97 protein-coding genes and 2 pseudogenes (2 of these 99 running past the window's edge) are annotated in these 115343 nt (G+C 38.6%); 51 read left to right on the plus strand and 48 right to left on the minus strand.

What is annotated here, in order from left to right:
• The 19 genes from E4O07_RS07645 to E4O07_RS07735 form a co-directional block, all read left to right on the plus strand.
• On the plus strand, positions 1-494 hold the end of the coding sequence (locus E4O07_RS07645; protein ID WP_253684867.1) for a portal protein. The gene continues 1189 nt to the left of window position 1, outside the view; the window shows 494 of its 1683 coding nt (coding positions 1190-1683); the start codon falls outside the window, past its left edge; the stop codon is at positions 492-494.
• Entirely contained in the window at positions 487-753 is a 267-nt protein-coding gene (locus E4O07_RS07650) for a hypothetical protein (protein WP_253684868.1), read from the plus strand. Before E4O07_RS07645 ends, E4O07_RS07650 begins: the two co-directional genes overlap by 8 nt.
• Before the next feature lie 26 nt (positions 754-779).
• Positions 780-1622, plus strand: a complete 843-nt coding sequence (locus E4O07_RS07655) for a hypothetical protein (protein WP_253684869.1) — start codon at positions 780-782, stop codon at positions 1620-1622.
• A 21-nt stretch (positions 1623-1643) separates the two neighbouring features.
• Complete coding sequence (locus tag E4O07_RS07660; protein ID WP_253684870.1) at positions 1644-2606, plus strand: major capsid protein; 963 nt, start codon at positions 1644-1646, stop codon at positions 2604-2606.
• A 77-nt stretch (positions 2607-2683) separates the two neighbouring features.
• Positions 2684-3067: a Bbp16 family capsid cement protein gene (locus E4O07_RS07665; protein WP_253684871.1), complete on the plus strand. Its 384-nt coding sequence runs from the start codon at positions 2684-2686 to the stop codon at positions 3065-3067.
• A gap of 10 nt (positions 3068-3077) precedes the next feature.
• Positions 3078-3506 carry a hypothetical protein gene (locus E4O07_RS07670; RefSeq protein WP_253684872.1) on the plus strand — a complete coding sequence of 143 codons (429 nt, stop codon included), beginning with the start codon at positions 3078-3080 and terminating at the stop codon, positions 3504-3506.
• A 114-nt stretch (positions 3507-3620) separates the two neighbouring features.
• A complete protein-coding gene (locus E4O07_RS07675) occupies positions 3621-4211 on the plus strand; it encodes a phage connector family protein (RefSeq protein WP_253684873.1) in 591 nt (196 codons plus the stop codon).
• Between the two features lie 13 nt (positions 4212-4224).
• A complete protein-coding gene (locus E4O07_RS07680; protein ID WP_253684874.1) occupies positions 4225-6168 on the plus strand; it encodes a phage tail protein in 1944 nt (647 codons plus the stop codon).
• 13 nt (positions 6169-6181) lie between these two features.
• A complete protein-coding gene (locus E4O07_RS07685; RefSeq protein ID WP_253730546.1) occupies positions 6182-7180 on the plus strand; it encodes a hypothetical protein in 999 nt (332 codons plus the stop codon).
• 1 nt (position 7181) lies between these two features.
• On the plus strand, positions 7182-9461 hold the full coding sequence (locus tag E4O07_RS07690; protein ID WP_253730547.1) for a hypothetical protein: 2280 nt from the start codon (positions 7182-7184) through the stop codon (positions 9459-9461).
• Between the two features lie 17 nt (positions 9462-9478).
• On the plus strand, positions 9479-17605 hold the full coding sequence (locus tag E4O07_RS07695; RefSeq protein WP_253684877.1) for an ADP-ribosyltransferase-containing protein: 8127 nt from the start codon (positions 9479-9481) through the stop codon (positions 17603-17605).
• Positions 17605-19188 carry a phage tail protein gene (locus tag E4O07_RS07700; protein WP_253684878.1) on the plus strand — a complete coding sequence of 528 codons (1584 nt, stop codon included), beginning with the start codon at positions 17605-17607 and terminating at the stop codon, positions 19186-19188. The genes E4O07_RS07695 and E4O07_RS07700 overlap by 1 nt, the downstream gene beginning before the upstream one ends.
• 14 nt (positions 19189-19202) lie before the next feature.
• Positions 19203-20306 carry a hypothetical protein gene (locus tag E4O07_RS07705; RefSeq protein WP_253684879.1) on the plus strand — a complete coding sequence of 368 codons (1104 nt, stop codon included), beginning with the start codon at positions 19203-19205 and terminating at the stop codon, positions 20304-20306.
• 3 nt (positions 20307-20309) lie between these two features.
• On the plus strand, positions 20310-21479 hold the full coding sequence (locus E4O07_RS07710) for a LamG domain-containing protein (RefSeq protein WP_253684880.1): 1170 nt from the start codon (positions 20310-20312) through the stop codon (positions 21477-21479).
• Position 21480: 1 nt separating this feature from the next.
• On the plus strand, positions 21481-22161 hold the full coding sequence (locus tag E4O07_RS07715; protein WP_010699105.1) for a hypothetical protein: 681 nt from the start codon (positions 21481-21483) through the stop codon (positions 22159-22161).
• A 107-nt stretch (positions 22162-22268) separates the two neighbouring features.
• Positions 22269-22970, plus strand: coding sequence for a hypothetical protein (locus E4O07_RS07720; protein WP_253684881.1), 702 nt, complete (start codon positions 22269-22271; stop codon positions 22968-22970).
• A 17-nt stretch (positions 22971-22987) separates the two neighbouring features.
• Entirely contained in the window at positions 22988-23410 is a 423-nt protein-coding gene (locus E4O07_RS07725; RefSeq protein ID WP_253684882.1) for a CHAP domain-containing protein, read from the plus strand.
• Positions 23403-23747, plus strand: a complete 345-nt coding sequence (locus E4O07_RS07730; RefSeq protein WP_253684883.1) for a hypothetical protein — start codon at positions 23403-23405, stop codon at positions 23745-23747. Before E4O07_RS07725 ends, E4O07_RS07730 begins: the two co-directional genes overlap by 8 nt.
• A gap of 138 nt (positions 23748-23885) precedes the next feature.
• Entirely contained in the window at positions 23886-24191 is a 306-nt protein-coding gene (locus E4O07_RS07735; protein ID WP_253684884.1) for a hypothetical protein, read from the plus strand.
• 221 nt (positions 24192-24412) lie between these two features.
• Here the strand turns inward: E4O07_RS07735 and aroC are convergent, their stop codons facing one another.
• The 6 genes from aroC to E4O07_RS07765 all read right to left on the minus strand — a co-directional run bounded on the left by aroC (position 24413) and on the right by E4O07_RS07765 (position 31137).
• A complete protein-coding gene (gene aroC, locus E4O07_RS07740) occupies positions 24413-25522 on the minus strand; it encodes a chorismate synthase (protein WP_253684885.1) in 1110 nt (369 codons plus the stop codon).
• Between the two features lie 8 nt (positions 25523-25530).
• Complete coding sequence (gene trmB, locus E4O07_RS07745; RefSeq protein WP_253684886.1) at positions 25531-26256, minus strand: tRNA (guanosine(46)-N7)-methyltransferase TrmB; 726 nt, start codon at positions 26254-26256, stop codon at positions 25531-25533.
• Between the two features lie 9 nt (positions 26257-26265).
• The gene (locus E4O07_RS07750; RefSeq protein ID WP_253684887.1) at positions 26266-26979 is read right to left on the minus strand and encodes a hypothetical protein; all 714 of its coding nucleotides are present in this window, start codon (positions 26977-26979) and stop codon (positions 26266-26268) included.
• A gap of 24 nt (positions 26980-27003) precedes the next feature.
• Positions 27004-28173 (minus strand): DUF8084 family protein, encoded by a 1170-nt coding sequence (locus tag E4O07_RS07755; protein ID WP_253684888.1) that lies wholly within the window; start codon positions 28171-28173, stop codon positions 27004-27006.
• Positions 28174-28256: 83 nt separating this feature from the next.
• Entirely contained in the window at positions 28257-30404 is a 2148-nt protein-coding gene (locus E4O07_RS07760) for a tetratricopeptide repeat protein (protein WP_253684889.1), read from the minus strand.
• Positions 30397-31137 (minus strand): tetratricopeptide repeat protein, encoded by a 741-nt coding sequence (locus tag E4O07_RS07765; protein ID WP_253684890.1) that lies wholly within the window; start codon positions 31135-31137, stop codon positions 30397-30399. The genes E4O07_RS07760 and E4O07_RS07765 overlap by 8 nt, the downstream gene beginning before the upstream one ends.
• A 37-nt stretch (positions 31138-31174) precedes the next feature.
• On the opposite strand from E4O07_RS07765, the gene E4O07_RS07770 reads away from it, so the two are divergent.
• From E4O07_RS07770 to E4O07_RS07790, 5 genes are all read left to right on the plus strand, one after another.
• Positions 31175-32548 (plus strand): tetratricopeptide repeat protein, encoded by a 1374-nt coding sequence (locus E4O07_RS07770; protein WP_253684891.1) that lies wholly within the window; start codon positions 31175-31177, stop codon positions 32546-32548.
• 10 nt (positions 32549-32558) lie between these two features.
• Positions 32559-33236: a metallophosphoesterase gene (locus tag E4O07_RS07775; RefSeq protein WP_253684892.1), complete on the plus strand. Its 678-nt coding sequence runs from the start codon at positions 32559-32561 to the stop codon at positions 33234-33236.
• 73 nt (positions 33237-33309) lie between these two features.
• Positions 33310-34995, plus strand: a complete 1686-nt coding sequence (locus tag E4O07_RS07780) for a PP2C family protein-serine/threonine phosphatase (RefSeq protein ID WP_253684893.1) — start codon at positions 33310-33312, stop codon at positions 34993-34995.
• A 25-nt stretch (positions 34996-35020) separates the two neighbouring features.
• Entirely contained in the window at positions 35021-35359 is a 339-nt protein-coding gene (locus tag E4O07_RS07785; protein ID WP_010696721.1) for an anti-sigma factor antagonist, read from the plus strand.
• Positions 35360-35375: 16 nt separating this feature from the next.
• Positions 35376-35918, plus strand: a complete 543-nt coding sequence (locus E4O07_RS07790; RefSeq protein WP_253684894.1) for an ATP-binding protein — start codon at positions 35376-35378, stop codon at positions 35916-35918.
• A gap of 14 nt (positions 35919-35932) precedes the next feature.
• On the opposite strand, the gene E4O07_RS07795 is transcribed toward E4O07_RS07790, so the two are convergent.
• Positions 35933-36754 carry a hypothetical protein gene (locus E4O07_RS07795; protein ID WP_253684895.1) on the minus strand — a complete coding sequence of 274 codons (822 nt, stop codon included), beginning with the start codon at positions 36752-36754 and terminating at the stop codon, positions 35933-35935.
• Complete coding sequence (locus E4O07_RS07800; RefSeq protein WP_253684896.1) at positions 36735-37355, minus strand: hypothetical protein; 621 nt, start codon at positions 37353-37355, stop codon at positions 36735-36737. The genes E4O07_RS07795 and E4O07_RS07800 overlap by 20 nt, the downstream gene beginning before the upstream one ends.
• Positions 37356-37470: 115 nt before the next feature.
• On the opposite strand from E4O07_RS07800, the gene E4O07_RS07805 reads away from it, so the two are divergent.
• Complete coding sequence (locus E4O07_RS07805) at positions 37471-38850, plus strand: tyrosine phenol-lyase (RefSeq protein ID WP_253684897.1); 1380 nt, start codon at positions 37471-37473, stop codon at positions 38848-38850.
• A gap of 224 nt (positions 38851-39074) precedes the next feature.
• On the opposite strand, the gene E4O07_RS07810 is transcribed toward E4O07_RS07805, so the two are convergent.
• Positions 39075-39293, minus strand: coding sequence for an SEL1-like repeat protein (locus E4O07_RS07810; RefSeq protein WP_253684898.1), 219 nt, complete (start codon positions 39291-39293; stop codon positions 39075-39077).
• Between the two features lie 132 nt (positions 39294-39425).
• On the opposite strand from E4O07_RS07810, the pseudogene E4O07_RS07815 reads away from it, so the two are divergent.
• Positions 39426-40732 (plus strand): annotated as a pseudogene (locus E4O07_RS07815) (transposase).
• Positions 40733-40908: 176 nt separating this feature from the next.
• Here E4O07_RS07815 and E4O07_RS07820 read toward each other — a convergent pair.
• From E4O07_RS07820 to E4O07_RS07845, 6 genes and pseudogenes are all read right to left on the minus strand, one after another.
• Positions 40909-41661, minus strand: a pseudogene (locus tag E4O07_RS07820) (transposase).
• Positions 41662-41756: 95 nt separating this feature from the next.
• Positions 41757-43019, minus strand: a complete 1263-nt coding sequence (locus tag E4O07_RS07825) for a peptidase U32 family protein (RefSeq protein ID WP_253684899.1) — start codon at positions 43017-43019, stop codon at positions 41757-41759.
• Positions 43020-43028: 9 nt separating this feature from the next.
• On the minus strand, positions 43029-43961 hold the full coding sequence (locus E4O07_RS07830) for an alpha/beta hydrolase (protein ID WP_253684900.1): 933 nt from the start codon (positions 43959-43961) through the stop codon (positions 43029-43031).
• A 40-nt stretch (positions 43962-44001) separates the two neighbouring features.
• Positions 44002-45792 carry an ABC transporter ATP-binding protein gene (locus tag E4O07_RS07835; protein WP_253684901.1) on the minus strand — a complete coding sequence of 597 codons (1791 nt, stop codon included), beginning with the start codon at positions 45790-45792 and terminating at the stop codon, positions 44002-44004.
• Between the two features lie 59 nt (positions 45793-45851).
• Positions 45852-46445 (minus strand): RdgB/HAM1 family non-canonical purine NTP pyrophosphatase, encoded by a 594-nt coding sequence (gene rdgB, locus E4O07_RS07840; protein ID WP_253684902.1) that lies wholly within the window; start codon positions 46443-46445, stop codon positions 45852-45854.
• Entirely contained in the window at positions 46375-47388 is a 1014-nt protein-coding gene (locus E4O07_RS07845) for a nucleoside-triphosphatase (protein WP_253684903.1), read from the minus strand. The genes rdgB and E4O07_RS07845 overlap by 71 nt, the downstream gene beginning before the upstream one ends.
• A 260-nt stretch (positions 47389-47648) precedes the next feature.
• Here E4O07_RS07845 and E4O07_RS07850 point away from each other — a divergent pair, with 260 nt between their 5' ends.
• Together E4O07_RS07850 and truA are read left to right on the plus strand one after the other, a co-directional pair.
• On the plus strand, positions 47649-48524 hold the full coding sequence (locus E4O07_RS07850; protein ID WP_253684904.1) for a DUF2225 domain-containing protein: 876 nt from the start codon (positions 47649-47651) through the stop codon (positions 48522-48524).
• Positions 48524-49330, plus strand: coding sequence for a tRNA pseudouridine(38-40) synthase TruA (gene truA, locus E4O07_RS07855; protein ID WP_253684905.1), 807 nt, complete (start codon positions 48524-48526; stop codon positions 49328-49330). The genes E4O07_RS07850 and truA overlap by 1 nt, the downstream gene beginning before the upstream one ends.
• Before the next feature lie 12 nt (positions 49331-49342).
• On the opposite strand, the gene E4O07_RS07860 is transcribed toward truA, so the two are convergent.
• Positions 49343-50023: a PrsW family intramembrane metalloprotease gene (locus E4O07_RS07860; RefSeq protein ID WP_253684906.1), complete on the minus strand. Its 681-nt coding sequence runs from the start codon at positions 50021-50023 to the stop codon at positions 49343-49345.
• A 102-nt stretch (positions 50024-50125) separates the two neighbouring features.
• On the opposite strand from E4O07_RS07860, the gene E4O07_RS07865 reads away from it, so the two are divergent.
• Both E4O07_RS07865 and E4O07_RS07870 read left to right on the plus strand, forming a co-directional pair.
• Entirely contained in the window at positions 50126-50881 is a 756-nt protein-coding gene (locus E4O07_RS07865; protein ID WP_253684907.1) for an NAD-dependent protein deacylase, read from the plus strand.
• A gap of 305 nt (positions 50882-51186) precedes the next feature.
• Positions 51187-52668 (plus strand): HDOD domain-containing protein, encoded by a 1482-nt coding sequence (locus tag E4O07_RS07870; RefSeq protein WP_253684908.1) that lies wholly within the window; start codon positions 51187-51189, stop codon positions 52666-52668.
• A gap of 20 nt (positions 52669-52688) precedes the next feature.
• Here the strand turns inward: E4O07_RS07870 and E4O07_RS07875 are convergent, their stop codons facing one another.
• The 7 genes from E4O07_RS07875 to E4O07_RS07905 all read right to left on the minus strand — a co-directional run bounded on the left by E4O07_RS07875 (position 52689) and on the right by E4O07_RS07905 (position 61473).
• On the minus strand, positions 52689-54731 hold the full coding sequence (locus E4O07_RS07875) for a flagellar assembly lytic transglycosylase (RefSeq protein WP_253684909.1): 2043 nt from the start codon (positions 54729-54731) through the stop codon (positions 52689-52691).
• An 84-nt stretch (positions 54732-54815) separates the two neighbouring features.
• Entirely contained in the window at positions 54816-55904 is a 1089-nt protein-coding gene (locus tag E4O07_RS07880; RefSeq protein ID WP_253684910.1) for a LysM peptidoglycan-binding domain-containing protein, read from the minus strand.
• 88 nt (positions 55905-55992) lie between these two features.
• A complete protein-coding gene (locus tag E4O07_RS07885) occupies positions 55993-57030 on the minus strand; it encodes an EF-P lysine aminoacylase GenX (RefSeq protein ID WP_253684911.1) in 1038 nt (345 codons plus the stop codon).
• Between the two features lie 30 nt (positions 57031-57060).
• On the minus strand, positions 57061-58296 hold the full coding sequence (locus E4O07_RS07890) for an ABC transporter permease (protein WP_253684912.1): 1236 nt from the start codon (positions 58294-58296) through the stop codon (positions 57061-57063).
• Positions 58289-59008: an ABC transporter ATP-binding protein gene (locus E4O07_RS07895; RefSeq protein WP_253684913.1), complete on the minus strand. Its 720-nt coding sequence runs from the start codon at positions 59006-59008 to the stop codon at positions 58289-58291. Before E4O07_RS07895 ends, E4O07_RS07890 begins: the two co-directional genes overlap by 8 nt.
• Before the next feature lie 11 nt (positions 59009-59019).
• Complete coding sequence (locus tag E4O07_RS07900; protein ID WP_253684914.1) at positions 59020-60003, minus strand: efflux RND transporter periplasmic adaptor subunit; 984 nt, start codon at positions 60001-60003, stop codon at positions 59020-59022.
• Positions 60004-61473 (minus strand): hypothetical protein, encoded by a 1470-nt coding sequence (locus E4O07_RS07905; protein ID WP_253684915.1) that lies wholly within the window; start codon positions 61471-61473, stop codon positions 60004-60006.
• 177 nt (positions 61474-61650) lie between these two features.
• On the opposite strand from E4O07_RS07905, the gene E4O07_RS07910 reads away from it, so the two are divergent.
• Positions 61651-63102, plus strand: a complete 1452-nt coding sequence (locus tag E4O07_RS07910; RefSeq protein ID WP_253684916.1) for an ATP-binding protein — start codon at positions 61651-61653, stop codon at positions 63100-63102.
• Positions 63103-63107: 5 nt separating this feature from the next.
• A complete protein-coding gene (locus E4O07_RS07915; protein ID WP_253684917.1) occupies positions 63108-64100 on the plus strand; it encodes an IS3 family transposase in 993 nt (330 codons plus the stop codon).
• A gap of 49 nt (positions 64101-64149) precedes the next feature.
• Here the strand turns inward: E4O07_RS07915 and E4O07_RS07920 are convergent, their stop codons facing one another.
• The 5 genes from E4O07_RS07920 to E4O07_RS07940 all read right to left on the minus strand — a co-directional run bounded on the left by E4O07_RS07920 (position 64150) and on the right by E4O07_RS07940 (position 69655).
• The gene (locus E4O07_RS07920) at positions 64150-65040 is read right to left on the minus strand and encodes an Rpn family recombination-promoting nuclease/putative transposase (protein WP_253684918.1); all 891 of its coding nucleotides are present in this window, start codon (positions 65038-65040) and stop codon (positions 64150-64152) included.
• A 189-nt stretch (positions 65041-65229) separates the two neighbouring features.
• On the minus strand, positions 65230-65859 hold the full coding sequence (locus tag E4O07_RS07925; protein WP_253684919.1) for an adenylate kinase: 630 nt from the start codon (positions 65857-65859) through the stop codon (positions 65230-65232).
• Between the two features lie 25 nt (positions 65860-65884).
• Positions 65885-67114, minus strand: a complete 1230-nt coding sequence (locus E4O07_RS07930) for a dicarboxylate/amino acid:cation symporter (RefSeq protein WP_253684920.1) — start codon at positions 67112-67114, stop codon at positions 65885-65887.
• A gap of 38 nt (positions 67115-67152) precedes the next feature.
• Positions 67153-68463, minus strand: a complete 1311-nt coding sequence (locus tag E4O07_RS07935; protein ID WP_253684921.1) for a leucine-rich repeat domain-containing protein — start codon at positions 68461-68463, stop codon at positions 67153-67155.
• A 22-nt stretch (positions 68464-68485) separates the two neighbouring features.
• Complete coding sequence (locus E4O07_RS07940; protein WP_253684922.1) at positions 68486-69655, minus strand: type III PLP-dependent enzyme; 1170 nt, start codon at positions 69653-69655, stop codon at positions 68486-68488.
• A 270-nt stretch (positions 69656-69925) separates the two neighbouring features.
• On the opposite strand from E4O07_RS07940, the gene rimP reads away from it, so the two are divergent.
• The 5 genes from rimP to truB are packed head-to-tail and all read left to right on the plus strand — an operon-like array spanning position 69926 to position 76030.
• Positions 69926-70372: a ribosome maturation factor RimP gene (gene rimP, locus E4O07_RS07945; RefSeq protein WP_253684923.1), complete on the plus strand. Its 447-nt coding sequence runs from the start codon at positions 69926-69928 to the stop codon at positions 70370-70372.
• 35 nt (positions 70373-70407) lie between these two features.
• On the plus strand, positions 70408-71895 hold the full coding sequence (gene nusA / locus E4O07_RS07950; RefSeq protein WP_253684924.1) for a transcription termination factor NusA: 1488 nt from the start codon (positions 70408-70410) through the stop codon (positions 71893-71895).
• 7 nt (positions 71896-71902) lie between these two features.
• Entirely contained in the window at positions 71903-74605 is a 2703-nt protein-coding gene (infB, locus tag E4O07_RS07955) for a translation initiation factor IF-2 (RefSeq protein ID WP_253684925.1), read from the plus strand.
• Entirely contained in the window at positions 74598-74972 is a 375-nt protein-coding gene (rbfA, locus tag E4O07_RS07960) for a 30S ribosome-binding factor RbfA (RefSeq protein ID WP_253684926.1), read from the plus strand. Before infB ends, rbfA begins: the two co-directional genes overlap by 8 nt.
• Positions 74973-74974: 2 nt before the next feature.
• Positions 74975-76030, plus strand: coding sequence for a tRNA pseudouridine(55) synthase TruB (truB, locus tag E4O07_RS07965; protein WP_253684927.1), 1056 nt, complete (start codon positions 74975-74977; stop codon positions 76028-76030).
• Positions 76031-76090: 60 nt separating this feature from the next.
• Here truB and E4O07_RS07970 read toward each other — a convergent pair whose 3' ends face one another.
• A complete protein-coding gene (locus E4O07_RS07970) occupies positions 76091-76321 on the minus strand; it encodes a hypothetical protein (protein ID WP_253684928.1) in 231 nt (76 codons plus the stop codon).
• 355 nt (positions 76322-76676) lie between these two features.
• Between E4O07_RS07970 and E4O07_RS07975 the strand changes: the two genes are divergently transcribed.
• From E4O07_RS07975 to E4O07_RS07990, 4 genes are all read left to right on the plus strand, one after another.
• Complete coding sequence (locus E4O07_RS07975) at positions 76677-77201, plus strand: GNAT family N-acetyltransferase (RefSeq protein ID WP_253684929.1); 525 nt, start codon at positions 76677-76679, stop codon at positions 77199-77201.
• Positions 77202-77416: 215 nt separating this feature from the next.
• Entirely contained in the window at positions 77417-78325 is a 909-nt protein-coding gene (locus E4O07_RS07980; protein ID WP_253684930.1) for a hypothetical protein, read from the plus strand.
• Positions 78326-78327: 2 nt separating this feature from the next.
• Entirely contained in the window at positions 78328-79182 is an 855-nt protein-coding gene (locus tag E4O07_RS07985; RefSeq protein WP_253684931.1) for a GNAT family N-acetyltransferase, read from the plus strand.
• A gap of 19 nt (positions 79183-79201) precedes the next feature.
• A complete protein-coding gene (locus E4O07_RS07990; RefSeq protein WP_253684932.1) occupies positions 79202-80893 on the plus strand; it encodes a putative glycoside hydrolase in 1692 nt (563 codons plus the stop codon).
• Here the strand turns inward: E4O07_RS07990 and ispH are convergent.
• The 4 genes from ispH to E4O07_RS08010 all read right to left on the minus strand — a co-directional run bounded on the left by ispH (position 80873) and on the right by E4O07_RS08010 (position 85396).
• Positions 80873-81748, minus strand: coding sequence for a 4-hydroxy-3-methylbut-2-enyl diphosphate reductase (ispH, locus tag E4O07_RS07995; protein ID WP_253684933.1), 876 nt, complete (start codon positions 81746-81748; stop codon positions 80873-80875). The two genes, E4O07_RS07990 and ispH, sit on opposite strands and share 21 nt — an antisense overlap.
• Positions 81749-81799: 51 nt before the next feature.
• Positions 81800-82939, minus strand: coding sequence for an alanine racemase (gene alr / locus E4O07_RS08000; protein WP_253684934.1), 1140 nt, complete (start codon positions 82937-82939; stop codon positions 81800-81802).
• A gap of 188 nt (positions 82940-83127) precedes the next feature.
• Positions 83128-84705, minus strand: coding sequence for a glycoside hydrolase family 57 protein (locus E4O07_RS08005; protein WP_253684935.1), 1578 nt, complete (start codon positions 84703-84705; stop codon positions 83128-83130).
• Positions 84695-85396 (minus strand): DUF4912 domain-containing protein, encoded by a 702-nt coding sequence (locus E4O07_RS08010; RefSeq protein ID WP_253684936.1) that lies wholly within the window; start codon positions 85394-85396, stop codon positions 84695-84697. The genes E4O07_RS08005 and E4O07_RS08010 overlap by 11 nt, the downstream gene beginning before the upstream one ends.
• Positions 85397-85585: 189 nt before the next feature.
• Here E4O07_RS08010 and flcA point away from each other — a divergent pair, with 189 nt between their 5' ends.
• Positions 85586-88969, plus strand: a complete 3384-nt coding sequence (gene flcA / locus E4O07_RS08015; RefSeq protein WP_253684937.1) for a periplasmic flagellar collar protein FlcA — start codon at positions 85586-85588, stop codon at positions 88967-88969.
• A 30-nt stretch (positions 88970-88999) separates the two neighbouring features.
• A complete protein-coding gene (locus E4O07_RS08020) occupies positions 89000-89746 on the plus strand; it encodes a hypothetical protein (RefSeq protein WP_253684938.1) in 747 nt (248 codons plus the stop codon).
• A 31-nt stretch (positions 89747-89777) separates the two neighbouring features.
• Here the strand turns inward: E4O07_RS08020 and thrS are convergent, their stop codons facing one another.
• A complete protein-coding gene (gene thrS, locus E4O07_RS08025; RefSeq protein WP_253684939.1) occupies positions 89778-91535 on the minus strand; it encodes a threonine--tRNA ligase in 1758 nt (585 codons plus the stop codon).
• Between the two features lie 210 nt (positions 91536-91745).
• On the opposite strand from thrS, the gene E4O07_RS08030 reads away from it, so the two are divergent.
• Together E4O07_RS08030 and E4O07_RS08035 are read left to right on the plus strand one after the other, a co-directional pair.
• On the plus strand, positions 91746-92720 hold the full coding sequence (locus E4O07_RS08030; RefSeq protein ID WP_253684940.1) for a hypothetical protein: 975 nt from the start codon (positions 91746-91748) through the stop codon (positions 92718-92720).
• A gap of 12 nt (positions 92721-92732) precedes the next feature.
• Positions 92733-93410 carry a hypothetical protein gene (locus E4O07_RS08035; RefSeq protein ID WP_253684941.1) on the plus strand — a complete coding sequence of 226 codons (678 nt, stop codon included), beginning with the start codon at positions 92733-92735 and terminating at the stop codon, positions 93408-93410.
• Here E4O07_RS08035 and cmk read toward each other — a convergent pair.
• Genes cmk through murC form a run of 3 tightly spaced genes read right to left on the minus strand, consistent with a single transcriptional unit; the run spans position 93402 to position 96313 of the window.
• Entirely contained in the window at positions 93402-93965 is a 564-nt protein-coding gene (gene cmk, locus E4O07_RS08040) for a (d)CMP kinase (protein ID WP_253684942.1), read from the minus strand. The two genes, E4O07_RS08035 and cmk, sit on opposite strands and share 9 nt — an antisense overlap.
• A gap of 17 nt (positions 93966-93982) precedes the next feature.
• Positions 93983-94849: a YicC/YloC family endoribonuclease gene (locus E4O07_RS08045; protein WP_253684943.1), complete on the minus strand. Its 867-nt coding sequence runs from the start codon at positions 94847-94849 to the stop codon at positions 93983-93985.
• 18 nt (positions 94850-94867) lie between these two features.
• Positions 94868-96313: a UDP-N-acetylmuramate--L-alanine ligase gene (gene murC, locus E4O07_RS08050; RefSeq protein WP_253684944.1), complete on the minus strand. Its 1446-nt coding sequence runs from the start codon at positions 96311-96313 to the stop codon at positions 94868-94870.
• 72 nt (positions 96314-96385) lie between these two features.
• Here murC and E4O07_RS08055 point away from each other — a divergent pair, with 72 nt between their 5' ends.
• Complete coding sequence (locus E4O07_RS08055) at positions 96386-97738, plus strand: bifunctional folylpolyglutamate synthase/dihydrofolate synthase (protein ID WP_253684945.1); 1353 nt, start codon at positions 96386-96388, stop codon at positions 97736-97738.
• Here the strand turns inward: E4O07_RS08055 and E4O07_RS08060 are convergent.
• From E4O07_RS08060 to E4O07_RS08110, 11 genes are all read right to left on the minus strand, one after another.
• Positions 97671-98465: a pseudouridine synthase family protein gene (locus E4O07_RS08060; RefSeq protein ID WP_253684946.1), complete on the minus strand. Its 795-nt coding sequence runs from the start codon at positions 98463-98465 to the stop codon at positions 97671-97673. The genes E4O07_RS08055 and E4O07_RS08060 overlap by 68 nt on opposite strands.
• A complete protein-coding gene (locus tag E4O07_RS08065) occupies positions 98459-99481 on the minus strand; it encodes an RluA family pseudouridine synthase (RefSeq protein WP_253684947.1) in 1023 nt (340 codons plus the stop codon). The genes E4O07_RS08060 and E4O07_RS08065 overlap by 7 nt, the downstream gene beginning before the upstream one ends.
• The gene (locus E4O07_RS08070) at positions 99468-99986 is read right to left on the minus strand and encodes a hypothetical protein (protein WP_253684948.1); all 519 of its coding nucleotides are present in this window, start codon (positions 99984-99986) and stop codon (positions 99468-99470) included. The genes E4O07_RS08065 and E4O07_RS08070 overlap by 14 nt, the downstream gene beginning before the upstream one ends.
• On the minus strand, positions 99987-100871 hold the full coding sequence (gene rsmA, locus E4O07_RS08075) for a 16S rRNA (adenine(1518)-N(6)/adenine(1519)-N(6))-dimethyltransferase RsmA (RefSeq protein ID WP_253684949.1): 885 nt from the start codon (positions 100869-100871) through the stop codon (positions 99987-99989). It abuts the gene before it with no gap.
• Between the two features lie 12 nt (positions 100872-100883).
• A complete protein-coding gene (locus tag E4O07_RS08080; RefSeq protein ID WP_253684950.1) occupies positions 100884-101531 on the minus strand; it encodes a PTS sugar transporter subunit IIA in 648 nt (215 codons plus the stop codon).
• A gap of 83 nt (positions 101532-101614) precedes the next feature.
• Positions 101615-102850 carry an FprA family A-type flavoprotein gene (locus tag E4O07_RS08085; protein WP_253684951.1) on the minus strand — a complete coding sequence of 412 codons (1236 nt, stop codon included), beginning with the start codon at positions 102848-102850 and terminating at the stop codon, positions 101615-101617.
• 97 nt (positions 102851-102947) lie between these two features.
• Positions 102948-104006, minus strand: coding sequence for an ABC transporter ATP-binding protein (locus E4O07_RS08090; protein ID WP_253684952.1), 1059 nt, complete (start codon positions 104004-104006; stop codon positions 102948-102950).
• A complete protein-coding gene (locus E4O07_RS08095) occupies positions 104003-104980 on the minus strand; it encodes an ABC transporter ATP-binding protein (protein WP_253684953.1) in 978 nt (325 codons plus the stop codon). Before E4O07_RS08095 ends, E4O07_RS08090 begins: the two co-directional genes overlap by 4 nt.
• 12 nt (positions 104981-104992) lie before the next feature.
• Positions 104993-106387: an ABC transporter permease gene (locus E4O07_RS08100; RefSeq protein ID WP_371921971.1), complete on the minus strand. Its 1395-nt coding sequence runs from the start codon at positions 106385-106387 to the stop codon at positions 104993-104995.
• On the minus strand, positions 106387-107427 hold the full coding sequence (locus E4O07_RS08105) for an ABC transporter permease (RefSeq protein ID WP_253684955.1): 1041 nt from the start codon (positions 107425-107427) through the stop codon (positions 106387-106389). The genes E4O07_RS08100 and E4O07_RS08105 overlap by 1 nt, the downstream gene beginning before the upstream one ends.
• A 173-nt stretch (positions 107428-107600) precedes the next feature.
• Complete coding sequence (locus E4O07_RS08110; RefSeq protein WP_253684956.1) at positions 107601-110216, minus strand: ABC transporter substrate-binding protein; 2616 nt, start codon at positions 110214-110216, stop codon at positions 107601-107603.
• Between the two features lie 194 nt (positions 110217-110410).
• On the opposite strand from E4O07_RS08110, the gene E4O07_RS08115 reads away from it, so the two are divergent.
• The 5 genes from E4O07_RS08115 to E4O07_RS08135 form a co-directional block, all read left to right on the plus strand.
• Complete coding sequence (locus E4O07_RS08115) at positions 110411-112186, plus strand: ABC transporter substrate-binding protein (RefSeq protein ID WP_253684957.1); 1776 nt, start codon at positions 110411-110413, stop codon at positions 112184-112186.
• A gap of 89 nt (positions 112187-112275) precedes the next feature.
• A complete protein-coding gene (locus E4O07_RS08120) occupies positions 112276-113301 on the plus strand; it encodes an ABC transporter permease (protein WP_253684958.1) in 1026 nt (341 codons plus the stop codon).
• A gap of 2 nt (positions 113302-113303) precedes the next feature.
• Complete coding sequence (locus E4O07_RS08125; protein WP_253684959.1) at positions 113304-114317, plus strand: ABC transporter permease; 1014 nt, start codon at positions 113304-113306, stop codon at positions 114315-114317.
• Positions 114314-115306, plus strand: a complete 993-nt coding sequence (locus tag E4O07_RS08130; protein WP_253676954.1) for an ABC transporter ATP-binding protein — start codon at positions 114314-114316, stop codon at positions 115304-115306. The genes E4O07_RS08125 and E4O07_RS08130 overlap by 4 nt, the downstream gene beginning before the upstream one ends.
• A protein-coding gene (locus tag E4O07_RS08135) for an ABC transporter ATP-binding protein (RefSeq protein ID WP_253684960.1) crosses the window boundary here: on the plus strand, positions 115299-115343 show its start. It continues 1113 nt past the right edge of the window; the window shows 45 of its 1158 coding nt (coding positions 1-45); the start codon lies at positions 115299-115301; its stop codon lies off the right edge, out of view. The genes E4O07_RS08130 and E4O07_RS08135 overlap by 8 nt, the downstream gene beginning before the upstream one ends.

Below are 115343 nucleotides of genomic sequence, written 5' to 3' on the forward strand. Positions count from 1 at the left end.
AAAATAAGGCCTTGTCTGAAATAGTGATAAGAACTTTAAACATTATGTACAGGCAGGGAAGATTCCCGGAGCCTCCCAATATTTTAAACGGCTCGGATGCGGTTTTAAATGTTGACTTTGTAGGGCCTTTAGCACAGGCACAAAAACGCTATCATCAAACGGGAGGAGTACAAACAAGTTTAGCCATATCACAACCCATTATACAAATGAACCCCGAAGTACTTGATTATATAGATACGGACAAGTTACTTAAAAACGTACTCGATACGAACGGATTCCCTCAATCGGCAATAAGAGAAGACGATGAGGTTGCACAATTAAGGGAGCAAAGAGCACAGGCTCAAATGCAGGCTATGCAGGCTCAAATGCAAATGCAAGCCCAAAGCGATATAACGAATAACTTTGATAAACTTAACGAACCGGTAAAAGAAGGCTCGCCTATTCAAGAGTTATCGGAGCAGTTACAAGGGGGATTAGGTGGGGCTAATGAGTAAATGCGTACTTCCGGGCTATGAAACAAGCAGCCCCGAAGAGCAGATAAAGGTTTTAAGAGAAACCTTTAAAAGAGTATTTAAAACCGAGGACGGCAGAATAGTATTCAATGCTCTTTTAAACGATTTATTTTATTTTACTGAGGCAAAGACCGAGGCGGAAAAAGCCTTGTGTGAATATGCAAAATTTTTTTTGAGGGAAAGATTGGGAATTACCAAGACATTGGATATAACCGATGCCTTAATCAATAACCTTGATTGACCTTAAATAAAACAAGGAGTAATGGAATGGATGGACTAGATCAGAACAATGGAAATCAGACACCAGAGGGTAACGGAAGCGGAGAAACACAGGCGACCGGTACATCAGTTTTAGATGCTTTTAAGGGAGCAGGAGCCGGAAGCAATCAGGAACCTACAAATGGGAATGATAATGTTAAGGGCGGACAGGCTAACAAAGAAGCAGAAACTTATGCTTTAAAAGCTTGGGGAGCACAGCTTTCAAAGGAATTAAAGGAAAATGCGGAAGCGGTTAAGGTATTATCCAAATTCGAGGATATATCGGGCCTTGCCAATTCCTACATCGAACTTGAAAAAAAACAAGGAAGCATGCACACAATCCCGGGCGAAAAAGCAACACAAGAAGAACTTGATGCTTTTTATAAAAGATTGGGAAAACCGGAAGCAGCCGATAAGTATTCTTTTGATCAGAAATACGAAGCCGAAAAACGGTTTGCGGAGGCAGCTTTTAAGGCTAACCTATCAGACAGGCAGGCTAAGGAGCTTTATGATTTTTTCATAAACATAGGACAAAGTCAAACAGCTCAATACAAAGAAATTCTTGCAAAAAAAGCACAAGAGACGGATGCCTTATTACAAAAAGAATACGGCAAAGATTTTGAGCAAAAAATGGCTAGCTACACCAAGGGCCTAAAACTTTTAGGAGGCGGTGAAGTTATGAAGCAGCTTGAAGAAACAGGGCTTGCCTATGATCCGGGTTTTGTCAAACTGATGATAAATGCCGGTGAAGCTTTTAAGGAAAGCCAAACCGTGATAGGAAACGGAACGGCAACATCAGGCGGAATAAAATCGGCACGGGAGGGAGGCACCTTTTCTTTTTTTGAAAAATAAAATTTTTATTGGAGGTAATAAATGCCTAATTTATCGATGACGGACAGCATGACAGCATTGGAAGTTATGCGAAGGGCAAACAATCAGGACGGGTTCCATATCGTAGAGCTTATGGCTCAAACGAATGAGATATTGAAAGATATGCCTATGATTGAGGCAAACGACGGCACGGTACACAACACGCTTGTACGTACTTCTTTACGGAGTGGTACACACAGAAAGTACAACGAAGGAATTGCACCGGGAGCTACCACAACCGACACGATCAGAGACCGTATCACAATGCTTGAAGATTACAGCATAGTTGATAAGGACTTGGCAGATCATTCGGGAAACGTAAAGGCTTTAAGAGCAAGTGAAGCCGATGCTTTTTTGCAGGGTATGGGACAAACACAAGCAGAAGAACTTATTTACGGCGACCACGGAAGAAACGAGGCGGAAATTAACGGACTTGCGGTAAGGCTTAATAAGCTTTCCAATAAAAACGTTATGAACGCAGGAGGAAGCGGTAATAAGTGTACATCAATCTATGTATGTGCAGTAGGTAACAGGTTTGCTCACCTCATTTACCCGCGGGGCCGAAAGGACTGCGGAGTTAAAACGGAAGACAAGGGCCTTCAAGACTGGCCTATGGAAAATGGCAAGGTAATGCCGGCCTATGTACAATTCTTTTCAACACATTACGGACTTTCAATCGCTCATCCTGATGCCGTTAAGCGTATTTGTAATATCGACAACACGGTACCGGGAGATAAAATCGTAGAAATGATCCTTGAAGCTATGCTTAGGTTACCGCAGGGAGCTCAAGGCGTATCTATCTATTGTAATCAGGATATGCTGGTAAAAATCGACAAGGCCGCTTGGAGCAAGGGCAATGCCGTATTTACCAAAGAAGATCCGTGGGGAGACATGATAACCCACATCAGAGCAGGAAGATGCCGAAGGGTTGATGCAATTCTTTCAACCGAACAAGCGCTTGTTTAATCGGTAACGGATAATGGGTAATTGGTATTTTTGCCTATTACCCATTGAGTAAAATATTTTTATAAGGAGTTTTAAAAATGGCTAATCTTTGTTTGGATAAACGCTTGGAGCTTTCAAGCGATCAGGCAATTACAACAACGGCAGAAAGTCAAAATGCTATTGATTTTGGTGTGGACTCTTGCAGTGCAGACGGCAAGAGAATTGATTTTAGAATCAAGGAAAAGTTTGTAGGAGGTACATCCTTAAAGTTTATCTTGCAGGATAGTGCAAACGGTACAAGCTTTGAGGATAAGCTTACCTCGCCCGTTTTTAATACTGCAGCATTGGTTGAAAGCCAAAAAGAGCCCTTGTATTCTCTTGTTATCCCTAAAGGCTTACGCCGGTACATCAGGGTTAAGTATGAAGTGAACGGCACTTTTAGTAAGGGCAAGATTCACGCAATTTTGAACACGGAAATGTAAGGAGGTTTTTATGGCTAAGAAAAATAAAACAAAGGACGAGGTAAGGGAAGAGCTAAAAGCCGCAAATCCTCATTTTACCGATGAGCAGATTGATGAACTTTTAGCGGAATCTTTTGACCAGGACGATACCGAAAAAGATAAGACCTTAACCGGAAGCGGTACAGAAGCAGCAGCTTTAAAGGCTGAAATTGAAGCCGAAAGGCTTGCACTCGAAAAGGAAAAAGAAGCCCTAGCCTTGGAAAGATCAGAGCTTGAAAAGGACAGGGCCGAACTTGACAAAAAGCTTACAGGCTTAGGTGAAAAGCTTGATACGGCTTTTACAGGCAAGGAACAAGAGTATGTTTGCAACACTGCATGTACTTTTGACGGAGCCTATTATAGGGCCGGTGATATTTTGGTTACGAGCAAAGAAGTATCCGAATTCTTTGACCCCGTATAGATTGATTACTTTTGAGGCTTTTAAGGCGTGAAAAAGATTAAAAGTTTTTTCTCCTCACTTAGCTTTTACTTTTGATTAACGCCTTAAAGCCTCATCTTTAAAAAGAGGTGAAAGATGAATATAGATAGACAGTTAGCAAACAGGGCCTTATCGGCTGTCGGAGAGCCTCAATTACATGAGACGGACACAACCTCTAAAAGTTTTTTACTTGTCAAAAAATTTTATTTACCTACCATGTTGGAAAGCCTTGAAATGGTTCCGTGGACCAGCGGAAAAAAAAGAAAGAAATTAGAAAAAGATTTATCGGAAAATTACACCGACTATTCGGGAGCTTTTAAACTCCCTATAGATTGCGGGAAAATTATAGAGTTAAAAGATAAAAGCTATTATATCGTTGAAGGCAAAACGCTTTATACGGATTCAAGTGAAGCGGTTTTACTTTATATCACGAACGGAAAATTACCGGAAGGAACGGGAAATGTTGACGATGATTTTCCCGATTACGATCCGCCCGAATATGAGGCTATGTTTTATCAAGCCTTCGAATTAAGGCTTGCAAGTAAATTAGCCTTGGAATTATCGGGTAAGCCTGAATTACATAAAATGCTTTTACAGGAAGCTGCAATGATTGAAGAAGCAGCTTATAGAAATACAAAGACCTTAAGTGCAGGAAAGAAAAAAGGTAATTCCTGGTGGATCGACTGAAAATGAGGCGTATATGTTGATTACGAATTTTGCAGGCGGAGAGGTTAGTAAAAATCTTTATGGACGTATCGATTTACCTATTTATCAAAATAGTGTTTCACGCCTTGAAAACTTTGATATTATGCAAACAGGAGGAATTAAAAGACGAGGCGGAACCGAAAGGATAGGAAAGCTAAAAGGTGAAGCCCGCCTTATTCCGTTTATCGTAAACAATACCTTATCTTTTATTTTTGAAATAGGACCCGAATATATCCGTATTTGGAAAAACGGAACGCTTCTTACTCTTGCAGGTTTTCCTGTAGAGTTTACCCCTACCCCCGATTTACCGCTTTATCAAAAAAGCGACTTACAGGAAATTCAATATGCTCAAACCTATGATAGTCTTTACTTGGCACACAGGTATTATAAGCCTTATGTAATAAAATGGCAGGGAGGCGATACTTTTACATTTGGAAGCCTTAACATTACCGGCAATGCTCACAAGCTGCCGTTCCAAGGAAGCGACAACTACCCTGCTTGTGTTGCTCTTTTTCAAGGCCGGTTATTTTTTGCAAGCACGATAAGGGAGCCGCAGAAAATTTGGGCCAGCAAAGTTTTTGAATACGAAAACTTTACTTATTTTGATACAATCGTTTCTAAAACTACACAACTTAAAAATCCTGACTTGCGTATTTTTAGTGCAAGAGCAACAAAGGATAGTGATATATTAACCGAGCTTACGAAAGATTTTACGGATATCGCAAACATCACAGATTATTACGTATCAGGACATAAGGGTATACCTAAAGATACTAAGGTTTTATCGGTAAGCTCGGACACAATGAAGTTATCAAAACCTGCAACAGTCGATAAAGAAGATATAGTCTTATCCATTCATCTTTGGAAAAATGCAGACAGCCCGCAGGCAGATGATTACAAGGACATAGAAATAATTAACAATGTTACAGCCCCCGATCATGCTTTTTATTTTGAAATAGGAAGCGATAAAAACGACAAAATAAAATGGATTACTCCATCGAAAGATTTAATTATAGGTACCGAAAGCTCTGAATGGATTTTAAGCGAGGGAGTTACAGCTCAAAGAATAGAGGTACAATTACACAGCCGATACGGAGTTGCAGATTTTCAAGGCTCTTTAATAGGACGATCGGTAATTTATATAGGACAAGGAGGCCGTACTTTAAGGGATTATGCTTATGACTACCAAGAGCGTACCTATAAATCTATTGACCTTACGCAGGCAGCCTCACACCTGCTTATCGAAAGTAAGGCGGTAGATTTTGATTATACAAACTCGCCCGTACAAAAGATTTATTTATCGCGTGAAGACGGAACGGCTTGCGTTTTACTTTACGACAAGAATACCGGTATTGCAGCGTGGAGTAAGATTATTTTAGGGAACGGAAAAATTAAAAATATAGTTACGGTTCCGGGCCTTGAAGGATTTGATGATGTTTATTTTGAAGTTGAACGAGGCGATAAATTCTATCTTGAAAAAATTGCAGAAAAAGAAAGAGATAAAACAATTTACCTTGACTCATTTAGTAAATACAACGCAGAAACTGAAGCGGATGAATACGAGTTATCAAGCGTATTTATCCCTGACGGAAGAAAAATCTTTAAACTAGCAGAACTTCCTGATGAATACAAGGATTTTTCAAAAGAGATGTATATAGGTTATGAGTATACCTCCACAGTTGAAAGTTTACCTGTTATTAACAGCGCAGACAACAACAAAAAGCGGATTGCAGCTTTATTGATAAGATTTTTAGACTCTTATTTACCGCTTGTAAGTCAGACGGAAACAAGGGATCAGACTATATATGAGGATGAGCCTTTTAGCGGTGTTGTTTCGGTTCCTGTTGAGGGGAATTTTAATAGGGATGTTTTTTTTAAACTTGAAATGAAAAGGCCGGAGCGGTGCGAGATTTTGGCCGTTAATGCTAATTTAGCTTAAAGGAGTGTTTTACATGGGGTTAATGTTAGGATTAGGTTTAACTTTTGGTGCCTTAGGTGCAGGTTTTAGTATTTTTCAAGGCTGGAATAGAGCGCAAGAAGAACAAGAAGAAATAAGAAGACGGAAGGAAGAAGAGCGGCGTATGAGGGAGGCTCAAATTGCAGAGCAAAGAGCGGCCGCAGAACGTGAAATAAATTATGCTAAGTCCGTTTTTAAGATAGAACAAGAAGACGCTTTTAGAAAGGCAGATGACATATGGCATCAGGGCGAGCGCATAGACATGAGAGCAGACCTTGACGAAACCTTAACAGGGAGAACCTTTAATCTTGCGATAAAACAAAACAACGCACAGGATGAAAGCCTTCTACATCAAGAACAAAGAGGTAAACAGAATTTTCAAAACACGCAAGGCTCTTTTAAGGCTGCATTGGGTACAAGCGGAGTAAGAGCCGGAGCTAACTCAAGCGAAGGATTGTTAAGTCAAAATGAAGAAAATTTTAATCAGGACCTAGCCCTTATGAAAAAACAGAGAGAAACGCAAAAGGAAATAAGCCTTATGAGTGCTTTTAGTAGTTTAAAGGGCGGTATGTTTAGAATAGATGAAGAAAGAGATGCAGCCAACAAGGCCTTTAGAGATTCAAAGCAATTAAGGGCAGATTACTCTGAGGGCGGACGAGCTGTCAATTTGTTTAATCAAAAAATAGCAAACCGCAGGGCCGACTTAGAGGGAAGTATAGATTTGCAAAACCTAGGCGGATTTTTTAAGCAGCAGGCTATGCAGAGGGCTTATGACAGAGCCGAGTATTCTTTTTTGGATGGATTAACAGACCTTTTCGGAGGCTTTAGTGCAGGATTCGGCCTTGCCGATAGGGGCCTAACATTTTATGATAAGTGGAGTAATAAAGATCCGGAGGCTTACAAAAAAATACAGAGAAACCCTATGAAAAATATGCTTTCATCGGGGCTAACGGACTCTTTGCGTTCATTAAGTTCGTTGAGAGGAGGTTTTTAGTATGGGTAGACGGGGAATTTTTGATGCTTTTCAAGCGGCCGCAGGTGCGGTAGATACGGTTTTAAATGCAGCAGATAAACGGCTGGAATTAAAGGCTCAAATGGAAGTGCAGGATGCAGCTCTTAAGGATATGGAAGCCTTCAATCAATTTACCATTGATATGCAAAACAGCAACGACTGGGAAAACTACGAGAAAAATTGGGAAGATTTTAGGGTAAAGGTGCATAACGATACATATAAGAGTTTATCAAGTCCTTTTGCACGAAGAGTGTATGACAGTCAGTACAAGGAAGCCGAAATGAAACAAAGGCTTTTAGTTAAAAGTATTGCCAATCAAAAGATGAGAGCTCAAGATTTTACTAAAGGGTTTGATTATATCAACAATGTTATTTTAAGCAATTCTTTTGCAGATAAAGAAGAAATAGATGAAACCGGGAATAAATTTATTAAAACCGGCAGCCGGCAAAAAAAGGAATTGATAGACACTAAACTTTATACCATGTATGATGCAGGCTTATTGGATTATGAACAGTTTAATTTGGCTATGCGAAACTCTTATGCAAGCCTTATGAATCATGACATGGTAACTTTCGGAAAAAACTTAATCGATAAGGGAGCCTCTATTGAGGAGGTAACCTCTAAATTACAAGAATACAAAAATGAGTTTGTAACTGTTGCAGGAGGAAGGATTACGGAAGAAGTCGTAAAAGGAAAAGCAACGGAAGAAGTAGAAAAATATTATTATAAACAAAGAAGTATAAAATGGCAAAAGGCTGAAAAAGAAGAAGTTAAAAATTGGACTAATGTATTATCACTGGTTCAAAATGGTAAGATTATAGACGCTAGAAGTCTAGCCGAAGGAAGAATAAATGAATTACAAAACATTCAAGCTCAATCGGGAGAGGCAATAAATCCTAATACAGCTGATTTATATACTCAAAAATACTATGATTTTTTACAAAATATCGACAAATATATAAAATCAGGTAGTCCTTTAGCTGCATTGGGTTCTTTGGATATAAAAAAATTTGCTGCCGTTTATGCAGAAAAATGGAAGTACGGAATGGATGCTTATGATAAAAATGGAGGAAAAACTCATGTCAGTGCAAACGAAGTTAAAGATCAAATGTTGATCGATATAGATAAAATAGCTAAAATAAAAGGAGTACCGGCAGCTTATGTATTTCCGGGAGTCATCGAAGAATTTTATAAACAGATAGAAGATGTTTTACCTCCGGGATTAAAAGAGCCTGTAAAAAAATATAAAGAAACATACGATACTCTTAGAAAGGCTCAATTAGGCGTAGATAAATTACCGCCTGAAGAACAAAAGGCCGCTTTAGAAAATGCAGGAAATTTTGTTGAAGGATTGTTGAATATTGTAGGACAGTCAAGATATCCTGATTTAGCCAATAAAGACTTATTGGCTTTAATGGAAAAGCAATCAGGAAAAAATACAGCAAAAATGTTTGATTCATACACAGGTTCAAGCGGTGCCTTGTGGTGGAAAAAAGAATCAGCCGAAAACTTAGGCAAGCTAGTAGCAGAAACAACTCAGCCGGGAGTTATTACTAAGGATAGAACTGGAACTATAGTTATCAGAGAAGAAGCTAAAGCGGCCGTTGCAGCTCATGAAAACGATTTAAGACGAGAAACAGCTATTGCTTTAGGCTTGAACCCTAACGATGAAAAGGATATAGGCAAGCTATCTATTTTCCATGATACGGAAGCAAATAGAATTTATTGCACATATGGAACAAAAGCCTCTTACTTTGAAACCGACAAGAACGGTAAAGCTGTATTAAGAACAGTTGATTGGGAAACTAAGGAAATTAAAACTACAGAAAAGTTATCTGAAGAAGTCAGACAGGATAAAAAAGATGCAAAAATAGAAGCAGAGAAAAAAGCGATTGATAAACTAACCCATTCCGGTTTTAAAGCTGAAAGCATACAACGGGATATTAAACCTTTTTATGATAAGCTTAATACTCAAGAAGATAGACAACGCTTTTTGCAATTATATAACGCAATAAATCAAAGAGAAAAAGATAAAAATATAGGTAGAGGTTACAAACTCAATAAAGATGAAGTCATTCAAGCCTTCAAAAAAGAAATTTCACCGGTTGATATAATCAATGAAAGTTTAATTAAAACTATGAGTCCTAAAATAAAAGCAGAATATGATAAATTATCGGATGAAGAAAAAATAAGGTTTATTCAAAACTACAAAAAAGAAAAGAAGGACTTTAGGCACTCAAACAAAAGTATGAGTAGTTTTTAAATTAAGGAGGAATAATAATGAGCGACTTTAACGATATAATTTTAGGACAAAATCAAGGAAGACGAGGACAGACGACTTATCACTATTTAGACTTTGGACAACCCAACACTGTTTTTGATAATAATAGGTTTGAAAAGAAAAATACAGATTTATCTTTTTTGAATTCACAAAATCAGATAAGAGAAATAGAGGAAAGAGAAAAAAAACGAAAAAAGAATCAAGATAGGTATTTAATCAATTTGAGTGATGAAGAATATGAAATACTAAATACGGCGATTGCAAATGCTGAAATACCTGAAGATGAAGCCTATAGATTTGCTTCTGCATATAAATATTCAAAACAATTTAACATGCCTTTATCCTACACTTATGAGCACTTGGAAGATTTGAATAACTGGTGGTTAGGGCCGGTCAAAAAAACGCCTCAAAGTGCTTTTACTTCCATAGTCAATAGTTTTTCTTTGGGAAATAACACCGTAAAATTAGGAGGGCTTGGAGCCCAACTTTTAAAGGCAGAACATAACGGCGATGTAAAAGAAATTCAAAGGTTGCAAAATGAAATAAAAGAGATAGAAGAAGATAATGAATATCTAAAAGATGATATGCCCCGTACATGGTTCACCAAGTTATTACAATCAGGAGCACAAACGATCCCTTTTTCGGCTCATGTTTTTATTCCTTCTGCTTTAGGTTCTATAATTGCACCCGGAATAGGAACGGCCGCAGGTTTTGCCAGATCGATGGAAATGCAAACAGGACTTGAATATTTAGACTTGAAAAAAGCAGGAGTAAAACCGGAACTTGCTAAAAAAATGGCTGTAATGTCGGGAGGCTTACAAGCAGCTATTGAAGTATTTTTAGGAAATGTTGCAAGTATTACAGGCAAGGGATTGGGAGCGGATAAGATAGTCAGTAAAATGATTACAAGACTGAACGCCAAAGGAACAATGGGAAATATTGCTAAGGGATTACGGCATTATGGAGTAGATACATTTAGTGAAGGAGTTGAAGAAGCAGTACAGGAATTAGTAAGCGCAGGCACAAAAGAATTAGCGGCCGTCTTACAAGGTGAAGGTGTTGAAACAGACGATGCATGGACTATTGCCGGTAATGTTTGGGAAAGTTTTACGGGCGGTATTACTGCTTCTTTGGTATTGGGTGTACCGGGAGCCGTAAAGTTTACAAATGCAAATGTGCAGGAAGCAAGCAATTTAAAAAAATCGGCAATAGTAAATCCTTCAAAAGAGGACTTTATCAGAAAGAATAAAGATAATGTTATGTTTGAAGGCATGACTGATGAAGATAAAAAAGAAAACCTTGACAATATCTATGAAGCACAAAAGCAAGCCCGTGAAAGTTTTCAAAAAGCAAAAATTAACGATTATGATGAATGGCTTCATGAAAACGCCAGAATTGAAGGCGAGGAAATGAGGGATAAGGAAGGTAATATAATCTATGAAACAGACGAACAAGGAAACATCATAAAAGAACAAGATGAAAACGGAGAAGAAAAGCCCGTACCCAAAAGATGGGGCAAGGCAGCCGATGTTGTAAGACATGGTGATAGGCTTTATATTACAGAGGGGCAAAGACACGAGAAAGCAAACGGGAATATAGAGGGCGAGTATATAGTGGGAGACCCCACGCAGGAAACCGAATATAACGATTACGGACATATTTATTATTCCTTTGACAAGGAGAAAAACACCGTAACGATTAAAAATGTAAGAGTTCAAAGCGATGAATACCAAGGCATTATAAAAGAATTTGTAAGAGACTTTGGAGAGAAATTTGAGGGTGCAAAAATTGAATGGAATCCTAAAGGTGAAACTTTACAAAAGATTAAGGCTGAACTTATAGCCGAAAACCCGAACGGAAAAGAAAACGGCCTACAGTATTTTACAAAAAAAAGCTCGGATGAAATACGAGAAAATATAAAACTTGCCGAACGCTTAAAAGAAACAATGCCTAACTTAACCGATGAGGAAAGGCACACGGCAACGGTTATTTTTGATGCCTTGGCTAAGGGTGCCGGGATGGACGCTCAAACTTATTTAGATACATACTATTCTGATGAGATTCTAACTAACACAGCCCCCGCCGACCTTGAAAAGATAGCAGCGCAGGAAGAAATAGATACTAAGGATATAAAGGGAGCGGCAGCCTTTAAAGAAATTCAAGGAGATATAAAGGCTTTAGTTTATGTAGGTAAGAAGGCAGATTTTAGTACATTTGTGCATGAGACCGCCCATGTTGCACGAAAGACTTTAAAAGGAGACTTATTAACGCAAGCGGAAGCGGCTTTTAATGTAAAAGACGGGAAATGGACAAGAGCACAGGAAGAAGAATTTGCACAAGGATTTGAACAATACTTAAAAGAAGGCATAGCCCCTACAGAGGAATTAAAAAACATATTCCAAAAGGCAGCCGAATTTTTAAGCCGTATTTATAAGAACTTAAAAGAGATAATAGGCATAAATGATGATATACGCAAGGTATATGATGAACTTTTAGGAAAAGATAACAGTGTCTTAAAACAGGCAGAAAAACACATAGATACTGAAAGTAAGAGCAATAGTGTATTTATAAAAAATGTTTTATCGTCAGTTGATGCAGTAAAACAAGCTCTTGAAGATGTAAAAAATACAGATATAAAGAATAAAGAAACCGGTATTACAGCCCGCGTATCTTCTACAGGGATAAATAAGATGACAAGCAATAAGGCAGTAGAAAAATCGGAGAAGAACGGGTTTACGCGTAAAGAACATTACGGAGCAGTTGCAGAAATAAAAACTCTTTATGAAAAAGCTAAGTTAGTTAATACTCATACAGATATAAAAGATGAACGCTCGAATATAGTAAGTATAAAACGCTTTACAGCAGCCTTAACATTAGCAGACGGTAAAAGCGGCGAAGCTCTTATAACGCTAAAAGAAACCGAAGAACACGGACATAGAATATACTCACTTGAGCTTGATGAAATAATTAAGCCTGAGCAAAGATGGGGAGTTAAAAATGAACAACCCCAAAGGTGGGAGACGGCTAAAAACAGCGGCACACCCACGGCTCAGGCTGATTCTATTATAGCCGAAACTACCGAAGCCGTCAATACTAAAACAGAAAAAGGCAAGATAAACGAGGCTTATGAAAAAGCTACAGAGGCGGCAAGAGAAACCGTCCAACAAGATATAAAGGCAGCAGAAGAGATAAAAGAGGATATAAGATTAAACGGTGCACAGTATGAAGCTGAAACTATCGAATATTATAAAAAGTATCATCCTGATCTTGATGATGAGGCTATAAAGACAAAAATACGGGAGGAAGCAAAAAGATCACATACAAGTTATGAGGAGTTTAATAGAAACAGGGCTCTTGAACAAAGACGGCTTAACGAGATGGGAGATGTATTTTTTCAAACAGAGCCCACAAAAGAAGAGTTAAAAGAAATAGACGATGTGAGGGCTAGGTATGAAAATAGTGATAAATGGCTGAAAGCTCCAAACGGGGAAGATACTAATTTAGACGAGGATCAATGGTTACAGGTTAGAACAGATAGCTTTAAGAAGTGGTTCGGCGATTGGGAAAATGATTCTGAAAATTCAAGTAAGGTGGTTGATGAAAACGGCGAGCCTTTAGTTGTGTATCATGGGACACGTCATGAGTTTGATACTTTTAAACAGAACGGAGGATTTAGTCAGGGTAGCTATCTAAATAAAGATCAAAAAGCCTTTTTTTTCGGAAATTATGAAGTTGCAGAAATGTATGGAAACGGCATTATTATGCCTGTATTTTTAAATATTCGAGATGCAAATCATATTGATGTTGAATATGAAATAAATGAGCTGTTATCAGGTGAAGGATATGACAGTGAAGAAGAAGCCGAAGAAGACGGATATCCTATTAAAATTTGGAAAGGAGAAGAAAGAAGAGAGCTTGAAGCAAATGACAGTGCAACCGCTTATTTTGACTACTACGCACAAGATATTTATGAAAACGCAAAGGAAGATGAAAGAGACGGTATTATAGTAGACGGCACCGATGGTTCACATATATACATTGCTTTTGAATCCAATCAAATAAAATCGGCCGTAGATAATGAGGGTTCTTTTGATGCCGGAAATGATAATATCTATTTTCAAACAGAGGTAGAAACCTATAAGGATACGGCCGAGGCTGCGGAATCGGGAGGAGAAGAAGCTGCGAGGGAGCATTTAGAAAGAATTGTTATTGGAGAAAATCCAAGTGAAGCCTATAAGTTTTTATATTCAAATAATGAAGAAAGAGCTAAGGCCGATAAGGTCTACAGGGACGCTTTATCGCCTGAGCTTGAAAAAGCTTTACAAAAAGATTTAAAAGACGAAAACGTTAAAAACGATACATTCCTTAAAATGATGGAAAACCGTGAAGCTATTCGCGAGTTTATGAAAGCTTATATAAAAGCAGAAAATCAAGGCTTTACGGAACTAAAAAATTTAATGCAAAACTCAGACGGGGCATTTTCTACAATCGCATACCAAATAACAAACGGTAAACCTTTAACCGAAAAACAGTATAATTTAGCCTTGAATTATATTAAAGAGGATTTACAAGGCTTTAGAAATATTTTTGCAGAACTTAACGGATTTACTGCTTTACGAAGTTTAACAGAAAAAGAGAAAGCATGGACTGAAACTTACGCAAAGGCGGTTAGTGAAAATCATGCAGAGGAAAAACATAAGCCTAAGTCCAGGGCTGAAATTCAAGATGAGATGTTTGTTGAGGAAATTGAAGATACTGAAAAAGTATATGAATTTATAAAAGAAGCGGCAAATATTTACTATTTTGATTTTGATAACTTTAAGCCGGCAGACGAGCAAGAAGCGGATTACCGTGATGATTTAAAACGAAAACAATCAAGAATAAATAGAGAGATGAAAAATCACGCATGGAAAAGCCAAATGTCAAATGCTTTTAGAGGCAAGAGTTTTTCCGAAAATTCCATTAAAAATATTCAAGGGCAAATGAGAAATAGTCCTCGCTCTTATCGTTCTCTTTATGCAGATATCATGGGCCGTGAAGATATGAAAGTTAAAGATGCCGATACAACCGATGCAATTATTACTACAAAACTTAAAAGTAGGCCTGATATAGGTATTAAGTTGGATGAATTAAAACTTGAAAATATGAGCCCTGCAGAAAAGCAACGACTTCTTAAGGCAATCAATAATAAGGAAATGGAAGATCGAATCAATAAGGGAACAATCACAAGTGAGGACATAAAACAGATAGAAGAACTTATCAAAGAAAAAAATAAAAATATAAAAGAGCTTGAAAAACATATTGCCGAATTAAAAGAAGATAACGCATACGATAGCCGGATTATTCACAATTTGGAAGAACAATTAAAAAATGAAAGAATAAATAGAAAAGTCTTAACCGATACGGTTAAAGCCCGTGATGTTGCTTTAAAAGCAGTTATGAAAAGAATAAACTTAAAAGTATGTAACGCCGAAGAAGCCGAAGCCTTAGCAGCAGTTCAATGGTTTTTAAAAAAAGAGGCACAAAAAGCTTTAAATGCAACAGTAGATAAAGATGATCCCAGAATAAGGGAAGCTTATGCACTATGGTCAACAAGTCAGGAATACCGGCAAACATTAGGTAGAATGTCAGGAAACAAAAAAGGCTGGGAGACTTTAAGAAACCTTCTTGAAAATAAACCTATCGGAGAATGGACGGCCGATGATAAAAAACTCGCACGAAGACTAATACCGGCTCGCAATAAGTTTTTTAGCCTGGGTATCTATAACCGTACCGAAAAGAACTTTTTAGACATGAAAACAGAGAATTTAACGGATGAGCAAATAGAAAAACTAGCCTCAACCGTTTTACCTGAATCAATGCTTGCTAAATTAAAACACCAGCCTTTAAGTCAATGGACTGTTGATGAGCTTATAGACTTAGCAAAGGTTATAGAAAAAACTTATAGAGAGGGGCGACAAAAATATTCTGCAAAAAAAGCAACAGAAAAATTTGAAGCTGCTTTAATTAGAGATATGGGTATAAAAAACTTTATACACAAAAAAGGATTTGATGAAAAGGCAGCAACTTGGAGCGATGCGGAAAAGCAAAAAAAAGGCGGCTTACAGAATTTGAGGTTAAAATTAAAGTATGCAGCCATGAGGCCTTACGCTTTTATAGAAATGCTTGACGGCGGAAATCGAGGCGTTCTATATGACTTATTGGAATTTGAACAGCGAGAATGTTACAATAGGTTTAAAGCAGGAATGGATACCCGCTTAAGTAATTTTAACGAGTTTATGGAAAAAAACGGATTAAAAGTTGCAGACCTAGAAAAAAAAATATTGTTTGAAAATTTTTATGTAGGAAAAGATAAAAAGGATTTAACATTAAGTGTAAGTGAGATAATAGGAGCCTACCTTGCCGGTTTTGACGAAAAGAGCCGGGCCGCCGTCCAATACGGAAACTTTGCAGAGCAAGACGAAAGAGATATTGCTAAGCAATCAAACAGCTATGGAGCATTAGATACTTTTTCCGAAATGCGATACGGCAGGGTTCTTGAAAAAGCAGAAGACCTAATCCGGGGCGATGAAAGGATTAAAAACTTTGTAGATTATTTAAAAAAAGAATACAAAGCCGAGGGTATCAGATTAAAAGACCACAACCGCACTGTAAATAATATTATCACAGAAATAAGAGATGATTACTTTCCAATGTTAAGGCTTGATGTATCAGGAGAGGAAGATGCCCGAAAAACTCAAAAAAAGATTGTGGGAGAGCACGCAACAGGCACAAGGCACGGTATAGAAAAAGGACAGACTAAGGCGCGTATTGATATAGGAAAAGGCAATCAATCACCTATTAAGCTGAACGCAGTAAATACGTTTTTAGAAAGTATAGAAGCAAACGAAAGACTTTATGCTTATGACAAATATGCTCAAAAATTAAACAGGGTTATAAAAGGTTATGATTCAAAACAATTTAGGAGAACTCTTGAAACAGCCTACGGAAGCGAGGCGTTAAGGTACCTTGATAAACAGGTAAATACGATTATAGATCCAACAGCCGGAAGGGTTTATTCCGATACGGATAAGATGTTAAGAATGTTACGGGGTAATACGGCAGCCGCTTATCTAGGCTGGAAAATGTCAGGTATTATAAAGCAAGGCTTAACAAGCCCTGCTCCATTTATGCAATATGTCAATCCCATATCTTACGCAAAGGCAGCCTTAGATTTGACAGTGCATAATAAGGAAATGATGGAATTTATTCATTCACATAGTAAACTAATGCAGGACAGAAGCTTTGATATGATGCAGGGTATAGTAGATGAACTTGCAAAAGAAGCTAAGACTAAGGGCGGTAAAGCCATTACCAAATTACAACAAAAAGGCATGGAGGGCTTAGAGTGGATAGACAAGGCTTGTGTTGCTCCGGGTTGGCTTGCAGCTTTTAGAGAAAAAAAAGCAATGCTTGAAAAAGAAAACTCAAACCTTGAAAAGCCATTAACCGATTTAGAAATAGATTTACAAGCCACGCAATGGGCCGATGATGTATTGGTAAGAACTCAACCGTCAGGAAGAGCCGAGGAGTTAGCCCCACTTTTTAGAGAAGGCGGTGAGGCTTTAAGAATGTTACTGCAATTCCAAAGTTCTCTTAATGTCATCTATAACAATATAAGGCATGATCTACCAAATGCAATTAAAAATAAGCAATATGCAAGAGCCGCAGGAATAATTACAGGTTACGCCTTAGCCGGTATTGCAGTGGGTGCGGTTACCGAAGGTTTTGGAGACGATGAAGATGAACCTGAAGATAAAATACGCCGAGGAGTTTTTTATGCCTTTACACAAGCCACGGACAGCGTACCTTTAATCAACGGAATGATAACAGGCTTTGCAGAAAAAGCAATCACAGGTAAGACAAAATATAGAGGCAACTCGAATGTGTTTGTTGCTGCAGAAAAATTTATAGACGGTTCAAAAGCTTTAACCGATGCAGATATTAAAAAAGCGGCTCAAAAATATTGGGAGGCATCAGCCCTTACATTGGGATTACCAACATCAGGAGTAAAAGAAGCCTTTTATGCAGGCGAGCAGATTATAAACAGTGAAGCGCCTAGTGCCTTATGGGGCAGGAGGAAATAATGAATTTACAATCAAATGATAAAAGCCATGAGGCTTTGACAGTGGGAAGTTTAAAGGTTTTAGGCAATATAGACAGCGGAATTATAAATTCTATTCATACACATTTACAAAGTTCGGATGCTGCACAGTCTAAGATCATTGCCGATATTGAAAAACTGCATGAGAATATATCGGCTGACGGGGTTATTACGGCGAATGAAAAGCAGATTTTAAAAAAAGAAGTAAGCATTATCGAAACGGAATATCCTATTATTTTACAAAAAGCAGAAAAAGCAAAAAAAAGTGAATCAGAGATAAATGCTTATAAAGCAGCTTTTAAGGCTTTAAGAGATTATCTTTTTGTAGAATTAAAAATCTTTGATGAGATGTCTGAAGCTTTAGAGGTTGATAGAGAGGCTTTTAATAAAAAATTTGCAGATTATTATAAGTCCAGGGCGGTACTGCAAGTTGCAAGCGATGCCGAAAATAATTTATCTTTCCCTCCCGACACCGACCTTTTAGGCCTCATCAACTTTGACGAAACTCCGCAGGCCCTACCCACCCCCGATCCATCATTTACCGCTTGGCAATCTAAAATAATCGAGTACGACTGCACGAACAGGGCAGAAATCAAAATGACTTTTGAAGAGGCCGTGAATAATGTAATTATTCTTTCGGGAGAATTAAAAAATGATTTTACATTACAATTATTCTTTAACAAACAAAACGGCAATGGAGCAAAGCAATATTTGATTGTTTACAAACTGACAGGAAATTTTAATGTTAAGATTGAGACGGAAGAAGCCGACACAAACAAAATATCACAAAACATAAATGCCGAAACATTCGGGCTGGGTTGTTATGCAGTCGTTGATTTTAGAGGGAATGTGTGGGCTTTTGAGGGCAATATCAAGCAATCCTTAATTGATGAGATTTTACAAAATACAGAAAACACGCTCAATAATACAGCTCTTCAAGCAATAACAAATTTTCAAAATGAAGTAAACAGTTTTTTTATTGCAGAAAAAAATAAAATGCTTCTCTTTATTCAAGAAAAAACAAACGAACTGGAAAATGCTCACAAAGACCGACTTATCAAAGAGTCAGGCCCTATCGGCGAAATTAGATACTTCACCGGCAAAAAATATACTTACGGCTATTTATATGCCAACGGCTATTCGTTTATTCCGGAACTTTACCCCGAATTTTATCAATTCTGGCTTGAAAATTTTGGGAATAAGAATAAGAAAAACTATCTGGGCTATGATGCTTTCGGCTATCCAAAACTGCCTGACTTAAGAGGCGCAGCATTACGAGCTGTCGATGACGGAAGCGGCCGAGGCGGAGCTAGCTTAGCTCTGGAGTATCAGGGCGACGCCATAAGGAATATTAGGGGTCGTGTTGGCGTTCAGGGTAACGATGGGTACCCCAATGTTACAACCGGAGTATTTCAAACACTAGATACAGGTTATATTGACTCCGGAACATCTCAAAGCAGTAGTTACTTAAGACTTCTAGGATTTAATGCTTCAAAAGTCGTCCCTACAGCCGAAGACAATAGAGTTAAATCATACGGGGTATACCCCTTTATAAAAGTTATATAAGGAGATTAAACAAAATGACAAATGAACAAGTAATTGAAGCCGTTAATCGGCTTACTGAAACTTACAATGAAGTTAAGGCAGGCTTGGGTGAAGTTAAAAAACAAGCGGCTTTGTTACAACCGCTTTATAAAAACGGACAAATAATTTGGGACGGAAAAGAAGACTTCCAGATGACAGACTCGCCGATTACCAACTTAATTGGAGTCGGAACAGGGGCTGTTTCAAAATATGGGAAATGGTATGCCCAATACATGATTAAATTAACGGGGCATACCGTCATCTCAAATTGTGAAACTCAAACGCCTGTGAATTATATTGTCATTAAAATAAAACTACCCGAAAACAAAGACGGTACATTTTTTATAAAATATACAAACGCCGACAACTGGGCACATGGAATTACTACAGCATGGATATGCAACGTTGACAAAAGTATTAACAAACTTTTAGGATCACAGGTCGCAGATAAACATGCCGATTATGCTAAAAGCGTTGTTTTTAATCCTAAAAACCAAGACGCATGGGATTCAAGATATTATCAATGGATAGGGTTTAATTATAACAAAGAAGATATAATCAAAGATGATGAAGGCTATTCTTACATAGCCCTTTCCGGCTCTGTCGCAACTTGGAACATCGGGGGCTGGGCTGTCGCCGAAAGAAACACGGACTTTTTATGGACGCCTGCAAGAATTTTTGATTTAGAATTCTATAATCCGGCAAGCAAGAGCACTCACAATTCACTATTGGCAAGTCTTACCCTGTCTTATTTTGCTGCGAATAAAAAACATACAAATGTAAGAATTCCCTATTCAAAGACAGGAAATTTAATAATAGGCATTTTGTGTTGGGCCGACCATTATACCCCGAATCCCAGCTTTACGGGATTCAAAACAAACGCCGAGTTTAATTTTGATAAAATTGTTTGCGGTAATTTTGCAAAAATAAAACAAAACTTACCCAACTATCAATGGGGCTTCGTCCATGTTCCTGAAAATGAAGTCCTTCAAAACACGGTAGAGATTAACGGCCTTAAACTTTTGCAATTTAACATCGACATTCCGGAAAACGAAAGACATTTTTATTTTGCCGGAATGTTTACGGAAAGCGAGGTGTAATCTATGGAGTCTATCAATTATGCAGGCGGAGCGAACATGACATTACCCGCCGATGCTCAATTTGTTCAAGGAGTATCGGGTAATGCTCTTTATTTACCGGCAGGGGCTGGAACTGTACCGATTGACGGGAACAGAAACGAACTAACAATCTCTCTTTGGAGGCAATGGGATGGAGTGGTAGACTCAGCGGAGTATAGAGGCATTTTTGCAACGGCAAATATTAAGGTTTACTTTGACCAAGGAACAGACCTTTTAACCGTTGAGCTTGAAGATACTAAAACAGTAACCGACATCAAAGACGACCAAGAGCAAACGCACTGGTGCTTCTTGTTTGCAAAAAACAGTTTTTTCAAAATCTACAAAAACGCCGAATTAAGAGCGGAACTTACCGCAGGGAACGACCCCGTGGATTTTTCCGAAGGGCTAAAGCTCGGAGGAGGAAGAACTCACGCTACTTTTGACGAGTTTAGATTTTATAAGAAAGTATTAAACAGCAACGAAATAAACGGGCTATATCGACTTGTAACAAAAGGCACACAGGTACAGCAGCTTGAAAACATCATTGCAAACAATACGCCTAGATACTTAGGTGTTGTGGAAACAGTACCTTCTACACGGACGGCCATTATTACCAAAGGCGAAAAGCTCGGAGCTGTAGACGCTAACGGCGGCGATTGGGTGTTATCGGGGCAAACAATAGGCGGCTGGAAGGTCGGGGTGTGCTATAGGTGGTCGGGTGCACAGTGGGTAAACCTAGAGCCGGAAGTAAACTATGCAAAAGAGTATCAAGCTTGCTTAGTGCATATGTTCCAGATTGAGGAGCTAAAACATCAGACGGGGCACTTCGGGGCGTTGTTTGCTAAAGTACTCGTCGCTCAAAAAGCGATGATTGATGAGCTTTTAGTCAATCAGGCGTTTATTAAAAATCTTGTGGTTCAAAAATTAAAAATTGATACAGACGATACAACTAATCAGGATTTTGAAGCGTGGTTTGATGAGCTGAATGGGTTGAAGATTAGGAATAAGGGAGAAGAGATTTTTAAGATTGATACGAATGGGGATATATATATAAAGGGGGCTACTGTTACAGCAAATAAATTAATTGCACCTACACTAACAGAAGATCCTCAAAATGCCGTGTTTGGCGAAATATGGTTTAGAAAAGGAATATAATATGGATTTTCCCTTAACTGAATTTTCAAGGAATGTTATAAAATTTGGAAATATTGCAAAAATAAACACAAGAGGATATATTACAGGTGATACTGAATGTTTAAAAGATGAAAATATAAATTCTTCATGCAATTATGCGGTATGGAGCCCGGCTCCATCTGAACCTGTTTTTAGAATCTCTTTTGATAATGAATTTATTATGTATGGATTAGGTTTAACAATAGAAATGACTTGTAATGAAAATATTCCTGCATATGGAGCTATTTCATACACTACAGTATCAGCATCAAATGAGATACATGGGCCTTTTAGACTGGGTTCTGTATTTCCAAGAGATAGTAAAGGTTCAATATCATCTTATGATGAAAAGAATGTTAAATTTAAAGTCAAAGAACTTATTATAGGAATTTTTGGGTATGGAAGAACTATAGATGCAACCTTTACTTATAATTTTTATGAGTTACTTATTTATGAAAGACCTATAAAAGACAGCGGATTAAGAATAATGGGAAACAATAAAATTTTTAAACCTGCAGAAACAGCATTTCCTTCACCTCTATCATGTTTCCATAATGGAAAAATCAGACATATAATGCTTGTCAAACCTTTTTCACACTTTTCTTCAATTTTTAGAATAAAAACAGATAGCGGTATTTATATGATTTCAAATTTACAAGAATAAAACTTAGAATTGTAATTTTTTCATAAATTCATCATATCTTTATTTAACTTTTATAAAAATTTTATAACTTATGTAACAAAATTTTTTATTTTTGCTAAGATTAGTGTATGGACAAGATTAGCAATATACCGGCTATCGGTTGGGTGGTGATTTTGATAATAGGGCTTATAGTTATTCCTTCTCTTTTTATTTTGCTTTTTAAAAAAGGCGGGAAGATGTCAATTTTGGGACAAACTATAGAAGTTTCCGAGGGCGGGAAAATTCAGACGATAGACAGTATCGGCTTGATGTACCTGATGAAGGATAATTGTGAGAAAATAGAGCTTTTACGAAAAGAACGAATTGAGGATATCCTGCCTGACCTTTCTTATCTTTTAAGTGATATAAGTATTTTAGCCTGTTGTATGTATAGGGCTGAGAGTATTTTAAACAAGAGGCTTTACAAAAACGGGTTTGAAGATTTAACGGTTGATACCGTAAACGTTTATATAAAACAACTTGCCGAAGAATTATTTATCAGACTAAATAAAGAGATTATGAGGTCTAAATCTTGTACGACCAGACCATTAAACGCCGTCAAAAAAGAAAAGATTTATTTTATCGCCCAAGATTTTACAAAAAGAGTTACAAAAATTTACTTAATGGAAGTCAAAAGTAAAGCGGATATGTATTTAAGCTATAAGCCTCTATTTGAAAAAATAGGGGATAAAATCAGGGCCGACTTTTGCCGTGAGAAGATGGAAAAGAAGTTAAGACAAGCCGAAAACTTGCGGGCTGTTTTAGAAAAACTTACAAAAAGGACAATTTAATTTTTAGGAGGAAATATATGACATTAGAAGAATTCGTAAAAGAGTACAAAGGCAAAAAAGTTGATTTTGATAAAAAATACGGCTATCAATGCGTTGACCTTTTTAGGCAGTATTGCAAGGATGTTTTAAACATACCGCAACCTACAGGAGTTAGCGGAGCTAGGGAGCTTTACACCGAATACGAAAAAAAGCCGATTGAGGTTAAGTATTTAGAGAAGCTGCCTTACCCTGCAAATAAGCCTATTGCCGGAGATGTTGTCGTTTTTGATAAAATGCGGGGCAACCCTTACGGCCATGTTGCGATTGTGATCGCTGCAGAAAAAAACTATCTCAAGGTTTTGGAGCAAGACGGGTATGCTCAAACAGGTACTAAATTTGCTTGTTGGAAGTATAACCATGTTTTAGGCTTTTTAAGAAAAAAAGGAGGTGTAAATGAATGAAAAGAAGTTTTTTATTTTTATTGTTTGCATTCTTTTGCTTTTTACCGGCTGCCGGACAGCAAACGGAATATATGATAACAGAGTCGGAGCTTACAAAGCTAGAGACTCTATTGGAGAAGTGGGAGAGCGTCAAACAGATGCTATCATCGCAAATACAGAACTTGGAAACAGAATTAAGCGAGGCTCGGAAATATCAAGAGAGCTTAACAGATCAGTTGACACAAGCGAGGCTATCTTTGAAGAAATCCGAGAAATCCTTAGAAGAATACGAAAAAGAAAGCAAGGATTTGATAGCACAGAAGGAAGAAAAAATCCAGAAAAAACAAACGGAGATTGAGAGGCTAAAAACTAAAAATTACAGGCTAAAAATAGCTCTTGTGATTTTGTCTTGCATTTTAGGGCTTTTAATTTTAGGCGGTATAGGATTTTTTATTTTAAAAATGAAATTAAAATTTTTATAAACTAGGAGGTTTATATGAAAAATAAATTTATGTTTTTTGTGATCATTGGGATGATAATACTTTCAGTATTTATCATCAATTACGGACAAACAACTTTATTAGACTGCATCGGCGCAGTTATCGGTTTAGCGGGGGGTGCCTTGGCGGTATTTGATACCATCAAATACTCCCGGCGTAAGGTTGCACTTATACCGCTATGGATTGGAATTTTAATTTTAATAATTACCGGGTTTATACAGTTCAAGGGCGTGATTGTTCTTGCAGCTTTCGGGTTTGCAAGTCTTGGATTGTATATTTATTTCAGGTTAAAGGAAAAATAAAGTTTTAATGAAAAGGGGCTGCTTAAAATGAAGCAGCCCTTTATTTATGTAAGCATTATGTAAGCAAGTTTTATTTTAATTGTGTAAGTATATATTCAATATATAATTATAAAATCACAGATTAGATAAGCCCTATTGCCGCTAGCTTGTTTCAAAGGCACTCATTTGAGTGCCTTTTTTTATTGTTTATTATCATAATCCTAAAGAGTGTTTTTACATTTCTAAAACCTTTCTATCCTTGAGGCTAAAAAAGCATCTGCAAGCACAAGATAGATCATAGCTTCAATTACAGGAACAATTCGGGGGAAAAGGCAGATGTCGTGATTTCCTCCTACAGAAAGCGTAACTCTATCTCCTCTTTTATTAAAGGTGCCCTGGTTCATTTTTATAGAGGGAACCGGTTTTACGGCAAGTTTAAGATCTATTTGACATCCTTGCTCACCTTTTCTTCCGGCTTCATAATTGGAATTTAAGGGATAATCCATGTTGCAGGAAATACCGCCTAAAATGCCTCCCGAATAGTTTTTTGAAATTTCATTATTTTCACTGCCGGGAATAGAAGCCGAGTAAAAGCCGCCTCCTATTTCTATGCCCTTAACGGAGCCTATCGACATTATGGCTTGGGACAAAACCGCATCAAGCTTACCGAAAACAGGGGAACCCAAGCCCTCAGGTACATTTAAAATAGAACAAGACAAAATACAGCCTGCCGAGTCCCCCTTATAAGCTAAAGCCTTAAGCCTTTCAAAAATATTCTCAGGGAGCTCATCATCTTCTTTAATAGGCGTTTCCGCTTTAAGGCCTGCAATTTCTTCGGCTCTTACCCTCACCTCAATAGGTTTTTTATCCGTTTTAAGGGCAAAGACCTCAAGCATCTTTTTTGCAACAGCTCCGCCTATAACACGCCCGATTGTTTCCCTGCCTGAAGCGCGGCCCCCGCCTCGGTAGTCCCTATGCCCGTATTTTACCTCATAAGCATAATCGGCATGCCCCGGACGGAAAACATCTTTTAAGTTGTCATAATCCTTGGATGAGGTTTCATTATTTCTAACAAGAACGGCAATAGGACTTCCGAGGGTCTTACCCTCAAAAACACCCGAAAGAATCTCGCAGATATCAGTCTCGTTTCGGCGGGTAGAAAAAACATTTTTTATGCTGTCACTATCGTCAAACGAGTTTTTAGGTTTTCTGCGGTTAAGCTCTTTTTGAATATCCTCTGCACAAAGGGGAATTCCGGCAGGGCATCCGTCTATCACAGCCCCTACCCCGGCACTCCTGCTTTCGCCAAAACTTGTCACCGTAAAAAACCGCCCAAAAGAATTTGCCCCCATAACTTCCCCTATAAAAACTTTTTGCAGCAAAGTTTTTCGAATATGAGCTCATTTATCACGTGTTCTTTTTTTAAGCCCTTTTTTTCAAACTTTGTTGCAGGACGCCAGCTTTGGGCAGGAGCGAATTTTTCGTACTTGGATTTTAGATCGGGAGTTTCGCTCAACTGTTCAAAGGCATCTTCTGCATAATTTTCCCAATCTGTCACCATATAAATATAGCCGCCCTTTTTTAATTTTTTTGAAAGCAAATCGGTTCGAGGTCTTCTTACAAGCCTCCTTTTGTGATTTCGCTTTTTTTGCCACGGATCGGGGAAAAAAATGTGAAAGCCGTCAACACATTCATCATTTATCATATTCTCTAAAACTTCAATTGCATCATGTTCAATAATCCTTAAATTATTCAATTTTTTTTCTTCTATTTCGCCTAAAAGCTTTCCCACCCCGGCCTTAAAAACTTCAATACCAAGATAATTTTTATCGGGATTGTCCTCGGCAATTTGAGCAGTTGCAGTTCCCATACCGAAACCGATTTCTATGATTACGGGATTATCATTTTGAAAAAAGGTTTTAAAGTCTATCAGACTTTCGGTATATGGAATACACCACTTTTGATAAAAAGACTCATAATTTCTTTTTTGCCCCTCAGTCATCCGCCCTGTTCTTAAAACAAAGGTTTTTATAGATCTAAAATGAGACGGAGCATCGGTATTTTGAGTAATTTCAGTACTATTCATTCTTTGATACTAATATAAACTATGGTACTTTGTCAAATAGGCTGTATTGCCTTGAGCATTTTGAGCCATACATTGAATATAACGGGAGTCGGGATACTTTTCGAGCAGGGGAGCGATAGAATCCTCGTATTTAGAACCTTGGGGCAAAATTTGAACAAAAAGCGGCTGTTTATCGGCTCCAGAAAGAATAAGAAAAAAAGTTCTAAACGCAGAATCTTCAGCAGCTTCAATCTTCCACCTTCCATCTTGAACCTGAAAAACAAGGGAAAGAGATGAGGGATTTTCAGGCTCTTTTAAGGTAAGTTTTTTTATAACCCTATTTCCCGACAGATCTTCCAGCACAATGGAGTATTCTCCTATGGGAATTTGTCCAAACGGAGAGGCTATCTTGTTGGAACCGGCCCAGAGCGTTTTTTCGGAATCCGAAGCTCTAAGCTGTGAGGAAGAAAAAAAAGAAGTATTTTCCCTGTTCAAAACCCATGTCAGACCGGACTCCAAATGGATCAGCTGTATGGAAGAGTAATCGTTTCTTCCGTTTTCATCCTTATACATTAAAAATACTGAAAGTCTTTCTTCAATTTTCCCTGAATCTGTTTCCATCCGTAGAATTTTTACGGAAAGCTCAGGTATCTCAGGTTTATCAAAGGAGCATGAAAGCAAAAAAACAGCAATAAAAAAAAACGAAATTTTTTTTGGATATTTTTTTTCTATGATTTTGTTCATTGAATTATCCGCATCATCTTCATGCTAAAACATAAAGGACATGTTCATCACTGTCAGATCCGTATCTTCAAAGCGGTTTGCACTCGATTCAAAACGGACATTTACCTTTTCGCAAGCATCATTTAAGTAAGAAATATAATACATTCCCAAATTTAAATCTTCGGAACCTTCAGGAAGAGCACGATAAAAGTCTATTAAAGAATTTTTGTCGACGTCTGCCATCTTTAAGTCATTTAGGTTTGCCCTGACGGCATCCGATTGTTCATTTTTACTGTAAAGGGTAACCTGAAGCTTGCCCTGTGTACCTATCGAGGCAGTGCCTCCGCTTCCCAACTTCCATGAAACAAATACCAGTTCTTGTTTTTTTTCAAGCTCGGCAACAAGCCGGCGGCGTATTTCGGGATCAAAGAGAGCCTCTTGGGGGTCATCCAGTTCAGGAAACAAGCTTACAGCTTCTTTCCGCAAATTCATGTTTTCTGCACTCAAGATCAATTCCATAAGCATTAAAGCTATGTACTCGGCTATCTTCGTTTTGTCCATGTATTCTGTAAGGGAAGTCCGTATTGTTTTTAGAATCAGATCAAAGTCCTTGTGCATCCTAAATTTAGTTATGATAAACCAAGTAAACGGGCGCATCATATTTAGAAATTTTTCAGCCAAAAAGAGCTGAATATTTTTTTCTTCGGGCGACAGGGCATTGTTCTTTGTTATAAAAGAAAAAAGAGGCTTTACTATTTCCTGTTTTGCTTCATAAATTACTTTTTCGTTTTGCTGCAATACATTAGCCAAAAATTTTTCGTTTATGCGGGTTTTCTCGTCAATTATACTTGCAGGATTTTGCCTGTTCCATTTTTTTATAACGGGAGAGTTTAAGATTTGTTTAAAAATATAATCGTCATATTGCTTATATAAAACCGAATATACTATAAGCTTTGAAAGGTCCATAACCTCCTGCCGTGAAGAAACGAATTCGGGTTTTGAGATTTCAATCTTTGAGATATAATCCACCAAAAGCAAGCGCTGAATAGTTTCAGGCATAAATTTTTCTAGAGAAATGCCGTATTCTTCGATATTTCCGGCAAGTTTAAATTTAAGGAGTTTTTTATTTCTTTTTATAAAGAACGTAGAACCTTCCTGAGTCAAAATAAGCTTTAGCGGAAGATCCAAAATTCTTTTCTTTTCACTTGCAGCCATAAAATCTCCTCTCCCCTATACTAACATACAATTAACTACATTTTTCATTTTAGCATAATTTTACGAAAAATTCTATAGGTTAATTAAAGGGATGAAAGTATCGATCGGATTTCCGATGCTTTTGAATAATTCGGATTTTTATTCAATACGCCTTCCAAAATAAGCTTTGCATCAGCCTTTTTATCCAAGCTTATGTAAAGTTTGCCCAGTTCATAATAAGCATCCCAGTTTTTAGTATCAACCTTTATAATCTGCTCATAAACGCTTACGGCATTTTCTTTTAGATCGGCAGAAATATAGGCGGCAGCCAAATTCTGCTTTGCCGTAATATTAAGAGGCTGGGTCTTTACGGCATTGGAGTAATGAGTAACCGACCTATTGTAGTCACCTTTTAAGCCGTATAACTTGCCTAAATTAGTGTTTACTTCAAAATTATTTTGTTCAAGCCTATAGGCAGCCAAAAGATTTTCTTCAGCTTCTCCGAATTTTTCCTCATCCAAATACATGCGCCCTAAGTTTATTCTGGGCTTAGCATAGTTTTTATTTGCAGAAACAGCCTGCGTGTAATAATCGTAAGCCTCAGACTTTCTTCCGTTTTTTTCCAGAGTTAAACCGTATGTATATAGGACTCTTGCATCTGCAGGCTTGAGTTTATAAGCTTTTTCGGCATTAGACAGGGCTTCGCCGTGTTTTCCCAAATCAACCTGTACCGTTGCCAAGTTATAATAGGTTATGGCATCATCTTCACCCAGAGTAATAGCCTCCTTAAAGTGACGCTCTGCCAAGTTATTTTGTCCCAAATCCGCATATACTTGAGCCATTTCCCGTAAGGCCGGAAGATTGGTAGGCTCATAAGAAAGAGCGTTTTTATAGTTTTGTACAGCCTGATCAAATTTTCTTTGAGCCTTGCGTATACGGGCCATTTCCAAAAAGGCCTTTACATAATCAGGCCTTAACCTTACAGCTGAAGAAAAAGCGGAAAAAGCTTCATTATCCAAACCTAATTTTCTCGATGCCATTCCCAAATTAAAAAAAGCATTATCGAATTTTGGATTGGACTTTACGCTTCTTTCAAAAGAGGACTTTGCCTTTTGATAATGACCTCTTGCATAATATTTTTTACCAAGTTCATAATTGTATAAATAATTATCCGGATCTAATTTTTGAGCCTTTTCCAACTCTACAAAGGCAACCTGAGGCTGTTTTTGAGCATCTGCAATTTGAGAATAAACATAATGCGCCCTTGCATTTTGCCAGTCGGCACTTACGGATTTTTTTATGTATGTGTCGGCATCCGAAAGAGCTCTTTCGGCATCTCCGGTTCCTTCACGTTCTGCAGCATAGTCATTTAGGGCAGAAGCCATATCCAAATATTTTTTTGCGGTAAACGAAACTTCAGAATCGGGCATCTTGGCCGAAGCTTTGGAAAAGATACTAAGGGCCGAATTAAGATTTCCGTTTTTTAAAAAATTCATTCCCTCAGACACCAGCCGGGACACTTCGTCCATCTGAGCCTTGGTTTTTGCATCAGCATTTTGCTTTGCAAGTCTCTCGGCTTCTGAGGCTTTTTGAACCTCTAAATCGGCCTTTTTTCTTCTTTCTTCTTCAAGTCTCTTTTTTTCTGCATCAGCCGCCTTTTTTGCAGCCTCATCTTTTGCTTTTTGTTCTGCAGCTGCCCTAGCCTTTTTTTCGGCTTCTTCCTTGGCTTTTTTTTCTTGTTCTGCCTTAGCTTTCCGCTCTGCTTCAGCCTTAGCAGCAGCAATCTTATTGGCTTCATCTATCGATGCTTTTTTCTTTTCTTCAGCTTCTTTTAAGGCCTTTTGCTGCTTAATCAATTCTTCCTGCCGTTTTTTTGCCTCTTCAGCCCGTTTTAAAGCCTCTGCGGCCTTTCGTTTCTTTTCTTCTTCGGCAGCCTTTTTCTCTTTTTCGGAGGAAGCGGCAAGATTTTTATTTATTTCTTCAGCCAGTCTGAGATTTTCCGCTTCTAAAAGAGCAAGTTCTTTTTCACTCTCTTTTTTTGCTTTTTCAAGTTCAGCTTCAATTTTTGCTGTTTGTTCTTGAAGGCGGGCAAGCTCTTCTTTCTCAGCCTCAATTTTAGCGAGGGTCTGCATATCGGCAGCAGCAGAATCGGAGGTCTTGCTCTTTGTAAAAAATAAGATACCTACAACAACTAATACGGCTATAAAAATACCCGTTAAAATGCCTATTAAAAATTTTTGAAAATCAGTCAAGTTCGTTTTCCTCCGAATAATCTATTGTATCGTCAGCTCCTGCCGATACGGCATCCGCATTGTCAACCGATGAAAGGTTGGCGTTTACATCTTCCATAAGTTTTTTATACCTCTCCTCAGCTGCCAAACGCTCAGCCTCTTCCGCAGCCTTTTTTGCTTCAGCCAAGGCTCTCGCTCTTTCAGCTTCTTCGGCAAGGCCTTCCAAAAGAGATATCATTTTTTCGATTGAAGATCTTTGCAGAGTATCAGGCTTTAAGTTTAAATAAATTTTATAATCTTGTAAAGCACCCTCAGGCTTATCCAGCTTGATACGTGTATTGGCCCTGTTCAAAAAAGCCGGAGCATAGAGGCCGTTTGAAGAAATAGCCTCATTGTACGCCAATTCAGAAGCCTCAAATTGATTTTGTAAAAAATAAACATTGCCTATATTGTAATAATACAAATGGCCGTTAAGAAGATCCTTATCCTTACCTTGAGAAAGATAGGTTAAGGCATCACTGTAATTCCCTATCCTAAAATAGGCAACGCCAAGATAAAGGTAAACCGACTTAGGAGTTCCGGGCTCTTGAATCACCTTAAAAAGAGCCGAAACGGCTTCTCGAGGCTTATCTGCGTACAAAAGTTTTTTACCTTCTTCAAAATAATCTACGGCAAAAAGCAACGAAAAAAAAGATAAAAAAACAGCAAAAAGAATGCTTTTTTTGAATTTTAATCGATAAAAATGCGTTTTCATATTTGACATTCCCTCCCAAAAACTATACCATATAGGTATGTCTTCATTAACGATTATTTTGATTGCAGCGATAAGTGCGAGCCTCATCTTTCTCATTATTTTTTTGTTAAAATCGGTTCTTTTTCCCAAAAAAAGGGCAAGAATCGAAAAAAACTTAAAATCCGGAAAATACGGAGCCGCAATCAAGGATGCAAAATCAATACTCTCAAAAAATCCCAGAGATTCGGAGGCCCGATACCTTTTGGGCAAAGCCTATCTTGCAGACAAAAAAGTTGACCTTGCCTTTATCGAGTTTAAAACTCTAAACAAGACGGCGGTATTTAATAATCCTGCAACCGAAATAGAATTCAGAACCATTATAGCAGATTTATATTTAAAATTCCAGCAGCCGGATGAGGCTTTAAAGGAATTTATGCTTTTAAATAAAAAAGATCCTAAAAATCCCAAGCCTTATTTCCAGGCCGGACAAATCTATGAAAATAAAAATATGTCGGATCAGGCAATAGCCTATTTTCAAAAAGCTATAGAGGTTGATTCCCGCTTTGCAGAAGCCTATGCTTCATTAGGCCTCTTGCTTTTTAAGGCGAATCAAATACCTGAGGCTGAAAAGGCCATTGCCACGGCTTTAAAACTAGCGCCCGATAATAGTGAAACCCTTTATTATCACGGAAGAATCTTAAAAAGCAAAAAAAACTATGCTCAAGCTCTTTCAGCCCTTGAAAAAGCTGCAAGAAAGCAGGAGATAAGAACAAAATGCTTTTTTGAAAGAGGATGCTGCTATATGGAAACGAACAGCCTTGAAAAGGCCGAATTCGAATTCACAAGGGCGATAAAATCTTCAAAGCAGCCATCGGCTCCGGAAGTTCTTTATTCGAGATATCTTTTAGCGGAATGCTGCGAAAAACAAAGAGACATAGATCAGGCAATAGAGCAATGGGAAGCTATAAGTGCAGTCAATCCTAAATTCAGGAACACGGCTCAAAAACTTGAAGAATATTCGGACCTTCGCACCAACGACCACATGAAAGAATATTTAACCCTCATCAAGGAAGAATTTTTCCAAATGTGCCGGGATATTACCGAACAGCACTTTGATTATCCCGTTCAAGCCTTAAAAGAAACAAAGATAGGCTGTACAATCCTTGCAGTCGAAAAGGGCTCGGAGCAATGGCTTAACACAAGAAAAAAGCCCCAACTTTTGATCTTCTCGAGGGACGGACACACGATAACGGAATCTTTTTTACGATCCGTGCATGAAGAGATGAAAAAACAAGCCGTGGTTACCTCTCATATCATAACATCGGGCAATTTTTCGCCTGATGCTATAAAGTTTGCAGAAAACAGGCCTTTTAACCTTATTGATAGACAAAAACTTGAAAGAATAGTAGAAAAAGTAAAATTTACATTTTAGGAAACGGATAATGAAAAAAATTCTATGTATTTCGGATCAGATAGATCCTGTGATTTACAGCAAAGACATAAAAGAAAAATACGGGGATGTGGACTTCATAATATCGGCTGGAGATCTGCCCATAGACTACCTTGACTTTGTACAAAACTCCTTAAATAAACCTCTTTATTTTGTTTTCGGAAGCCATCACTTAAAAGCTCTTACTCACTATCATCCCGAAATGGCTGAAAAGACAAAGGACGGAGAGGTAAATATATTTAAAAAGGGAAACACAAAAAAAAGCAATCAGGGAACATATATAGGATTTAAAAGCTTTAAACATGAAAACATGATAATCGCCGGAGTTTCGGGAGCTAAAAAACACAATGACGGTAAAAATCAATTTACTGAAACACAAATGAGGCGTAAACTTTCAAAAATGATTCCGGCACTATTTTTAAATAAGCTAAGATACGGGCGTTATTTGGATATCTTAGTAACCCACAGTCCCCCGTTGATTGAAAGTGAAAATGAAGAAAACAAACAAGAAGCTTTTGAGTGTTTTACCAAATTTATAAGTTTTTTTAAACCGAAGTATCTTATACACGGGCAAGTCCACATATATGACCCTCAACAATGCCGCAGCACAAAGCATAGAGGAACGGAGATAATTAACGCATACAGCAGACATATTTTGGAGGTACCCTAAAATTTACAAATTGTTACCATTATTTTCAAAATAAATCTTGACGATATTTCCTATAGATGATAGAATTACTACAATGAAAGAAATTGATTCTCTTGACGTTTATGCATTGATTACTCTTTCGGTCTTGAATATTTTATTACTGTTATTTCTCATAAGAATTATGGCTATAAACAAAAAAAAGGCTAAAGAGGTATCGAGGCCTTTTGTTTTGTCAACATATTCTACCTTGGCCTCTGCATTTATTATAAGCATAAGTGCTGCAGCCTCGGTATTTTTTAAAAGCTATATGATTTTAAATATAGGCTTGTCGGTTGTTCTTATTGTTTTTACCGTCTATATAACCTTATCTGAAAGGATGTACCTGCAGGACCAAATCGAAAAAATGAAAAAAGACAAGGCAAATGCAGAGTATATTAAAGAATTACAAAACCTCCCATCTGAAGAGTCTTTACGGGCACGTAAACTTGTAAACACAGCCCGTCTCCTGATCCAAAAGACAAACGGATTAATCTCAGGAAAAAAAGATATCTCATCGGAAATGTTTCCATACATTGCAGAATCTTTTTTAACGGAATTATCAGCCGATGGGGCTGTAGTCCTTGCGGTACAAAGCTTTGAAGAAGTCTTGGCTGTAAAGGCCTTGGTAGGAACCTTTCCTCCTCCGTATAAGTTACCTGATGACCTTGCACGTAAAGAAGATCACGTGTTTTCTAATTTTAAATATGCGCGCTTTGAAATGGGTGAATCGATATTTACGGAAGTTGCCTCCGGAGGCAAAACTCTCCTAATTAAAGATTGGAAAGATACCCCCTTGCTTCCCGACAATGGAAACGAAAAATTTTTACAGCACGGCAGTTTAATATTCTTCCCCCTAATGGTAAACACCGTTGTGGTGGGTGTAGCGGCGGTATCCCGCTGTCCGGATAAGGTTCCCTTTTCGGAAAATGAAGTAAGGATAGGCGAATACCTATCCGGTTTTGCGGCGGAAATGATCAACCTTACTTTAAGTATATCCGAGGCCTCTGAACATGCCGAAATTGAAAATATAACCGATACGGTGGCCAAAATTCAAAAGATTCTTTTACCTAAAAACTTAAAAAAAGTTCCCGGCCTCGAAATTGGAGAATATTTTTTACAGGAGAGAGGTATTTGCAGTGACTATTATGACGTAATAGTTCAACAAAAAAGGGTCTTTATTGTCCTTGCAGATGTTGCAGGTAAAAGCATTCAATCTGCAATTATTATGATTATGATCAGGGCCATCCTCTACCTCATAACAAACACGGATCAAAACACGGAGGCTATTTTAGACTGGCTCAACAAGGGTATTACCGGTAAGATAGATATAGACCACTTTGCAAGTATTTCTCTTTTATCCTATGAACAGCAAACAAATACAATAGAATTCATAGGGGCGGGTCATCAGGCTATGATGATATGGAACAAAGAAAAAAATAAGATTGAATTATTCCAGCAAAAAACGGATCCCATAGGTATAGATGTCCGTTCAACATATAAAAGTATAAAGGTTCCTTTGAAAAAAGGTGATGTAGCAGCGCTTTATACGGATGGTATTATCGAAACGCTTAATGCCGCAGGAGAGCAGTATGGAACTACCAGACTTGCAAAACTAATGGCCGATAATCATTCCGAACATTCAAAGGATATAGTAAATAAAATAAAAAACGATATGATTTCGTTTATAGGAAAGACCCAGACTCATGATGATCGCACTTTGCTGATTATTAAGGCTAGGTAATAGAGAGGTTGTTAAGGAGATTGTTATGGAACTAAAAATCCGAAAAAACAAAGAGGTTTACATTATTGACGTAAGCGGTGAAATGGACCTATACAATTCATACAGACTAAAAGAACTTGTTATGAAGATGATAGAGCGTCAAATAAAATGTATGATTATAAATCTTGAAGACGTGGACTATATTGACTCTTCAGGGATAGGAGCATTGATTTATATCTGCTCTACCGTAAAAAAGATGAATCTACGGCTGTTTATAACAAATATTCACGGCTCAGTGAAAAAAGTTATCGAACTGACAAAGCTGATGGGCTACTTTCCCATAACAAACAGCTTGGAAGAAGCATTACAAAAAATGGAAAGCTAAAGCGGAGGAGAAGAATATGACAGCTATAAAAGAACTGAAAGTTGATGAAAAAAGTCCCTTATTCGATAAAACAGGGATGTTATATAAAGAATTTCCTTCTGATTTCAGGCAAATCAGATATTTTACACTTTTGATAGTACAATCAGCCCCCTTAGAAATAAAGGGAATCAACCTCTTGGAACAGCAAATCAGCGAGATTATTAAAAATGCAGTAAAACACGGAAACAGATGTAATCCGTCAAAAAAAGTCAAGGTATGGTACGAATTCAGCTCTACCCATGCACATTTAATAGTTGAGGATGAAGGAGACGGCTTCAAAGAAATAGACAAGTGGAACGAATTCAATAGAAAACGCTTGGAGTGTCTGCATAAGCAGGACTTTGCAAACCTTGGGGCCTATGTTTCCTTTAGAACAGACAGAAGCGACGAATATGATGGAGGAAATGCCCTCTTCGCAGCCCTTGAGTACTGGGATGGAGGTTTTATTTTCAACAAGAAAAAAAACGGTGTCGCGATGTTAAAAAAATATCCGCAAAAAAAACACGGTATTTCGATATAGGTTTAGATTAAGACTTATTTGTTTGGATATCCGTACTTACTCGTATGAGCTTTTTCATGTAAAAAGCGTTTGTCTTCTTCTTGGATATTTTTAATTGTAAGGCAAAGAGCTCCGCAGCTTTCCCCTGTAGAGTTGAAATTCAGATTTGGAAGAAAGAAAGAAAATATCGACAAACATTTAACCTTTCGGCTGCCGAAGGCTATTTCCATTTGAGCTGAAATTTGAGCCGAAATTTCTTTAGCCTTTTCCTCAATACAAAAAATAAGTATAAATTCTGCATCAATATATAAGAGGCAGGGGCTGAAATCCGGAGCCTTGTGCTTTATTGCTATATCGTAAAGGCGGTAAAAAAAAGCGTCAGGGATCTTATCCGAACTTATCTTCATTAAGGCAGAAACCTTGGAGCAAAAGCCAAAAAAGACTTCACTGTCTTCATCGTCTACAATAGGAGGAAAAGGAAAGCTAAGAGGGAAATCGTTTGAAATACCTGCTTTTAGTTTAAAGCCTCCGGAATTCCGCAATGAAATTTGACAGTTTTTAAGCTCATCGTCATGTTTATAAAATTTATCGGAGAGCTTAAAAACAGTAATCCCCTCTTTTTTTTCTACTCGGCTAAAAAAATAAAGAGGGCGTTTTTTATGATTAAAAAAAACTTTTATATCATCGTTTACTTCAACCCCTTCCGCTTTAAAGAAAATATAATCATCTATAAGCTTATAAGAAAAAGAGTCTATTTTTACAAAATTATTTTTACATAAGAGGCTTAAAGGAGGCTTTTCTCTGACAAAGGTATCGGCAATATATTCATATTCGATTCTATTGAGCGCTTTGTTCATTTTTATCTCCAATAATATCGAAAGAGTCCAAGTACCATTTTTCCTCGGTAAAAACAAGGCAGACTTCAATAATAATATAAGATATTTTATCTTCTTCCCTGATATTGCATTTAAACAGGGTCTTTACCCTTTGATCAGGTTTATTTTCGGGCCTTCCGTAAAAAACAGAAACTATGGGTTTAAAGGAATCCAATCTGTAATTTATAAGATACGGCAGAAAAGGTTTTTCTTTTGAACAAAGGTTTATATCCACCTTGTTTTCTTTAAATTGTAAACTTAAATTATTCAAAAAATTCAATACGGATTTTTCAATACCGGTATAGTCCAATACCCCCAGCCCGTCCAAAGAAGGAAACAAGCTTTCCTGCAAATCGGTATCCCCATAGGAGAGCAAATTCTCCGTCCTTATCTCTTCTAAGGTAAAGGGCTCTGCCATAGGAGAAGCTGAGATTGTTTCGGATATTGTCCAGTCTATATCTGAAAAGTATTTTTTTGCTTCTTCCAATATTGTTGGAAAGGAGTTTTCTTCCGCTGTCATTCCGTTATAAAGGCTAAAAAGCAATACAAAACTTAAGATAATCCGATATTTTTTTAACTTCATATAATATTTATATCACATCTTATACTAACTAGACAATACCTTATCTTTATGTTATAGTACTTGGGGAATTTTCCCGCATATCATTTTCTGTATAACTAACAGATGGAGGACTTTTATGGATATTAAAAACTATCCTGCGGAACCTTATAGAATTAAGGTTGTAGAAACTGTTAAGATGATCGATAAAGAGCAAAGGGCAAAGGTTGCCAAGGAAGCAGGTTACAATACCTTCCTTATTAACTCGGAAGATGTTTACATTGACCTTCTTACCGACTCGGGAACAAATGCCATGAGCGACAAGCAATGGGGCGGTATGATGATAGGCGATGAAGCCTATGCCGGAAGCCGCAACTTTCATCACTTGGAAGAAACCGTTCAAGATATTTTCGGTTTTAAGCATCTTGTACCGACCCATCAAGGGCGTGGTGCCGAAAACCTTCTTTCAAGAATAGCAATTAAACCCGGTCAATATGTACCCGGAAATATGTACTTTACTACTACCAGATACCATCAAGAAGCAAACGGCGGTATCTTCGTAGACATCATAAACGATGATGCCCATGATGCAGGAAAAAGAGTTCCCTTCAAAGGCGATATCGACCTCAATAAGCTTGAAAAACTTATAAACGAAAAGGGAGCCGAAAACATTGCCTATGTATGTTTGGCTGTTACGGTAAACCTCGCAGGCGGTCAGCCCGTTTCCATGAAAAATATGAAGGCTGTACGCGAGCTTACAAAAAAACACGGCATCAAGGTCTTTTATGACGCAACCCGCTGTGTAGAAAACGCATACTTTATTAAAGAGCAGGAAGCAGGTTACGAAAATAAAACCATCAAAGAAATCGTAAGAGAAATGTTCAGCTATGCCGACGGATGCACCATGAGCGGTAAAAAAGACTGTATCGTAAACATCGGAGGCTTCCTCTGCATGAATGACGAAGAGCTTTTCCAGGCTGCAAAAGAATTCGTTGTCGTATTTGAAGGTATGCCCTCTTACGGCGGTATGGCAGGCCGAGATATGGAAGCTATGGCCATCGGTCTAAAAGAAGCCTTGCAATTTGAATACATCGAACACCGAATCAAGCAGGTTCGCTATTTAGGCGACAAGCTCTTGGAAGCAGGAGTACCCATCATCGAACCCGTAGGAGGACACGCCGTCTTCCTCGATGCAAGACGCTTCTGTCCTCACCTCAAGCAAACCGAGTTCCCGGCCCAAGCCTTGGCCGCAGAGCTTTATATAGAATCAGGCGTGCGCAGTATGGAGCGAGGTATCGTTTCAGCAGGACGCGATCCCAAAACAAGGGAAAACCACGTACCCAAACTTGAAACAGTCCGCTTGACAATTCCCCGCCGTGTTTACACCTATAAACACATGGACATTGTAGCAGATGCGGTTATCAAACTTTACAATCACAAAGAAGTCATCAAGGGCTTAAAGTTCGTCTACGAACCCAAACAGCTCCGCTTCTTTACAGCAAGATTTGAACACATCTAAACTCTAAAGGGTAAACTAATCATAAGTTTTCCTATAGCAAAACTAGGCTGTTCATTTTGCCTTTCTAAGAAGAAAGGCCGTAACAGCCTAGTTTTTTCATTTTAAGTCTAATAAATAATGTAAAGACTTGTGAAAGGAACCGCAAGGAGCGCAAAGCCGCTCAAGCCGAGGCTTGAGCTACGCAAAGGGGGAATTATTTTCAATAACTATAAAAATTACCTTAATCAATAACCTTTTCTTTCGAGAGCTTTCAAATCTTTTTTGGCATCGGTATAACCATTATCAAGGGCTTTTTGATACCAGTATTTAGCTTGTTTATAATCAACACGCAGACCTCCAAAACCATACTCATAATATTGAGCCAATGCATACATTGCTTGATTGTGGTTTTTATCTACGGCTCTTTTTAACCATTCAAGAGCAGTTTTTTCATCCTTTTTCAAACCGCCAAGTCCATGTGCATAATATAGACCAACATTAGTTATACCTAAAGCATAATCTTTATCGGCAGCTTTACGGACCCTGTAAAATAAATTGTGTAAATGGCTGAAAAATGATATATTAGGAGAAATATTATGACAGCCAAAAGAAAGAACAAAGAAAAAGATGTAATCGATTTGATGCTTGACCAACTCGATTTTCATGGAATGACAAAAGAAGAACTTAACGGATGTGATGGAATCTTGAGACAGCTTACTAGTAGATTCTATGAGCGGGTATTGCAGGCAGAAATGGATGAACATCTTGGTTATCTTAAGCACGATAATGCAGGGGATAATTCGGGTAACAGCCGTAACGGCTATAGTGAGAAGACTGTAATTTTGGATGATAACAGTACTACCAATATACATGTACCGCGAGACAGAAACAGTACATTTGAGCCTGTTATTATACCAAAACATGAGAAACGCAGTCCCTTATTCAACGATCAGATCATTTCGATGTATTCATACGGTATGAGTTGCCGTGACATTCAGCGGCACTTACAGGAAGTGTATGGTGTAAATGTTTCAGCGGAGCTTATTTCGCATGTAACGGAATCAGTAATGATGGATGTCAGAGAATGGCAAAACCGTCCGCTAGATAAATCATACCCTATTTTATTTCTAGATGCTTTACGTGTTAATTGCCGTCAAGACGGAAAAAACGTCAATAAAGCCTTATATGTAGCTCTGGCAATCAATTGGGAAGGCAAAAAAGAAGTATTAGGGCTTTGGCTATCTAATACTGAGGGAGCAAAATTTTGGAGACGCAGTCTGCGAAAAGCGGACATGTACAATCACTTCCTTACAGTACAAGGCTGAAAGCCTTATGGGAGTTCTTAGTGAGATAAAGAACCGAGGGACTGAAGATATTCTTATAGCCTGCATGGATGGGCTTACCGGATTTCCTGAAGCGGTAAAAGCAGTATTTCCGGATACTCATATACAGCATTGCATAGTTCATATGGTTAGAAGCTCTACCAAATTTGTTTCTTACAAAGACCTTAAAGCTGTATGCAAAGACTTGAAAGAAGTATATTCAGCTATAAATGAAAAAAGCGGCGCTGAAGCTCTTGAAGATTTTGGAAAGAAATGGGATGACAAGTATCCAATGATTAAAGCAGCTTGGCAGAGGAATTGGAATGAGCTAAGTGAGTTTTTTAATTATCCTCCAAGAAATCCGAAAAGCTATTTACACGACGAATGCGATTGAATCGTTAAACTTCAGCTTAAGAAAAATCACTCGCAATAAATCAAGCTTTCCGGACGATGATTCGATATATAAAGTGATGTATCTTGCGATACGGAATGCGAGTAAAAGGTGGACGAGACTTATAAGGAATTGGCCTCTTGCCGTTAATCAATTTGCTATACTATTTGACAAAAGGGTTCCTTTTTGATAAATTAAAAGAAAGCATTTACACAGTTTTTTGGACAAGGCCGGCACCTAAAAAACTATTTTTAGTGTACCTATTTATTATTTTAGTAGCTTTTTTATAAATTGTCTAGTGTAAAACTTGGATTCTTTATCTTAGTTCCCTTACTTTTCATTTTATTACCTATATGCTCCCTCATTTTATTTCTTTAGATAGCAATATCGGCATAAGTTGTATGTTAAGTTCATCATTATTATCGAAAATGTTGCACGAGCTAATCCTATCGTTCTTACATATATACCTTTCATTGAGTTTGTCATAAAGCCAAATACATGTTCTACTCTCGCCCGTATTTTTGATTTTTTTCTGTTACCGATTTTTTGTTTTTTAGTAAGAGGTTTTCCTCTTGCTCCTCTTTCACAAATTTATTTTTCTTGCCATTGTTCAGGAATTTTTCCGTTTTTGATTTGTTCATTTTCATCTTTGCTGTTATGCTGTATCGGAGCTTCTACTATTGTCGCATCTATTATCGTTCCCTCTTTTCCTATTAAGTTATTTCTAGCTAATTCTTTTCCAAACTTTTCAAATAACTTTTTTGATACTCTCGCTTCAATGAGTTTTTCTTTAAAAAGCCATATTGTTTTTGAATCGGGTACTTTATCTTTTAATTCCAATCCTAAAAATCTCATAAAGGATAGCCGATCGTTTATTTGATATTCCGTTTGATCATCACTTATGTTGTATAATTTTTGTAAGATTATTATTTTAAACATCATTACATAATCGTATGCAGGTCTTCCGCCTAAACCTTTTGACTCTTTGGTTAATGCTTTTTTTAATAGGGGTTTGAATATTTCCCAATTTATTTTTTCGTTTAATTTTTCAAGACTATCTCCTAACTTGCTTAATACTCTTAAACGATCTTCTTCATCAAATAATCCTTTTTGTTTCATACCTCATTTTATCATCTTTTTAATCTTTTTTAAAGGGGGTTTTTAGAGGTGCCCTATAGCATAGGTTAGGCATTTTTTCAATTAAGCGAGGCGGGTTAATTTGTAACTAAGTTTTCCCTGCACCTTACCAAAAACTTTTCGGCGATGGGCTTATCGGTTTTGATGATACAGGGGTGGCCGTGGCAGACCCAGTCCATTTTTTCCTTTGTGTCTGGTTTTAGAAGGGTATAGCCCGTATCTACAATAGAACAAATATCGGGGCCGACATATTCGAGAGGAATACCGGCATCTATCTTGTTCATCGAAATAAACTCGTATTCGTTTTCTGACAATTTTTTGCCGATTTTGCCTGCCAGCATGTAGGGGGACTTTGACTCGCCTGCTGTGGTTTTGTTTGCTTCCGCACTCGAAAAATAAAAGCCGGTGGTAAATTCCCTATGGGCAGTGTTATACAATTCTTCAACAAAGGGAGAGGCTTCATCGGCGCTTATCTTTCCGTTTAAAAAATCTATTTTTTTGCGGTAGGCTCTTGTGGTCAAGGCAGTATAGTAAATGCTTTTCATACGGCCCTCTATTTTTAGTGAATCTACTCCAGCTTCTTTCATCTCGTCGAGGTAGTCTATCATGCAAAGATCCTTTGAAGAAAAAAGAGCCGTATAATTTTCGCCCTCTTCTACGGGGAAAAGTTCTCCCTTCCGCTCGGACTCTTCGACAAAGAATTCTTCCTTAGGTCTTTCGGAATACATCTTGTAGTTCCAGCGGCAAGAATGGGTGCAAGCCCCGGCATTTGCGCTTCGGTCGGTAAGGTAGGCGCTTATAAGGCAGCGCCCCGAATAAGAAATACACATGGCCCCGTGCACAAAACATTCAAGCTCCATTTCGGGAACCCTTTGTTTTATCTCGCGCACCTCCTCAAGGCTTGCTTCCCTTCCCAATACCACGCGGGAAAAGCCCAAGTCCCTGTAAACCTTCACGGCCTCATAGTTTATGCAGTTTGCCTGAGTGCTTAAATGAAGCGGAATGTCCGGAAAGTTTTCTTTTAAAATTCGGGCAGCTCCCAAGTCTTGGACGATAAAGGCATCGAAGGGATATTGCTTAAAATATTGAACTTCTTTTAAAAAGTTTTTTAAGTCCTCATTGTGAAAGCTTATATTTATTGCGCAATAGAGTTTTTTTGTTAAGCCGCGCTTTTTGTAGGCTTCTTTTAAAAGAGAAATATTTTTATATTCTTCTCCCGAAAAATTATCGGCCTTAGCCCTAAGCGAAAAATTCTTTAATCCTATATAAGCTGCATCGGCTCCGTACTCCCATGCATAATCCAATTTTTCAAAATTGCCCGAGGGCGCAAGAAGTTCCATTTTATTCCCCTATAAATTCGCTTGATTTTCTATCAAAGAGCCGCTCTCAAAAAACGAATTTATTTTTTTTCCTATAGCTTCAACTTTGAGGTGAGCATCGGCAAAATAGTCGGGAACGGCTTGAAACAGGTGAGGCATGTCTTTCATTTTATCGAGCTCGGCCCTTCCTCCGGCCTTTTCGATTTTTTCGCAAAGACGGATCGAATCATCCAAAAGAATCTCATTACTTCCGCATTGAATAAAAACGGGAGGAAAGTTTTCAAAACTTCCAAAAATGGGAGAAACAAGTTCATTGCTAAGATTTTTTTCTTCGGTGTATAATTGGGCAGCGCCCGCAAGAGTCCCTTGAGAAAAAACAAAGTCTTTCTTTCGGTTAGCATTCAGTCCTTCACTTGAACAGGTTAAATCGGCCCATGGAGAAAATAAGACAATTAATGCAGGAAGAGGAAGATGTTTATTTTTTAAATAATGAATCAGCGAAAGAATTAAACCGCCTCCGGCTCCGTCTCCTGCCAAAATAAGATTGCCGGGATCTGCAGTATGAGTTTCTACAAGTTTTGCATAAACCTTATAAACATCTTCAAGGGCGGCAGGAAAGGGATATTCGGGGGCAAGCTTGTAGTCGGGTAAATAGAGGTCGGCAGAAGCCTCATGAGCAAGGCCTGCACAAAAGGAGCGGTAAGCTTTTTTTGTGCCGCTTATAAAAGAGCCTCCATGAGCATATAGGATTACCCTGCCTGAAACCGCCATCTCAGGCTTTAATACATCGGTATCAACACCGCGCAATTCGATTTCGGATAAGTCTACATTATTCGGTACATGTGGAGAATAAAGAATATCGTCATAGGCAAGCCGCAACTCGTCTATGGTATGTTTTCGAGAAAGAACGGCCTTTTTAAATTTCTTTTTTAACTCGCGTAAATCCTTCAATTCGTTTTGCACTTAAATGTCTCCATTTAATTAATTGGTTTTAGGGTATCGGTTAAAACTCATCGAGCTTGCGTAAATTTGCATAGATACCGTTTAAACTTAAAAGCTCCTCGTGAGTGCCTCTTTCCATTATTCCTTCATCGGTAACTACCAAAATCGTATCGGCATTTCTTATTGTAGAAAGACGGTGAGCTATAACTATTGTCGTTCTCTCCTCCGAAAGTTCTTCAATAGCTTTTTGAATTAAAATTTCGTTTTCGGTATCGAGGGCCGAAGTTGCCTCGTCCAATATCAAAATCGGAGGATTTTTTAAAAAGACTCTGGCAATCGAGATTCTCTGCTTTTGCCCGCCTGAAAGTCTCACACCCCTCTCCCCCACATAAGAATTATAACCGTCCTCCAAACTCATAATAAAATCGTGAATGTGAGCATTTTTAGCGGCATCAATAATTTCTTCATCGGAAGCATCGGGCTTACCGTAGGCTATGTTCTCTTTTATGGTTCCGCCGAAAAGATAAACATCCTGCTGTACAATTCCGATATTTTCACGCAAGGACTTTAGTTTTAAATCCCTTATGTCCTTTCCGTCTATGCTTATCTTTCCGTTTATCACATCATAAAAGCGCGGAAGAAGGGAGCATATCGTCGTCTTTCCTCCGCCCGATGGGCCGACCAGAGCAAGGGTCTTGCCTGCAGGAATATCTATGGAAATATTTTTTAAGATTGCTGTAGTCTCATTGTAGCTGAAATCTACATTTTCGTATTTGATATTTCCTCTTACATCTTTTAGCTCGACGGCATCTTCCTTTTCGGTGATTTCCGGTGCCGTTTCTACAATCTGTAAAAAGCGCTTAAAACCGGCAGCTCCCTTTTGGAACATCTCAGTAAAATTGATAAGTAGATTTATCGGGGCTATATAGATATTTATATACAAGACATAGATGGTCAAGTCGGGAATGGTCAGTTCATTTTTTGCAACAAAAAAACTTCCGGCTAAAACCGTTACAATAAAGAATAAGCCCTGCAAGAGACCGTTTACGGCAAAAAATTCTCCCATCTGTCTGTAGTTTATATATTTGGAGTGGACAAAGGCCTCGTTTGCAGTATAGAATTTTTTGCTTTCCAACTCTTCGTTTGCAAAGGACTGCACAACCCTTATCCCCGAAAGAGTGTCCTGCACCTGCGAATTTATTCCGGCTATTGTTTTGCGGTTGAGCATAAAAATTTTACGCATCTTTTTGTTTTGGAAAAAAGTGAAGATGAACATAAGGGAGGTAACCGAAGCTAAAATAAGGGTCAGCCTTACGTTGATAAAACAAAGAAGCGAAAAAGAACCTATTATCTTAAGAAAAGAAATAAAAAGGTTTTCGGGGCCATGGTGGGCCAATTCCGAAATATCGAAAAGGTCTGAAACAATTCGGGAAATCATATCTCCCGTTTTGTTCTTATCGTAATATGAAAAGGAAAGACGCTGCATATGATTAAAGAGGTCATTCCGCATATCCCTTTCCATGCGGGCTCCCATTATGTGCCCCCATGAGGTTATAAAATATTGGGCAAAATACCTTATTATATAAAGGCCCAAAAGAATTACGGCAATTATAATCCCAAGGTATATAATGGCCGAAGCCTCTACATCAAAACTAAAAATAGTCTTATCTGAAAAAAGCAGGACTTCTCCGCTTCTTATTTTTGGAATTATCCTTGTTAAGTACCTTATCACCTGAGGGAATACCAAATCTACCGCAGAAACTAAAAGAGCGCAAAACAGATCAAAGAAAAATAAGAATTTATAAGGCTTGTAATAGTCCGCAAATTTTAAAAAGGTGCTTTTTTTGTGCATAGTTCACAATAATATACGATAAATAAAAAAAAGTAAATAGGCGATTTTAGATTCACCTCTTACAAACTATAAAGACCTTCTATCAGTTTTGTTATAGCTCTAAGAGCCCTGCCCCTGTGGGAGACCGAATTTTTTTCTTCCGGTTTAAGTTCTGCAAAGGTTTTTCCGAAATCCTCTACAAAGAAGATAGGATCGTAGCCGAAACCTCCCGCCCCGGCAGCTTTTTCGGTTATAGTTCCCTCGCAAGTTTCCTGCACCGAATAAAAACGGTTTTCATTTAAAAGAAAAATCATACAGCAGGCAAATCGGGCACTGCGTTCTTTTACCCCTTTTAATTCTGCAAGAACCTTGATGATACCGGCCTCGGCGGAAACATGCTCTCCATTGACAGCACCATAGCGGGCCGAATGAATTCCGGGAGCACCGTTTAAAAAATCGACACAAAGACCGGAGTCATCTGCAAGAACCGGAGCCCTCACAATATCGTAAAGGGCCTTAGCTTTTATCATAGCATTTTCAAAAAAGCTGCTTCCCGTTTCTTCAGGATCAAAGTCTATGCCCTCGTCTTTAGGCAAAACAATCTTATGAGACGGAAGAAGCTCTTGTACTTCCCTTTGCTTGTTTACATTTCCCGATGCCAGATATATTTTCATGCTCCGGAGTATACCACATTTTTAGACTCTTGGCAATATTTTTATCGATCGTACCCTTATATAGATTTATATATTTTCCTATATCGGTGCTGCTTGGAGCCTTTATCTGTCTTCTATTTAATCTTTTTGTTTTGTCCCATAAATGCCGGTTATGTTGTAGTGAAAAACAAATCTTTTTAAGCTGAGTTTTTGTATTATAAGTATGGAGTAAAAGATATTTAAAAAGCTGAGCCTTTACATAATACCTGTTTCTATTGCCGACACAATAATTTATTTTTTCATATCTCCTAAAGCAAGCAGACTTTAGATCATGAAGAATAGAACATAGAAGCCATGAATCCATTTTAATTTCGGCAGCTATTTTATCGATCAAATCATCATCAAGAAAAAAACAAGCCCTGCAAGCAAGTAAAAAGATTTTTCTATGTTTACACGGCATACTAAAATAAAGCTCTCTCATATGAGCAGTTTCTTTTGAGGATCTTTTTTCATCTTTCAATCCCAAGTCCCTTAGGTTTACATCGCAGTATGCAGGAGCCGGCTCAGCAACATAAAAGTTAAAATTTTCATTTAAATCATACTCGCCCATAAGATACTCCCATCTTGCTTCTTCTTGATCTGCAAGAACGGTATCGTTTATCTCAAGTCTTACGGTTTTACATTTAAACGTCAAATAATAAAAACGAATATGATTTGTTAAATAAGTATAAAAACTTGACAGTGAAGGATTATAATTTTCCAAAATCTTAGGAAGCTTATAATAAAAATTAAGTAAAAAATCACTGCGTAAATCTTCATCCTTAAAACACACGCCAAAACTTTCCAAGTTTACATAAATCATCTCAAAGATAAACATTAAAAGTTTTTGTTTCATTGAAGGATTGGTTTTATTAAGATTGTAGGCCTTGACAAATTCCTCTCCTTTTTCTAAACTGAAATTCACTTTTTTATCTCCTTTAACTTTAATAATTATATGTTTATAGAAGCAAAAAGAGTGCAAAGCGGCGGTTTGAAAAAACTTTTAAAAAAAAGATTATTTGGATGTTTTTTCATTTTTATCGCCCCCAAAAAATGAGTTTTTCATTTTTTTTATAAGGGCTCAAAAAATTATCAATAAAAAAATGAGTTTTTCCATAAAAAGACTAGGTTTATTAGTCGTCAGAGGACAAAAAATACCGATAATTAAAGACGGAGAGCAAAATTATGATAAGAAAACATGTAGAAAAAGAATCTCGAACAGGAAGTATAACTTTTTATTCAAAGGAACAGGTCCAGTGCCCCGTATGCAGTACAAAATTTAAGAGAGAAGAGCTGCATTCGGGCGGAGGAAGGCTTATAGCCGGAGATCTGACCGATGAGTTACGCAGACTTTATGAACCCTCGGCAAAATACGGAGAAATATTTCCTACAGTGTACAATTTGACCGTTTGTCACAAATGTCTTTATACAGCATTTCCTCAGGATTTTTCAATTCCTTCCCGTCCGGTTATCGAAAAGCTTTTTGAAAACACCGAACTAAGGTATGATGCAATAAAAGGCCTTTTTCACAATATAGACTTTACAAAATCACGCGGCCTAAATGAAGGGGCGGCTTCCTACTACCTCGCTATTTTGTGTTACGAACTTTTTGAAGAAAAATTTTCGCCCACAATAAAGCAGGCTATATGTTCAATAAGGGCGGCATGGCTCTTTGACGAACTGGGTAAAAAATATCCTGAAGAAAATTATAAATATGTTTCGGATCTTTTTTACCAAAAAGCAACCTTCCTTTATCGCAGAGCCCTTGAATTGGAATCGACCGGAGAAGAAATCATTGCCGGCTTAAAATCTTTCGGCCCCGATGTAGATAAAAACTACGGATATGACGGAATCATTTATCTTTCCGCCCTTCTCGAATACAAGTACGGCCAAAAAATAGATATGGAAATGCGCCTAAAACGCTTGGACTATCACAAATTTGCCCTTGCAAAAATGTTCGGTCTAGGCAGATCCAGTAAGGCCAAGCCGGGCCCAATCTTGGAAGCGGCAAGAAGTCTCTATGATATTCTAAAAGTAGAATTAAAGGATGTCGACGATTAATGGAGAGCACCCAAAACCAAAAAAATATTCTCCTTACCCTCTCCTATGACGGCACAAATTTTTGCGGCTGGCAAAAGCAAACCAAGGAAGGAAACGAAACCTTTAGAACGGTTCAAGGAGAATTGGAAAAAGCCTTAGCCAAAATACACAAGCATCCAATCGAAACAAACGGCTCAGGCCGTACGGATTCGGGAGTTCATGCAGCCCGCCAAGCCGTAAACTTTTTTAGCGATATAAAAAGCATGAGGGCCTCAAATTTTTTACCGGCCCTCAACTCAATCTTACCTAAGGATATAAGGGTTATGGATGCAGCCGAAGTTTCCACCCTTTTACATGCTCGCTTTAATGCTCTTTCAAGAACTTACCGCTATAAGATCAAATGCGGGAAGACAATCTTTGCTCATGAACAGCCATATACCTGGCACATAAGGCGGTATCCCGATATAGCCGTCTTAAATGAAATGGCCTCCTGTCTTTCGGGAGAATTGGATTGTACAGCCTTTTCTGCGGCAGGGGATCAAAGTATAAGCAAATCACGCTATATCAAAAAGGCAGTTTTTTTTATCGAAAACGATTATCTTATTTTTGAAATTTGCGCAAACGCCTTCTTATGGAAGATGGTCCGGTCGATAGTGGGAACTCTTTTGCATTTAGACGAAATCGGAGCTTCAAAAAAAGATTTTAAGGAAATCCTAGAATCAAAGATGAGGGAAAAGGCAGGCCCCACTGCTCCGCCCCAAGGCCTTTTTTTATGGTCTATAGAATATCCCAAAGACCTGCTTAAAACCCAGCCGGATACTTTTTAATAGAAAATAAAGCTAATTACTCTTAAAGCGGTCATATCTGTTCACGGCATTAGAAACCGTAAAGAGCACAAGGACAGCTCCAAAAATCATAAAATAAGAACCTATAGAAAAGAACATATTATAAAGGCCGTGTATTATCCATGTAAAAAGAAAAGGCCTTATAATATTCCTTGTTTTTTGCACCATACTTATTTCAAGATAGTATACGCCTAAGCCTGCATGCAAGATATTTGAAGTAAAAGATCTAAGCCAAATCGATTCGGGATAGCGTATCACATAAGCAAGATTTTCAAAAGAGGCAAAAATTAAACCGTAAAAAACCGATAAAAGCATTAGGATTCTTATATTAGCCCTCGTTTGAGCCGGAGTAATCTCATCCATATTTTTCATCTTATCTGCCCAAAGCAATTTTACAAAAATAGAAAAAAGCAGAGCCTTAACAGCTTCTTCCGGCAAAGAAGAATGAACAAAACAGTCAAAAAGAATGCCGTAAGCATAGCTTTTAGTTTTTAAAAAATCCTGAAACAAAAAATATATGATGGTCTGCATTAAAATCGAAATAAGGACAGCAAAAAATGAAAACAAAAAAATATATAATAATGGTTTAACCGATAAATTTTCTTTTCTTCTAATGATAAGAGCCCAAACAATTGAAAGTGCAAAAGAAAGAAACATAATTGCGGCAATCTGCATATATAAAGCATACATTGAAAAAGAATTAAATTCAAGGGGTTTATCGGACAAGGTCTTTATTTTGATAGGAAAATAACTTATACTGTTATGGGAGGAAAGAGTATGGATAAAGAAAAAGATGATTATGACAAGCTTTTTTCGTCAATAATAAACGCAAAACACCTCGTTGCCTTTACGGGAGCCGGAATAAGCACGCTTGCCGGAATAAAGGATTTTCGGGGAAAGGACGGACTTTATAAACAGCCTAATACCGAAAAAATGTTCGATATAGATGTGTTCCATCGGGATCCTTCCGTTTATTACGGAATGGCCAAGGAATTTATATACGGATTGGAAGAAAAAAAACCTGCAATCGTGCATACCGTCCTAGCCGAGCTTGAAACAAGAGATATTCTAAAAGCCGTAATAACCCAAAACATTGATTTACTCCACCAAAAGGCAGGGAGCAAAAACGTAATTGAGATACACGGCTCCCCCTCCGTTCACTATTGTATAAACTGCTCTTACACAGAAACTTTTGAGGAAACGGCAAAAACAGCTAAAACCGGAGCAGTACCCCGATGTCCCAAATGCGGAAGTCCTATCAAACCGGCTATAACCTTTTTTGGAGAAGCCCTGCCTCAAAAAGCCCTGATGCAGGCAGAAGCTGAAGCCTCTAAAGCTGATTTTATGCTGGTTCTGGGTACAACCCTCTTGGTCTACCCTGCAGCAGCCCTCCCCGCCTATACTTTAAGAAACGGAGGCAAAATAGCGATCGTAAACAATCAGCCGACTCAATTAGACTCCTATGCCGAGATTTTATTCGATGATTTGGAAGAAACCTTTGAAAAAATCGACAAAAAATTAAAGAATTTATAACTTTTTTTATAAATTCGCTTGACAAAAAAGTAAGAATATGGTAACTTACATCTAGGCACAGATTGCGGGTAGTTATCCAAAATTACCTGCGTAAAGCGTTCATAAAAGTATTTGTATGTGAATGGTTTATACTCTATTTTAATCGCTCCGGTCCGCATACTCCCGGAGCGATTTTTTTATCTATAACATACAGTGTAGGCATTTAAGATTTAAGACATCAAAACCGATAAATAATTGAGAAAGATTTACAGTAAATTGCTTAAAAGGTATTTATTTTTTTTTATTTATGTGTTAGGATGTTATTCATGGAAAAAGATAAAAGAATAATCGTTGATTCAGAAAAAATTGAAACGGCCATACGTTTGGGTGTTCCTATCGCTATAACTTCATATACTTTGCCTAAAGAAACTGAAGTTTATATAACGGATGTCATTTCCGAATTTTTAAAGCAGCTTCATTGTACAGACATTACAGACTACATCGTATACTACACAAATGAGCTCACAACAAACGCAAAAAAAGCCAATACCAAGAGGGTCTATTTTAAAGAAAGAGGGCTAAATATTTCCGATGCCGAAGATTATGACCTTGGTATGAAGGATTTTAAAGAAGATACAATATCAAACATGGAGCATTACCTTGCTCTTCAAAAAAAAGCCGGCCTCTATATCAAAATGGCCCTTCAACTTAAAAATGACAATATAGTCCTTGAAGTAAGCAATAACTCGGCCCTGACACGCCAAGAATTTAAGCGTATTTTTGACAAAATAGTCAGAGCACGGCAATTTTCATCATTGGATGAGGCCTTTACTCAAGTTTTAGACAACACCGAAGGAGCCGGTTTGGGCCTTGTAATAATGGTTTTAATGCTTAAAAAGATGGGGCTAAACGAAAAGGCCTATCAAATAGATGTTGTAGACGGCGTTACAATAAACCGAGTTACAATCCCCCTAAGATTAGAGTTAAAAAAAGAAGCAGAACCTCTTACAAGGGCTATTGTAGAATATATCAACGAAATACCACAATTCCCCGAAAATATTATGCAGATACAGAGGGCTATTAACGATCCTGACTCAAAGATGCAAAAGATTGCACAGCTTATAAGCAGCGATATAGGCTTGGCAACGGACCTCTTAAAACATGTAAACTCGGTGGCATTCGGACTTTCCAAGCCGTGTATGAACATTGTCGAAGCCGTTAAGTTCGTAGGCTTAAGAGGCATACAGAACTTGCTTTACTCGATGGGAACCATCAAAATATTGGAAACAACAGAAAAAGAGCAAAAGCAAATTTGGGAAAATGCCTATAGGCTGGCCTTTTTCTCCTTAAATGTTGCAAAACTTACAGGAAAACGTACTATAGTCGATGACGCATATATTTGCGGCCTTCTGCATGACCTTGGAAAAATCATCTTAGGCTCTATGTACCCTGAGCTGGTTGTAAAGCTGGCAGAAATTCAAGCCGAAAGGAACATTCCTCCGCAAGTTATGGACATGATTATGAGCGGAATGGCTCAAGCAGAAATAGGAGCCACCCTTGCAGAAAAATGGAATTTCCCTGAGCCGATAATAGTAACAATAAGATATCAGGATAATTTTGAAAACGCACCCGAACAGCACCGGGAATTGGTTGAAAGCGTTTGCTTTGCAGACTTTATGCTCAATTTTTCACAAGAAAAAATAGATTACTACCAGATTCCTGAAGCCTTGCTGAAAAGGTTCAAAATAAAATCGGAAGAACAGCTTCGAAAACTTTGTGAACGCTTTGAATTCGCTTTTTCAAAGTAAGAACCATAAAAATATCAGCATTAAATATCAGGAAAAAGCTCCTTTATAATCTCGCGGTAGTTCTTATTGTAATATAGATGCCCGTATATAATTGCTGCAGCAAGAACATTTCTGCCGTAGCCTCTTGTTTCTGCGTAAGCAAGACCTTCTAAAAATAAGTCTGTCGGCAAATCGCCGGCCTGCCTTACCCAGCGTTTGACGGCATTGGGACCTGCATTATATGAAAAAAGAGCATGCATAATTTTTCCTCCGTTACGGCGTATCATATCCGAAAGATAGAAGGCTCCGAAACGGATATTTGTATCGGGATTGTTAAGGTCATAAGTCTCCAGCTTTAGACGGCGGGCAATATCGGCAGCCGTGGGCTTCATCAGCTGGGCAAGCCCTATGGCTCCCGCATGGGAAACAACCTCAGGCTTAAAATAGCTTTCACTTCTAAGCAGGGCATATAAAAGATATTCAGGTAAATTGTATTCGGCAGCATATCTTTTGACAGACTCAAGCCAAGGCCGGGGATAGATTAGCTTTAAGTGTTCTTCTCCAAACTCGGCACCTTCGGAGTTGACCGCAAAGGTCATAATCCTCATGGAGTCGGCATAATTAGAATTTTCGGATAAAACTTGCGAAAAAAAAGCGGCATCTTCCGTACCGATTTGAGGATATAAAACGGTAATCTTATTGTACAATTGGGAATAAAGTTTATATTTTACAAAACCTTTTAAAATTTGTATGGTATCTTCCTCCGAAAAGGAGCCGGAGCCTTTTCTTTTATAATTTTTTCCGTATGGGGAAGATGCGATAGGAAGCCCAAGCTGATAAGCGGACATAAGCCTGTAATAAAAAGAATTATGGTCTTTTTCATAGGCTTCACGGTACAGTTTTTTAGACTCCTCACCCGATAAGTTTTTAGAGCGTGCAAGAATATAGGAAAGGCGAGCCTGAGCCGAAAAAAGATTGGTTTTTTGAACAGCCTTTTGAAGTTTTTCAAGGCCCTTCCAATCCCGTGAAAGAACCAGCTTCATACAGGCATGAGCTGCAAGCTCTTCGTAAACTAAAACATTTTTCCATGAAGGAGCAGAAACACAAAGCTCATCAAAAAATACCTTAAACGATCTATTTTTTTCTATATCGAGAATGTACCAAAGGGCAACATCATAATCATAGGCTTGAGGCGGATAGGTCTTAGCCTTTTTAAAAAGTAAAAGCGCCTTTTCGGTATTTTCCTTTCCGCCCATTTTTAAACGCAGGCGGGCAGCATAAAAAGAGTACATGTATTTTTGCACGATGTAATCCGAATGCTTTGCGGATTTTTTTTCGTAAAGTTCAAGCTTATTTTCAAAAAGAAGGGCATCTGCAGCATAATCGGAGGAGCCTGATAAGGCGGACCTTCCTGCATCGGAAAGAACAGTCCTGTTTTCAAAATACGGATTATCTTCCTTTTCCATTAAGTTTTTAAAAATAGGCCATGCATCTTTAAACCTAGATTCAAATGTTAATTTTCTTGCGGTTAGAATTCTAAAAAAATCATCTCCGTAGACTTTTAAATCAGTCTTATTCTTTTCGATATTCTCTAAGCCTTCAATAAGTTCGGCATCAAATTTTTGAGCATTAAGATAGTCAGGCAAGGCCTTGTCCATTTTTTTTAAATTACCCGATAAAAATAAGAGCCTTTGGATTTCGGACCTTACAGCCTTCTCTTTTTCTGCCTCCGATTGAGCGGCTTCCAAACCGGCAAGCTTTTCTTCAAGCTTTTTAAGTTTTTCTTCATTGGATAAAAGCGCATAAAGTTCATCATCGGCCAGTTTTTTATACGGCATAGGAGTATTTTTTACCGCATACTCAAAATAAGCCCTGGCCGATTCATCATAGATTTTTTTATCGGCAGACCTTACCCTCGCTTTTTTAAGAGCAAGGCCTATATAGTATAAGGATGAAGGATCGGTATTATATAATCGTTTCAATTCCAAGGGCTGAGGTTTTAAAAAACGGTAAAAATTTTCCGAATACAGATCCTCAATTAAACGATCTTCTGCGGTCTTATCATAGGAACCTGCACACGACAAGCTCGAAAGGCAAAAGCAAAAGCAGAATAAGACAAAACCAAAGCGTATAAAAAATTTAGAGTTTATAAAACTATCCCTTCAAACTTATTTAGGCGGAATATCTATATAGGTACCGGCTATAATAAGATTGGGATTTTTAATTTTATTGTAATCCGCTATCTTTTTGTAAAGCCAAGGTGTTTTGTAGAAGGTCTCGGATAGATCCCACAAGGTATCACCCCATTTGATCTTATACCTTACCGCTCCCTTGGAAGTTACATTCGATTTTTTTTGAGCCTCAGCCTTTTTCTTGGCAGCAGCCTTCCGTTTAGCTTCTTCTTCCGCCTTCTTTTTAGCCTCAGCAGCGGCCTTTTGCTTAGCTTCCTCTTCAGCTTTTTTCTTGGCTTCGGCTTTTTGTTTAGCTTCTTCCTCAGCCTTGCGTTTAGCTTCGGCGGCTGCCTTTTCGGAAGCATCTTCCTTAGGAACATTCGAGGTCGTAGCATTTACGTCTTTTTTTTGCTCTTGCACCTTTTCAACCTTTTCAGGTGCGGAAGCTATCATATCCTTATCTGCAAAGGGCATTTTTTTAGTCAAAAGAAGAATGGCAAATACAAGGGCCGTTATACAGAGGATTATTATAAGAATTATAAGCCACATAGGCATCTTTTTCTTTTTTTCAGGCCTTTCTTCATCATTACCGTAAAGTTGAGAATCGGCAGTATGAGATTCGAAAGATTCATCAAAAGAAGAATCTTCTTTTGATGACAGATCGCTTTCTTTTATAAAATAATCATCATCACCGCTTTCAAGACCTGACGAGTCATCTAGGGAGGCAAAATCAAAGTCTATACCGTCAAGACTTGCCTCATCAAGATTTTTTAGGGAAACCCTTAAAGACTGATGTGATCCTGATCCTTCATCTATGGCTTCGGCAGAAAGATTTTTTTCTTCATCAAGTTTTATTTTTAAATTTATAGTAGGATCTCCTGCAGTCCCCATTGAAACGTCTTCCACAATAAGGGAGCCTATATATTCAGGCTCTGTTTCTTCAAATTGCTTAAATAAATTTATTTGAACACTCTCTTGATTATCTCTGACTGTGGTCAATTCCAGAGACTGTTCCGACAAAGCGTCTTCGTCCAAAATCGGGAAAAAGGTCCCATCAGCAAGTTTGATTCCTATTTTTGAAGCCATATCGTCCTCCTGCAAAATTCCAAGTTTAAATAGTTAATTATAGCATCTATAACTATTCTAAACACAAAACAAGTTCTTGTCAATGAATTTAAAAATTATTATGATAAATTATAGGGGCGAGAGTTTTTTTTCCCGCCAAAAGCATGATAAGACGGTCAAAGCCCATCGCAGCCCCGGAACAAGGCGGCATCTTAGAGCAAATTTTCCCGAAATCCTTTACCGGAGGATGAGGAACAAGGGCATTTTTTTGTTTTAATGCGTTTTCATTTTTAAAATAAGAGTCGATTTTTTCAGGATTTCTTTCTTCGGTGTAGCAGTTTGCAAGCTCAACGCCGTTCAAATAAACCTCCCAGCGCTCAACCGTCTTCCATTCGAGATCTTCGTTTTTTTTGTTTAAAACTTTTTGAGAATTTTCTTGGGCAAGGCAGGGGACAAAGGCCGGATAGTCCAAAAGGGCTATGAGCTTATTTTGGGGAAGATTGGGTTCAACCGCATGAACCAAAATAAGCTCGTATAAATCGTCTTCTTTCCAATCCGAATAGTTTTTAGCTTCGCCAAGGCCCAATTTTTCCGCATAGGCAGCAAGCTCTTCATGAGAATGTTCGGTGCTTAAAGGCACTCCTGCATATTTTCTAAAAGCCTCATCCATGGTAAGGCAGTCAAAGCCCCTTGATAGGGTTTTTAAAACCTCCCCGTCAGCTATAGGATTTTCTTTTACCCTCTCGGCAACATGATTTAAAAACGCTTCGGTTATCTTTACGGAATCCTTATAGTTTGCGTTTACAGTGTAATATTCAAGCATGGTAAATTCGGGGCTATGGATATTGCCTATAGACTCTACATTGCGGTAGCATTTGGAGATTTGAAAAACCGAGCGGGAAGTTTGGGCAATGACGGGCTTAATATAAACTTCGGGGGAAGGCACCAAAAAAAGAAGCTTTTTTTCGTTCAATCCCTTTGATGCGGCAGGGCTTAGATACTCCGTTTTAAAAACTTCCAAACAAGTTTCAGGGATGAGCTCTCCCGAAAGAGCAGGAGTATCCAATTCCAGATAGTTCTTTTTAATAAAAAATTCCCTTGCAGCCTGAATGGTCAGGGCACGCAATTCCAAAGCTTCAATATCCATAAATAGACCTCAAGTATTTGTAAAGAGTTTCTATTCCGCGAGGGCTTGCACAGGATCCAGCCTTGAAGCCTTGATCGCAGGATGAAGGCCGAAAAAGATGCCTGTACATACACTTACCGAAAAGGCTATAAGGGAGCCCGAAAAATTGGGCAAAAAAACGATTTCGGGCGGAAAAAAGAAGTTTACAATCAGTTTACTGATCACAAGCCCCAGCACAATCCCTATAAGCCCCCCTGTAAGAGTAAGAGATGCCGACTCTATTAAAAACTGCATCCTTATTGCTTTGCCTGTAGCCCCGAGAGCTTTCCGTATTCCTATTTCTTTTCGGCGTTCGGTAACCGTAACAAGCATTATGTTCATAATGCCAATGCCTCCGACTAGGAGGGATATGCCTGCAATGGCCGAAAGCACAAGCCCCACCATCCCCGTAATCTTATTCATCTGTTCAAATTGCTGGCGGGCAGAGTAAACCCAGATAGCAAAGCGGTTTCCTCCCGATAATTCTTCTGAAAAATCATGAATCTTTGCCTCAACCTTTGAAGTGTCCTTAGGCTCAAAGATAACGACTTCTGCTGTCCAAACAGCATCAGCCATTTTTCCCGGCAGCTTACTCATAGCAAATTTTCTTGGGACAAAGACGGCATCCGAAGTGCGCAGCACCCATGTGTTCTTAGTCTTTACAACACCTATAACTTGAAGGCGCACAATATGGGGAGGAGCATTTTCTCCGCTTGAAGGAATCTGCAAGGTAATAAATTTCCCGACAGCGCGGCCTTCAGGAAAAAGCTGATAAGCTATCCTGTCGCCTATAATTGCCTTTTCCGCTCCCGTAGAATAATCCGAAGAAGAAAAAAAACTACCGTAATCCATGACCACTCGGTGAGACTCAAGCCTTTCGGCCTCTATTCCCTCTATATCGCTAATTTCAATCCGCAAGTTATTCCTTACAACTGCGGCTTGAAAACGGTTTGAATAAAAAACGCGTTTTATCTCGGGGATTTTTTGTTTGAGTTTCTTGCGGAAGACCTCGTCAAACTTTATAAACTCCTCATCTCCGAATTCGGGGTTTCCCCTCTGAGTGCCTATGTTGATTATATCCATGCTGAACTCTTCAAATTCTTTTACCATGCTGTTTGAAAGAGAGCTTGCAAGACTCGTAACAATTATAACTGAGGTAACGCCTATAACTATACCCAACAGGGAAAGAAGGGTTCGCATCTTGTTCGTTTTAAAATTATGAAGGGCATTTATAAAATCCTCAAACATTTTCTTCCCCTTTTTGTTTAAAATCGGCGGCATTAAGGGAATCGGCTACCACAAGCCCGTCTTTTAGATGGATTGAACGGGGAGCAAGAGAAGCAATTTCTTGATCGTGAGTTACCATTATGACGGCTGTCCCCGTTTTGTTTATCGTTATAAAAAGATCCAAGACAGAATGTCCCGTTTCGGAATCAAGGGCACCCGTGGGCTCATCGGCCAAAATAATCTTAGGATTTGTAACAAGGGCCCTCGCGATGGCAACCCTCTGCTTTTGTCCGCCTGAAAGCTCACCCGGCCTGTGTTTTAACCTGTCGGAAAGGCCAACCTTTTCAAGCTCTTCTGCAGCCCGTTTTTTTCTTTTATCTAAGGAAAGCCCCTGATATCTCAAGGGGAGCATTACGTTTTCAAGCACATTTAGATTGGGAAGGAGGTAGTATTGCTGAAAAACAAAGCCTACGGTTTTATTCCGTAAGGCGGCAAGCTCGTTTTCTGTCATGTCGGCAGTGATTACACCGTCCACATAAATTTTCCCCGAAGTCGGCCTGTCGAGACAGCCTATCATATTCATGCAGGTGGACTTACCAGAGCCCGACGGCCCCATTATAGAAACAAAAGAAGATTCTTCTATTTTAAAGGAAACCCCGGCAAGTGCCCTAACGGTTGTTTCTCCCATCTCAAAGGTTTTAACTACATTTTCAAGGCGTATAATATCGGCCATAACTAAAACCTCTACCAAGCAGGAGGCGTCATGCCCGGAGTGTTCACCCTCAGAGTGTCCCCTTCCTTTAAGCCCGACAAGACCTTTACGGTACCCGGAGTATAGGCTTCCACCTCGATATTTACTCTCTCAACCTTTCCGTTTTCAAGAAGTCTTTCAACGTAGGGCTCGCCCTTATCGTAGGAAATTGCCGCTTGATCCAAAAGGAGAACCTCTTCGTCTTCTCCTGCAATGATGCTGCCGCTAAAAGAATAGCCGGGCAAGACGTTCTCGGGGAGCTTATCGACAACTATCTTTGTTTCTATCACAGTGGAACCCCTTTGGGCACTGGATTTGGCTATAGAAGAATGGTAGGTAACGCGGCCTTCAACCTCTTCATCTCCCAAGGCTTGAAAGTTAAGGATGACCTTCTGCCCTATCTTTAACCTTGGAACATCCCTTTCGGAAACATCCACTGTGGATTTAAAAAAGGAGCGGTCTATAATGACTCCGAAATTATCCTTGGGCATAACATAGGAGCCTTCGGTCAAATCAAAGGAAACGACTATACCGTCAAACTTTGCATAAACGCTTCTATCCCTCAGGGCTCGTTTTAAAGATTCAAGCTCAAGTTTCATCAATTCAAGGTTCTTGGAATAACCTTGTAATTGTTCCTTTTCAATGAGAAATTCCTGTTTTGCAACCTGAAAGGTTTGATAGGTATTGTCAAGGGCAAAGATAAGGTCGCCTTTTTTTACGGTATCTCCCTCCTTTACCGCAACCTTCTTTATAAGGCCCTCTCCCGGTGATTGAAGGTTTTGCTGTTGGGCGGGCTGAATATAACCTGAGATTTGAATTATATCCCGTATTATTTCTTTCGTTACTGTGACTGTTCGAGAAAAATCTTCAGTTCTCTTTTTAGGTAAAAAAAGAATCCAAACTATCGAAAGCGTTATAATTACGGTTAATATTATCAAAATAACCCTTTTACTCTTTTTCCGTTTTTTATCCTGCATTTATTTTTCCTCTATATTGAAAGCATCTTTTATTTCGGCATTAAAAGCATTTACGGCAATATGAGAATCGGTCAAACCCAAAAGCGCGTTAATATATTGTAAGTAGGCCTGCCTATTCTCCAGAGAGTTTATAAGTCCCCGCTCAAACCATTTTGCATGTTCTTCGGCATTTTCTTTATAAATGTCCAGCTCTTCGGCATAACGGATTTGCTGCCATTCAAGCCGTTCCCACTTAAGCTTAAAAGTGTTGAAGTCCTTGGCAAAGTTTTGCCTTACGGTGCCGAGCTTTATCTTTTCGCCTGATTCGGTCAGGGCCGCATTCTTTTTGCTAAGAGAATAATCATAAATTGCCAGCGGGTTTACCGAAAAAGATATCTGCATAGAAGGAACTGAAGCCTTTTCCAAGGGCATGGTAAGCCCCGTATTAATATTCACTCCCGGCAACATCATAGAAAGACCGGAACTTAAACTCTTGGTCTTACTCGTATATGAATCGGTATACGAATAAGCTAAATTGGCAGAAGCCGAAAATGGGCTTAAATCCATTTTATTTTTTTCGAGGAGTTTGTCATAGGCCCTTTCAGCTTTGATAAGGGGCTTATAGTTTTCGGCTTTTAGATTTTCGATAGAAATCAATTTTTGCTGAGGTATGCTTTTTGCAAGATTTATAAAAAAAGCATCCTCATCTTTTTTTTCTATTTTAAGACCGCAGGATTCAAAAAAAAGACGGGCAGACACTTCAAAAGAAAATTCTGTTTCTTTTTCGGCCCGCTCGGCACTTATCAAATTAAGCCGGGCGGTTCTTAATTTGGAAGAGGTTTGAGAATATCCTTCTGCAAGAATTTGCTTGTAGTTTATATCGGCCTGAATGCCGGCAAGGCGCTTTGCAAGAAGCCCAGAATACTCGCTTAAAATCTTTTGAATGTCGCTTAAAAGTTTATTGTCGGCAAGCTCTTTTTTCATCCCGGCCTTCTTTTCGGCCTCTTTAAGAGCATCCAATGAGGCTTCAATCTCCTGCTTTTTTCTTTTGCGGGCTTGACTGTAAATATCTCCCGACAGGGCGAGAGAAAAGCCTGATGTGCGCTGCATTTCATTTCCCGTATAAGAATAAGGAGCCGACAGCTTTAGTCCAAGATTATTATAAAGAGGCAGCCCCGCCGAAACCGAGGGATCGATGGAAAAAAAAGTTTTATCTTTTTCGGTGCTAAGATTAAAATTTAAGGTAGAACCAAAATTAAAGACAAAAATGGAGTTAAGTCTTACGGATTTATAATTATTTAAGGCTATTTTTGCTTCGTTTTCAGTCAAAATAAGATCGGGATCATTTTTATAGCGGTATTCCAAAATATTCTTATAAATATTTTCTTGAACATAAATATTTTTGTCTGCATAAACATTTTCTTCCGCAAAAAGAGTACCTAAGAAAAGAAAAAGAGAAATATAAAAATGGTTGTGTTTATTTTTTAGCATTTTTAATCCTTATGGAATTGCACGGCATTAAAATTACAAAAAAATAATAAAAAAGTCAAGGATCGGGATGGATCTACGGATGGATGACTATAAAAGCCGGATTCCCCTTATAAAAGTTTAAAAAATATGCTACAATTAATTCCTAATTATGAATTACTTTACAGGGGTGGGTAGAAAATGAGCGATATTCGAAGACTGCCTATTGGTGTTCAAAGTTTTTCGGTTTTGCGTAATGAGGGCTTTGTCTATATAGATAAAACGGAATATATATTGAAACTTGCAGCCGAAAGCAGAGTATACTTTTTAGGCCGTCCGCGCCGTTTCGGTAAAAGTCTTTTTCTTTCCACCTTAAAGGCTTACTTTTTAGGTAAAAAAGAACTTTTTAAAGGGCTTTATATTGAAGAAGCAGAACAAAGGCAGGCGGAAAAAGAAGGGCGCGAATCCTGGGGAAATTATCCTGTTCTCCACTTGGATTTTAATGCGGGGATTTATGATACAAGGGAGAGTCTTATAAACCGTTTTCTTTCGTTTTTTAACGAATACGAAGAAATCTACAAAAGCACAGGACTCGATATCCCCGACCGCTTTAAAAACCTGATAAAAAAGATTTACGAGACAACCGGCAGGCAAGTTGTTATTCTCGTGGACGAATACGATAAACCTCTCCTTGAAACCATGATTATAAATGAACCCTTAAACGAAGAGTATAGGCGTATCTTAAAAGGTTTTTACGGGGTAATTAAGTCTTGTGATGACTATATCCGTTTTGCCTTTTTAACGGGGGTTACCAAATTCAGCAAGGTCAGCATCTTTAGCGATTTAAACAATTTGCGGGACATAAGTATGCTTCCCGATTATGATGCTGTATGCGGTATTACTCAAAAAGAAATGGAAGAAGTTTTTAAACCCGAAATAATCGCGCTTGGAAAAGCTCAAGATTTGACCGAAGATGAGACCCTCACAAAGCTAAAACAAAAATATGACGGCTATCATTTTTCAGAAAACTTTGTAAATGTGTATAATCCGTTCAGCCTCTTAAATGTCTTTGCAGGAAAGGTATTCCGCAGCTTTTGGTTTGCAACAGGAACGCCCACATTTTTGGTCAGAACATTAGAACATCAAAAAGAAATTTACATTCGCGATATTTTGGAAGATGCGGAAATGAGCGAAAATGCCTTACAGGATTACCGCCCCGATATGAATAACCCTATTCCCATTTTATTCCAATCGGGTTATTTAACGATAAAAGATTATGACAAGGAATTTCAGCTTTACAAATTAGGCTTTCCCAATGACGAAGTAAAATACGGTTTTTTGGATAACCTTGTGCCTGCTTATACCTCTATTGCAAAGGATGCAAGCGGTTTATTTATCGCAAATTTTGTAAGAGATATCGAAAATGGCAAAACCGAATCCTTTATGAAAAGAATGTATGCGGCTTGCGCAGGCCTTCCTTACAGTCTTGCTTCAAAGGAAAATGTGCAGATGAGGGAAAGGGATTACCAGATAGCATTTTACATAATTTTCAGCCTCATGGGGCAGTTTGTACAAACAGAGGTAGTAAGCTCAAAAGGAAGAGCCGATTGCGTGCTTCACACCGATGATACAATCTACATCTGCATGAAATAACAACTATGACTCGGAAAAAGAAAATTAACAACGAAGAGTGCGACCTTGAATATTATAAAACGGCTGCTCTTTTTTGGGAAACCTATGCAAAGAATATCGAAGCGGAACTTGCAAAACAAGGTAAAAAAAAACTCGTTTTGAAAACGATGGAGGACTGCCTATCAATAGCACCGCACACGAAGATACGGAAATTGTGTAAAGTTGCAGGAGTTTCAAAGTCAACATTCTATTATAACCGGAAGAACGACAGTCAGGCACAGAAGGATGCACAAATCGTAACTTTGCTTAAGAAACTGCCCAAGGAAGTCCTATTACGGCGAGGAAACAAGGCGAAAGCGAATATTATAAGACAAAAATTCGGTGTTCTTGTGAATCACAAGCGCATCGAGCGTATTTGCCGAGCATATGGCCTTCTTGCGAAGAATAGAAGAAGAAAGTTTCCTAAACATTATTACGAGCAGCGCAAGCAAAACAAGCAAAACCTACCTGAGAATATTCTGAATCGTCAATTCTATGCAGCAGAACCGCTTAAAAAACTCTGTACGGATGTATCATATTTTCGTACCACAAAAGGATGGTTGTATCTAAGTCCTGTGCTTGATTTATATAGAAATCAGATTAGTGCATACCACATGTCGACTCATAATGATGAAAAACCGGTTATGGATATGTTGGATAAACTTCCATGCCTTGAACCCGGAGCGCTTCTCCATTCCGATCAAGGCGCAGTATACACTTCCAAAGCATATACAAATCGCCTTAGGGAAAAGAAAATCATTCAAAGTATGAGCCGTAGGGCAACCTGCCGGGATAATGCCTGTATGGAACATTTTTTCGGAACTCTCAAAATAGAAAGCGGATATAACGAGCTAATAAAAATCAGAACTCCGACAGAACAAGAAGTGAGAGCTCTGATTGACAATTTTATAAAATATTACAATAATGAGCGTATTCAAAAGAATCTCGGCTGGCAGCCGCCGGTCGAAAAATATGCTTAAACTGTCCTAAAATGTGGGGGCAGTTCACAAGTTTCCCTTTCCCCCTAATTTACAGCTTCTCCACCTCTTCTTTACTAAGACCTGTAACTTTTGAAATAATTTCTACGGCAAGCCCTATATCAAGCAAGTTTTTTGCAGTTTCAAGCTTATTTTGGTATGCACCATCAGCAAAGCCGCGTTCAAGACCTTGTTCAAGACCTTGTTGCATACCTTGATGATACCCCTCACTTATACATGAAGCTCTATCGTGTTCGTATTTCATTCGGGACTCGTATAGCCACTTATCTCTGGGGCTCATTTCCATAATTTCTATCGTTGCATTTGCTTTTCTCATCATCGGTGATTCTTGTGCCAGCATATTACGTACCTCCGGATCGTCAGTTTCGATAAATTTCAGCCAATTTAATAAGTGTTTTGTTTTATCATTTTTGCATTGACCTTCTTTTAAAAGCCTTGCCTTTTCAAGGTTTAATATATGAATCTCAAGTTTTGAAACTAAGGGCTCTTTTGTATCTTGCTCCAATACAACATACTTGTTGTGTAAACGCCTATTTTTGTTAAAGCCTTCCCCTATCAAGTTTATTGTAATACACTTTGGAAGTTTTGTATAGTCTTGACCTTGTTTTATACCCTCGTTGTACATTTTAGACCAATAATATAAGGTCCTTTCAGGAAAATCACGATGCCACCTATTTTGAATTTCAATATCGACAAAGGTGTCGTCTTTTAGCCGTAACTTGATATCCAAGATGCCCAATTTTTCAGTTATAAGTTCCTTATGAAACTCCTTGTCCAGCAGCTCCAAACCTGCGATAGTTTCAGGCGGAATGTCTAAGATACATTCTAAAAAATCCTGTAAAACATCCTTATTTTCCTCTGTTCCGAATATACGTTTAAAAGCGTAATCATTGCGGAGGGTTATTTTAAAAAGTTTTTTCATATTTCACCTCTTCAATAATTTTTTAAAAGAAGAAAAATTTTCCCTTTCATAATTATTATAGAGATTGTTTGTAATAGATAGTAAAATTTAAAAAAATTAGGAAATGTCGAGCACAGAAAACTAGTTTTTATCAAACGGCAAAGTGCGAATGCCATTTGTACTTCGACACTCGCACTTTGTACTTCGCAGTTAATGCGGGAATTTATTTTCAAAAGAAGCTAATACCTTGTCTGTTGCCGGGCGGGCATCTATATCTACTATTAATTTCTTTTTTGCATAATAATCTATAAGCGGGGCTGTTTGACTTCTGTAAGTCTCAAGGCGCTTTTGGATAGCTTCGATTTTATCGTCGGGGCGGGTAATGAGCTCTCCCGAACATGAGTCGCAAATACCTTCTTTTTTCGGCTTTACGAATTCGATATGAAAACTTTGACCGCATGAGGAACAAACCCGTCTTCCTGAAAGCCGCTTGATAACCTCATCATCGCTTATATCGAAGTTGACAACGGAATCAATTTTCACTATATGCTCCAAAGCATCGGCCTGAGCAATTGTACGGGGAAAGCCGTCCAGAATAAAGCCTTTTTTGGTGTCATCCTTTTCCAATCTTTCCTTTACAAGGGCGATTGTAAGATCGTCGCTTACCAAGGCCCCGGAATCAATGACAGCCTTAACCTTTTTTCCCAAATCGGTTTGATCCTTTATTGCAGCCCTAAAAAGATCTCCGGTTGAAATATGGGGGATCTTATACGATTTTGAAACCTCAAAAGCGAGGGTTCCCTTTCCTGCGCCCGGAGGGCCCAAAAAAATACAGTTCATTTTTCTCTTCCTTTTTTAACAATATTTATATAAAGAACCTTAAAGTGCGTGTATTGGTCATTTTAGATAAGTGGCCGATTATGTATGTTCCCACCATGGCGGTTAAGGCATCAATTGCGGCAGCTACCGAGCCTATAAAAAAGGCTGCCGGGCGCAAAATTAAAAAGCCCGATTCAAAGCCCCTGCCGTATATAGCACAAACTGCAACAAGGGAAACGTAGGTTCCCGTTACGGGGAAACGGCCCAAAAAGAATGAAAAAACGGTTGAAACACCTACAAGCCAAAACATATCCTTTACGCTTATACCCAAACTGGAATAGGACTTTAAAATTACGATAAAACTGATCGTAACGACCATTGCACTCCCAGCCCTGCCAAAAACCGAAAAAACAGGCAAGGATACTGAAGAAATTCTCCTTCTTACACCCAAGCTCTCATTGGAATGGCGCAATAAGACAGGCAGAGTTAAATTGGTATCGCCCGAAAAAAAGGCAGCACAAACAGGGGCTATCGAAGCATAAAGAATTTTATAAGGATTTATATCCCTGCATATTATTTTTAAGATTATAGGATATATGATTAAGGCTATTATAAAAAAATCTATCAACAAAAGTACAACCAGACCCGTAAAAAATTTGGTAGAAAGCATGGCTTGAAACTTGATAAACCAGTTCACCGATACGGCTATAAGCCCTATCGAAAACATATCTACAAAAAAGGCCATAACGGCATAAGAAATTCTGGAAAGCGAATCAAAGAGGGTTAAAGCAGGCTTTGAAATATTTTTATCGACGGCACAAGCGGCCCCTGCAAAACCTGCAAAGATACAGAGGGGAAGAATATAAAGTCCGTCCATAAGGGCTTCAAAGGCGCTTGAAGGAAACAGCCGTAAAAAGGACTCCATAACGCCCAAATTTTCGACAGAACTTGTCTCTTCAACAAAGATAGGTATTCTCGGCGGAGAGCTGATAGAAATAGAAATCAAACCTAAAAAGGCTGCCAAAAAGGACGAAAGAATAATAAAGACGGCAATATATATCGAAAGTTTTAGTAATGAACGGCTTTCGCGCAATTTAGATATACTTACGGTAAACCCAAAAAATAAAACGGGATATAAGGAATAGCGGCCGAATTGAATAGCAATATTAGAAGCAAAATCAACAGCTGCATTAAAAAACGCACTATCGGAAGAAGAAAGGACTGCAATTATAATACCTAGAGCAGAACCTATAAGATATTTTATCCAAATTTTCATGGTTCATTTTACAAAAAGAAAATGATTGAGTCAATAGACTAAAAAGCTTCTCCCGTTGTTTGAACAAGGGAGTCGATTATACTGCTCATATCTTCAAGACCGTAAAGGGTAAAATAGACCTTCCAAAATTTAAAAGATGCGGAATTAAGCATTTCTTGGCTAGGCACAAAATTATGGTCGAAGTATTTATCTACCTTGTATGTCAGATTGGGATTTTTTTCGGCATAGACCACAAGGGTTTTAAAATCGTATCCGTCCCCTGCGATTAAAGAATCGAAGAGAGCCTTCATTGATTTTTCGTTAATCTCATTCTCGAAGCAAAAAAGATTTTTTAACTTAGAATTTGAACTCAGGGTAAGATTTTCTATTTTGTTGCGGTAGCAATAAAGCTCTTCAAGCTCCTTCAACGAAGAAATATCCAAATCCTTTATTTCATTGGAATCGCAAGAAAGTTTTTGAAGCTTTGTGTTAAGACTTATCAAAAGTTTATCGAGCTCGTTTTTTCCGCAATCTAAAAACTTGAGCTCCTTGTTTTGAAAAAGAATCAAGTCGTTAAGTTTATTAGCCCTGCAATTAAGTCTGGTTAATTTTATATTTTTGGTTAAGTCAAGATTAGTTAAACCGGAATTTTCACAATCAAGCTCTTTTAGCTCAACGTTTTTTGTAAGATCAAGGGCTTTTAAGTTTACATAGCTTATATCAAGGTATTCAAGACCGGGAAAAGCGGAAAAATCTACCTCTTGAATCGTTGTTTTAGCTAAGCCAAGTTTTTTTAAGTCTTTTAACGAAGAAAAATCAGGCTTATCCATTTTCTTATTTCCTTCAAGAATCAGATTTTCAAGAGAAGGACAGTCGAAAAATTCTATATTCTTTAAACCCGAAAAAGAGATATCCAAGAGCTTCAAAGACGGAGCCTTTATTATTTTAACTCTGCTTAAAATTTCTGCATTATGGATTTTAAGCTCTTTTATATCGCCCAAGAATGCAAGAGAATTTTTTGCTATAAATATTTCGGTTACTGAACCGTCGGCAGGGATTTCCGAAGGGACGGCACCTTCAATTTTGATGTTTTTATCGGCTTTAACGCTTAAACCGATTTTTTTGTTTACAGCCTCAAATTCAAAAATAAGGGAGGCTTCATTTAAGGCTTTTTGGTATAAGGCCTCAGCCTTATTTTTCTCGTTATCAGTTGATTGAAGGCCCTTATCTTTTTTTTCAAGGATAAGTCCGGCTTGTGAACCGGGCGCAGCTTGTGCTTCTTTATTTTCAACCCCTATTTTTTCTTCCTTTTCGGAACACGAAAAAACAAGGAAGCTAAAAATAATCAAAGCTGCTAAGGTCTTTAACATAGCCGGACTCTTTCAATAATGTTTACTTCATTATGTAGGTTTTAATCGGCGGGAAGCCGTTAAATTCTACTGAAGCATAACTGGATGTATAGGCACCGGTTGTAAGGAAGTATACCCTGTCTCCGGGCTTAAGGTTGGTAGGAAGACTGTATTTATAGTCTTCATACATAATATCCATACTGTCACATGTAGGACCTGCCAAAACGACCTCACCCCATTTTTTGCAGCCCTCATCCTTATCGGTAACGATAGGATATTTTAAGGACTCGTTTAGGGTTTCGATAAGACCGTTAAAGAGACCTGTATCAAGATATACCCATCTAAAGAGGGCTGTGTTGTTTTTGCGCGAAATCATAACAACCTCGGTTACCAAAATACCGCTGTCTCCTACAAGGGAGCGGCCGGGTTCCAAAATAATTCGGGGGCGTTCATCGCCGAAGTCATCTTCCAAGTATCTGTTGATTTCGGAAGCGTACTCGCTTAAATCGTTTGCAGGCGTAACATAAGAAGCAGGGAAGCCTCCTCCCATGTTTACCATCTCAAGCTTGATATCCTCTTCTTCTTCCAAAGAGCCCATGAGGTATTTTGTCTTTGCAATGGCATCGTTCCACTGACCGATATCCCTCTGCTGGCTTCCTACGTGGAAAGAAATACCATAAGGAATAAGTCCTGAATCTCTAGCCTGAATACAAAGGTCATAAGCCATATCGGGATGGCAGCCGAATTTTCTTGACAGAGGCCAGTCGGCACTGGTGGTATTTTCAACCAGAATTCTCACATAAACTCTTGAGCCGGGAGCAAATTGAGCTATATTTTTAAGGTCGTCCTTACTGTCTGTGGCAAACATCCTAACGCCTTTTTCATAAAAATAAGCAATGTCTTTTGCTTTTTTTATGGTGTTACCGTAGCTGACTCTTTCAGGGCTTACACCTAATTTTAAAACCTTATCGAGTTCATAACGTGAAGCTATGTCAAAGCATGAGCCCATCTCATTGAGCATTGTAATAATTTCTTCGTGCGGGTTTGCCTTAATTGCATAAAAAACATCCGCATAGGGGAAATTTTCTTTTAACTTTTGATAATTTTTTTTGATTGTTTTTAGGTTGATAACAACACAGGGCGTTTCCAGATTTTCTGAAAAACTCATAAAGTGTTTCCACTCAGAATCGCTAATGTAATCCTTTCTTTCCATTAGGCCGACCTCCCAAAAAATAGTAATAATAGATTACCTTATAAAGCTATTTTGCATAACTGTCAATAGTATTAAGGCATAAAAAAGGCTTTTTTTTAATATTTTCAATCTAAAAACAGAAAAAACTTAATATTTTTCTATATATATGTATTGAATATATTTCAATTTTGTGGTATTCTGAGCCCTAGAACATATATTATCCTTATGTATTCGGAGTCGTTCAAACGGCTCCTTTTTTGTATGCGAAGGGTATGTTGGGAGGAGGTTGAAGTGGAATTTATTCAAAAAAAAGATATTCCGTACTTTACCGAATGTGAACCTCTTGTTGAAGGACTCGGCTTTAAACTGGTTGATCTGAATGTCCTTCATAAAAAAGATGTTTGGCAGGTTAAGGCGGTAATAAAATCCGAAAAAGGGGTCGGTATCAAGGACTGTACCTCCGTACACAGAAGTCTTCAACCCCGTATTGAAGCCCTCATAGGCTCGCAAGACGTAGCGATGGAAGTCAGCTCTCCGGGAATAAACCGGCTTGTAAAGCGGGCTGTCGAGTTTTACGCCTTTATAGGAGAACAAGCCCAAATTTGGGACAACAGTATTACTGACTGGCGGCACGGAATTATAAGAGAAGTAAATTCCGAAGGCCTTGTTTTAAATTCTGATAATCAAGACATTCAAATTCCGTATCAGGATATAAAAAAAGCCAGATGTAATCTTTAAGAATAATTTTAGCTTTGTTAAGGAGATTTAATGAAATGTCTGAAGGAATAATCGAGGCAATTCGGGAATTTGCGCAGGAAAAAGGGATTGATGACGATTTTGTTTTACACATTGTAGAACAGGCCCTAAAAGCGTCTTATAAAAAACAATTCGGAACAGATGCAAATGCCGTATTTAATGAAGAAACAGGAAAGATATACTCAAAGAAAATAATAACGGAGCAGGCAAAAACTCCTGTTTTTGATATCGGCTTAGAAGAAGCAAAAAAACTTGCCCCCTCCTGCGAGGCCGGCGATGAACTCTTAGTTGAAGTCGATCCGAAAACCTTCGGCATTAATTCTGTCAAGGTCGGAATGCAAAGAGCAATCCAATGTATAAGAGAAATGCAAAAAGACTCTCTTTATGCAGAATACAGTACAAAGGTAGGCGAAATCATCATCGGCTACTACCATAGAGAACGCAACGGAAACATCTATGTAGATTTGGGAAAGGTCGAAGGCTTATTACCTAAAAAATATCAGTCTCCGGGAGATCACTTCGGACGAAATGTGGCAGCCGGAGAAGAATCAAGAATAAAGGCTCTTGTACGGGAAGTAAAAAAACACCGACAGTCAAATGTAGTACAGCTAATCCTTTCAAGAACCGATGCGGAATTTGTAAGACAGATACTGGAGCTGGAAGTACCTGAAATTGAAAGCGGAATAGTAAAAATTCATAATATTGTAAGAGAACCCGGTTATAGAACAAAGATATCGGTTTCAACAGACAGGGATGATATAGATCCTGTAGGAGCCTGTGTTGGAGCAAAGGGAGCTAGAATTCAAGCAGTCATCGCAGAACTGGATGATGAAAAGATAGATATTCTGCCGTACTCCGAAGATCCTAAGGCTTATATAAAAAGTGCCCTTTCGCCTGCTGAGGTTATGGATGTTATTATCTTTGATGCAGAAAAAAAGAAGGCATATGCAATAGTATCCGACTCCCAATTGTCATTGGCTATAGGAAAGCAAGGTTTGAATGTGCGTCTTGCAAACCGCCTTGTAGACTGGAACATAGAAGTAAAAACCGAAGAACAGTATAAAAAGATGGATATTTATACTGATGCACGAAAGGCTGTTGAAAACTTATTTACCGATGAAGATAAGGATGAAGAGGAAGAGTATGAGGAAATTTCCAATGTTTCCGAACTTCCCGGAATTACCGAAGACATTCTAACGGTATTACGCAATAACGAAATTGAAGACGTACAAGACTTGATTAATATGGAAGATGATGAAATCAGGGCCTTGGAAGGTCTTACCGCCGAAATGGCTGATACTCTTCTTGACATTATAGCTAATGCCGTTGAAGTTGTAGAAGACGATGAAGATGAAAGCGATGAAGAAAGCGAACCTGTTTCGGATGATGAGGGAGAGGTTGAAGAATTCGAATGCCCTGAGTGCGGTCATAAAATAACGATAGATATGACAAAATGCCCTAATTGCGGAGTAGATCTTGCTTTTGAATATGAGGACGAAGAGTAGGAGTAATATGGATATAGAAAACACAAATAAACCTGATGTAATTCTCAACAAAAAAAGCGGTAAAGCAGCAGAAGCTAAGCCTGAGTCCGTAAAAACAGACTCTAAAAAAAAGGTCGTTGTAAAGGTTTCAAAAACTTCGACAGGAAAATCCAAGAAGCCTGAATCTTCCGAAGAATCTTCAGGCGGTAAAACATCCGGAAAACAGGTTATTTCCGTTAAAAAGGTTTCGCCCCAGAGCTCAAAACCTGTAGATACCTCTGCAAAAGAAAGAAAACCGGATGAAAGGCTTGATGAAACAAAGAAGGCTCCACCTCGCGCTGAAGATAAGAGGAGCGATCAGCCTTCCGCACAAAATGAAAAGCGAAGTTCCGATTCCGTAAAACCGGATTCGGTAAAAAGGGAAGAAAAACAGCCTGAAAGAAAAAAGCCGGCAGCTTCTTCGATAGAATCGATAGATTTTGCAAGCAAACGGCCTAATGTAAAAGCCGGTAACCTTGCAGACTCAGGCCGAAGAAATAACCGCAGCCAAGGTAACCGCCCTCAAAGACCCGGAGGTCAGGGTCAAGGCCAAACCGGACAAGGGCGCAGACGTGAAAGCAATTTTTCGGGAGCCCAAGCCCGTGCCTACTCGGACGGAAAAAAGCAGGGCTTTAGAACAGGTCAAGGCGGACAGCAGGGACGAACAGGCGACAGGCCTCAAAACAGGCCCGGCTTCGGCGGCCCAAGGCCCGGAGCAGCTCCGGCCCCTATTCCTGTCGAAAAAAACAAGGCTCAAACAAATAAAAAAGCCCACAAGGCCAAAAAAGAAATATATAACAAGAAAAACAAGGAAGACGAATTTTTTGAAGAACGCCTCTTAAATCAAAAGAAAAAGCAAAAAGAAAAAATTCATAATATTCCTAAACAGATCGAGATAATGGAATCGATTTCCGTTTCCGAATTGGCCAAGAAGATGAACCTAAAGGCTTCCGAGCTTATCGGAAAACTCATGGGCATGGGAATGATGGTTACCATGAATCAGTCCATCGATGCCGACACGGCCACCATTCTTGCATCGGAATATGAATGCGATGTCAAGATTGTAAGCCTCTATGATGAAACGGTTATCGAAAGCAAGGAAGACGATTTATCGGAACTGAACCCGAGGCCGCCCGTTGTAACCATAATGGGACACGTTGACCACGGTAAGACTAAGACCCTTGACGCAATCCGAAGCTCCAACGTTATAGCAGGAGAGTTCGGAGGAATTACCCAGCACATAGGTGCTTATACGGTAAACACCCACGGAGGAAAAATTACCTTCCTCGATACTCCCGGTCACGAAGCCTTTACCATGATGCGTGCACGAGGAGCGGAAATTACCGATATAGTTGTTTTGGTAGTTGCTGCCGATGACGGCGTTATGCCCCAAACAATCGAAGCCATCAACCACGCACGCGATGCAAAGGTTCCTATAATAGTTGCAGTAAACAAGGTCGATAAACCTGAGGCAAATGTAGACAAGGTAAAAACCCGCCTTTCCGAATTGGGTCTTATGCCCGAAGAATGGGGCGGAGACACCATGTTTGTCGAAATCTCGGCTCTAAAAAAATTGGGATTGGATAACCTCCTTGATACAATCCTCCTTCAAGCCGAGGTGCTTGAGCTTAAGGCCAACTATACATGCAATGCGGAAGGAAAGGTTATAGAATCCCGCATTGACCACGGAAGAGGCGTCGTTGCAACAATTATCGTTCAGCGCGGAACCTTGAGAACGGGAGATCCTTATGTTGCAGGTATTTATTCGGGCCGTGTAAGAGCCATTTTCAATGACAGGGGAGAAAAAATCGACGAAGCGACCCCCAGTATGCCTGTTGAAATTCTCGGTCTTGAAGGTATGCCCAATGCAGGAGATCCCTTCCAAGTTACCGATTCGGAACGCATTGCCCGCCAGATTTCGGATAAGAGGCAGGAACTCAAAAGATTTGAAGATTCAAGGAACGTTAAGAAGGTTACCCTCGATAACCTCTATGAAACAATCCATGACGGCGAAATATTGGAGCTCAAGGTTATCATCAAGGGAGACGTTCAAGGTTCGGTAGAAGCCTTAAAGCAATCCTTGGAAAAACTTTCTACGCCAGAAATAAGGCTCAACGTAATACACGCTTCGGCAGGTGCAATCAATGACTCCGATGTTATGCTTGCAGCAGCGGACTCGAACGCTCTTATTATAGGATTTAACGTACGCCCCACTCCTCAGGCCAAACTTTTGGCCGATCAGGAAAAGGTCGACATAAGAAAATACACGGTTATCTACAAGGCTGTTGAAGAAATTCAGATGGCCATGGAAGGAATGCTTTCGCCCGATATTAAAGAACAGGTTATCGGTATGGTTGAAGTTAGAAATACCTTTAAGGTTCCCAAAATCGGAAAGATTGCCGGCTGTTATGTTCTTGAAGGCGTCGTAAAGAGAAACTGTGCAGTACACGTTATCCGTGAAGGCATAGTCGTTCACTCGGGAAAACTTTCTTCATTGAAGAGGTTCAAGGACGATGCAAAAGAAGTTGCAGCAGGCTTTGAATGCGGTATCGGCATCGAAGACTTTAACGATATACAGGTCGATGACCAATTAGAAATTATCGAGATGATTCAGGTTGCCCGAAAGTTGAGCGACAGCGAACACTACAAGGCGCCCGAAATCAAAGAAGAAGGAACCGAAACCAATGAGTGAGTTTAGGCTTGCCAGATTAGGAGAGCAGATAAGGGAAGAAATCTCAAGCCTTATCTGCTCGGGCAAAATAAAAGATCCGAGAGTTTCTTCTCTTCTTTCGGTTAACAGGGTAATTGTTTCAGGCGACCTTGCCTATGCTAAGGTCTATGTTTCAAGCTTTTTGGATGAACATAAGACAAAGCAGGGTGTCCGCGGCTTGGAAAATGCATCGGGCTTTATAAGAACCAGCCTTGCAAAAAAACTTCACATAAGGCAGTGCCCCGAACTCAGCTTTATATTCGATAAGAGTATAAAGGAAGGAATCGACATGGTAAACAAACTTGAAAGCCTTGAATATTTTACCGAGCCTGATGAAGACCTATCTTAAAAATGGAACAAAATAAAAACCTGATAGTCCCGTTTGCAAAGCAGGCGGGATTAACCAGCTTTGCCTCAATGTCGGCCGTAAAAAAAGCCCTTTCGACAAAAAAGGTAGGCCACACAGGAACCTTGGATCTTTTTGCAGACGGCCTTTTGGTTCTTCTTACAGGGCAATTAACCCGCCTTGCCGATATAATTTCGGCCGAAAAAAAGGCCTATGAAGCATGGATGGAATTCGGAATAGAAACGGATACCCTCGATCCTGAGGGCGAGATTATCGCCGAGGCTCCCCTTCCCTCTTATAAAAATTTAACGGAAGCAATCCCCTCTTTTTTAGGCAAAATACTCCAAAGACCGCCCGAATTTTCTGCAATAAAGATAAACGGAAAGCGGGCTTCCGACAGAATACGCAGCGGAGAAAAGATAGAAATTGCATCGCGGAAAATAGAAATTTTTAAGCTAAATTTAAAAAAAATAATTACCGATGGCGGTTTGGAATTTACAGAAAGTGATTTTTTAAACATAAATGCCGATACAAAGATAAAATATACCCATATAAGCGTGGAATGTTCAAAGGGAACCTACATACGCTCCCTTGTAAGGGACATGGCAAAAAAAGCTCACTCCTGTGCCTATGTCTCGGCCTTGCGGAGAACTGCCGTTGGAAGCTTTAAGCTTGAAGAGGCTGCAGGTTTTTCTCTATTAGATGATTTTTCTGCAGCACCTCATGAGAGTTTTTGCAATATGGATGATAAGCCGGTTTTCTACAAACCGAAAGAGATTGAAATTTCAGAAATAGAGGCAAAGGCTTTTTCATTCTCGCCTAAAACGGCAGAAAGCCTAAGATTACCTCAAATCTTTTTGGATAGAAGGTATCTAAACGATTTTTATAACGGGAAAAAAATGAAAACCAATTGGTTTTTAAACGATGAAGAAGTTTTCAAAAATACCAACGGCTCAGCTTCAGAGAAGAAAAAAACATGTGTATTTTGCGATAATTTATGGATAGGTATTATAGGAATAAGCAAAAACTATTTGAAATATGAAACCGTTATAAAAAACTAAAGGCCTAGCGCTTTAATTCAAAACGTTAAGCCTTTTAGACGGTAAGTCTATTTTTTTAACTTACTGTAATGCATGTCTTCCTGAAGGAGAAGCCGAACAGCGTATACCGTAGCTGGTTACAACTCTGTCTCCTAAAGTTTTTGTCTCACGGCCGCAGTGAATACAATGCGAACCGTCAGCTATGATAACATGTTTTTTTGACACGCTCGCAGGACACTTATATCCGTTATCGTCACTTTCCAAGTTCGGTCCTACAGGCCTAACTTCTTTTCCGCAATATTTACACTTCATAAAATAACTCCTGACCTTGTTTGATTGCTATAATTTTCGGCATAATAAATGCTTTATATTAAAGGCTTAATTTGATATTTAGTTACAAAATACCATAATATACTTAAAGTAAGATATAAGATAAAATTTACTCAATTTTAGGAAAATCGTCAAGAGAAATTTTCACGAACAGTAAATTTTATGAATTTAAAGGGTCTATTTTGTTTCCAAGAACTTTCAGAACTGAAAAAATTAACCAAATAATTTTTATAAACCCGTGTAATCTGTAATAAATAAAAATAGCCGGTTACACGGTATCTGCTCCCTTGAATTTTTATCAAAATATAATTAAAATACTCTTAAAGGAGCTCACTCTATGATCTTATTAGAAAAAATAAATGAGAACTCTTATAAGCTTATAAAACAGAATATGATTAAAAATCTAGCCGAAGCTCTTATTCAAACTAAAAAAGCAAAAGCATTAACAGCTATTGATCTAGCAGAAAAAGAACTTAACAACATATTGACAGAAGGCATAAAAACAAAGAATCACAATCTATATATTATTAAAAACAACAGTCAAAAAATAGGCTATCTTTGGTATTTTATAATTACACATAATAAAGCAACATTTCCTTTTGTGATGGATATAAACATAGATGAAAAATATAAAAATAAAGGTTATGGAAAACAAACCATGATACTGCTTGAAAAAGAAATTATCAATTTAGGTTATAATAAAATAAGACTTCACGTACTTTTAAGTAATACAATTGCATATAATATGTATAAACACTTAAATTATAAAACCATTAAAAGAATAGATGGTGGAGAAATATTGGAAAAGAAATTAAGTGCAAGCTTTCAAGGAGACCTAAATATGTATGCACACACACTGTAAGCTCCGGGAAAGCACACATCTTCCAAAATAAGGAAATATGCATTGCAAGGGCAGTAGTAGACGAAACGTCGAAAACTATAAGTCGGTTTATACCCGAAAAAAGGGTATCCGATTTTGAAGAACTTATAAATAAAACAGGAGCTGCATACATGGTTAAGTTATCCGCTAAAATCGGAGAGCCTTATTATAAAAAGCATGTAGACTATTTTTAACAAATGAAAGAAAATATTACACCTGATGCAATTAAAACTATCCTCAATTCACAGCTTAAACAAAATGAATTTCAAAACATTGAATATGTGCTCATGGAAGGGCATACTTATCCGGACTTATTTAAAGGAATAACAGGGAACAATGATTTTTTTGCGATAAAATTACGGCAAAAATCGGAGAGCATTAGAAATTCACTTAAATATTTAAATGCTTTAAATGACAGTGAAAACTTGATTTTAAAATATAAAAATACTATTGAAACGGAAAATTACTATATTTTTATAAGCGAATGGCTTAAAGGGATTCAGCCTATCAAAACCGATAGACATTTGATAAAAGAATTTTTTAAAAAACTTGCATACTTAAATTTAAAAAATAAATCTTCAAGCTCTTTTTCCTCTATGTACTTGGACGGTAAAACTTATCCTTCAATCGAAGATATGATAAATGCTGAAGCCCTACCCTATCTCGAAATATACAATGGCAAACACGATAAAAAAATTATTAAAAAAAATATTGAAAATCTAAACTCAAGTTTAGGCTGCATTATCCTTGAAGATATGAATACCGGAAATATGTTTAAAACCGAAAAAGGCGATTTAAAAATAATAGACAGCGAACATATTACTTCCGGTTTAAATTTATACCAGTTTGAGCATATAAATATTTTAGGCTTAAATAAAAAAGAATGGTATAATATTACCGATGAAGCAAAAGAAGTTTTAAACGCATATTTTTCCGAAATAGGCGAAAATAAAAATAAGGCATTTTTACAAATAAAAGCCTTTGCAATTTTAAGCTTTTTACGGGAGCTTTATTTTCAAATTTGGCAAAAAAAAGAAATAGATTATTCCGAAAAAGATAAAACACTCGATAGAATATTAAATTGCACAATTGAAGAGGTTCTTTAATAATGAGCATAGATTCAATCATCCTCACCGATAAAATTATTTCACAAAAAGAAGTTAAAGACTTTCTTAAAAAAGCAAATCTTAACCTAAAGGGAAAACTAATAGGCTTATTCGATAAAGAAAAAATAATCGGCGCAGGCAGTCTTTATACAAATTATTTCCACCCATACAGGGATTATATAAATGTCTATATCGATGAAGATTACAGGAATATGGGATTAGGAAGAATTCTTTTAAAAGCTCTAAAAGAAAAATCCGATAAAAAAAGATTTCAGGTTATGTGTTCTTCCGAAAAAAAAGGGCTTATTCAATTTTTAATTAAAGAAGGCTTTACTTTAATCAGAAGGTCATACAGTTTCGATTTAAAAAAAGAATCTCAAAATATGTTTTTGTCAAAAGAATCTTCCAATGAATTTAAAAACATGCAGATAAAATCTCTTATAAAATTAAATGCAGCCGAAAAAGAAAATTTTAAAAATATTTTTTATTTTAATTATGCCGATACACATAAAAACATAAATCCCTTAAATGCAGACATAAGCATAAAAGAATTTTCAAAAGAGCTTTTAGCCGATTGTGATAAAGAAAAATCCTCATGTTTGGTTTTTAATAATGAAATCCTAGCCTACATGATAGTCTATATGGAAGACTTTCCTGAAATCGGTTACCTTGGAGGGAAAACTATTGAAGACATCGGTATTTATCTAAACTATTTTCAAGTTATAATCAATAATTTATTAACTTATTATGAACAAATTTGTTTTGAAATAGATGATACCGATTATTATGCTTTTCCATTAATAAATGCTCTAGAGATTGACTCTAAAGAATCGTATAATACATATGTACTCGATTAGATAATTTTATGGAGAAAATATGAAAAAAACAAATTTTATTTTTTTAAGCATCCTTGTTCTTATATCTGCATGTGCCTGCCGTCAATACAACTTGGAAACAAAAGTCTCGCATAATGACGCGGAAGAGGGCCCAAGATTAGTATTAGCCGGCGATTCTTTTTTTATAGAAGAAGCAGGTTCTTTATATTTAAATCCCGAGGAAGCAATATCCGGCTCTTATGTACTTAAAGGCTCTTATAACGGCACAAAACCATATAGTGAAGTCCTATCAGCAAATATACCGTTAAAACCAAATGCGGAATACGAAGTTTCTTTTACCTATAAAATTCTAGAAAAAGCGGATAAGGGTTTTGAAGTAACTTTTTATTCGGAAAAAGCGGCAAGCGAAAATAACTGGATAGATAATTTAGAATTCAATGGTGAAAACGGAGAAAAAAAGAAAGTCAGTTTTAAAGGAAAATTAAACAACTATGACGATTATAAGATATCGTGGAATATAATACAAAGTGGTTCTCTTGCTATTGATAATGTCACCATAAAAGAAAGCTCAAGCGGAAAAATAATTGCATCTCTGGATGTAGACTCCTCAATTTTTAAAATAGATGTTTCTCATAAAAGCATAAAAACAAAGATTGAGAATAAACCTACGATCCCTATATTTAATGCATGGGGCACTAAAGAAACCATTGGTGACTGCGATACCGAACAAAATCCATACAGTTTAATATGGACAAGCATAGGGATTTCTAAAGAAATTGAATCAACCGAAACGGATTTATCTTCCAATGAAAGTTACAGAATGCAAAAAGACAAAAACACCATCTACCTTATTTCTCCTCAATGGAATTGTTGGTACCCTGATTACAATGTTCTTCCTAAAACTTCACCTTTTTACCTTGATGAAATTTTTAAACCCCATGAAAATTCCGAATACCCAAAAACCTTTGTTCTCAACTTTGAAAAAGAAGAATGGCATAGCCTATTGGGAAAAAAAGCTTTAAGTTATAAAAATGCAGGCTTTGAAGGTCTTATCTTCGACTGGTGGAGCGATGAAGCCGGAAACGGAAGAAGCAGAGAACGAGTTCAAAAGGCGCGTTTAAATATATTAAAATCAATCAGGGAAAAGGTTGGGAACGATTTTATTTTAATGGGAAATGTAAATTGGACTATAAACGATCCTACATCAAAATATCTTTCAGGCGCTTTTATGGAACTTTGGAAACCCGAATTAAATAAGGGCTATGATCTTTACGATAAAGATAATCCCGAAATGTCTATCGAAAAAATGGAAGAAGCCTTGCTATATTGGAATCAGGTCCTGCAATGGCCTAAAATCATAGCCTTTGAAACATGGAAGATTACTGAAGGTAATTATATAGAAGACAGAGTAAGCAAAAAAAACATTAAGTACGCAAAACTTTTTGCGGCCATGGCTTGTGTAATTCCCGATAACGGATACTTTTTATATGCGGACAATAATGGAGACACAGAATCAAGCGATCATGAACATGAGTACTATGATTTTTATAAAACCGATTTAGGCAAAGCTGTTTCAGGAATGGTAAAAATAAAAGAAGGAATTGCCTATAAGATTTATCAAAAAGGAATTATAGCTTATAATAGAACCGAAACGGAAGAAAGCTTTAAACTTGCTGACGGTACAAAAATAAATTTAAAACCTCTTGAAGGCTTATTTTTGAAAATCAAGTAGTTTTTTTTCTACCTCATCGATTATAAAATCGGGGGTTGAAGCTCCTGCAGTTAAGCCGACTACAGAATAAGAAAAAATTTCTTCGGGGATTTCGGAAGCATCTTCAATGAGCCATGCAGGTTTATTTTCTTCTATAGCCGTTTGGTAAAGTCTTTTTGTATTTGCGGAATTTTTTCCGCCTATTACCAAAACGGCATCAACCTCATGCGCTAATTTTTTTAAGGCAGCCTGTCTGTCGGAAGTTGCAGGACATATAGTATTAAAAACTTTTAAATCGGCTATTCTCTTTTTTAGAGCCGAAGCTATTGCCTCATACTCCGAATCCTTAATTGTAGTTTGAGCAATTAAAACGGCCCTTCCCCTTTCTTTTAAAAGAGGAGGGAATTCTATGCTTCCAGCTTCTTTTGCATTGTGCACAATTAAGCATTTACCTTTTGCAAATCCTGCAATACTTATAAGCTCTCCGTGATTTTTATCGCCTGCCAAAATAACAAAAGAATCTTCCGCATGTTTTTGTGCAAGCCCCTGACTTGCCTTCACTCTGGAACAAGTAGCATCTATAATCCTAGCCCCGCTTTTTTGAAGCTCATTTTTTTTTGAAGGAGTAACACCGTGAGCCCTTATTACAATTACGGAATCACGATAATCTTCATCTTCTGTAAAATTTTCAGTATCAATAATTTCTACACCCATTTCCTTTAAACGTAACATCGCAGGAGGGTTATGAATTAAGGGACCGAATGTATAAAGCCTCAATTTATTTTGAGCATTTTCTTTTGCTTCTTTGAGAACAGCTTCAACGGCCTTTCTTACACCTGCACAATAACCTAAAACTTCCGCACGCTTTACGATCATAGACACCGGCCTTGTAAATATTTATTGGGAGCTTCTAAAAATATCGGAAGCTCATTGTATGGTCTCATCAATATAAACACGCGGCACTCTTTTATTTATATCGCATGTCAACTCATAGGGAATTGTTCCTGCAATCTTTGCAAGATCTTGAGCCGTATTGTTTTTAGGATGCTCTTTTGAACCGGGGCCGAAGATACAAACCTCATCCCATCTTTGAACCCATGGAGAAGAGCCTATATCTATCATACATTGATCCATGCAGATTCGTCCGATGATGGGAAAAAAGTCTTTTCCTATTCTCACACGTAGACCTGTCAGGGAACGCATAAGCCCGTCAGCATAACCTATCGGAAGGGTCGCAACAAAGGTTTCTTTTTCGGCTGTCCAGCACCTGTCATAAGAAACGCTTGTGTTCTTTTCAATTTTTTTGATAAGAACAACTTGAGTAACAAGCTCCATAACGGGCTTTAAGTCTATCAAAGAATTTAAAGCCTGAGAAGGTGCATAACCGTAAACCAAGATTCCCGGACGCACCATATCGAATTGGGCTTCAGGATATTGAAGAACAGCCCCGGAGTTTGCAGCATGAACCAATCCGGGATTTATCCTTGCTTTTTTTATTTCTTTTATTGAGTCCTTAAAAACCGAAATCTGTTTTTTTGTAAATTTAATATTTTCATCATCGGTAGAATCCGAAACGGCAAAATGAGTACAAACGCCTTTAAGCTCAAGATTTTCGGCACGGTCTATCTGAACTGCAAGTTTAACGGCCTCCATAGGGGAACAGCCTATCCTGCGCATTCCGGTATCTATTTTAAGATGAACTCCGGCCTTTTTATTTAGTTTTTTTGCAAAACGGTTTAGATCATTTATAAACTCTTCATCTATAACCAAGGGTTCAATATCGTATTTTAGCATCTCAGGAATTTCTTCAAGTACGGGAAGGCTTAAAGAAATAATCGGAGCTACGATACCGGCATCCCTTAACTCCACAGCTTCTTGAATAGAAGCAACAGCAAGATGAGAAACGCCTGCCCTTATTGCCGCAACAGCCGTCCGGACAGCTCCATGTCCGTAGGCATCGGCCTTAACCGGAAGACAAATCTTTACATCCTTGTTAAGCCGCTTTTTTATTTCTTTAATGTTATATTGTAAGTTATCCAAATGGATAATAGCCTTTGTCGCTCTCATAAGAATATTTTATACATTTACAAAGTTTTGTTCAAGACCGATGAAAAATGTGCGTCCATGCACATTTTTCATCTTAGAGTTTTGCTTATGCAAAACTCTCTAAAGCTTGAAACCAACCGCCGTCCGTGGCGGTTATTGAAATGTACATCCTTAGTCCTTTTTCATCTTAGAGTCTTAGGCTGCCGCGTTTATTTTTTACGGCTGAAAATACGGTAATTTATATCTTTAAAAACAGGATATTTCGTTTCACGCGAAGAAAGCCATTTTGCATCCGGTGAATCGGCTCCAAGAGCCTCGTAGGCTGCCGTAAAAGAATTGACATGTTCTACAAAGCGCCTTTCGGCAAAATCTTTGAACTGGGAATCATTTGCATAAAGAGGCCAATATAAAGATTGTAAAAGAAGAACCTCTCGTGCTGCAGCATTTAAAACACGCTCTTTCAAACTTCCATCAGCAGGAAACATTTCAACCAAATCTATCATCCTTTCCGTAATCTTGATTATATATCTATACATCCAGTCATTTTGTTTTGTCAAAAGTTCATCCGCATAACCTGACCTCAGGAAAGAAGAAAAAAATGGTTTAATAGTATAAAGCTGCTTAGACAAATTGGCAGCACCGGAGGGCAAAATAGTTTCGAGGTTTTTATTATCATGTATCAGCCTAAAAACCCGCTCAAGCCATATCAGCCCCTCGCACCATTTTTTACCGAAAAAATCGGATGATATAATCAAGAGAGAAAAAGGGGATTCACAAACCCCGGTTTCTTTAACAGCCGTTAAGGCTTCTGCACGGGAGTTAACATAGGCTTCGGCATCTGCCCAAATTTGAGCATGAGCTTTTTGTATATCATAAGGAGTCTCTTCTTCCTCCCTTGACCAATAACGGAAACCTATTGCCCTTCTGCCCTTTGAAGTATCGAATACGGGAGCTAAATACTCTTCGGATAGTTTAAAGCCGACATCATTTTCGACATCAATATAAACCTTATTTTGAGGAAAACCGCCGGGCTCATCATAAAGGGAATTACAAGCGGAAAGATCACAGGCTAAAAATTTTAATCCGTTTTTTGAAGCTGCTGCCGAAAAAACGCCGGCAGGCGGAACCTTATCCGAAAGTAAAAAACCTTCCGAAGAAACAACAGTATAATCATAACCGTAGCTTCTTATAATATCATCCAAACCGTCAAAATAAGCCATTGAAGGAATCCAAAAGCCTGAAGGAACAGCGCTGAAATGCTTTCGGTAGTTTATCTGCCCCATTTCTATCTGTGCGGCAATAGCTTCCGGCATGTTTAAAAAGAAAGGCAAAAAAGAATTAGTTGCAGCCGTTGCCAATAATTCTACATAGCCTTGCCGGGCAAGATAATCAAACTGCTTTAAAACATTTCCTCCGCAATCTTCAAAGATACGCTTATCATCATTAAAACGTTTTAAGTTGTACTGAATAAGTCTTTTTGTCTCTGCACATTCTGCAAAACGTTCAAGTTCTTTTTTTGCAAACTCAATTTTGCGCTGAACATTTTGACGGTATCTATCCTGCAAAACCTTGTCGGCAAGCATATCACATAATGCGGGTTCAAAAACAACACCGATTTTAAACGGAATATCTTCTTTTTGCAAGTTAGAACACATTTTCAAGATAGGCAGATAAAGATAAGATAAGGCATCAAAAAGCCATTCTTCTTCTATAAGGCCCAGCTCAACTTCATTTCGCACATACGGCAAATGAGCATCCAAAATAAAAATCAATTTATCATCTTTCAATTTTCGGCTCCTCTTTTACCCTAAAGGCCTGACGATAATTTTTAAAATGGTGTTTTTTTAATGCGGAAATTCCTGAAAGATATACCGGCGAGCTTACATCATTGTCAAGAACACATAAGTTATTAGCAATATTTTCCCTTCGAAGCCTTATAAGATTCGACCTTGCTAAAACGGAAATCTCTCCTTCAATTTTACGGGAGCATAATTCTACCCTTGTTACCGAATCATTAAAAGAAAGATAAAAATACCTGCTCCTATCGGATTCAGTAACATCAATATCAAAAGAATCATACGGTTCCGACAGATTATTTTCATAAAATAAAAGAACCCTTAAAAAGAAAGAGTCAAAATCGGGATCATTTGTCAAATTTAAAAATTCGGGCTTATAAAAATCCCAAAAAGTAAAAGCCCACATAGGATCTCTGAGAAGCACATGAATTTCAGTCTTGTTGTAGGAAATAGCCAAGCCCGCATTGCCTTTGTCATCCCCTTCATCATCCAAAAACAAGTCATCATTGCGGATCTTTAAAAGCTTGTTATTAGATAAATCTGTATCTTCATTTATTTCAAGCAGCTCTTCAATTATTAAATTCCTGCATAGTCCCCCAGCCACAAATACACCATGAGCATCGGCAATTTGTAAAAGCTCATCCGTAGAAACGGATTGTAAATAACTTTTAGATAAATTCACACATCACCCCTATTAATCATCAACTTTTATCGCATACAACAAGCTCTATTAGATTGTCGGCTTTATTGATTTATTTCTGAACAAAATCAGAGCAAAAAACTCATTGAAAAAAAACTCCTTTTATGGTATAAAATAATATATCAAGTTGAATCAAAATAAGCCGAAAATAAGGGGGGAGGCCCGCTCAATATGCCTAGTATAAAAGAGCTTGAAAAATTTAAGAATCAACTTCTCACAATAGCAAACGAACCCGAAATTACGGCTAAATGGGGTGAAAGGCGTGAAGATCTTCCTTTACCCAAAGAAATGCCTGTTCCTGATGTAAATGTGGATGAATTATTAGGTTTTAAAGAAGAAGACAAAATTTCGCCTGAACAAGGACAGGATGATTCTTCGGAATTTGATGCGGCAGATATCTTTTCGGCAGAAAAAGATGAAAGCGATGGAGTTTCCCAAGACTTTGACACCATGCTTTCAGGTTTGGACCTTGAAGGCCCCGGCTCCTTGGATGACATAGACAGCTTAGATGATGACGGTCTTGATGTGCCCGAAGCCTTACTCTCAGGCCTTGGGGATATGGTTGAAGATGCCAGAAGTGAAGGCGGCGGAACAGATGATATTTTCCCCGATTTTGATACGGACTTTGCTACACAAGAGCCGGATTCAGACGATACAGATAAGCCTGACATAGAAAACATAGCCGATTTAGACGCTTTTAACGATATTGATAATACAAATCTTGAAGAAGTAAATGATGTACAAGAAGCTCCTTATAAAGAAATAGACCTTTCAACTGAAGATTTTTCTGATCTTGAATCAATAGAGCCCCTTGAAGCCGACAGTACATCTTTTGAACCGGCAGATTTAGGCATAACCTCATCGGGTGATACAGATGGAAATATAGATTTTTCATCAGATGTCGGCGAATTGGAAAGCATAGATATTTTATCGGATGCAGATGAACCTGAAAATATAAGCCTTTCATCCGGTGATGCCGGCCTTGAAAGCATGGACCTTTCTCCCCTATCCAATGACCCCGGCAGCATAGACATGTCACCGGAATTCGATGAGCTTGAAGGCATGGATTTTGATAGTGAGGACGGAGAGCTTGAAAGTCTCGACCTGTCTTCCGAAGCCGATGAACTTGAAGATATGGATCTTTCTTCTGAAGATGATGATCTAGAAAGCATGGATCTTTCCCCCTTCTCCGATGGACCTGACAGCATAGACCTGCCTTCTTCACAATCTGATGAAGGAGATTTTTCAAGCTTTTCAGCCTCATCGGAGTCATTGGAAACCTCCTTTGAAAACTCCCTGCCCGGAGAAGACTTAACAAATTCGGAAGAGCCGGGCTTTTCACAAGAAGATTCTTCATCCCAGGGAACAGGATTCACCGATATAGATATCCCCGAAATAGATGAACACACAGCCTTTGCTATAGACGACAATGTTTTAAATACTGAAATGGGGGGAGGAATGGATGACTTTTCCGTTCCGGAAAGTTTTATTCAGTTTTCTCCCGATAAAAATTTTAAATTTTTTGAATCAAAAAAGCCCATTGATGAAGAAGAATATGAGGGAAAGATTCCTCTTTCAATTTCCGAAGAAGATTATGACTACTTAATAGAAAGAATTTCTTCATTCCCTCTTAATTTAAGAATAGAACTTGAAGATTACCTTGTCAATGTGGACGATTCCGAGTTAAACAAGATGGAAATCGTTCATTTAATTGTAAGCGATGTTTCTCTAAAAAGGATAGTAAGCAAATTAGAAGGTATCTTAGATAAGTCCATCCCTATTCCGAGAGGATTCGATAAAAAATCCTATGAAGAATACGAAAGAGAAAAACGCAGTTTTAAGTACCGCTTTATACATAAAATCTTGCCTGTTGCAATTTTAACCACTGTAGCCCTAGGCTTTATATTTTCTATTTTTGTTCTTGTATGGCAATTTATATACAAACCTGTTGTCGCCGAAGGCTTCTATAAGGAAGGTATGACCAGTATAGAATCAGGTCAATATGAAAAAGCTATCAAGCGCTTTGATGAGGCCGGAACTTATAAGAAAAAACGAAAATGGTATTTTAGATTTGCAAATGCCTTCCGTCAAAAAAAGCAGTTTCTATCTGCAGAAGCAATTTATGAAAGGCTTCTATCCGACTTTAATCATGACCGCCAAGGCGGTATAGAATACTCCGATATGCTGAGTACCGATTTACGTAATTATGAAAAAGCCGAAAAAGTTCTCAAAAGAGGCGTATTGGATTATCACATAAACGACCAAAATGCTCTTTTAGCCTTAGGAGATATTTACTTGGACTGGGCTGATGAGGACACAACAAAGTATGAAGATGCAAGAAAAACCTATGTAAGCCTTATCAATCTTTACGGAGCCAAGGACATATTTTCGGGAAGAATGATGCGTTATTTTATACGCACAGACAATTTGGCTGAAGTTTTACCCTTAAAAGAGCATTTTTTAAACAAAAAACTGCCCGACGAAGACCTTATTGAGCTCAGCGGTTATCTTCTTGAAAAACGATATGAGCCTAAACCCACAGATTCCGAAAATCTGATAGGAAAAATAGAAGACCTTAGAGAATTGTTGGAAAAATCCATAAAAAAACGCCCTGATAGTCCTGAGGCTAATTACAATATGGGCAAGTTTTTCTTGCATAACCAAAAAAATGAAGCAGCAAAGGACTACCTCGCTAATGCAATAAACCTTTATGAAGACAGCATAAAAATGACACCCAAACGTACTATAAGACAGATGGATGCGATGCGTCTTTATGGAGAACTCATAGCCGGAGATAAAATGTATAACGACGCTCAAGAAGTATACGCAAGAGCTCTTGCAAAATACGAAACCTACACAGCACAAAAAGGTATATATCCTTCACCTGTCGTAGGGAAACTTTATGCAAACTATGGAGATATTTCTTACTTTATAGCCGGAGATTATGATGAAGCCTTGGATGCTTACGAACATGCAGTTCGTGAATTAAATAACAGCCCCTCAATTCAATACAAGATGGGCTACATCCACTATCAAAAAGAAAATTATTCGGATGCGATGAAGGCTATGACCCTGGCTTACAGCGAAAAACCTAACGACAGGAATCTATTATACGGATTTGGAAATGTTTTGTTTAAATACACTAATTATTTTGCAGCTCAAGCTTACTATGAAAGATTGATGGAATTATTGGAAGCCGAAAAAATAAGAAAGGGTATTATTTTTCCGCAAACCCGTGTTGACCATGCCGAATTTGTAGAAGACTATATGCACACCTCAAATAACCTTGCCGTAGTCCTAAACAGGATAGCCGTTCAAAACGGAGATTCCAATAAAAACGGAAGGGCGCTATCCTTGTTCGGAGAATCGACAAGGGCTTGGGATGCCCTAAACAGAAATCCCGAAACTATGATTCGGGCAAAAACCATAAACCTTGCTTATGCAAATATTCAAAACATGGTAAAACCAAGGTCTGCATTTGTGCCGGAAATTTACAGCGATATACCTAAAACCCTTGAAAACGAAAAAATTTTACAACAAACGGAAGACAGATAGGCAGAACCGAAAATAAAACGGAGAGAAATTATGATCAAAAAAACAAACTTATTTTTTTCCACATTGCTTATAATTTGTTTAAGTTTTAGTATCTATGCTCAAGAAGCTGAACAAAAACAAGAAGCTGAAAAAACAAATGAGGCTAATCAAACTGAAATTTCAACAAAGACCCCCTCGGATTTCGGCTTTTACATAGGTACGGCGATTATATTTTCAAGCCTAAAAAAACATACAGCCCCACCCATGGGTACAGCCTTAAACCTAGGGGCTGAATATGAATACAAGGGCATCAGTACACTCAGCATAGTTCCGTCCTTGGATTTTTCCCTTTTTCACTATGGTCTTTACAAAAAAAAAGCCTATATCTGCGAAATCGAAAATAGATCGGCTCTTACAATGAGTTTTTTACTTGATGTTCCATTTTTAGTAAGACTTGAATTCAAACCTTGGACAATCAGCATGGGCGGAGGGCTTGCTTTTTTTATGCGCTTCGGCTTGCTTGAACCCGGCATAAAGCCTGATGATCCCGGCACTGAAGGATTGAAGACCTCAGAGGAAGTAAAAGAAATAAACCGATACTTTTGGCAGCAAGGGCGATTTATTTACCCCTCATTACGCATAAAGGCCGAGTATACCCTGCCGTCAGGATGGAAGGCCGGAGTGCAGCTGAAAACCTACCTGCCCCTCTCAAACATTTGGGATAAGCTAAAAAATAAGAGCTCAGACGGCTTAATGATTCAGGCAGGCATTGTTTTACACCCCGCTGTCAAAAGATAGATATTTTAGATTTAAAAGTTTTTATCAGTCCTTATTCGGCATCAACGGCAAAAGAATCTACTTTTTCTTGTAAGAAAGAGGTAAATTCATTTATAGTCATAACCTTTTGTCCGCCCTTTCTCATTCTGACGGCAACGGAATTATTGTCCATTTCGCTTTGACCTACAATGAGCTGATAAATTACCTTTTCTTCTTGGTGCTTTCGGATTTTTGCGTTCATTCGGTCCGTTCCGACATCGGCTATAACCCTAAAGCCTTTTTCATCCAATATTTTTTGCACCTTTTGGGCATACTCGTTAAAAGCCGGAGCTACAGGAACAATTACGGCCTGCACAGGGGCCAGCCAGGGAGGCATAATACCTGCACAGTTTTCTATCAAAATTCCTATAAATCTTTCCAAAGAGCCTAAAACAGCCCTATGAAGCATTACCGGATGATGTTTATTGTTGTCATCCCCTATGTACTCGGCATTTAGTCTTTCTGCGGAAGGCAGCTGATAGTCAACCTGTATGGTACCGCACTGCCATTCACGGCCTAGGGCATCAATAAGGGTAAATTCCAACTTGGGTCCATAAAAAGCCCCTTCGCCTTCGGCTATCTCATATTCAAGACCGGCAGCTATACAGGCATCAGCCAAAGCTTTTTCTGCCCGATCCCACGTTGCATCATCACCTACTCTCTGCTCGGGACGAGTAGAAAATTTAACAAGAATTCTATCCTCATCGAAGCCGAAATCCTTATACATGCTTTTTAGCAGGGTACAGAATTTTGAAACCTCGGAAGAAATCTGCTCTTCGGTACAAAAGATATGGGCATCGTCTTGAACAAAGCCCCGGACACGCATAATACCGTGCAAAGAACCTGAGGGTTCGTTTCGGGTACAAGAACCGAATTCGGCTAAGCGCAGGGGTAAGTCGCGGTAGCTTTTAATACCCTGCTTAAATATTTCGACGTGCCCCGGACAGTTCATCGGCTTTAAGGCAAAAAGCCTCTTTTCGCTTTCGGTGATAAACATATTTTCTTTATACTTAGACCAATGGCCGGATCTCTCCCACAAGGAGCGAGGCATAACAAAGGGGGTATGCACCTCAAGGTAACCGTCTTCCTTTATGCGTTTTCGTACATAGTTTTGTACGGTTAAATAGAGGGTCCAGCCCTTAGGATGCCAAAATATTTGACCGGGATTTTCTTCATCAATATGAAATAAATCCATAGCCTTGCCTACTTTTCGGTGATCCCTTTTTTCGGCTTCTTCGAGCATGGCCAAATACTCTTTTAAATCGTTAGGCTTTTCCCAAACGGTGCCGTAAATGCGGGTAAGCATGGGTTTTGTTTCATCTCCCCTCCAATAAGCTCCCGCAGTCTTCATAAGCTTAAAGCTTTGAGCGTTTATGTCTGCCATTGAGCAAACATGAGGGCCTCGGCAAAGGTCGGTAAACTCACCCGATTTATATATACTTATCTCTTCATCTGCAGCAAGTCCGTTTATAAGCTCAACCTTAAAGGGCTGCTCTTTGAACATTTCAAGGGCTTTTTCCCGGCTGATAACCTCTTTTTCAAAATTTGAATGTGTACTTAAAATTTTACGCATTTCTTTTTCGATTGCAGGTAGATCATCGTTATTTATCGGACGAGGAAGTTGAAAATCGTAATAAAACCCGTAATCAATGGACGGACCTATAGCAACCTTGGTTCCGGGAAAGAGCTTGACTACGGCTTCAGCCATAACATGGGCAGTACTATGCCTAAGAGTGCTTAATTTTTTTGACTTTTCTTGTAAAGTTGACATATTTTCCTCTATTTTATATTGATATGTATTGTTAATTTTAAAAAAAAGCTATATACTGTTATAACTTAAAATAAACATTAGCATACCAAGATTAGTATACTCTATTGATTAGTCTTGAGTCAATAGAGTATAATATATAAACTAATGAAAAAGAAAAAAATTGCCGATAATGGATTGAGAGATTCTTAATCTAAAACGGAGGATGTTGACGTGAAAAAAGTAGTTATAATTATTTTTTGCATTATTCAGTCTTTATTTATATTCGCTCAAAACATGACCGAGCCTGTTTCAAAGGCCGATGTTTCTATAAGATTTTACGACAGGCGCGTCTATTATCCGGGATCCGGAGCCTCCGAACCTATTTTTGTGCAAATTTCGATTACAAACAATAACTCTGAAAGCCTCAGGTTTAAACTTGCAGATGACAGATCTTTTAGCGTTGATTTTGGAATTATCAACAGTAAAAACAGGCAATTACGCCATACAACAGAATGGATGAGAAAGCGCAACACAAACCGCCAAATTTATTTCCGCGAGATAACTCTGGAACCGGGAGAAACCTATTCCTTTATCGAAAACCTAAAAGACTACATAGAAATTAATGAGCCCGGAGTCTTTTTGGTCAATGGCATGTTTTTTCCTGAGTTAAAACGATATTCGGATAATTCGGAATTACACGTGGTTTCAAATAAGCTTAGCCTTGAGGTAAAACCTGCACCTTCTGCAGCTGCCTTGGGTTCTCTTCCCGTTTCTCCCCTTTCAGGAGAAATCTTGCAGGCAAAACCCATTCCGCCCGATCAGGTAATCAGCTACCTTTTAACAGCCCGTCAAAAATCTCTTTGGGAACAGTTTTTCCTATACATGGACTTGGAAAAAATGATATCGAGGGATCCTTCCCGCAGCCGAAGATTTAAGGCCGAGTCTGAAGCCGGCAGAATGGAAATGATCGAAGTATACAAACACGAATTAAGCCAGGAAAGGGTCGACAAGGACATTGCAGTTATTCCGGTAGAATTTAAGATAGAACATACAGGTTATACAGCCGTTAAGGCTGAAGTTAAGGTCATAGAATGGTTTGAATACTCTAATTTTAGAGAAAAGAAACGTTTTACGTACTTTTTAGCTTCAAAAGACGGTATATGGACAGTATATGATTATATAGTCGAAAACTTAGGAACAGAATAAGGATGAGTTTTAATGAAAGCATTATTGATTTCGGATTTACCGCGCTCAACTGATGATTTACAACCTCTCTTTTCGGAGTATAAATTTGAACTTATACATTACCGTTCTCCCCTGAAAGCTTTGGATAACATAGAAGAAATTAGTCCGAATATGGTAATAATAAATGCCAGAGACTTTCCGCGTCATTGGAAGCCTATTACACAGCATATCCGATGGGATACTTCAAGGGAAGAAATTCTGGTAATACTTTTGACTCCGCCGGATTTTTCGGCAGACGAGGCAGACAAGGCAATGTTTTTGGGAGTTCAGGGTATTATAAACATAAAGGAAAACGATAATTTTAAGGACATCCTTGAAGAATTGCGTATGATTTTTGACCGGTATAATTATAAGAATGTCAAAAACCTTTCAAAGAGCGTTCAATTTTTATTTACAAATCCGATAAATGAAACCATAATAACCGGAACAGTAAAACACTTAACCGAAAGCGATATGGTATTTTTACCGGATATGCCTGCCAATGTAGGCAATTTAAATGTTGACATGATTTTAGATCAATGCTCCTTAAAAATCGAGCATAGCTTTATAGTGCCTAATTGTAAAATAATTTCAAATGACAGTGTACTAAATTTAAAATTTGTAGATTTATCCGATGAGGATAAAAAAACTATTACAGACTTCTTAAACTAAAAGCCCTCTAGCATAAAGTTCATCCAATATTTTTTCCACAATTTTCTCGGGAGCAAGCTTATCCGTATCTATAATGAGATCAGCCTTTTCGTATTTTGTATTGTCGATACCGTATAGCTCTTTATATCGCCGGGTATCTTCCAGATCCCTCAAATTCGTGTCGGCCTTTATTTTTTCTAAATCCCCGCCCTCTCTTTTTTGAATTCTTTTTGAGCGGACATCTATCGAAGCCCTTAGATAGACCTTCAAGTCTGCCGATTTTAAAAGCCAAATTGCCAATCTAGATCCCAAGACACAAGAACCCGCCTCTGCAAGTTCGATTTGTTTTTGATCTACTGTTCTATCAAAGGAAAAATCTTTTTGAGCTCTTCGTAAAACTTCATCAAAGGAAAGCCCCAGCTCCTTAGCTATGTTTTTAAAGGTGTAGTTAATGCAGGGTAAATTTAAGGTCTTCGCAGTCAAGGTAGAAACCGTAGTATTTCCGCAGCCGGAAGGTCCCGAAATAGCAATCCTAAGTTCCCTGCCTTCAGGGATTTTAAAAGCCGTCTTTTTCATATTTTCTCCAATAAAACCTACTCTACATTCCTGCTTTGTTCTCTTATGTTTTCAAGAGCATCTTTTACTTCAATAATAGATTGAGACATTTCAATCATCTGATTTTTTGAACCTATGGTATTTATTTCCCTGTTTATTTCTTGACAAATAAAGTCGAGCTTTTTACCTATGGGCTCATTCTTTTTAAGCTCATGGGATAGAGAATTACAATGGGCTTCAAGCCTGACAATTTCTTCATTTATCGTGTACTTAACAAGCATCACGGCAACTTCCTGCATAATGCGCTGTTCGTTTATTTCGCTGCCTAAAAGCTCGGTAAATCTTTCCTTTATATTTTGGCAAAAAATTTCTTCCATTTGAGGAGCGTATTTTTTTATTACCTTCAATGAAGCGCAAATTCTATCGAGGTTGTTCAAAATATCTTTTTTTAAGACGGCGCCTTCATCGAGCCTTGTCTTATCGTATTTTATAAAGGTTTCTTCAAATATGGGAAGCAGGGTATTTTCCCAAGCGGGAATATCTATGTTTCTTTCTATAATGATGACGCCGTCTTTTTCTGAAAAGCGGTTTATATCTATTTCGGGGCTTATTCCGGCAGCCTCCGCTACCTCCCTCATAGCCTTTGCATAGGCCTTTGCAACCTTAGTATTTGTAAGAATATCTACATCTATATCCGCATCCTTTACGTGGAGCGAAACTTCAACCTTTCCGCGGGCTATTTTTTCAGAAAAATAGGATCTAAAGACAGGCTCAAGAGCCGAAAGCCAAAAGGGAAAATTTAAATTTAAGTCCAGATATCTTGAGTTATAGCTTTTTATTTCCAAACTTATAAAGGAATTAGGTTCATTTTTTTCGGTAAGGGCATAGCCCGTCATACTTTTCATATATTTCTCCAATCTTGATTAAGAATTCAATTCCTTTAGGATTTCGGCTCCCAAAATATAGTTATCCCCGGCACCAATCGTAATAAAAATATCCCCGGGTCTTAATTTTTCTGAAACAAATTTCTTTGCATCCAAGACCTCATTAAAGAAAAAGACATTTTTATGGTATTTTTTTGTCCGGGTAAAAAGGAGCTCGGCATCTACCTGCCCCTGATATTGCTCTCGCGCAGAACTAAAAATCTTGTGCAAAATCACCATCTCGGCATCTCCGAAACAAGAAGCAAATTCTTCCAAAAGAGCCTCGGTTCGGGAATAGGTATGAGACATAAAGTCTGCAATTATCCGTCTTTTCGGATAAAATTGACGTAAGCCGCTCAATAAAGACTTAATGGCCGTGGGATGATGTGCATAGTCATCGTAAACCAAGATATCCTTAGATTCTATCTTGCCTATTAACTCGGTACGCCTCTTTGCTCCGGCATAGGAAGATATAGCCTTTTTTATGGCAGAAACATTGGCCATAGAAATTTCGCCGTATTCTTCTTTTAAAAGACTCACAGCGAGGGCTGTTGCAGCCGCTGCATTTAAGGCATTGTGCTTTCCCGGAATCTGAAGATAAAACTCTCCCGAAAAACCGGCAAGAGAAAAATATAGTTTTTCATCTCGGACGCCCAAAACGGTAAGTTTATAATCGCCCGTAGCCTTTTCCCCATAGGGAATAAAGATAAGATCGGGCCTGCTCGAAAAACTTAAACGGGCAGCCTCGCAAGCGCCTTCATCATCTGCACAATAAAAAAGTTCGCTAAATTGCGGAAGCCTGTCTATATACTGCAAAAAAGCAGTTAATATAGACTCATAGGCCGGATAATAATCCTGATGGTCAGACTCAATACCCGTTAAAATTATCTTTTTTGGGTAAAAGTTTAAAAAATGCCTTTTATATTCGCAAGTTTCGGCAACAAAGTATTTTGAACCTGCAAGCATCGTGCATGAATCGCCGAAACTCTTTATTATGCTTCCGGCCAGTACCGAAACCGGCAGCTTTAATTCTTTTAAGATAGACCCCGTAATGCCCGTTGTACTTGTCTTTCCCTGAACGCCTGCAATGCCGCAAGAATAGGAATGCCGGGACAAGGCCCCTATTGCTTCAGGATATGACATCTTAGGGAGGTCTCTTTGTTCTATCTCATACATTTCTTCATTATTTTCGGGAGAATAGGCAGCCGAATAGATAACAAGCCCCACACCATCGGGGATATTATCGGGAGAAAACGGAGAAAAAATATCTATATTAAGTTTCTTTAAAGCAGTATCAGTATAAAAATTTTCAGGCACATCACTTCCTGAAACAACAGCTCCCCGCGAAACCAAAATTTCCGCCAAAGCCGTCATTCCCGTACCCTTAATACCGATCATATAAATCTTAAAGCCTTTTAAATTATCGGGTAGAATAACTTGACACATATATATATAATATTCTATATTCTGTTTTTTAGCAATAGGGTTTTAAACATGAGCCGAAACAAGAGGTGCCTTATGAATACGGATAAATTCAGTACATGGCTGGATGCCTTTATAAATTATGAAAGAAATGCGCATAAGAATGAAAATAATCTCAAAAAAATGAGGAAATTCGCCGATTTTTTTGGCAATCCTCAAGACGATTTTTTATCGGTGCATATTGCAGGCTCAAAGGGAAAGGGTTCCGTTTCTGCCATGATTGCATCCATCTTAAAAGAAGCCGGAAAAAAAACAGGCCTTTACACCTCCCCTCATGTGTCGGACTTTAGAGAGAGGATGACCGAGGCCGGAAGCTTCTTTGATGACGAGGCCTACTCTTCTGCTTATAAAAAAATTATCGAAGGCTTTGATGCCATCCTCAAAAAAGAGCCGGAAATAGACCCGGGCTGGTTCGAAATAGTTACGGTTACCGCCTTCTTGCTTTTCAGTATGCAAAAAACGGATTGGGCCGTTATCGAAACAGGTATGGGAGGAAGGCTGGATATGACCAACATCCTAAAACCAAGCGCCTGCGTTTTAACGCCCATTGAGCTTGAGCACACCCAATATCTTGGAGACACGATAGAAAAAATAGCCTTTGAAAAAGCAGGAATCATCAAGCAAAACACTCCCGTCTTTTGCTGTAAGCAGCCTGATGAGGCATTAAGGGTCTTTAAAAAAAGAGCGGCCGAGCTGAATGCGGAATTTTTTTATACCCCCGAAATCGTAAAAGAACCTGTGAGCTACAGCCTTTCAAAGGCGGGCTTAAAAATAGATATTAACTTTCAAGATTCGCATCATTTAAGCAAGCTGTTTAAAAGACCTATCAGTGCAAACTTAAAACTCCTTGACTGCATTCAGGCGGAAAATGCTGCTCTTGCAGCCTCTACAATCAAATATCTATTTCCCGAAATGGATGAAGCAATTATCGAAAGGGGACTTTCAAAGGCGTGGCTCCCTGCCCGCTTTGAACTTCTTTCGGATAAGACTGAAATTATAATCGACGGAGCCCATACAAAAAACAGCATAGCTCTTTGCATGAGCACCTACAATGAACTGGTAAAAGAAAAAGGAACCCTCATCTTTGCCTGCGCAGAAGACAAAAACGTGAAGGACATGGTGCCGTTTTTTAAGGATCATTTTACAAAAATACTTGTCACGATTCCGGGAGCGGCAAAAAAAAGCAATCCCGATTTAAGCTACAAAGCCTTCCAAGAAGCCCTAAAGGGTTCGGCATGTATTATAGAAAAAAATGCAGACTATGAGGCCGTAATAAAAAAAGAAATTATCGAATCTCGCAAAAAAAACAGTCCTCTTTTGATTACAGGATCATTTTATCTGGCGGCTGAAGCGAAAAGGATACATACTCTTTTGGATCATCAAGCTTAAAGTTTTTTTTAGGCTCAGGGAAGGAAAGACATACGGCATATAGCTGCAAGGGATAGGAGTGCTCATCTATTTTTTCTTGCGGAAAATCTTTGAACTTTCCGTTGTATAAGGGGTCTCCGTAAATAGGCAGCCCTATGGAAGCAAGGTGAGCCCTTACCTGATGCCTAAAGCCTTGATTTAAGGTACATGTTACCATCGGAATGGAATTATCCTTAGGCGGAAAATTAGTTATTTCGATAATATTGGTCGTATAGATTTTTGCTGTAGAACAAAAATCTCTCATACCGTAAAAAACCGGAAGGACCTTTTTTCCCTTGGGGCCGTAGCTTCTAAACTGGCTTGAAATTCTATACGGAAGGTTAGACTGAGAAAAATCCGGATTTAAGTCCGCATCTCTGTCAACGTCCGTAAAAGCGGCATATGTTTTTTTTATCAAATTATTTGCCTGCATTAAATTTAAGGCATCATAGCTTTCTTGATTTTTTGCAATCAGCACCAAGCCGCTTGTTGCCGTATCGAGCCTGTGAATAAGGCCGGCTTCAATATCCTTTTTACCCCTTACCGAAGAAGCTTCAGGACATCTTTTTAAAAACCACGAAACCAAGGTTCCTTCTTCATTTTCTGCGAGAGGAGCAGTAGGCATTCCGCGTGGTTTATATAGAACGGCATAAGCTTCATTTTCAAAAACCGCCTCAGCTTGGAAAGAAAATTCACAATTAATCAGCATAGAGCCTCCCGTATAAGTATTTGTTTAAAATCATTCGGTATAGGTGCCGTAAATTCTTTTTTTGAATTTACGGCTTGAGGAATTACAAGCTTATAAGCGTGCAGCATCATAGGAGTATCTTTTCTTTTGCCGTAAACCTTATCGCCTGCAACAGGGCAGCCCATAAATTTTGCATGCAAACGGATTTGATGGGTGCGGCCTGTGTAAATTCTAAAAAGAACCAAGGACATCCTTCCGTTGGACTTCAGCACCTTATATGATGAAAGAGCCTTCTTTCCCTTAGACAAGTCGGCAGAGGCCCTAAATTTTTTTCTGTCTGAAGAAGATCGAAAAACCGAAGTTTTTATCCGGCCCTTGGTTTTAGGCGGAGCACCGTCAAGGATTGCAAGATAATATTTTTTTACCATCCTCTTTTTAAAAAAAGATTTTAAAAGTTTTTCGGTTTTTAAATTTCTTGCTGTAATTATAAGCCCTGAAGTTTCCTTATCCAGACGGTGGACAATACCCATGCGGTAAGGATCTGAGGGAAAACTCTCAATATTTTTAAAAAAACATTCTTGCGGCAAAAAATCTTCTTGGCTCAGCAAACCGCTAAGAATTATTGAAAACTCATCCTTGATTTTGGAATCATAGAGCCTGTAATAATTTAAGGCATTTACAAGGGTATTATCCCAATTTCCGCCTGCAGGATGGGTTACCATTCCCCTTTCCTTGTTTATAACCAGTATGTTCTCATCTTCATAAATTACCCTTAGAGGTATTTTTTGAGGCCCGGCATATTCGGGAACCGGATTATCCCAAACAAGCTCAATCAGGTCCCCGTTTTGAACATTGCGGGAAAGTTTAGCTTTTTGTGAATTTACATGGAGAGACTTTAGACCTGTCTTTAATTGAGAGCGGCTTAAATTTTTTAGCCTTTCTGTACAATAAACATCAATCCTGCAAGGAGAGACAAGGCCTTCAACCTTAAATTTTTCGGATATTGATCTACAAACAAGACTTTTACCGGGAGCCATCGGCATCCTCAGCTTTTAAATTTTCAGCTTCCTCAAGGTTTAAACTTTTATTTTCTTCAAGCGGAATCAAAACGATAGCTGCATCTTCATTTTGTTGCTCAAGTTTTTTTTCATTAGCCCTTTTAATTGAGCGGTAGGTTAAATCGATAACGGCAACAGCCAAAGAGATTCCTATAGCCGTAAAAAAAATATTGCGCTGCTCTTTTTCGGTAAGTTTTACTGCAATTTTGGCATCTTTAATCGGCCACGGATTATAGGCAGGATCACCCTTATGTATGATTGAACGGCTTATGTCATAGGCCCAAAAGGACAAAAGCGAAACAAAGGGCAGGGCTCCGAAGGTTATAATCTCAAAACGGCGCAAATCCTTTTGCCACTGCTTAAATTCCTCGGCTCCATAGGGGTCGGGAGTTCTTGAAACCTTGGAGTCATCCGCATAAATGGGGAAAACCGAAAAAAGAGAAACAAAGAAAATCAAACAAGCAATTTTTTTTGTATGCTTCATTTATTTATCCAAAGAAGAGATTATATCAGATAAGAGCAAAAAATCATATAGGGTCAAGGACTCGGCTCTTAAATTTCCGTTTAATTCGGCTTTTTGTAAAACAAGCTCGATCTTATCCCCATATCCGTTTGATTTCATCCACCCCCCCAAGTTATTTTTTATATTTTTTCGGCGCGAAGAAAAAAGGGCCTTTACTATTTTGATAAAAAGCTTATAGTTTTTATATTCAGCAAAATCTTTTTTTGCCTTAAACAAGACAGTTGCAGACTCTACATTGGGTTGGGGCCAAAAGGCTGAAGCGGGGATTGTCTTTAAAATTTTGCACTCATAAAACAAGGAACAAAGCACCGAAAATGCCGTATAGTTTTTTTGATTGGGCCTTGCAATAATCCTTTCGGCAGCCTCTTTTTGTACTGTAAAAAGCATGGTATCAAAAACAACTCCGGCTTCTACCGTAGAAGCAATCAATTCGGAAGCTATGTTATACGGAAGATTACCGAAAAAGATATCGGGTTTCCCATGTTCTTTTAGATAAGGGAGCCAGTTTTTTTGAACATCTCCTTCGATAAGAGTAAAATTCCGCCCTTTTTCCGAAAAGATTTTTTTTAAAAGGGAGATAAAGCCCTTATCTATTTCAAAGGCTGTAAGAAAAGCGCCTTTTTCTAAAAGAAGAGCAGCCATAGCTCCGAGGCCAGGGCCTACCTCCCAAATCCTTGTTCCCTCATCGATATCCAAAAAGGAAACCAGGTTCTCACGGGTCTTTTTATCGATCAAAAAATTTTGTCCGAATTTTTTTTGCATGGCAAAACCCAGGCTTTCTAAAAGAGCCTTGAGTTCTGCCGGAGAGTCATAATTTGGAAGACCTAAAAAAGCCCCGGATTCCATCAAAACAGCATCCTATTCGCACAAGATGGCGTAAATCTCCATTGGATCGGTAGAATTTAAGAGGCGGCTTTTAAGTTCGTCATTACGCAGCTTTGCGCTAAAATGAGAAATAGTCTGCAAATAATAATCGTGCTGGTTGTTTGCAGCGGCAATCATGAAGACCAGCCGTACGGGATTCCCGTCAATAGCATCAAAATCTAAAATATCCCTCTTAGAAACACCCACAGCCATAACCAAGTCGGTTACGGAAGAAAGCCTCACATGGGGAATGGCAATTCCTCTTCCTACAGCCGTTGACATAAGGGCTTCCCTCTTTAGTATGGAATCCAAAAGCTCGGCAGAATTTTTTACCTGAGGAGCCTTAGCCAAAACTTCAGCCATCATAACCAAGACGTCATGTTTTGAAGCATAATCTAAAAGGACAACCCTATCGGGCGACAAAACATTTTCCGTTGCTATTTTATGCTGTTTAGGAGCTGAAGTTTTTGAAGAGGCTAAGCGCTCATCCACCCAGCTTTCAATATCATCTTTTTTAAAACGCCAGACCGTCCCGATCTTTCCGGCAGGTATTTCACCCTTTTGCGCCCACTCGTAGACGGTTCTTTCGGAAACACGCAAATAACGGGCCACTTCTTCAATAGTCAAAATTTCGCTTGCCAATAATCCACCTCACTAAATATTTAAACTCAATATACTAAAAAACAAAATGAGCTCAAATATTTTGCACTAAATGTACGAATATGTCAAGATATGGCTCCGTTTTTTACAGCCTTCGCCAATTCTCTTCCTCTTTCTTTTAATATGCGTTTATCTTCATCGCTTATCTTGCCCTGCCATTCATGGGATTCGATATTGGTCCACTTAAATTTTTCGATACGGGTTTCATACTCTTTTTTGGCGCCTCCAACCCAGCCCCAGCTTCCTATACGGAATACCTTTTTATTGACAAAGTGCTTTCTTTCAAAGAGGTCAAGAATATGAGCCATAGGCGGGAACATCTTGTATTCGTATGTCGGCATAGCCAGCAAGAGCCCTGCCGAGCGATAAGCCTCGCCTAAAATAAAGGTTGCGTCAGTATCGGGTATTCGGTAAATCGAGTATTCAACACCCTCTTCATTTATGCCCTCAATAACCGCATCCAAGCCGTCCTTGGTGTAGCCGTACATAGAGCCCCAAATAATGCAGATAGTTTTTTCCAGCCCGCTTCCGTCTCCGGTATTGTAATCTGCAAATTTTTTATAGAGGTTTACGATTCTGGCAGGATTTCCCCTCCAAACCAAACCGTGACTCGGGCAGATAAATTTAAGCTCAAGGGAACCGAGTTTTTCTATACCCTTGTTTACAAAGGTACTGAAGCTTGCAACAATGTTGGCGTAGTACCTGAGGGCCTCGTTTTCAAAAAATTTAAGCTCATCTTCCGTGTGCTGATCATCGAATATTTTTTCGCCTATGCAGCCGTAAGAACCGAAGGCATCGCAGGAAAATAAAATTTTATCGTCCGGGTCATAGGTCATCATTGTCTCGGGCCAGTGGATATTGGGAGTTTCATAGAAGACGAGCTTTTTTCCTCCGCCTAAATCCAAAACCTCTCCGTCCTTTACGGCCCTTACCCCCTCTTTTATCTTAAAAAAGTTTTCGACAAGGGCGGCCCCCTTCGTAGAAGCCAAGATTTCGGCTCTTGGGTTTTCTTCCCTTACAAGATTGATAAGGTCGGCATGGTCGGGCTCAAGATGGTTTAGGATTACATAATCAAAAGAAGAAAAAGAAAGTCCTATGGATTCCAGCTGCTTTCGGTAAGAATCTACCGAGCCGTCCCAATCCTTTACGATATCGATAAGGGCTGTTTTTTCACCCCTTACAACATAAGAATTTATAGAAACGCCGTGAGGCAATAGCCATATGCCTTCAAAGCGTGCAGTTCTATCATGAATATCGGCATGAATACAATATACGGTTTCTGTCAGTTTTTTTGCTTCCATAAAAATTAATACCTCCATAAAATAAAAGCTGCGGATTAAAAAGTAACCCGCAGCTTAAATATATCATAAGAAATGCATTTACTCAAGAGAATTAAGTTTATTTTTGCTCCTTGTTTTGCTTTTCCTTAATCTCGTCAGCCTTTCGGCAGGCATGAAAATGCCCCTTTCCTATATCCGTCAAAGAAGGTTCTTCCATAGAAGAACAGGTTTCATCCGCATAGGGACATCTTGTATGGAAGCGACAGCCTTGCGGAATGTTTGCAGGAGAAGGAATTTCTCCCGAAATGGGGAGTTTTTTAATTACCTCAAGCATTCCCGGCTTAGGCTCAGGAACAGCCTCAATCAAGGCCTGAGTATAAGGATGCATGGGGTTATCTATAACATCATCGGCATCACCCATCTCGACAATTCGGCCAAGATACATAACCGCTATTCTGTCGGTAAAATACCTTGCAGTTGAAAGGTCATGAGTAATATAAAGATAGGTAAGCCCCAGCTTCCTTTGAACGTCCCTCATCATATGAAGAATTTCGGCACGGGTTGAAAGGTCAATCATCGAAACAGGCTCATCGGCAACTATAACCTCGGGGTTTAGGATAAGGGTTCTTGCCGTAGCTATACGCTGTCTTTGACCGCCCGAAAGCATGTGAGGATACCTTGTCATAAATTCCTCAGGCGGGTTAAGCTTTACTTCCGAAATTGCCTGTATGATTTTTTCATCATTTTCTGCCCTGGTTCCCTTAATCTTGTGGATAATCAGAGGTTCCTCCATTACATCCCTTATTTTAAAACGAGGATTCATTGAAGCATAAGGGTCTTGGAAAATCATCTGTACACGGCGGCGGTAAACGGCCGTCTTTTCCTTATCGCTGTTTGTAACATCTTCTCCATTGTATAGGATTGTACCTTCGGTAGGCGTGTGAAGCTTCATGGCTATCTTTCCTATCGTAGTCTTACCGGAGCCGGATTCCCCTATAAGCCCGAATATTTCACCCCTCCTTAGACGCAGGGTAACATTATCTACGGCCTTTATTTTTTTTGCCTTTCCCTTAGAAAGACTTTGGACCAAACCTTGATGGGGCTCAAAATATTTTTTTATATTTAAGAGTTCAAGAACATAGTCATTAGGATCTATCTTTTTTTCGTTATCGCTCATTTTACACACCTCCAGCATGCTACTTGATGTCCCGGTTCAACCTCAATAAGCGGAGGTTCAACTTCAAAGCATTTATCCATTGTACAATGGCACCTCGGATTAAAGCGGCAGCCCTTAGGCGGAGAAATAAGATCCGGCGGAGTTCCCGGAATATAGGAAAGCTCGCTCACTCTCTTTCTCAAAAGAGGCGTTGCCTGTAAAAGCTTTTGTGTATACGGATGCAGAGGCTCCTTACCGTATATCTGCTCGTTAGTTCCAAGTTCGGCAATTTTTCCTGCATACATAACACAAATTCTATCCGAAATCTCGGCTTCAAGAGAAAGATCATGGGTAATAAATATAAACGAAAGCTTAAATTTTTGTTTTAATTCTTTTAAAAGATTTATGATCTGGGCCTGAACGATAACGTCGAGGGCTGTGGTAGGTTCATCCAAGATAACAAGTTTAGGCTTTAGGAATAAGCCGCTTGCTATAACAACCCTTTGCTTCATTCCTCCTGAAAGCTCGTGAGGATAGCGGTTTAAGACCTCAGGCGGAAGACCTACATAGCCAAGGTATTCTTCCATAAGATCTTGAGCCTCTTTATCGCCCATTTCCTTATGTTCCCTTAAGGTCTCAAGCATCTGCTTTCCGATTGTGTAAACCGGAGTCAAACTGTTCATAGCGCCTTGGAAGACCATCGAAATTTCCTGCCAGCGGACATTTTTTCTTATTTCCGAATCGGAAAGGGGAACAATATCCCTTCCATTGATTATAATTTGAGAATTCTCTTCTACCCTGCCGGGAGGAGAGGGCATTTTAAGCAGAGCCATACCGGTTGTGGTTTTACCGCAGCCCGATTCGCCTACAAGCCCAAGCGTTTCACCGGCATGGAGCTGAAAACTCACATCATCCAAGGCTTTTACTATACCTGCGGAGGTGTGATAGTACAATCTCAAGTTTTTTACGTCAAGAACTACTTCTTTATTTTCCATATTAAAACCTCCTTACCTTGTCCTTAGTTTAGGATGCAGAATCTTATCCATTGCAAAGCCTAAGAATGCGAATATCATACCTAAAAGGGCTATAAAAAGGCCCGGAGGAATAATCCACCACCATAGGCCGTTTAAGGTTGCGCCCGAAGTCTGGGCATCGTGAAGAATTTGCCCCCAGGTTACAATAGAAGGATCTCCCAAACCTAAAAGAGAAAGAGAAGATTCAAAGATAATTGCACCGGGTACAGAACTTGCCATAATTGCAAAGGAGTAAGGTAAAAGAAGAGGAGCGATATGTTTAAGGATGATTCTCCATTTTCCGGCCCCTAAGGCCTTTGCAGCCTCGATATAGGTTTCTTCTTTTATCTGCAAGGCCATGGATCGGACAGTCTTTACCGAACCGGTCCAGCCGAAGATAATAAGGGCTAGGATTATCATCCATATACTCGGTTTAAAAACGGCAGCAGACACAATCAATATAGGAATGATTGGAACAGATACTACTATTTCAAAGATGAACATCATAACCGTATCAACCTTTCCGCCGAAGTAGGCACTTATAATACCGTACATAACTCCTACCAAAACCGAAATAATACTTGCTACAAGACCTATTAAAAGAGCCCATTTTAAACCGGCCATAACACCCGAAAAAACATCCCTTTTATTTAAGTCGGTACCCAAAAGCCCCGAAACGGAGCCGGGAACTATCACTCTTGGATTTTCAATCTTGTTTGCCTGATTATTTGCAACATCTTTCGGAACAACGAATTTAAAAACATATTCTCCTTTTAAAGGCTTTTTATCCCTGTACATAGTCTTTGAAGCTTCAGAGAACAAAAGCTGAACAGGATTTGCATTTCCCGAGGTGGAAGTTGCACCATAAGAGGCTGCAAATTGCTGCATCGTGGATTTCGCATCTGTTAAAACAGAAAAGCGGCTATGATGATCTTTTAAATTTCCTTTTTGAAATACCCCAAGCTCTATATGACTGCCATCCGGACGGATAACATCCATACTCATTATTACATCACCTGTAAGTTCAGCCCTAAAAATAATGTTGTTGGGATTTTTATCATATTTATAGTTATATTTAAAGCTATATACTACAGCAGAACCGAAATGATCCGAGTTTTCTTCCGTTATTTCGGCTTCAGTAAGCTGAATCGTCCTAGCCGACTTTTTTGAACTAAAAAGTTCGGACCATATGGGAGGAGCGGAAGCAGGATTATCTTCCCAATACGAAATATTATGCCAATTATCGTTCGTTCCTTTAAAAGGTAAAACAATAGGTTCAAGTATAATCAAAAGTACAAGTAAACCCAAAAGAACTATAGCAACTATACCTATTTTTTCTTTTTTAAAGTCATCCCAAAATTCTTTAAATCTATCAATGAAATTCTGCATCATGCCTTGCCTCCAACTTTTATACGCGGGTCTAAAAAGCCGTAAATCAAATCAAGAATTATAAGACCTGCTTGATAAAGCCCTGTAGTTATAGCTAAGTCGCCCATTAAGACAGGGATATCGTTTTGCTGAACAGCGATCCAATACAGCTGACCTAGTCCCGGCCAAGAAAAAATACCTTCAAATATAATACTTCCTGACATTGAGGCCAAAAATGATAATAAAATCATTGTCACCAAGGGAGGGGCACAGGTGCGCAAAGTATGACCGTGAAGAACCTTCTTTTCAGGGATGCCTCTAGCCCTTGCACTCATTATAAAATCTTCCTGTAAGGTACCTAATACAAGGTTTCGGATAACATAAGCCGTACTCCAAAAACCTAAGAAAACCAAGGTAAGAATAGGAAGAGCAAGATGCTTAATTCTATCAAAAACAAACCAAATTCCTTCCGGAACGGGAACCGAGTTTACTCCTCCCGATGGAAAAATCGGAATGGTATAAACAAACAAAAATATTAAAAGCATTGCAAGCCACCAGCTGGGCATACCGTAAATGATAAGGGTGATCAAACTTGTTACCTTATCTAATTTGCCTCCCGGCTTTTGGGCTTTTTTTAAACCCAAGGCTAAACCAATCAGCGTATTAATTACGAAGGCAGTTGTAAACAGGAGAAGGGTCCTGGGGATTGCCTCACCGAGTATTTTAATAACATCTTGAGAACCGGTTAAGGATTTAATCGTTGTCGATTTACCAAAATCAAAGGTCAGAACCCTCTTTGCGTTATTTAAAACACGCTCAACTAGGGGTCTGTCTAATTTATATTGTTTAATAAGGGTTAATTCTTGGTCTTTACGCCACATCATTATCTGTTCGGCAGTCATATTTTTTAGACCCTTTGCTTCAGCACGGACTATTTCGGCTATCTGGCTGCGCTGAACCTTTTCATTTATCTGATTAAACAAAAAAGAAAAAATAAAAATAAGAATGGAATATATTATTACACCGCGTAAAATACGTTTAAGTGCATACCACTTGTACATAAAAGTCTCCTACAAAATTTAGGCTTGAGCTCAAGGCACGCGGCCGTCAAAACGGCCTTGCCGGCTTTTTCGGCAAAACGAGTATTTTTATTTTGCCGGTTTTAAAAAAGCCGAAAACGCCTCAAAGCCCTTTAGGGCTTCGAGGCATCTCGATTTAAACTAAAATCTTAACCTTATTTAAGAATTGTAAGGCTTGCCGAATTAGCTGAAGGAGGCTCATCAGAGATCGAGGTTAATACGACCATTATGTACTCTACGCCTTTTTCAAATGTAGCTAAGTCGGAGGCAGGTACGGTAATTGTGAATTTACCGCCACCTACTGATTTAGCAGGATAAACCTTTTCTCCGCCTGAAGGAAGCTGGAGACGGCCTTCAACATTTCCCTTATCTAGAGGTACTCTTTCAACTTCAGGATATGCATACTTAGAAACCGTAACTTCAAATACGGCATCCTTGTCGGCTGAAGGCGCCACAGGAGCCTTGATATATTGAATTTCGGTAAGATCTGTTCTAAACATATTCGGGAAGTAGTCGCTCTTATAGGGATACTTATCGAAGTTTGTCAATACAACGGAGCTTGTTATAGGATCGATTTTTTCGAACATTAAGGGGCCTGTTGTAATATAAGCATTTCCGTATTTTTCGATAAATGCAATAGAAGCCTTGTATCTCTTAACTACATAGTCTTCATTTACAAAACCCTTCAATGACTCAGGAATGTGCTTTGAAGCAACAAAGTCTTCCAATTTAGCCTTAATATCTGCAAGACAGTCGGGATTTTTAACGTTTGCTTCAACACCGCGCTCTCCTCCGTCCTTTGCAAAGTTATAAACCGTTCCGCTCTTTGAGCCGTGTACTACAATTTCTGCCAAGGCTTCATAAATTTCCCAAGGAACGTTTGTTCTTCGTCCGGGGTTAGCAGCCTTTACGCTTAAACCGCCTACACTTATGGCTGTGTCTCTGGGGATAGGAGCATGGAAATAGTTACTATATGTAGTAATTGATCCATCTTTATTAAAGACTATACCCTTTGTGTTTTTAAGACTGGGAAGGGTAACACCGCTTAAAGGAGCATCATAGTAGAGGTCTCCATCTCCGTCTTTGATAGCCCACTCATAGGCAAATGCAAATGAATATCTAACATCATTAAGATCGACAGGTTCTCCGTGATGCCAGTAATAGCCGTCCACAAGTTTACCTGTTGCAGCTGTTGCAACTGACTGTCCGGATTTGGCAGGAACCCATTTTTTTGAAGCTGTGTCATACATAACAGCTTCAGCAGGAACGGGAATATCACCGCCCATTTCAAGCTCATCATCGCCTTCAGGTGTTTTATTTCCGGTAGATACGAATTTGGGAGCAAATTTTGCATTTGCAACATCAACAGTTGACATAGCAAATTCCGAGCGTCCTACAGCAGGATTGTCAAAGTTTGCAGCATCAGTAACGGTATTTGTAAAGGCAGAGCTATAAGTATCGCTAAAGCCCTGACCGCCTACAGGATCCCATTCAGACATAAATAAAGAACCTTGAGCCGAGAACTGTAATACCCGCAAAACTCTCTTGCCCTTATAGGGGCCGTCAGCATCGGGCTTAACATCTGCACATCTTACAGTCCAGCCGTTAAAACCGTCAGAGGTTCCATAGAAGAGGCGTGAGTTAAATCTTGCCTTGTTAGCAACATAAAGGTCGTTTTGTGAAGCAACATAGACACGAACAGCCTCTTCCATTCCCATAGCACACATTTCGTTAGTTTCTTTAAAGAATTCTTCGGCAGTCAGATACTGTCCGTAAGCAGCCTTTTTACCTAAAACATCAAGTTTCTCGTTTGTATAATTCCAGAATTCGGCTTCTCCGCCTCCGGGCATATAGCCATAGAAGGGAGTATACATCTGGCAAAGAGGAGTTTCCCAAGTTACATAGAAACCGCCTGAGCCCCAGCCTTCAAGATACATCGTCCAATCATAGTTAGCAGGATTTCCTCCGTAAACAAGGGCACCGGCTGTTTTTCGATCACGCTCAAATGGTTCAACTGTAAGACCGGCTTTTTCGATTTGAGCATGGATATAGCGGGCTGCAGGAAGACGTCCCGTAGGATCGTCAACACGCATTATGGACTTAATAGAAACAGGTTTACCTTTGTACATCCATTTTCCGTTTTCTTTTACAAGTTTTCCCTTGTTTTCAGCCAAATCTGAAGCTTTTTTCATAGCAGCTTCAATCATATTTATGGCTTTTTGTTCATCGCCTGTTTCGGTGATACCGAATTTGGAAGCCAAAATATTGTAGCGGTATGCTCCGGGAAGACCTACAGTACAGGGAGTGTACATAGGAGAGCCTTCGCCCAAAAGAAGTTCGTCTACCAATTTTTTTCTGTTGATTAACCAGTTAAAGGCATATCGGACTTCCTTGATGGCAACGGGATTAAACATTTCCTCACCAGCTTCAGTCTTCCATACGTAAGGAGCCTTGTTAGGGATGGGGTTAAATAGAATAGACCAATAACCAGTCGAAACAGGATAAACATCTATCTTATCTCTGTCTTCATCGCTTAAACCTGACAAAAGTACGGGCGGAACAGAGGTAAACATGAGATCGGCCTTTCCCTCAATAACATCTTTTAAGGCAACTGTCTGGTCGGTACTTACAGAGTAGATAACCTTATCCACATAGGTACCGTTTTTTACCGGGCTTTTGCCGCCTGCGGCAGTTCCGGCGCCGCCTCCGCATGCAGTAAATACCAAAGCCACTGCAAGCATACATGATAAAAATTTAATAAAAGTTTTCATTAAATTCCTCCTGTTGTTTTTTAACCGTGTTTTTATAAAACACTCTCCAATATTAAAGCACATATTTTTCCATTTGTCAAATATTTTTTCTATATTTACCGTTTTTTTTTGTCTTAATCTTTACACATTCATTATTTTATGATACAATACCGAGCGGTGATTTTTATCACCGACAAAAATACTTGGAGGACACTATGAAAAAATTTATGGTGCTAATTGTAACACTTGTGCTCGCTTTTTCCTTGATCGCATGCGGAGGAAACAGTACAGCAACAACTAAGACAAACGAAAAACCAATCGTTATCGCTACAGCCGAATTTAACGGAGATTTTTATTCAGGCTGGACAAATTCGGCTTATGACAACGATATCCGAATACTGGTTTGGGCATTTGGTCTTATCGAAGACACTCCGGAAGGTCAAATAATCGACTCTCCCCTAGTTGCCGAAAAGAAGGTAAGCGATGACCTTCTAACATGGACTTACAAACTTGTAAAGGGTGCAAAATTCCATAACGGTGAGGCTTTAACTGCAAGCGATGTAAAATTTACCTATGAGTTTTACATGGATACCAAGGCTTTGGGCGATACAGGCGGAACTTCAACCATTAACGATTATGTTGAAAAAATCGATATTGATGAAGCTGCAAATACCGTAACTTTCCATCTTAAAAAGGCAAGTTACACCATCGACACAGCCGTATTCGGTTACTACATCTTCCCGGAAGAAACCTTTAAAAAGGGAGCAAAGGAAGAAGGTCTTACCGTTCAGCAATATGTTAAAAAGAACATATCAAAGCCCATCGGTTACGGCCCCTACAAGATGGTCGAATACAAAGAAGGCGAGTATGTTAAATTGGAAGCCTTTAAAGACTACCTAGGAAAAGCCCCCGCTATTAAGGAAGTTATCGTTAAGGTTGTTCCCAGCGAAACTGAACTTGATCAGCTCATGCAGGGAGAGGTAGACATGCTTACACAACAGGGACAGGCTGAAAAAATCGATGCAGTAAAAGACAAGCCCGGTTTTGCTTATACAAACTACTATAGGCACGGAGGAGGAACAATAGCCTTGCACTGTAACTTCGGCCCCACAGCCCTTACTGAAGTAAGACAGGCTTTTGCCTATGTTCTTAACAGACCGAAAATTATCGAGCTTTTCTTAGGCCAATATGGTATTGCATCCAACGGACCCTATTCCAAAAACGACTGGGTATTGTGGGATGATGATGAAAAAAACCTTATAGGTACTGCTGCCGTAGGTAAATTTGAAAGCACATTAACCAGCTATGATATCTTGGATAAAGACGGTAAATTCGATGAAGCTGCAAACATTGCAAAGGCTAACGAACTCCTTGATAAGGCTGCTGCAAGAACAGACGGTGATTATGCAAAACTTACAGGTAACGCAAAATCAGGCTATCTCTGGGAAGGAAAACCCCTTGAAATCAAGGTAACTTACACACCTTTCTGGTCGGATACATACAACCTAGTATTTAACGAAGCCTATGTTTCAAAGCTAGCTTTTAAAGTATCGTTAACAGGTCTTGACTGGCCCGTAATGTACAGCCACTGGACAGGAGACACCGAAGAAGAAAGAATGTACCACGCTTTTGTAGGCGGTGTAAGCTATGTTCTCAAAGCCAATCCTAAAGCTGACTATGGAACAAAACTTATTATGCCCTGGGGACAGGCTTCAAGCAACAATGTAATGTTCTCGGGCGGTTCTTCCTATACCCCTGCAGAATGGGATCAGCTTCTTGACGACATCGAAAATGCTCACCCCGTAACGGGAAGAGATGAGTATAGGGCAAACTGGAGAAAATTTGTAGTAGCAATGAACAAAGAAGTTCCTGTTATTCCCGTTTACTCAAATAATTATTTTGACTTTTTCACAGATAAGCTCGAAAACTTCCATACAAACGCTTTGTGGAGATGGGCAAGAGCATTACCTAATGCTAACTGGAAAAAATAATTAGGGCATTACTGATTGTTTAATTTAATCATAAGACCTCTTGTTTATTTTTAATCGGGAGGTCTTATTTTTTACCTAAAGGAGATTTTATGGCAAATAATAGTGTCAGCGGTTCAAAGTCGCTGTTTGAAATCCTTTTTCCATATATTCGATATATCTTCAAGCGTTTAGTATCAATCATCCCCGTATTAATAATTATGTCGATTGCGATCTTTATACTTATTAACCTGATGCCGGGAGACCCTATTCTGGCGATGCTTGATCCGGAAAAGACCAAGGCTATGACACCTGAAGAAAAAACGCTTTATGTAGAAAACATGAGAAAATTTTTAGGATATGATAAAGGGCCCATTGAAAGGTATTTTTTATGGATGGGAGATACATTCAGGGGAGAATTCGGTTATTCGGTAAAATACAATAAACCGGTAAATGAATTTATCGGAACTTATATAGGAAGATCTTTTAAAATAAATATAAGAGGCTTTCTTTTAGCCTTTTTAATTTCAATTCCGCTTGGAATTACGGCAGCCGTAAAAAAGAACAGCTTTTTTGATAAAATCGTAACGGTGCTTACAATAATAGGAATATCTCTGCCTTCGTTTTTTTTGGCATTGCTTTTAATTATGATATTCGTTATTTTTATGAAAATTCTGCCTTTTTCCGGGATGTCGGATCCAAGAGGAATTCTGCCTGACTGGCATTATATAATACTGCCGGTAACAGTAGTTGTTCTTACCTCCCTTGTAGGTCTTATAAGATACATAAGATCAGCTATGATAGAAATCTTAAAATCCGATTATATAAGGACGGCAAGAGCAAAGGGTCTTGCAGAAAAGATAGTTATATATAGACACGCCTTCCAAAATGCATTGATACCGGTTGTTACCCTCATAGGTTTATACATCCCCGGTCTTTTCGGCGGTTCTATAGTTGTCGAAAAAATATTCGCTTACCCAGGAATGGGATTACTGATGAATTATGCATACGGCTTTAAGGACAGGGCTGTATTGCAGACTGTTCTATTGTTTTTTGGGCTTCTTACATTATTAGGAAATATATTTATAGATGTAGGATATATGATTGTAGATCCGAGAATTCGGGAAGGAAAGGTTTAAAAATGGCTAACGAAGACAAAAATTTCAGCGAAAAAGATGAGGTTATTCTATCCCCGACACAACAAATAAGGATCAAATTCAAAAATAACAGGCTTGCAATGATAGGCTTTTATATGTTTGTTACTATAGTTCTCCTTGTTATAGTAACGCATTTTTACACCAAATTCACAGGCTATGACTTTGCAAAAACCGATCCTACATTGAGGAATAATCCCCCATCTTGGGCACATCCGTTCGGAACAGATAAATACGGAAGAGACACCTTTATGAGAGTTCTTGAAGGCGGATGGATTTCTTTACAAGTAGGTTTTTTATCCACATTTATGGGAGTAACTATAGGTTTAACCATGGGTGCAATTGCCGGTTTTTTCGGCGGACGGGTTGATAATATTATTATGAGGCTTATAGAAATACTTTCCTCATTCCCGTTCTTAGCGATTGCCTATACAATTTCGGCAATATTCAGAGAAAGTCCGCCTGAGTTTAGACTCTATGTAATAGTTATAATCTTGGGACTTCTAAGCTGGACAGGTTTAGCCCGATTAATCCGAGGCCAAATCCTTGCGTTAAGGGAGCAGGAATTTATTGTCGCAACGAGGGCCTTAGGTATAAAAAGACGGAACCAAATTTTACGCCACCTTGTTCCTAACGTATTGCCGACTGTTGTAGTATCGGCAACCCTTACCTTTGCTTCCTCAATTTTAACCGAATCTTTCTTATCATTTTTAAACTTATCTGTAACCGAACCTATTCCGACATGGGGAGCTCTTTTATCCAAGGCTGCAGAAAACAGCACAAACCTTAGAGCCTTTTGGTGGATTTGGGTATTTCCCGGAACAATGCTCTTTTTGTTTATAATGAGTATAAATCTCGTAGGCGAAGGGCTTAGAGATTCTATCGACCCGAAAGCCGAATATACAACAAAAAAACAGAGAAAAGAAGCCAGGGCCAGACGCAAAGAAGAAAAGGCTCTTGTAAAACAAGCTAAACAAGCGGTAAAGGAGGCGGCTATATGAAAAAACCCCTGCTTGAAGTTAAAAATTTACATACATACTTTTTTACAAACAAGGGTACGGTAAAAGCCGTTCAAGGTGTAGATTTTACTATTGAAGCCGGTAAAACCTTAGGAATAGTAGGAGAATCAGGTTCCGGCAAGTCTATTACTGCATTCAGTATTCTCAATTTATTGGAATATCCCGGACGCATTGTTCAAGGAGAAATAAATTTTGAAGGAAAAAACCTTGTAAATTTCGGCAAAAAAGAAATAAGAAAGATAAGGGGTAACGACATATCCATGATATTTCAAGAACCCATGACCTCTCTTAACCCTGTTCACAGGGTAGGCAGGCAGCTTAGTGAACCCTTAATCCTTCATCAGCATATGTCGAAAAAAGAGGCTTGGAATGCCGCCATAGATCTTTTGCGGGAAGTAAAAATCCCCAATCCTGAAAACGTAGTTTATAACTATCCCTTCCAGCTTTCGGGAGGAATGAGGCAGCGTGTAATGATTGCCATGGCATTAGCCTGCGAACCACGCCTTTTGATAGCTGACGAGCCTACAACAGCCCTTGATGTTACGATACAGGCCCAGATCTTTAAGTTAATGAACGATTTAAAGAAAAAACACAACACAGCCATCATGTTTATAACCCACGACTTGGGAGCTATTGCAGAATTGGCCGATGATGTTGCCGTAATGTACACAGGAGAAATCGTTGAAAGAGCCCCTGTAGATGTTATCTTTGACCGAAAAACTCAATTCTCTCATCCCTACAAGGAAGGCTTGCTTGAGTCAATTCCCCTCTTGGATGAAGAAGTAGAATATCTCGCTCAAATTCAAGGAAGCGTACCCCATCCTCTTAAACTTCCCAAGGGATGCAGATTTTCGACAAGGTGTGAGTATGCAACCGACAAATGCCGAAACGAAAAGCCCGAATTGGTTGAAGTAGAAGAAGGACACTTAATCAGATGCTTTTATCCGAAATCAGGAGGTAGACATGAGTAAGATATTATTGGAAACTCGCGGCCTTAAACAGTATTTT

Source organism: Treponema sp. OMZ 798 (assembly GCF_024181385.1).
GTDB lineage: Bacteria > Spirochaetota > Spirochaetia > Treponematales > Treponemataceae > Treponema_B.

Bases quoted from the DNA above. Each gene is read 5' to 3' on its own strand.
- E4O07_RS07730 (WP_253684883.1), top strand. From the start codon at position 23,403: ATGAATGAAAAGAAGTTTTTTATTTTTATTGTTTGCATTCTTTTGCTT.
- cmk (WP_253684942.1), bottom strand. From the start codon at position 93,965: ATGAAAAAGACGGCTTTTAAAATCCCTGAAGGCAGGGAACTTAGGATT.
- thrS (WP_253684939.1), bottom strand. From the start codon at position 91,535: ATGTCAACTTTACAAGAAAAGTCAAAAAAATTAAGCACTCTTAGGCAT.
- E4O07_RS07980 (WP_253684930.1), top strand. From the start codon at position 77,417: ATGAAAGAAAATATTACACCTGATGCAATTAAAACTATCCTCAATTCA.
- truA (WP_253684905.1), top strand. From the start codon at position 48,524: ATGGAGAGCACCCAAAACCAAAAAAATATTCTCCTTACCCTCTCCTAT.
- E4O07_RS07905 (WP_253684915.1), bottom strand. From the start codon at position 61,473: ATGCTAAAAAATAAACACAACCATTTTTATATTTCTCTTTTTCTTTTC.
- E4O07_RS07680 (WP_253684874.1), top strand. From the start codon at position 4,225: ATGTTGATTACGAATTTTGCAGGCGGAGAGGTTAGTAAAAATCTTTAT.
- E4O07_RS07880 (WP_253684910.1), bottom strand. From the start codon at position 55,904: ATGGCTTCAAAAATAGGAATCAAACTTGCTGATGGGACCTTTTTCCCG.
- E4O07_RS07705 (WP_253684879.1), top strand. From the start codon at position 19,203: ATGACAAATGAACAAGTAATTGAAGCCGTTAATCGGCTTACTGAAACT.
- E4O07_RS07750 (WP_253684887.1), bottom strand. From the start codon at position 26,979: ATGAACAAAATCATAGAAAAAAAATATCCAAAAAAAATTTCGTTTTTT.
- E4O07_RS08045 (WP_253684943.1), bottom strand. From the start codon at position 94,849: ATGAAAAGTATGACGGGCTATGCCCTTACCGAAAAAAATGAACCTAAT.
- truB (WP_253684927.1), top strand. From the start codon at position 74,975: ATGGAACAAAATAAAAACCTGATAGTCCCGTTTGCAAAGCAGGCGGGA.
- aroC (WP_253684885.1), bottom strand. From the start codon at position 25,522: ATGGGGGCAAATTCTTTTGGGCGGTTTTTTACGGTGACAAGTTTTGGC.
- rdgB (WP_253684902.1), bottom strand. From the start codon at position 46,445: ATGAAAATATATCTGGCATCGGGAAATGTAAACAAGCAAAGGGAAGTA.
- rbfA (WP_253684926.1), top strand. From the start codon at position 74,598: ATGAGTGAGTTTAGGCTTGCCAGATTAGGAGAGCAGATAAGGGAAGAA.
- E4O07_RS07795 (WP_253684895.1), bottom strand. From the start codon at position 36,754: ATGAACAAAGCGCTCAATAGAATCGAATATGAATATATTGCCGATACC.
- E4O07_RS07895 (WP_253684913.1), bottom strand. From the start codon at position 59,008: ATGGCCGATATTATACGCCTTGAAAATGTAGTTAAAACCTTTGAGATG.
- E4O07_RS07765 (WP_253684890.1), bottom strand. From the start codon at position 31,137: ATGAAAACGCATTTTTATCGATTAAAATTCAAAAAAAGCATTCTTTTT.
- E4O07_RS07735 (WP_253684884.1), top strand. From the start codon at position 23,886: ATGAAAAATAAATTTATGTTTTTTGTGATCATTGGGATGATAATACTT.
- E4O07_RS08060 (WP_253684946.1), bottom strand. From the start codon at position 98,465: ATGCTGATTAATTGTGAATTTTCTTTCCAAGCTGAGGCGGTTTTTGAA.
- E4O07_RS08020 (WP_253684938.1), top strand. From the start codon at position 89,000: ATGATCAAAAAAACAAACTTATTTTTTTCCACATTGCTTATAATTTGT.
- E4O07_RS07800 (WP_253684896.1), bottom strand. From the start codon at position 37,355: ATGAAGTTAAAAAAATATCGGATTATCTTAAGTTTTGTATTGCTTTTT.
- E4O07_RS07890 (WP_253684912.1), bottom strand. From the start codon at position 58,296: ATGTTTGAGGATTTTATAAATGCCCTTCATAATTTTAAAACGAACAAG.
- E4O07_RS07930 (WP_253684920.1), bottom strand. From the start codon at position 67,114: ATGAAAATTTGGATAAAATATCTTATAGGTTCTGCTCTAGGTATTATA.
- E4O07_RS07860 (WP_253684906.1), bottom strand. From the start codon at position 50,023: ATGCAGATTGCCGCAATTATGTTTCTTTCTTTTGCACTTTCAATTGTT.
- E4O07_RS07885 (WP_253684911.1), bottom strand. From the start codon at position 57,030: ATGGATATTGAAGCTTTGGAATTGCGTGCCCTGACCATTCAGGCTGCA.
- infB (WP_253684925.1), top strand. From the start codon at position 71,903: ATGGATATAGAAAACACAAATAAACCTGATGTAATTCTCAACAAAAAA.
- E4O07_RS07710 (WP_253684880.1), top strand. From the start codon at position 20,310: ATGGAGTCTATCAATTATGCAGGCGGAGCGAACATGACATTACCCGCC.
- E4O07_RS07720 (WP_253684881.1), top strand. From the start codon at position 22,269: ATGGACAAGATTAGCAATATACCGGCTATCGGTTGGGTGGTGATTTTG.
- E4O07_RS07660 (WP_253684870.1), top strand. From the start codon at position 1,644: ATGCCTAATTTATCGATGACGGACAGCATGACAGCATTGGAAGTTATG.
- E4O07_RS07940 (WP_253684922.1), bottom strand. From the start codon at position 69,655: ATGGAAAGAAAGGATTACATTAGCGATTCTGAGTGGAAACACTTTATG.
- E4O07_RS07675 (WP_253684873.1), top strand. From the start codon at position 3,621: ATGAATATAGATAGACAGTTAGCAAACAGGGCCTTATCGGCTGTCGGA.
- E4O07_RS08055 (WP_253684945.1), top strand. From the start codon at position 96,386: ATGAATACGGATAAATTCAGTACATGGCTGGATGCCTTTATAAATTAT.
- E4O07_RS07915 (WP_253684917.1), top strand. From the start codon at position 63,108: ATGACTCGGAAAAAGAAAATTAACAACGAAGAGTGCGACCTTGAATAT.
- E4O07_RS07985 (WP_253684931.1), top strand. From the start codon at position 78,328: ATGAGCATAGATTCAATCATCCTCACCGATAAAATTATTTCACAAAAA.
- E4O07_RS08035 (WP_253684941.1), top strand. From the start codon at position 92,733: ATGAAAGCATTATTGATTTCGGATTTACCGCGCTCAACTGATGATTTA.
- alr (WP_253684934.1), bottom strand. From the start codon at position 82,939: ATGAGAGCGACAAAGGCTATTATCCATTTGGATAACTTACAATATAAC.
- E4O07_RS07685 (WP_253730546.1), top strand. From the start codon at position 6,182: ATGGGGTTAATGTTAGGATTAGGTTTAACTTTTGGTGCCTTAGGTGCA.
- murC (WP_253684944.1), bottom strand. From the start codon at position 96,313: ATGTGTCAAGTTATTCTACCCGATAATTTAAAAGGCTTTAAGATTTAT.
- flcA (WP_253684937.1), top strand. From the start codon at position 85,586: ATGCCTAGTATAAAAGAGCTTGAAAAATTTAAGAATCAACTTCTCACA.
- E4O07_RS07775 (WP_253684892.1), top strand. From the start codon at position 32,559: ATGAAAAAAATTCTATGTATTTCGGATCAGATAGATCCTGTGATTTAC.
- E4O07_RS07785 (WP_010696721.1), top strand. From the start codon at position 35,021: ATGGAACTAAAAATCCGAAAAAACAAAGAGGTTTACATTATTGACGTA.
- E4O07_RS07650 (WP_253684868.1), top strand. From the start codon at position 487: ATGAGTAAATGCGTACTTCCGGGCTATGAAACAAGCAGCCCCGAAGAG.
- E4O07_RS07655 (WP_253684869.1), top strand. From the start codon at position 780: ATGGATGGACTAGATCAGAACAATGGAAATCAGACACCAGAGGGTAAC.
- E4O07_RS07780 (WP_253684893.1), top strand. From the start codon at position 33,310: ATGAAAGAAATTGATTCTCTTGACGTTTATGCATTGATTACTCTTTCG.
- E4O07_RS07690 (WP_253730547.1), top strand. From the start codon at position 7,182: ATGGGTAGACGGGGAATTTTTGATGCTTTTCAAGCGGCCGCAGGTGCG.
- E4O07_RS07805 (WP_253684897.1), top strand. From the start codon at position 37,471: ATGGATATTAAAAACTATCCTGCGGAACCTTATAGAATTAAGGTTGTA.
- E4O07_RS07990 (WP_253684932.1), top strand. From the start codon at position 79,202: ATGAAAAAAACAAATTTTATTTTTTTAAGCATCCTTGTTCTTATATCT.
- rsmA (WP_253684949.1), bottom strand. From the start codon at position 100,871: ATGGAATCCGGGGCTTTTTTAGGTCTTCCAAATTATGACTCTCCGGCA.
- nusA (WP_253684924.1), top strand. From the start codon at position 70,408: ATGTCTGAAGGAATAATCGAGGCAATTCGGGAATTTGCGCAGGAAAAA.
- E4O07_RS08120 (WP_253684958.1), top strand. From the start codon at position 112,276: ATGGCAAATAATAGTGTCAGCGGTTCAAAGTCGCTGTTTGAAATCCTT.
- E4O07_RS08085 (WP_253684951.1), bottom strand. From the start codon at position 102,850: ATGGAAGCAAAAAAACTGACAGAAACCGTATATTGTATTCATGCCGAT.
- E4O07_RS08090 (WP_253684952.1), bottom strand. From the start codon at position 104,006: ATGAGCGATAACGAAAAAAAGATAGATCCTAATGACTATGTTCTTGAA.
- E4O07_RS07715 (WP_010699105.1), top strand. From the start codon at position 21,481: ATGGATTTTCCCTTAACTGAATTTTCAAGGAATGTTATAAAATTTGGA.
- E4O07_RS07835 (WP_253684901.1), bottom strand. From the start codon at position 45,792: ATGCACAAAAAAAGCACCTTTTTAAAATTTGCGGACTATTACAAGCCT.
- E4O07_RS07975 (WP_253684929.1), top strand. From the start codon at position 76,677: ATGATCTTATTAGAAAAAATAAATGAGAACTCTTATAAGCTTATAAAA.
- E4O07_RS07910 (WP_253684916.1), top strand. From the start codon at position 61,651: ATGAGCGATATTCGAAGACTGCCTATTGGTGTTCAAAGTTTTTCGGTT.
- E4O07_RS07925 (WP_253684919.1), bottom strand. From the start codon at position 65,859: ATGAACTGTATTTTTTTGGGCCCTCCGGGCGCAGGAAAGGGAACCCTC.
- E4O07_RS07700 (WP_253684878.1), top strand. From the start codon at position 17,605: ATGAATTTACAATCAAATGATAAAAGCCATGAGGCTTTGACAGTGGGA.
- E4O07_RS07755 (WP_253684888.1), bottom strand. From the start codon at position 28,173: ATGGCTGCAAGTGAAAAGAAAAGAATTTTGGATCTTCCGCTAAAGCTT.
- E4O07_RS08100 (WP_371921971.1), bottom strand. From the start codon at position 106,387: ATGCAGAATTTCATTGATAGATTTAAAGAATTTTGGGATGACTTTAAA.
- E4O07_RS08110 (WP_253684956.1), bottom strand. From the start codon at position 110,216: ATGAAAACTTTTATTAAATTTTTATCATGTATGCTTGCAGTGGCTTTG.
- E4O07_RS07900 (WP_253684914.1), bottom strand. From the start codon at position 60,003: ATGCAGGATAAAAAACGGAAAAAGAGTAAAAGGGTTATTTTGATAATA.
- ispH (WP_253684933.1), bottom strand. From the start codon at position 81,748: ATGATCGTAAAGCGTGCGGAAGTTTTAGGTTATTGTGCAGGTGTAAGA.
- E4O07_RS07790 (WP_253684894.1), top strand. From the start codon at position 35,376: ATGACAGCTATAAAAGAACTGAAAGTTGATGAAAAAAGTCCCTTATTC.
- E4O07_RS07725 (WP_253684882.1), top strand. From the start codon at position 22,988: ATGACATTAGAAGAATTCGTAAAAGAGTACAAAGGCAAAAAAGTTGAT.
- E4O07_RS07670 (WP_253684872.1), top strand. From the start codon at position 3,078: ATGGCTAAGAAAAATAAAACAAAGGACGAGGTAAGGGAAGAGCTAAAA.
- E4O07_RS08070 (WP_253684948.1), bottom strand. From the start codon at position 99,986: ATGAAGCATACAAAAAAAATTGCTTGTTTGATTTTCTTTGTTTCTCTT.
- E4O07_RS08125 (WP_253684959.1), top strand. From the start codon at position 113,304: ATGGCTAACGAAGACAAAAATTTCAGCGAAAAAGATGAGGTTATTCTA.
- E4O07_RS07870 (WP_253684908.1), top strand. From the start codon at position 51,187: ATGGAAAAAGATAAAAGAATAATCGTTGATTCAGAAAAAATTGAAACG.
- E4O07_RS08115 (WP_253684957.1), top strand. From the start codon at position 110,411: ATGAAAAAATTTATGGTGCTAATTGTAACACTTGTGCTCGCTTTTTCC.
- E4O07_RS07695 (WP_253684877.1), top strand. From the start codon at position 9,479: ATGAGCGACTTTAACGATATAATTTTAGGACAAAATCAAGGAAGACGA.
- E4O07_RS08130 (WP_253676954.1), top strand. From the start codon at position 114,314: ATGAAAAAACCCCTGCTTGAAGTTAAAAATTTACATACATACTTTTTT.
- E4O07_RS07920 (WP_253684918.1), bottom strand. From the start codon at position 65,040: ATGAAAAAACTTTTTAAAATAACCCTCCGCAATGATTACGCTTTTAAA.
- trmB (WP_253684886.1), bottom strand. From the start codon at position 26,256: ATGAATAGTACTGAAATTACTCAAAATACCGATGCTCCGTCTCATTTT.
- E4O07_RS07770 (WP_253684891.1), top strand. From the start codon at position 31,175: ATGTCTTCATTAACGATTATTTTGATTGCAGCGATAAGTGCGAGCCTC.
- E4O07_RS08065 (WP_253684947.1), bottom strand. From the start codon at position 99,481: ATGGCTCCCGGTAAAAGTCTTGTTTGTAGATCAATATCCGAAAAATTT.
- E4O07_RS07970 (WP_253684928.1), bottom strand. From the start codon at position 76,321: ATGAAGTGTAAATATTGCGGAAAAGAAGTTAGGCCTGTAGGACCGAAC.
- E4O07_RS08095 (WP_253684953.1), bottom strand. From the start codon at position 104,980: ATGGAAAATAAAGAAGTAGTTCTTGACGTAAAAAACTTGAGATTGTAC.
- E4O07_RS07865 (WP_253684907.1), top strand. From the start codon at position 50,126: ATGGATAAAGAAAAAGATGATTATGACAAGCTTTTTTCGTCAATAATA.
- E4O07_RS07935 (WP_253684921.1), bottom strand. From the start codon at position 68,463: ATGTTAAAGACCTTAGCAGCTTTGATTATTTTTAGCTTCCTTGTTTTT.
- E4O07_RS07665 (WP_253684871.1), top strand. From the start codon at position 2,684: ATGGCTAATCTTTGTTTGGATAAACGCTTGGAGCTTTCAAGCGATCAG.
- E4O07_RS07825 (WP_253684899.1), bottom strand. From the start codon at position 43,019: ATGGAACTTCTTGCGCCCTCGGGCAATTTTGAAAAATTGGATTATGCA.
- E4O07_RS07850 (WP_253684904.1), top strand. From the start codon at position 47,649: ATGATAAGAAAACATGTAGAAAAAGAATCTCGAACAGGAAGTATAACT.
- E4O07_RS08105 (WP_253684955.1), bottom strand. From the start codon at position 107,427: ATGTACAAGTGGTATGCACTTAAACGTATTTTACGCGGTGTAATAATA.